The sequence below is a fragment of the Paraglaciecola arctica genome, assembly GCF_018861065.1.
GTDB lineage: Bacteria > Pseudomonadota > Gammaproteobacteria > Enterobacterales > Alteromonadaceae > Paraglaciecola > Paraglaciecola arctica_B.
The window spans coordinates 115,343-230,685 of the sequence record NZ_JAHKQO010000045.1 but is presented as its reverse complement, the minus strand read 5'-3'; the positions used below and the strand labels follow the sequence as shown (position 1 = coordinate 230,685).

The 115,343-nt window shown below is 41.0% G+C and carries 96 protein-coding genes, 2 tRNA genes and 2 pseudogenes (2 of these 100 running past the window's edge); 65 read left to right on the top strand and 35 right to left on the bottom strand.

Annotated elements, in window-relative coordinates; genetic code table 11:
• Positions 1 to 168: the 3' portion of a YebG family protein gene (locus KO534_RS20065; RefSeq protein ID WP_215932586.1), read on the top strand. Its footprint begins 123 nt before the window's first position; only the last 168 of its 291 coding nucleotides appear in the window; its start codon lies off the left edge, out of view; it ends in the stop codon at positions 166 to 168.
• A 255-nt stretch (positions 169 to 423) separates the two neighbouring features.
• On the opposite strand, the gene KO534_RS20060 is transcribed toward KO534_RS20065, so the two are convergent.
• On the bottom strand, positions 424 to 1,602 hold the full coding sequence (locus KO534_RS20060; RefSeq protein ID WP_252732286.1) for an alpha/beta hydrolase-fold protein: 1,179 nt from the start codon (positions 1,600 to 1,602) through the stop codon (positions 424 to 426).
• A gap of 197 nt (positions 1,603 to 1,799) precedes the next feature.
• On the opposite strand from KO534_RS20060, the gene KO534_RS20055 reads away from it, so the two are divergent.
• Complete coding sequence (locus tag KO534_RS20055; protein WP_215932583.1) at positions 1,800 to 3,965, top strand: winged helix-turn-helix domain-containing protein; 2,166 nt, start codon at positions 1,800 to 1,802, stop codon at positions 3,963 to 3,965.
• A 277-nt stretch (positions 3,966 to 4,242) separates the two neighbouring features.
• Here the strand turns inward: KO534_RS20055 and glnD are convergent, their stop codons facing one another.
• Positions 4,243 to 6,861 (bottom strand): [protein-PII] uridylyltransferase, encoded by a 2,619-nt coding sequence (gene glnD, locus KO534_RS20050; protein WP_215932581.1) that lies wholly within the window; start codon positions 6,859 to 6,861, stop codon positions 4,243 to 4,245.
• A gap of 141 nt (positions 6,862 to 7,002) precedes the next feature.
• Entirely contained in the window at positions 7,003 to 7,794 is a 792-nt protein-coding gene (gene map / locus KO534_RS20045) for a type I methionyl aminopeptidase (protein WP_215932579.1), read from the bottom strand.
• A gap of 285 nt (positions 7,795 to 8,079) precedes the next feature.
• On the opposite strand from map, the gene KO534_RS20040 reads away from it, so the two are divergent.
• Together KO534_RS20040 and KO534_RS20035 are read left to right on the top strand one after the other, a co-directional pair.
• Positions 8,080 to 8,511 carry a hemerythrin domain-containing protein gene (locus KO534_RS20040; RefSeq protein ID WP_215932576.1) on the top strand — a complete coding sequence of 144 codons (432 nt, stop codon included), beginning with the start codon at positions 8,080 to 8,082 and terminating at the stop codon, positions 8,509 to 8,511.
• Positions 8,512 to 8,881: 370 nt separating this feature from the next.
• A complete protein-coding gene (locus KO534_RS20035) occupies positions 8,882 to 9,424 on the top strand; it encodes a redoxin domain-containing protein (RefSeq protein ID WP_215932574.1) in 543 nt (180 codons plus the stop codon).
• Between the two features lie 29 nt (positions 9,425 to 9,453).
• Here the strand turns inward: KO534_RS20035 and KO534_RS20030 are convergent, their stop codons facing one another.
• The gene (locus KO534_RS20030) at positions 9,454 to 10,644 is read right to left on the bottom strand and encodes an MFS transporter (protein WP_215932572.1); all 1,191 of its coding nucleotides are present in this window, start codon (positions 10,642 to 10,644) and stop codon (positions 9,454 to 9,456) included.
• Positions 10,645 to 10,915: 271 nt separating this feature from the next.
• Here KO534_RS20030 and rpsB point away from each other — a divergent pair, with 271 nt between their 5' ends.
• From rpsB to tilS, 18 genes are all read left to right on the top strand, one after another.
• Positions 10,916 to 11,647, top strand: coding sequence for a 30S ribosomal protein S2 (gene rpsB / locus KO534_RS20025; RefSeq protein WP_215932570.1), 732 nt, complete (start codon positions 10,916 to 10,918; stop codon positions 11,645 to 11,647).
• 140 nt (positions 11,648 to 11,787) lie between these two features.
• Positions 11,788 to 12,660 (top strand): translation elongation factor Ts, encoded by an 873-nt coding sequence (tsf, locus tag KO534_RS20020; protein ID WP_215932568.1) that lies wholly within the window; start codon positions 11,788 to 11,790, stop codon positions 12,658 to 12,660.
• A gap of 175 nt (positions 12,661 to 12,835) precedes the next feature.
• Positions 12,836 to 13,579, top strand: coding sequence for a UMP kinase (pyrH, locus tag KO534_RS20015; protein WP_215932566.1), 744 nt, complete (start codon positions 12,836 to 12,838; stop codon positions 13,577 to 13,579).
• A 13-nt stretch (positions 13,580 to 13,592) separates the two neighbouring features.
• On the top strand, positions 13,593 to 14,150 hold the full coding sequence (gene frr / locus KO534_RS20010; RefSeq protein WP_215932563.1) for a ribosome recycling factor: 558 nt from the start codon (positions 13,593 to 13,595) through the stop codon (positions 14,148 to 14,150).
• Between the two features lie 18 nt (positions 14,151 to 14,168).
• Entirely contained in the window at positions 14,169 to 14,909 is a 741-nt protein-coding gene (gene uppS / locus KO534_RS20005; RefSeq protein WP_215932560.1) for a polyprenyl diphosphate synthase, read from the top strand.
• 40 nt (positions 14,910 to 14,949) lie between these two features.
• Positions 14,950 to 15,813, top strand: coding sequence for a phosphatidate cytidylyltransferase (locus tag KO534_RS20000; protein WP_215932557.1), 864 nt, complete (start codon positions 14,950 to 14,952; stop codon positions 15,811 to 15,813).
• The gene (gene ispC, locus KO534_RS19995) at positions 15,813 to 17,057 is read left to right on the top strand and encodes a 1-deoxy-D-xylulose-5-phosphate reductoisomerase (RefSeq protein WP_215932555.1); all 1,245 of its coding nucleotides are present in this window, start codon (positions 15,813 to 15,815) and stop codon (positions 17,055 to 17,057) included. The genes KO534_RS20000 and ispC overlap by 1 nt, the downstream gene beginning before the upstream one ends.
• Complete coding sequence (gene rseP / locus KO534_RS19990; RefSeq protein ID WP_215932553.1) at positions 17,054 to 18,403, top strand: sigma E protease regulator RseP; 1,350 nt, start codon at positions 17,054 to 17,056, stop codon at positions 18,401 to 18,403. The genes ispC and rseP overlap by 4 nt, the downstream gene beginning before the upstream one ends.
• A 64-nt stretch (positions 18,404 to 18,467) precedes the next feature.
• Positions 18,468 to 20,945: an outer membrane protein assembly factor BamA gene (bamA, locus tag KO534_RS19985; RefSeq protein ID WP_215932551.1), complete on the top strand. Its 2,478-nt coding sequence runs from the start codon at positions 18,468 to 18,470 to the stop codon at positions 20,943 to 20,945.
• A 51-nt stretch (positions 20,946 to 20,996) separates the two neighbouring features.
• Positions 20,997 to 21,512, top strand: coding sequence for an OmpH family outer membrane protein (locus KO534_RS19980; RefSeq protein ID WP_215932549.1), 516 nt, complete (start codon positions 20,997 to 20,999; stop codon positions 21,510 to 21,512).
• Between the two features lie 29 nt (positions 21,513 to 21,541).
• On the top strand, positions 21,542 to 22,582 hold the full coding sequence (lpxD, locus tag KO534_RS19975) for a UDP-3-O-(3-hydroxymyristoyl)glucosamine N-acyltransferase (RefSeq protein ID WP_215932547.1): 1,041 nt from the start codon (positions 21,542 to 21,544) through the stop codon (positions 22,580 to 22,582).
• Positions 22,583 to 22,614: 32 nt separating this feature from the next.
• Positions 22,615 to 23,061: a 3-hydroxyacyl-ACP dehydratase FabZ gene (gene fabZ, locus KO534_RS19970; RefSeq protein WP_215932545.1), complete on the top strand. Its 447-nt coding sequence runs from the start codon at positions 22,615 to 22,617 to the stop codon at positions 23,059 to 23,061.
• A 3-nt stretch (positions 23,062 to 23,064) separates the two neighbouring features.
• Positions 23,065 to 23,832, top strand: a complete 768-nt coding sequence (gene lpxA / locus KO534_RS19965) for an acyl-ACP--UDP-N-acetylglucosamine O-acyltransferase (RefSeq protein ID WP_215932543.1) — start codon at positions 23,065 to 23,067, stop codon at positions 23,830 to 23,832.
• 3 nt (positions 23,833 to 23,835) lie between these two features.
• Positions 23,836 to 24,996, top strand: coding sequence for a lipid-A-disaccharide synthase (lpxB, locus tag KO534_RS19960; protein ID WP_215932541.1), 1,161 nt, complete (start codon positions 23,836 to 23,838; stop codon positions 24,994 to 24,996).
• Entirely contained in the window at positions 24,993 to 25,586 is a 594-nt protein-coding gene (rnhB, locus tag KO534_RS19955; protein WP_215932539.1) for a ribonuclease HII, read from the top strand. Before lpxB ends, rnhB begins: the two co-directional genes overlap by 4 nt.
• The gene (dnaE, locus tag KO534_RS19950; RefSeq protein WP_215932536.1) at positions 25,587 to 29,072 is read left to right on the top strand and encodes a DNA polymerase III subunit alpha; all 3,486 of its coding nucleotides are present in this window, start codon (positions 25,587 to 25,589) and stop codon (positions 29,070 to 29,072) included.
• A gap of 56 nt (positions 29,073 to 29,128) precedes the next feature.
• On the top strand, positions 29,129 to 30,085 hold the full coding sequence (gene accA / locus KO534_RS19945; protein ID WP_215932534.1) for an acetyl-CoA carboxylase carboxyl transferase subunit alpha: 957 nt from the start codon (positions 29,129 to 29,131) through the stop codon (positions 30,083 to 30,085).
• A 76-nt stretch (positions 30,086 to 30,161) separates the two neighbouring features.
• Positions 30,162 to 31,547 carry a tRNA lysidine(34) synthetase TilS gene (gene tilS / locus KO534_RS19940; RefSeq protein ID WP_215932532.1) on the top strand — a complete coding sequence of 462 codons (1,386 nt, stop codon included), beginning with the start codon at positions 30,162 to 30,164 and terminating at the stop codon, positions 31,545 to 31,547.
• Positions 31,548 to 31,562: 15 nt separating this feature from the next.
• On the opposite strand, the gene KO534_RS19935 is transcribed toward tilS, so the two are convergent.
• Together KO534_RS19935 and KO534_RS19930 are read right to left on the bottom strand one after the other, a co-directional pair.
• Positions 31,563 to 33,209, bottom strand: coding sequence for a response regulator (locus tag KO534_RS19935; RefSeq protein WP_215932530.1), 1,647 nt, complete (start codon positions 33,207 to 33,209; stop codon positions 31,563 to 31,565).
• A gap of 136 nt (positions 33,210 to 33,345) precedes the next feature.
• Complete coding sequence (locus KO534_RS19930; RefSeq protein WP_215932528.1) at positions 33,346 to 33,870, bottom strand: DUF6265 family protein; 525 nt, start codon at positions 33,868 to 33,870, stop codon at positions 33,346 to 33,348.
• 392 nt (positions 33,871 to 34,262) lie between these two features.
• Here KO534_RS19930 and KO534_RS19925 point away from each other — a divergent pair, with 392 nt between their 5' ends.
• Both KO534_RS19925 and KO534_RS19920 read left to right on the top strand, forming a co-directional pair.
• A complete protein-coding gene (locus KO534_RS19925; protein ID WP_215932526.1) occupies positions 34,263 to 34,646 on the top strand; it encodes a hypothetical protein in 384 nt (127 codons plus the stop codon).
• Between the two features lie 526 nt (positions 34,647 to 35,172).
• On the top strand, positions 35,173 to 35,700 hold the full coding sequence (locus KO534_RS19920) for a DinB family protein (RefSeq protein ID WP_215932524.1): 528 nt from the start codon (positions 35,173 to 35,175) through the stop codon (positions 35,698 to 35,700).
• 125 nt (positions 35,701 to 35,825) lie between these two features.
• On the opposite strand, the gene KO534_RS19915 is transcribed toward KO534_RS19920, so the two are convergent.
• From KO534_RS19915 to KO534_RS19890, 6 genes are all read right to left on the bottom strand, one after another.
• Positions 35,826 to 36,575: a PRC-barrel domain-containing protein gene (locus KO534_RS19915; RefSeq protein ID WP_215932522.1), complete on the bottom strand. Its 750-nt coding sequence runs from the start codon at positions 36,573 to 36,575 to the stop codon at positions 35,826 to 35,828.
• A 494-nt stretch (positions 36,576 to 37,069) separates the two neighbouring features.
• Positions 37,070 to 37,858 (bottom strand): PEP-CTERM sorting domain-containing protein, encoded by a 789-nt coding sequence (locus KO534_RS19910; protein WP_215932520.1) that lies wholly within the window; start codon positions 37,856 to 37,858, stop codon positions 37,070 to 37,072.
• 280 nt (positions 37,859 to 38,138) lie between these two features.
• Entirely contained in the window at positions 38,139 to 38,555 is a 417-nt protein-coding gene (locus KO534_RS19905; protein WP_215932518.1) for an acyl-CoA thioesterase, read from the bottom strand.
• Positions 38,556 to 38,679: 124 nt separating this feature from the next.
• Positions 38,680 to 39,903 (bottom strand): CaiB/BaiF CoA transferase family protein, encoded by a 1,224-nt coding sequence (locus KO534_RS19900; RefSeq protein ID WP_215932516.1) that lies wholly within the window; start codon positions 39,901 to 39,903, stop codon positions 38,680 to 38,682.
• 212 nt (positions 39,904 to 40,115) lie between these two features.
• The gene (locus KO534_RS19895) at positions 40,116 to 43,673 is read right to left on the bottom strand and encodes an ABC transporter permease/M1 family aminopeptidase (RefSeq protein ID WP_215932514.1); all 3,558 of its coding nucleotides are present in this window, start codon (positions 43,671 to 43,673) and stop codon (positions 40,116 to 40,118) included.
• 12 nt (positions 43,674 to 43,685) lie between these two features.
• Complete coding sequence (locus tag KO534_RS19890; protein ID WP_215932512.1) at positions 43,686 to 44,567, bottom strand: ABC transporter ATP-binding protein; 882 nt, start codon at positions 44,565 to 44,567, stop codon at positions 43,686 to 43,688.
• A gap of 180 nt (positions 44,568 to 44,747) precedes the next feature.
• Between KO534_RS19890 and aspS the strand changes: the two genes are divergently transcribed.
• The 15 genes from aspS to KO534_RS19815 all read left to right on the top strand — a co-directional run bounded on the left by aspS (position 44,748) and on the right by KO534_RS19815 (position 57,049).
• Positions 44,748 to 46,529 (top strand): aspartate--tRNA ligase, encoded by a 1,782-nt coding sequence (aspS, locus tag KO534_RS19885; RefSeq protein ID WP_215932510.1) that lies wholly within the window; start codon positions 44,748 to 44,750, stop codon positions 46,527 to 46,529.
• A gap of 9 nt (positions 46,530 to 46,538) precedes the next feature.
• Positions 46,539 to 46,988 (top strand): dihydroneopterin triphosphate diphosphatase, encoded by a 450-nt coding sequence (gene nudB, locus KO534_RS19880; protein ID WP_215932507.1) that lies wholly within the window; start codon positions 46,539 to 46,541, stop codon positions 46,986 to 46,988.
• Between the two features lie 48 nt (positions 46,989 to 47,036).
• Complete coding sequence (gene ruvC / locus KO534_RS19875; protein ID WP_215932505.1) at positions 47,037 to 47,558, top strand: crossover junction endodeoxyribonuclease RuvC; 522 nt, start codon at positions 47,037 to 47,039, stop codon at positions 47,556 to 47,558.
• A gap of 70 nt (positions 47,559 to 47,628) precedes the next feature.
• A complete protein-coding gene (gene ruvA, locus KO534_RS19870; RefSeq protein ID WP_215932503.1) occupies positions 47,629 to 48,252 on the top strand; it encodes a Holliday junction branch migration protein RuvA in 624 nt (207 codons plus the stop codon).
• 93 nt (positions 48,253 to 48,345) lie between these two features.
• A complete protein-coding gene (ruvB, locus tag KO534_RS19865) occupies positions 48,346 to 49,353 on the top strand; it encodes a Holliday junction branch migration DNA helicase RuvB (protein ID WP_215932500.1) in 1,008 nt (335 codons plus the stop codon).
• Between the two features lie 648 nt (positions 49,354 to 50,001).
• Positions 50,002 to 50,406 (top strand): tol-pal system-associated acyl-CoA thioesterase, encoded by a 405-nt coding sequence (gene ybgC, locus KO534_RS19860; RefSeq protein WP_215932498.1) that lies wholly within the window; start codon positions 50,002 to 50,004, stop codon positions 50,404 to 50,406.
• Positions 50,396 to 51,106, top strand: a complete 711-nt coding sequence (gene tolQ / locus KO534_RS19855) for a protein TolQ (protein ID WP_215932496.1) — start codon at positions 50,396 to 50,398, stop codon at positions 51,104 to 51,106. The genes ybgC and tolQ overlap by 11 nt, the downstream gene beginning before the upstream one ends.
• A gap of 11 nt (positions 51,107 to 51,117) precedes the next feature.
• A complete protein-coding gene (tolR, locus tag KO534_RS19850) occupies positions 51,118 to 51,540 on the top strand; it encodes a protein TolR (protein WP_215932494.1) in 423 nt (140 codons plus the stop codon).
• An 8-nt stretch (positions 51,541 to 51,548) separates the two neighbouring features.
• A complete protein-coding gene (gene tolA / locus KO534_RS19845) occupies positions 51,549 to 52,439 on the top strand; it encodes a cell envelope integrity protein TolA (protein WP_215932492.1) in 891 nt (296 codons plus the stop codon).
• On the top strand, positions 52,439 to 53,809 hold the full coding sequence (gene tolB, locus KO534_RS19840; protein ID WP_215932490.1) for a Tol-Pal system beta propeller repeat protein TolB: 1,371 nt from the start codon (positions 52,439 to 52,441) through the stop codon (positions 53,807 to 53,809). The genes tolA and tolB overlap by 1 nt, the downstream gene beginning before the upstream one ends.
• Positions 53,810 to 53,853: 44 nt before the next feature.
• Positions 53,854 to 54,420: a peptidoglycan-associated lipoprotein Pal gene (gene pal / locus KO534_RS19835; RefSeq protein ID WP_215932488.1), complete on the top strand. Its 567-nt coding sequence runs from the start codon at positions 53,854 to 53,856 to the stop codon at positions 54,418 to 54,420.
• A gap of 15 nt (positions 54,421 to 54,435) precedes the next feature.
• Positions 54,436 to 55,182: a tol-pal system protein YbgF gene (ybgF, locus tag KO534_RS19830; RefSeq protein WP_215932486.1), complete on the top strand. Its 747-nt coding sequence runs from the start codon at positions 54,436 to 54,438 to the stop codon at positions 55,180 to 55,182.
• 219 nt (positions 55,183 to 55,401) lie between these two features.
• Positions 55,402 to 55,477, top strand: a tRNA-Lys gene (locus KO534_RS19825).
• Positions 55,478 to 55,524: 47 nt separating this feature from the next.
• Positions 55,525 to 55,600 (top strand) — tRNA-Lys (locus KO534_RS19820).
• A 603-nt stretch (positions 55,601 to 56,203) separates the two neighbouring features.
• A complete protein-coding gene (locus KO534_RS19815; RefSeq protein ID WP_215932485.1) occupies positions 56,204 to 57,049 on the top strand; it encodes an HDOD domain-containing protein in 846 nt (281 codons plus the stop codon).
• A 37-nt stretch (positions 57,050 to 57,086) separates the two neighbouring features.
• On the opposite strand, the gene KO534_RS19810 is transcribed toward KO534_RS19815, so the two are convergent.
• Complete coding sequence (locus tag KO534_RS19810) at positions 57,087 to 57,896, bottom strand: acyl-CoA thioesterase (protein ID WP_215932483.1); 810 nt, start codon at positions 57,894 to 57,896, stop codon at positions 57,087 to 57,089.
• Positions 57,897 to 58,115: 219 nt separating this feature from the next.
• On the opposite strand from KO534_RS19810, the gene KO534_RS19805 reads away from it, so the two are divergent.
• Positions 58,116 to 59,438 carry a spinster family MFS transporter gene (locus KO534_RS19805; RefSeq protein WP_252732285.1) on the top strand — a complete coding sequence of 441 codons (1,323 nt, stop codon included), beginning with the start codon at positions 58,116 to 58,118 and terminating at the stop codon, positions 59,436 to 59,438.
• 142 nt (positions 59,439 to 59,580) lie between these two features.
• Entirely contained in the window at positions 59,581 to 60,393 is an 813-nt protein-coding gene (locus KO534_RS19800) for an alpha/beta fold hydrolase (protein WP_215932480.1), read from the top strand.
• Positions 60,394 to 60,463: 70 nt separating this feature from the next.
• Here KO534_RS19800 and glgC read toward each other — a convergent pair whose 3' ends face one another.
• Positions 60,464 to 61,726, bottom strand: coding sequence for a glucose-1-phosphate adenylyltransferase (gene glgC / locus KO534_RS19795; RefSeq protein ID WP_215932478.1), 1,263 nt, complete (start codon positions 61,724 to 61,726; stop codon positions 60,464 to 60,466).
• A 183-nt stretch (positions 61,727 to 61,909) separates the two neighbouring features.
• On the opposite strand from glgC, the gene KO534_RS19790 reads away from it, so the two are divergent.
• Positions 61,910 to 62,851, top strand: a complete 942-nt coding sequence (locus tag KO534_RS19790; RefSeq protein ID WP_215932476.1) for a helix-turn-helix domain-containing protein — start codon at positions 61,910 to 61,912, stop codon at positions 62,849 to 62,851.
• A 117-nt stretch (positions 62,852 to 62,968) separates the two neighbouring features.
• Positions 62,969 to 63,385 (top strand): hypothetical protein, encoded by a 417-nt coding sequence (locus KO534_RS19785; RefSeq protein WP_215932474.1) that lies wholly within the window; start codon positions 62,969 to 62,971, stop codon positions 63,383 to 63,385.
• 108 nt (positions 63,386 to 63,493) lie between these two features.
• Here KO534_RS19785 and lgt read toward each other — a convergent pair whose 3' ends face one another.
• From lgt to KO534_RS19745, 8 genes are all read right to left on the bottom strand, one after another.
• The gene (gene lgt / locus KO534_RS19780; protein ID WP_215932472.1) at positions 63,494 to 64,276 is read right to left on the bottom strand and encodes a prolipoprotein diacylglyceryl transferase; all 783 of its coding nucleotides are present in this window, start codon (positions 64,274 to 64,276) and stop codon (positions 63,494 to 63,496) included.
• Between the two features lie 91 nt (positions 64,277 to 64,367).
• Complete coding sequence (locus KO534_RS19775) at positions 64,368 to 64,601, bottom strand: hypothetical protein (protein ID WP_215932470.1); 234 nt, start codon at positions 64,599 to 64,601, stop codon at positions 64,368 to 64,370.
• A gap of 11 nt (positions 64,602 to 64,612) precedes the next feature.
• Entirely contained in the window at positions 64,613 to 65,506 is an 894-nt protein-coding gene (locus tag KO534_RS19770) for a hydroxymethylglutaryl-CoA lyase (RefSeq protein WP_215932468.1), read from the bottom strand.
• 3 nt (positions 65,507 to 65,509) lie between these two features.
• Complete coding sequence (locus KO534_RS19765) at positions 65,510 to 67,516, bottom strand: acetyl/propionyl/methylcrotonyl-CoA carboxylase subunit alpha (protein ID WP_215932466.1); 2,007 nt, start codon at positions 67,514 to 67,516, stop codon at positions 65,510 to 65,512.
• Between the two features lie 3 nt (positions 67,517 to 67,519).
• Entirely contained in the window at positions 67,520 to 68,314 is a 795-nt protein-coding gene (locus KO534_RS19760; RefSeq protein WP_215932464.1) for an enoyl-CoA hydratase/isomerase family protein, read from the bottom strand.
• 13 nt (positions 68,315 to 68,327) lie between these two features.
• Positions 68,328 to 69,935 (bottom strand): carboxyl transferase domain-containing protein, encoded by a 1,608-nt coding sequence (locus tag KO534_RS19755; protein ID WP_215932461.1) that lies wholly within the window; start codon positions 69,933 to 69,935, stop codon positions 68,328 to 68,330.
• Positions 69,936 to 69,978: 43 nt separating this feature from the next.
• Complete coding sequence (locus tag KO534_RS19750) at positions 69,979 to 71,148, bottom strand: isovaleryl-CoA dehydrogenase (RefSeq protein ID WP_215932458.1); 1,170 nt, start codon at positions 71,146 to 71,148, stop codon at positions 69,979 to 69,981.
• Positions 71,145 to 71,540 (bottom strand): MerR family transcriptional regulator, encoded by a 396-nt coding sequence (locus KO534_RS19745; protein WP_215932456.1) that lies wholly within the window; start codon positions 71,538 to 71,540, stop codon positions 71,145 to 71,147. The genes KO534_RS19750 and KO534_RS19745 overlap by 4 nt, the downstream gene beginning before the upstream one ends.
• Positions 71,541 to 71,746: 206 nt before the next feature.
• Between KO534_RS19745 and KO534_RS19740 the strand changes: the two genes are divergently transcribed.
• The 4 genes from KO534_RS19740 to KO534_RS19725 all read left to right on the top strand — a co-directional run bounded on the left by KO534_RS19740 (position 71,747) and on the right by KO534_RS19725 (position 75,864).
• A complete protein-coding gene (locus KO534_RS19740; protein WP_215932454.1) occupies positions 71,747 to 72,937 on the top strand; it encodes a thiolase family protein in 1,191 nt (396 codons plus the stop codon).
• Between the two features lie 74 nt (positions 72,938 to 73,011).
• On the top strand, positions 73,012 to 73,854 hold the full coding sequence (locus KO534_RS19735) for an alpha/beta fold hydrolase (protein WP_215932452.1): 843 nt from the start codon (positions 73,012 to 73,014) through the stop codon (positions 73,852 to 73,854).
• Positions 73,851 to 75,086, top strand: a complete 1,236-nt coding sequence (gene kynU, locus KO534_RS19730; protein WP_215932450.1) for a kynureninase — start codon at positions 73,851 to 73,853, stop codon at positions 75,084 to 75,086. Before KO534_RS19735 ends, kynU begins: the two co-directional genes overlap by 4 nt.
• A 25-nt stretch (positions 75,087 to 75,111) precedes the next feature.
• Positions 75,112 to 75,864 (top strand): SDR family oxidoreductase, encoded by a 753-nt coding sequence (locus tag KO534_RS19725; protein WP_215932448.1) that lies wholly within the window; start codon positions 75,112 to 75,114, stop codon positions 75,862 to 75,864.
• A 138-nt stretch (positions 75,865 to 76,002) separates the two neighbouring features.
• Here the strand turns inward: KO534_RS19725 and KO534_RS19720 are convergent, their stop codons facing one another.
• Together KO534_RS19720 and KO534_RS19715 are read right to left on the bottom strand one after the other, a co-directional pair.
• Positions 76,003 to 77,622, bottom strand: coding sequence for a response regulator (locus KO534_RS19720; RefSeq protein WP_215932445.1), 1,620 nt, complete (start codon positions 77,620 to 77,622; stop codon positions 76,003 to 76,005).
• Between the two features lie 318 nt (positions 77,623 to 77,940).
• The gene (locus KO534_RS19715) at positions 77,941 to 78,822 is read right to left on the bottom strand and encodes an NAD(P)H-binding protein (protein ID WP_215932443.1); all 882 of its coding nucleotides are present in this window, start codon (positions 78,820 to 78,822) and stop codon (positions 77,941 to 77,943) included.
• 183 nt (positions 78,823 to 79,005) lie between these two features.
• On the opposite strand from KO534_RS19715, the gene KO534_RS19710 reads away from it, so the two are divergent.
• Positions 79,006 to 79,440 carry a hypothetical protein gene (locus KO534_RS19710; protein WP_215932441.1) on the top strand — a complete coding sequence of 145 codons (435 nt, stop codon included), beginning with the start codon at positions 79,006 to 79,008 and terminating at the stop codon, positions 79,438 to 79,440.
• Between the two features lie 483 nt (positions 79,441 to 79,923).
• Here KO534_RS19710 and KO534_RS19705 read toward each other — a convergent pair.
• The 4 genes and pseudogenes from KO534_RS19705 to KO534_RS19690 all read right to left on the bottom strand — a co-directional run.
• Positions 79,924 to 80,397 (bottom strand): annotated as a pseudogene (locus tag KO534_RS19705) (IS3 family transposase); the annotation flags it as partial.
• 86 nt (positions 80,398 to 80,483) lie between these two features.
• The gene (ltrA, locus tag KO534_RS19700) at positions 80,484 to 82,001 is read right to left on the bottom strand and encodes a group II intron reverse transcriptase/maturase (protein WP_354667965.1); all 1,518 of its coding nucleotides are present in this window, start codon (positions 81,999 to 82,001) and stop codon (positions 80,484 to 80,486) included.
• A gap of 651 nt (positions 82,002 to 82,652) precedes the next feature.
• Positions 82,653 to 83,036: an IS3 family transposase gene (locus KO534_RS19695; protein ID WP_215932439.1), complete on the bottom strand. Its 384-nt coding sequence runs from the start codon at positions 83,034 to 83,036 to the stop codon at positions 82,653 to 82,655.
• A gap of 44 nt (positions 83,037 to 83,080) precedes the next feature.
• Complete coding sequence (locus KO534_RS19690; RefSeq protein ID WP_215932437.1) at positions 83,081 to 83,368, bottom strand: transposase; 288 nt, start codon at positions 83,366 to 83,368, stop codon at positions 83,081 to 83,083.
• A gap of 63 nt (positions 83,369 to 83,431) precedes the next feature.
• On the opposite strand from KO534_RS19690, the pseudogene KO534_RS19685 reads away from it, so the two are divergent.
• Positions 83,432 to 83,590: pseudogene (locus KO534_RS19685) on the top strand (integrase core domain-containing protein); the annotation flags it as partial.
• A 5-nt stretch (positions 83,591 to 83,595) separates the two neighbouring features.
• On the opposite strand, the gene KO534_RS19680 reads toward KO534_RS19685, so the two are convergent.
• Positions 83,596 to 84,825, bottom strand: coding sequence for an AGE family epimerase/isomerase (locus KO534_RS19680; RefSeq protein ID WP_215932435.1), 1,230 nt, complete (start codon positions 84,823 to 84,825; stop codon positions 83,596 to 83,598).
• An 87-nt stretch (positions 84,826 to 84,912) separates the two neighbouring features.
• Entirely contained in the window at positions 84,913 to 85,914 is a 1,002-nt protein-coding gene (locus tag KO534_RS19675) for a LacI family DNA-binding transcriptional regulator (protein WP_215932433.1), read from the bottom strand.
• 723 nt (positions 85,915 to 86,637) lie between these two features.
• On the opposite strand from KO534_RS19675, the gene KO534_RS19670 reads away from it, so the two are divergent.
• From KO534_RS19670 to KO534_RS19660, 3 genes are all read left to right on the top strand, one after another.
• Positions 86,638 to 87,819: a glycoside hydrolase family 130 protein gene (locus KO534_RS19670; RefSeq protein ID WP_215932430.1), complete on the top strand. Its 1,182-nt coding sequence runs from the start codon at positions 86,638 to 86,640 to the stop codon at positions 87,817 to 87,819.
• Positions 87,812 to 89,062 carry an AGE family epimerase/isomerase gene (locus KO534_RS19665; RefSeq protein WP_215932428.1) on the top strand — a complete coding sequence of 417 codons (1,251 nt, stop codon included), beginning with the start codon at positions 87,812 to 87,814 and terminating at the stop codon, positions 89,060 to 89,062. Before KO534_RS19670 ends, KO534_RS19665 begins: the two co-directional genes overlap by 8 nt.
• Before the next feature lie 216 nt (positions 89,063 to 89,278).
• Positions 89,279 to 90,280, top strand: a complete 1,002-nt coding sequence (locus tag KO534_RS19660; protein ID WP_215932426.1) for a sugar phosphate isomerase/epimerase family protein — start codon at positions 89,279 to 89,281, stop codon at positions 90,278 to 90,280.
• A 575-nt stretch (positions 90,281 to 90,855) separates the two neighbouring features.
• Here KO534_RS19660 and KO534_RS19655 read toward each other — a convergent pair.
• The 3 genes from KO534_RS19655 to KO534_RS19645 form a co-directional block, all read right to left on the bottom strand.
• Positions 90,856 to 91,668 carry a hypothetical protein gene (locus tag KO534_RS19655; RefSeq protein WP_215932424.1) on the bottom strand — a complete coding sequence of 271 codons (813 nt, stop codon included), beginning with the start codon at positions 91,666 to 91,668 and terminating at the stop codon, positions 90,856 to 90,858.
• A 217-nt stretch (positions 91,669 to 91,885) separates the two neighbouring features.
• Complete coding sequence (locus KO534_RS19650) at positions 91,886 to 92,650, bottom strand: SDR family NAD(P)-dependent oxidoreductase (protein WP_215932422.1); 765 nt, start codon at positions 92,648 to 92,650, stop codon at positions 91,886 to 91,888.
• 12 nt (positions 92,651 to 92,662) lie between these two features.
• Positions 92,663 to 94,396, bottom strand: coding sequence for an SMP-30/gluconolactonase/LRE family protein (locus KO534_RS19645; RefSeq protein WP_215932420.1), 1,734 nt, complete (start codon positions 94,394 to 94,396; stop codon positions 92,663 to 92,665).
• 159 nt (positions 94,397 to 94,555) lie between these two features.
• Here KO534_RS19645 and KO534_RS19640 point away from each other — a divergent pair, with 159 nt between their 5' ends.
• From KO534_RS19640 to KO534_RS19605, 8 genes are all read left to right on the top strand, one after another.
• Positions 94,556 to 95,707, top strand: coding sequence for a mandelate racemase/muconate lactonizing enzyme family protein (locus KO534_RS19640; RefSeq protein ID WP_215932418.1), 1,152 nt, complete (start codon positions 94,556 to 94,558; stop codon positions 95,705 to 95,707).
• Between the two features lie 151 nt (positions 95,708 to 95,858).
• A complete protein-coding gene (locus tag KO534_RS19635) occupies positions 95,859 to 98,504 on the top strand; it encodes a TonB-dependent receptor (RefSeq protein WP_215932416.1) in 2,646 nt (881 codons plus the stop codon).
• A gap of 59 nt (positions 98,505 to 98,563) precedes the next feature.
• The gene (locus tag KO534_RS19630) at positions 98,564 to 99,484 is read left to right on the top strand and encodes a 2-dehydro-3-deoxygalactonokinase (protein ID WP_215932413.1); all 921 of its coding nucleotides are present in this window, start codon (positions 98,564 to 98,566) and stop codon (positions 99,482 to 99,484) included.
• Positions 99,477 to 100,121: a 2-dehydro-3-deoxy-6-phosphogalactonate aldolase gene (locus KO534_RS19625; RefSeq protein WP_215932411.1), complete on the top strand. Its 645-nt coding sequence runs from the start codon at positions 99,477 to 99,479 to the stop codon at positions 100,119 to 100,121. The genes KO534_RS19630 and KO534_RS19625 overlap by 8 nt, the downstream gene beginning before the upstream one ends.
• Complete coding sequence (locus KO534_RS19620; protein WP_215932409.1) at positions 100,118 to 101,833, top strand: sodium:solute symporter family transporter; 1,716 nt, start codon at positions 100,118 to 100,120, stop codon at positions 101,831 to 101,833. Before KO534_RS19625 ends, KO534_RS19620 begins: the two co-directional genes overlap by 4 nt.
• Entirely contained in the window at positions 101,830 to 103,245 is a 1,416-nt protein-coding gene (locus tag KO534_RS19615; RefSeq protein ID WP_215932406.1) for a sulfatase-like hydrolase/transferase, read from the top strand. The genes KO534_RS19620 and KO534_RS19615 overlap by 4 nt, the downstream gene beginning before the upstream one ends.
• A gap of 16 nt (positions 103,246 to 103,261) precedes the next feature.
• Entirely contained in the window at positions 103,262 to 106,213 is a 2,952-nt protein-coding gene (locus KO534_RS19610; RefSeq protein ID WP_215932404.1) for a Calx-beta domain-containing protein, read from the top strand.
• A 54-nt stretch (positions 106,214 to 106,267) separates the two neighbouring features.
• Positions 106,268 to 106,753: a hypothetical protein gene (locus KO534_RS19605; protein ID WP_215932402.1), complete on the top strand. Its 486-nt coding sequence runs from the start codon at positions 106,268 to 106,270 to the stop codon at positions 106,751 to 106,753.
• Positions 106,754 to 106,817: 64 nt separating this feature from the next.
• Here the strand turns inward: KO534_RS19605 and KO534_RS19600 are convergent, their stop codons facing one another.
• On the bottom strand, positions 106,818 to 107,558 hold the full coding sequence (locus KO534_RS19600) for a helix-turn-helix domain-containing protein (RefSeq protein WP_215932400.1): 741 nt from the start codon (positions 107,556 to 107,558) through the stop codon (positions 106,818 to 106,820).
• A 162-nt stretch (positions 107,559 to 107,720) separates the two neighbouring features.
• On the opposite strand from KO534_RS19600, the gene KO534_RS19595 reads away from it, so the two are divergent.
• From KO534_RS19595 to KO534_RS19575, 5 genes are all read left to right on the top strand, one after another.
• Positions 107,721 to 108,629, top strand: a complete 909-nt coding sequence (locus KO534_RS19595; RefSeq protein WP_215932398.1) for a sugar phosphate isomerase/epimerase family protein — start codon at positions 107,721 to 107,723, stop codon at positions 108,627 to 108,629.
• A complete protein-coding gene (locus KO534_RS19590) occupies positions 108,620 to 109,792 on the top strand; it encodes a Gfo/Idh/MocA family protein (RefSeq protein ID WP_215932396.1) in 1,173 nt (390 codons plus the stop codon). The genes KO534_RS19595 and KO534_RS19590 overlap by 10 nt, the downstream gene beginning before the upstream one ends.
• Positions 109,789 to 110,685, top strand: a complete 897-nt coding sequence (locus tag KO534_RS19585) for a phytanoyl-CoA dioxygenase family protein (protein ID WP_215932393.1) — start codon at positions 109,789 to 109,791, stop codon at positions 110,683 to 110,685. The genes KO534_RS19590 and KO534_RS19585 overlap by 4 nt, the downstream gene beginning before the upstream one ends.
• Before the next feature lie 24 nt (positions 110,686 to 110,709).
• Positions 110,710 to 111,999, top strand: coding sequence for an MFS transporter (locus KO534_RS19580; protein ID WP_252732304.1), 1,290 nt, complete (start codon positions 110,710 to 110,712; stop codon positions 111,997 to 111,999).
• Positions 112,000 to 112,623: 624 nt separating this feature from the next.
• Positions 112,624 to 114,579, top strand: a complete 1,956-nt coding sequence (locus KO534_RS19575; protein ID WP_215932389.1) for a sulfatase-like hydrolase/transferase — start codon at positions 112,624 to 112,626, stop codon at positions 114,577 to 114,579.
• Positions 114,580 to 115,105: 526 nt separating this feature from the next.
• On the opposite strand, the gene KO534_RS19570 is transcribed toward KO534_RS19575, so the two are convergent.
• A protein-coding gene (locus tag KO534_RS19570) for a LacI family DNA-binding transcriptional regulator (RefSeq protein WP_215932387.1) crosses the window boundary here: on the bottom strand, positions 115,106 to 115,343 show its 3' portion. Its footprint extends 767 nt past the window's final position; 238 of the gene's 1,005 nt are visible here — the last part of the coding sequence; its start codon lies off the right edge, out of view; the stop codon is at positions 115,106 to 115,108.

Genomic DNA, 115,343 nt, shown 5'->3' with positions numbered 1-115,343 from the left:
ATTGAGGGAAAAGGCTTTAACCTCGATGCTTCGGTTCTCGAAGAGTTGTCTATTATGCTATCTAAAAATAAAGACTCTTTAACTAAGCTACTCAAAGGTACATCCGCTGACAGTTTGCTAAGCGAAGAAAAAGCCGATGTAGTTAAAATTGAAAAGAAAAAAGCCTAACTGGCTTTTTTTAGTTATAGAACCGCCATTGGATTCAAGTATTGAATTGGTTTAATCGACCTAATATAACCTGAACTTTGGATTGTTTTGGATATGTGCTCTGTTAACAAGTTAACTCAGATAGAGTAAACATAGTTAACCAATAAATGTAATGTATTCAATGTTGGAATACTTCTCATAAGAATGACTGATGTAAATATCAGCCTTCCACTTACAACAAAATTTCAACCAGCAAAACAACCCTCGATCTCATAACTATTGTGTTTTCTGTTGAATTAATTTTACTAAATTAGCTCGACGTGTTTTATAGGCGTTGTTTTCAACATTTTCGCAGATACTCTTTTTTATAACGAGGTCGCGCATTTCCAATGCTTTATCTAACTCGCCATTGGCTTCAAAACCATCTGCCAAACTGTCGTAGGCATCGGCTTTGTTTGGAAAGCGTTTAACATTGTCTTTGAATATGGCCAAGGCGGTAGAGAAGTCTTTTTGCTGCAATGCTTTGTAACCCAAACTATTAATGGCACGGTAACTGGGTTTTATTTCATAGCCATAAACTGCAGATTGTGTTTTGTAGAATTGTTTAATTGCTGGCATGCCTTGATCAATCACTGCTTGCGGTGCCTGTAATGATGCGTACAAACCCCGATAGGCTAATGCTTGTCCTGCTAATGCAGTAGAACCATGAGTTTCTGAGGTATCCAGATCGGCATTGTATCTAAAACCTTTGGGGGCGTGTGCTTCTAATAATACAGTATAGCGCTCATAAGAACTGAGCATAGGGCCGTCTTCGTTACCCATATTGGCATATAGATAATTATGTAATTCAGTGGTTTTGGCAAAAAAGTCTTCAGCCTGTTCAAAAATTACCTGATCGTGCCACCATAAGCTTGGACTAAAAGCAAAGTGAGCCTGAAATAGCTGAGGCCTAGACTGCAATGCATATACAGCTAATAAACCACCTAAAGAATGACCAGATAGTATTTTAAAATTATTAGTGCGATAGTTCTTAGCCATGTAGGGGATAAGTTCTTTCTCTATGAAATCTAAGAATCTATCAGCACCACCTGATATGCCCCATTGGTTATAACTTTCATCATAAGTTGGGGTGAAATCGCGGGTGCGATGAGTGTTTTTAATCGCCACAATGATCATCTCTTGGGCTTTATTATCTTGGTTAAGTAGGTCTAAGGTGCCAGCCGTATGCCGCAGATTTCTTTGTCCATCGAGTAAATACAGTACAGGATAGCGTCGAGAGCTGTATTTGTGGTAATTGTTGGGCAGATGTATCAGTAAATCACGCTGTTCATTGAGTATTTTTGACTGTAAACCGTCAACTGTAGCGCTGCCTCTTATCCCTGCTTTTACCCCACTGGTATTTATAATGGCTAACATAATGGTGATGAACATTACTTGTTTGCACAGTTTGAACATAAGCTAATCCTGGTATTTTTGTTGTATCAGTCTGTGCAACTAGGGTTAACTTTTTCTGCCGGAATGTAATGAATTTAAAGGGAAAAAAGGTGACAAAAAGGTGAATTAACTCTAACTAGTATATTTTTCTAATTAAAAAAGTTGTGTGTTAAGCTCATGTGCACACTGCATTATTCAAAATTTAGTACTCATTCTCTATGAAGCAATTTGGCTCATTTATCCTCGATCTTGATCAATCACGGCTATTACATAAAGGTTCTAAAGTAGAGGTAGAGATAGATCATAAGCTATTCGAATTACTCTCGTTATTCGTCCAACAGCCAAATACGATTATCTCTAGGCAAACTATTTTGGATGGTCTGTGGGCTGGCTCAATTGTTACCGACAATGCCATCAACAAACTCATTGCTAACCTTCGTAAAGTTCTGGGAGATGATGCAAAACAGCCACAGTATATTCAAACGGTGCCCAAAAGAGGCTATCGCTTGATAAGCGAAGTTACCTTGCTTGCATGCCCTACAGATGAAAATACGCCGTCCAGTGGTTTTCCCCGGTTAGACTTAGATAAAAACATTACAGTCGTTAAGAAAAAACCATTAATCAAAAAGATCGCTCACTACAGCATTATTAGCTTATTTTTGGTCTTTGTTGGCTTTTACATTTGGCAAGCACTCAATACCAAAGTTAATTTTGATAGCCACTATTCTGTTGCCTTAACCCGTGCTTCAGGTGCCGAACAGTCAGCCCAAATGCACCCTGATAATCAGCACCTGTATTACCTTAAAAATAATGAAAAAAGTACGCAAAATACATTGTGGGTAAAGAATATTCATACCTCAATAACCAAGCAAGTCGAAACAGGTGATGCACGTATAAGCGATATAATTGCTTTAATTGACGGCAAGGCGAATACCTCAACCCTTTTGTATCTCAATAAAAGTCCCAATGGTTGTGGTGTCTACCAAGTGGCCTTTTCGGTGCCAAGTTATACATTACAAACGCACCACAAATTATTTGATTGTGCTGATAAACGCATTAAAGATATTGATTATAACGTTCAACAACACACTCTTTACTACACTGCTCAACCAAAAAATTTCTGGCCAAATCAGGTCTATGCTTTTGACTTAAGCACTAAAGAGCAAATCTTAATCACTCAGGCAGAGCCACAAGGTTGGGGCCATCACAATATCGATGTTTCTCCAGATGGTAACAAGCTATTAATTATGAGCACCAATAGCGACTACAAAACTCAGGCACTGTCGCTAAATTTACTAAATAGTAAAATTACCGAAGGGGTAAAGTTTAGCCATCCAGTCACGGAAGCGATTTGGCACCACGATTCAAAGCAAATCTATTACTACGCACCTGAGCCAGCACAGCAAATAATAAAAAGTGAGTTCAATGGTGATAATGCTGTTGCAGTAGCGAGTGTGTCTGAAGCTTTGTCGTCTAATATGTCGCGATTTCCAGATGGAAAAAACATACTCTTTAGTACTGAAAACAAAAACCTCAATAACCGTTGGTTAACACCCTCGAATCAAATTCACAGTATTGATAATGCTACCGTTGCCGATACTTATCCCGGATTATTTCATCACAGTGAGCAATATCTATTTATTTCAAAGCGCAGCGGGCGCAGCCAACTTTATTTAGCCGACTACAACAAAAAGCAAGCCAAAATCGTCACTAACTTTTCTGAGGCCCATTGGCTCGGTTATCTCGTTGTTGCAGCCGATGATAAGAGTATTTTATTGAATGTGGATAATAAGGTTTACCAGCTAGCGATTAACCAGTTAGATGTGAATCACCCACTTACCTCACTTGAAGGTGCGCAGCTTGTTTACAGTAGTCAAAGCCCGATTATTGCAATCGATTGGTTAACTAGCGATAAAGTTGCGGTGACAGCAGTGAACTATGCGAATCCAGAGTTAGTGATTATTAACTTACCTGACCTGACGATTGAGCAACTTAAGGGGCAATGGGCCTACGGACTTAGCGATAGTACGCAACCACAGCTAAGTTATTTAATTGAGCAACAAAGTAATCAATTATATCGAGCTAACTCACGAGCTACGGAAGATGACACGCTCGAGCAGCCGCATAAGTTTGCCGACACACTGATCACCTTACCTAAAGGTTTTTATCACGTAAAGATAGACGCCAATACTTTGTATTATGTGACCACTGAAAACGACCAAGAATATTTACACTCAGTGTCGTTGAGTAATGACCAACGCAATAACCAAGCGAGACGCAAATATCGATTAAATGCCTTTTCTAGTTACGATGTGAGTAAGGGTAATATTATGCTTAGTGATATGGAGAAGTTAGAAGGCGATATTCATCGTACCCTGCTTTGAAATAGTTACTTATGTGATTCATCGGTCTGAAAATCCAGAACAATGGGGGAGCAGGACGCTAGGGCGAGCCATGCTTTACAACCCTCAAAATAACAAACTGAGCACGATTTGTAATTTGCTATTCGTTTGCAGATAGCTTTAATGACTTCAACATCACAGTGCGGCTGTCCGAACAAATTGCAATAAATTGTCCAAAAGAGTGGCAATAGATTCCTTCCATTACATTAATCCCAGTTACCACAGTTATCTTTGCTCTCTGTTGGCGCTAAAACAGCGTCTAAGAGTCGAGTGCCTCACACAAATGTTTTTTAAGTAACACTTGTTCGTTATGAGTAAGAGGTTGATCTTGCTCATTGCTAATAATAAACAAATCTTCAGCCCGTTCTCCAATGGTGGAGATTTTCGCTTGATGTAGTTTGAAATTAAGGGCAATAAACTGCTCGCTAATATTGGCGAGCAGTCCAGGTGCATCTAAAGCTTCTAGTTCAACTAAAGTTACATTGGTTTGACTAGGATAAAACCTGACTTTAGTTGGCACATCTAGCTGCTTCATTTGTCGAGACATTTTGCGCTTGTTGACGTGTTCTTCACCGGGTTTGTTTAACTGGGTTTCAACCGCATCCCTTAACGTATTTAAACGTGATACCGAAGTGATCCTGTCACCGTTATGTTCAAAAATAATAAAACTATCAAACATATAACCATCATGGGTACGCATAATTTGGGCATCGTGTATGGAGCAGTTTCGACTGTCTAAAACAGAAGCTATTTGCGCGAACATCATAGGTTTATCTTTACCATACACTATTAGCTCAGCACCTGACTTAGAGGTGTTTGCACTTGTACCAACAAGTAAAAAGTCATCGGTCATAGGGTGGGCAGCCAAAATGACATTGGCATGCCATGCTATTTGCGCAGGTTTGAAACGAGTAAAGTAGTCGTCGCTAAGTCGTTGCCAAAACTGCGATATTTGAGATTCGTTCATGCCGTTTTCAAGCATTGAAGCCATCGCTTTGGTTTGGTGTTCAGTAATCCGGTCTTGCAGCGCAACTTTACATTCTAAACCATTATCTAACGCCTTTTGGGTTAACAAATACAACTCACGCAATAGTGTAGATTTCCAATCATTCCAAAGATTGTCATTGGTTGCTCTAATATCCGCTAGCGTAAGTACATATAGGTGATTCAAGTTATTGTGTGTACGCACCGATTGTGCAAACTCGTTGATGACAGTTGGATCGTAGATATCTCGCCTTTGGGCAACAACAGACATTAGCAGGTGACTTTCTACTAACCATCTAATCAATTCAGTATCTTGGGTATTGATACCGTGGCGTTCGCAGAACTCTTTTACATCTACCGCACCGAGTTTGGAATGGTCACCGTTGCGGCCTTTTCCTATGTCGTGATAAATAGCGGCAATGTATAATAATTCAGGTTTATCAAGGTTTTTAACTATATTGCCGCAGCGTGGAAACTCTTTGTTTTCTGGTTGCGAATATTGATGGATGTTTTTGACCAATCTATGGGTATGTTCGTCGACTGTGTAGGCGTGAAACAAATCAAATTGCATCATGCCTACAATATGATCCCATTGGGGAATATAGGCCTGCAAAACTCCGTGTTTATGCATAATGTCCCAACCTAGAGAGAAAAAGTTAGGGTGTTTCATCAACAGTAAAAATAGCTCTCGGCATTCCTCTCGTTCCACATAATATTGTTTGCGAAATGCTCTTCGTGCAATACGCAATTGACGTAAACAACTGGAGTGTAAGTCTTGAATATCGGGGGTGTCAGCCAGTAATAATAGAAACTTCAAAATCGCTTCTGGCGAGGTAAAAACGTTGTCGTGAGTAGGAGCAATATAACCGTCAAGCAATTCAAAGTCGGCATTAACCTTGATTTGTTGTTTCACATTTAGGCTCAACACGTCTTGACTAAAACGTTGCATTAACATCTTATTCAGTTCACTGATCCTTCGAACCGTTCTAAAAAAGATTTTCATCATTTTTTCAACGGATTTTTTCCCGTCGTCACCATAGCCTAATCGCGTCGCTACATCAGCTTGGTAATCAAATAACAAACGATTTTCACTGCGCCCAGCGACTATGTGTAACGCAAACCTAATGCGCCAGAGAATCTCTCGACATTCTATTAACTCATCAAATTCTTGTTGGTTAAAATAACCGTGTTCTAGCAAATCTTTGCCATCGGTTGCATTAAAATGTTTTTTGGCTACCCAACCAATAGATTGGATATCTCGCAGACATCCAGGACTTTCCTTTACGTTGGGTTCTAAATTGTAAGAAGTGTCTTTGAATTTTGCATGGCGTGCTTTTTGTTCTTGATCTTTTGCCACAAAAAAATCTTTACTGCTCCAATATCCCCGACCATTTAGTTTTTGTTGTAAGTCATCGAACGTTGTTTGGCAGCCATTTAATATCCGCGCTTCCACCAAATTTGTTGCGATAGAGACGTCTTGTTTCGCAAGTTGAAAGGTTTCTTTTATGGTACGTACTGATTGACCCACATCCAAACCAATATCCCATAACAGAGTGATAAATCGGCTTATGTGTTCTTGTTGTTTTGTAGATAATGATTTTTTACTTAGCAATAATAAATCAATATCTGAATAGGGTTGAAGTTGGCCTCTCCCGTATCCACCCACTGCGACTAAGGCTAAATTTTTCTCTTTATGCAGTTCCATCAATTGCCAGATGTGTCTGAGCAAAGTGTCAACTAATGTGGCTCTCCCTAAAACCAGACCTGTTACTTCTCCAGAGCCTAATTCACTATCAAGCCACTCATAGCTATTTGAAACTATTGTTTTAAAGGCGGTAATATTATCTGTGCTATTAATTAGTTTTATTTGGCTAAGTAGGCTTTGTAAAGACAATATAAATACCTTTTATGGGTGGATGGTTGATCTATTGACACAAATTACGTGAATATTGGATTATGACAAATAACTATTTACCGCCAGCAATAATTATTTATCATAAGGTTTGATTGTATTAACCGAGATTAACCACTGAAATTAGTGGTTAATGATACGGTCTATCTCTTCGTCATCTCGTAAAGTCAATATTTCTACGCCGTTTGCGGTGACCAATAACGTGTGTTCCCATTGCGCACTCAGACTGCGGTCTTTAGTTACAACAGTCCACTTGTCTGGCAATACTTTTGAAAACCTTTTACCAGCATTAATCATAGGTTCTATGGTAAAACACATGCCTTCTTCAAGAGTTTCACCGGTATTAGGCTTACCATAATGAACTACTTGAGGTTCTTCATGGAAGTTAGCGCCAATACCATGGCCACAATATTCACGAACAATTGAATAATTGTGGCCTTCGGCATATTCCTGAATGGCATGGCCGATGTCGCCCAAACGCACACCGGGTTTGACCATTTTTATTCCTTTATACAACGACTCTTGAGTCACCCTTATTAGTCTTTCAGTCAAAATTGACGGTTTACCTACCACAAACATTTTGGATGTATCACCGTGATAGCCATCTTTAATGACAGTGACATCAATGTTCACCGAGTCCCCGTCTTTAAGTTGTTTATCGGAGGGAATGCCATGACAAATAACATGGTTTACTGAGGTACAAATGGATTTAGGAAAAGGTGGATTGCCATAGTTAAGAGGAGCAGGGATGCACTTTTGCACATCGACAATGTAATCGTGACAAATTTGATTCAGCTCGTTGGTGGTGACACCTTTTTTGACATGTTCACCGATCATTTGCAAAACATCAGCTGCAAGACGACCAGCAATACGCATTTTTTCAATTTCAGAGGCTGTTTTAATAGTGGCTGGCAAGGTTCTTTCCTAAATTTCAGTACAATTTATAAATTCTACTTATTGTATCTTTTAAGGTCGATTCTCGCTAGGGCTGAATAAATATCAGCTTCGAATTCAATGGTGATTTATTTTAGACATAGCCTGTAGTTCTTACTTAACGTGTGTAGTTTTTTCTTATTTAAAAGATGAATCCTGATTGTTTGTCAAAGTTCGATTAATAAATACCTATATAAAACAAATGGTTATCTTATTGGCATGATGTTGGCTTTTACCAAAGCATACATCTAACCGATTGGAGTACTTATGGAAATTTTTCAAGCTTTAAGAAAAGACCACGAAAAACAACGATTGTTAATGAAAATTTTAGTTGAAACCTCAGGTGATACTGAAACACGAAGAGCATACTTTTCTGAATTAAAAGAGCAGCTCAGTCAACATGCGGTAGCTGAAGAAAGACACTTTTACTCGCCATTAATGGAATCTGATAAAACCATTGAGGATTCAAGACACGGCATAGCTGAGCATCATGAAATTGATGAACTAGTAGAAAAGTTAGATAACACAGAAATGAGTTCATCGGCTTGGTTACATCATATGAAATCCTTGCAAGACCTTGTGTTACATCACTTAGATGAAGAAGAGTCAGAATTTTTCCAACATGCTAATAAGGTGTTGAGCCACAAGCAACAAGACCAGCTTGCCAACGATTATCAAAAAGAGATGCAGCAAGCGTAATTAACCATTTTCAAATGGGGACTAATCACGACTCAATATGTCGATGAATGCATCGCAGTTGAAAGTCGTATTACCGCTTAGTCGCCAAAAACTAAGGTAGTTAACCTTAACTCGGGATAAGCCATACCGTCCAGCACCGCTATTATTGCGCCTATCTTCGTTGAACTTGCTCGCAATAGCTGGCTATTGCGAGCAATCTCGCCTTGATAAACACAATAATATCAGCACTGGATGCATTAAATTGGCGGCTAAATAAGTAATAAGACTATAACCTATTGTTTTTATTATATTTACTTTAGAGGAAGCGGCACGTCTTAACCCGAGCTCAGGTTAGTTATCCTTTAAATATTAAAAAGAAGGAAAAACCAATATGCAAAATACGAAATTAAGAGCGGGAGAAAGTTTCCCACAAGTTAACGTCAAAACCGCGGATGGGCGAGTCGTGTCTTTAGTTGACGTACAGCCTCAAGTAGCGACTGGTCGATGGACGTTGGTCGTGGTCTACCGAGGCCAACATTGTCCAATTTGTTTAAAATATCTAAATGAGATAGCCATGCTTTCTGGTCGATTTGAAGCGCTCAATGTTGATATAGTTGCCGTTTCAGCGGATAACAAAAAACAACTAGAACAATTTAAAATCAATGGGTTAGAGGTGGGCTTTCCAGTTTTACTCGAATTGCAAACTGAAGATATGAAAAAATTAGGGTTGTATATTTCAGAACCTACAAGTGATTCAGAGACCGATCATGTGTTTGCGGAACCAGGGTTATTTCTAGTTAATCCAAAAGGTCAAACCGCCATGTTGGAGATTGCTAACGCGCCATTTATACGGCCTAATATCGATCAATTTGTGACTGGATTAGAGTATGCGATGGACAATAACTATCCCATCCGTGGTACTCATAGTTATTAATGTTCGGTGGTGAGGCGTTAGTCTCACCGTTATTTTTCGGCCCGCATAGTTAAAGTATGGAATAAGCCTATGACTAGCGCGCCTGTCATGATTAATATCACATAGTCACTTATCCATAGTTGCAATGATGCATATATACCTCCTAATGCGAGCAAAACATACCCCACCACCGTATTGGCTGAAGCCACGTAACTGGTTCGTTTATGTCCTTGGGCAATATCTAACATATAGGTTTTACGGCCTGTTCTTATCCCTGCGTAGCCAAGACTTAGTAGGAAAAACAAAGCTATATTTAACTGCCAATTATTGGCATCAGTGAAAATAACGAAACCGACAGATGCCAAAACACATACCAAAGTGGCAATGAATAATGTCTTAACCGCATTCTTGTCTGCCAACTTCCCCCACAAATAAGAACTTAAGAACGATGCTAAGGCGCTGGCGATAATAAAATAGGGCAATTGGAAATGGTCGTTGTTGCTGGCTGCGCCACTAACAAAAAATGGCGCAATTAATGCTCCATGTAATAATAAACATCTACTAATAATCAAGTTTTTTAGGTCTCCCTGCTGGTAAAGAGTTTTCCACAACCCATGTTGGTCATTTGACTTTTCATCGTCGTGGCTCAATTGTGCGCTGAGATTGCGCGAAAACACCAAACTTACTAGCATTAACGCTATTGAAAGAGCAATTAGAATGGCAACGGTAGCGGTACTTTGTTGCTCCGGCGCCAAAATCATCAATACCGCGGTTAGCAGTGATAACAGTCCGGAAATAGATGAGGCAATCCCTACTAACTTACCTCTTTTGCCTTTCTTTATGTTTACTCCCTGAATATCTTTCATACTCAGCGACGTTGCGGAGCGGCCTAAGCTTAATATTAACAATGCACAGAGTATTAATAATCCAGCGATGAGTTTTTCGGTACATATCGCAGCGATCAAAATGCCACCTATGGCAGTAGTCTGGATAACAATGCCCCATCGCCATAGGATTACTCGGTTTTGCACATTTTGAGTGTATTGCTTAATGGTCCATTGAGGTATCAAGGAGCCAGACTCACGAATTGGCACTAATAATGAAATAATCCAAATAGGCGCGCCTAAGCTAGTCAGTAACCAAGGTAAAGTGGTTTTAGCCGAAATAAGTAAGTCGGCGAGTTTTGTAAAAGTTGCGATGGCAATCAGTTGAAAAAATGTTTTGTTTTGCTGATCGTTCAAAATGACGTCCAATTTGTTGATTTTTACTTTAAATTACCCGGCTCCACTTGAACAGAGCCTAGCCTCGTGCTATAAAGCGCACCGCTGAAATTAATGAAGGTGAAAACCTTTTTTAATTATCGCGAAGAGGCTAACTAGATTAGCGTAAATATCACACATACATCGACACATTTTTCGGGGTGTCTGCGCAGTGTTTCTTATGAAGAAGTCACTAAGTGGATCGAAAACTGGGATGTATGGAGGCCTAACCCCATATTGAGGAATCTTTATAATGGCAAATGTATCTATGCGCGACATGCTTCAGGCAGGCGTACACTTTGGACACCAAACTCGTTACTGGAATCCAAAAATGAAACCTTTCATTTTTGGCGCACGTAACAAAGTTCATATCATCAATCTTGAAAAAACTGTTCCTATGTTTAACGAAGCACTTAACTTTGTTGGTGGCGTTGCTGCTAAGAAAGGTAAAATCCTTTTCGTTGGAACTAAGCGTGCAGCAAGTGATGCAGTGAAAGAAGCCGCAGACAAATGCGACCAATTTTATGTTAATAAACGCTGGTTGGGCGGAATGTTAACAAACTGGAAAACTGTTCGTCAGTCAATCAAACGTTTAAAAGAGCTTGAGCAACAAAGCCAAGACGGTACGTTCGAAAAATTGACTAAAAAAGAAGTACTAATGTTAACTCGTGAAATGACTAAGCTTGAAACTAGTTTAGGTGGTATTAAAAACATGGGTGGTTTACCAGACGTGTTGTTTGTTGTTGATGCTGACCACGAACATATTGCTATCACTGAAGCGGGCAACTTAGGTATTCCAGTTGTGTCAATTGTTGATACTAACTCTAACCCTGATGGTGTTGATTATATCGTACCTGGCAATGATGATGCGATTCGTGCGGTTCAATTATATTTGAACTCAGCTGCAAACGCAGTGATTGAAGGTCGTGATCAAAACCTTGAAGCGCAAGCTGAAAAAGGTGAGTTCGTAGAAGCTGCTGAGTAATTTACTTAGCGTTGAGCGACATTTTGGGTAGCAAAGTTTTTGTTATCTAACACGAATTAATTTAACAGGGGCTAGCGCCCCTGTTTTTAAATGTATAATTTCAAATAATTTGATCAAATTATTTTGACGAGGAAACGAAAATGGCAGTGACTGCAGCCCTAGTTAAAGAATTGCGTGAGCGTACAGCCGCCGGTATGCTTGATTGTAAAAAAGCCTTAGTTGAAACTGATGGTGACATTGAGCTAGCAATTGAAAATATGCGTAAAAATGGTCAAGCGAAAGCCGCTAAAAAGGCTGGTCGTATTGCCGCTGAAGGTGTGATTTTGACTAAAGTTGCTAACGGTGTGGCAACTATGATGGAAGTGAACAGCGAAACTGACTTTGTTGCTCGCGACGATGGCTTTATCAAGTTTGGTCAACAGCTAATTGAAGTCGCTTCTGCGAATAAAATTAACGATATGGACACACTAAATAACACTGAAGTTGACGGTGTTAAAATCAGTGACCTTCGTGACACTTTAGTTGCTAAAATTGGTGAAAACATCAGTCCACGTCGTGTGATCTCTGTTGAAGGTGACAACCTTGGCGCATATGTTCATGGCGCACGAATAGGTGTTATTGCCATTTTACAAGGTGGTGATGAAGAATTAGCGAAAGACATCGCTATGCATATTGCCGCTTCAAGCCCACAGTTTGTGAAGCCTGAAGATGTACCAGCAGAAGTGGTTGCTAAAGAAAAAGAAATTCAGCTAGATATTGCAATTCAGTCTGGTAAACCAGCTGAAATCGCTGAAAAAATGGTTTCTGGCCGTATGAAAAAATTCACTGGCGAAGTCAGCTTGACTGGTCAGCCTTTTGTGAAAGATCCTTCTATGCTAGTTGCTGACTTGCTTAAATCTAAAGATGCCGATGTGATTAACTTCGTACGTTTTGAAGTAGGTGAAGGTATCGAGAAAAAAGAAGAAGATTTTGCAGCTGAAGTTGCCGCTCAAATGGCAGCTGCTAAAAAATAAAAATGCCTTTTAACGATGTTTGGGTATAATACTGGCACCTCAAAATGAGGTGCTTTTTTTTATATGCCTATGTTGTTTTGAATCTACGACTTTGAGACAACAAAGACATATATAAAATAGGCTTATTGGCCTTTTATCGTCGCCGCCTTTTATCACCTTAAGGAACTATCAATCTATGAGTATCGCACCTAAGTCCGCTTATCGAAGAATTCTATTAAAGTTAAGCGGTGAAGCATTAATGGGAGACGAAGGTTTTGGCATCGACCCTAAAGTGTTAGAACGTATGGCTCAAGAAATTAAAGAGCTAGTTGAGTTGGGTGTTGAGGTCGGTCTGGTTATTGGTGGGGGCAACCTTTTCCGAGGTGAAGGTTTGGCCAAAGCGGGTATGAATCGTGTAGTCGGAGATCACATGGGGATGCTGGCGACTGTGATGAACGGTTTGGCTATGCGTGATGCTTTGCATCGTGCTTTTGTCAATGCCCGTCTTATGTCAGCTATTCCTCTCAATGGTGTTTGTGATGCTTACAACTGGGCAGAGGCGATTAGTTTACTCAAATCAGGTCGAGTGGTTATTTTTTCTGCTGGAACAGGTAATCCGTTTTTTACTACTGATTCTGCTGCTTGCCTACGAGGTATAGAAATAGAGGCCGATGCGGTCTTGAAGGGTACCAAAGTTGATGGTGTTTACGATGATGATCCAGCGAAAAACCCAGAAGCCAAACTATTCAAAACCTTGACCTATAACGAAGTCTTAGAAAAAGAACTAAAAGTGATGGATCTAGCCGCCTTCACCCTAGCTCGTGATCATAATGTGCCAATTCGCGTTTTTAACATGAATACACCTGGATGTATGAAGGCTGTTGTGATGGGCGAAGATGTAGGCACGTTAATCTGCCACACTGAAGAAATAAAGCAATAATAGGAAAACTACTGTGATTGACGAAATTAATGATGACGCGCGTCAGCGTATGGAAAAAAGTATCAGTGTATTAAAGGGCCAGCTTTCAAAAATTCGCACTGGTCGAGCACATCCTAGTTTACTAGATAGCATAGTAGTGCCCTACTATGGAACTGATACTCCACTTAAACAGCTAGCTAATATTATTGCAGAAGATTCTCGAACTTTAGCATTAACTGTATTTGATAAAAGTTCTGCTAAAGCAGTTGAAAAAGCCATAATGCAGTCGGATTTGGGGCTTAACCCTATGAGTGCCGGTAACGTTATGCGAATTCCTATGCCAGCCTTGACTGAAGATCGCCGTAAAGATCTGATTCGAGTGGTTCGTGCTGAAGCCGAGCAAGGCAAAGTGGCGATTCGTAATATTCGTAGAGATGCGAATAGCGATATTAAAGAGTTACTGAAAGAAAAAGAAATCAGTGAAGACGATAGCCGTCGTGGTGAAGACGACGTACAGAAGTTAACCGATGCTTTTGTTAAAGAAGTAGACGAAATTTTGGTGGCGAAAGAAAAAGACTTAATGGAAGTGTGATTGAGTTATATCTGATAAATGAATGCTTCTGAACAATTAGTCGAAAAAACCATCCCACAACATGTGGCTATCATTATGGATGGCAACGGGCGCTGGGCTAAGAAAAAAGGCAAAATTCGTACTTTTGGACATCAATCCGCAGTCAAAGCTGTAAGAGCCTCGGTATCCTATGCATTAAAAAACGGGGTGCAAGTCCTAACACTTTTTGCTTTTAGTAGCGAAAACTGGAACCGACCAGCTGAAGAAGTGGGGGTGTTAATGAGTCTATTTAACATGGTACTTGGCAGTGAAGTTAAAAAGCTGCATAAAAACAAGGTCAGGCTGAAAATCATAGGCGATACCAGTCGATTTGACAGTAAATTAGCGGATAAGATACACCAAGCAGAAGTTTTGACTGAAAAAAACGACAGTTTGGTTTTGAACATCGCCGCTAACTATGGTGGCCGTTGGGATATAGTTAACGCAACTAAAGCGCTCTTAGTGAAAGTGCAAGCTGGGGAACTGGCAATAGCAGATATAAACGAAGAGTCATTTACTAGCGAAACTAGTACCGCAGGCTTACCCGCAGTGGATTTAATGATCCGCACCGGCGGGGAGCAAAGAATTAGTAACTTTTTGTTGTGGCAAACTGCCTATGCAGAATTGTTTTTTTCTGACACTTTTTGGCCCGATTTTAACGAAGATTGTTTCCAAACCGCAGTGGACGCCTTTGCTGATAGGCAAAGACGTTTCGGAAAAACTTCCGAGCAGGTAACTTAATGATATACCTAGTCAACAATAACAAATATAAGGGGCTAGTGTGTTAAAACAGCGAATTATTACGGCGCTTATTCTTGCTCCTCTAGCATTATTTGCCATTTTATATTTACCACTATTTAGTTTTGAAATCATGATTGCGCTAGTCATGGGGCTAGGTGCTTGGGAATGGTCAAGCATGTCTGGAATGACACGCACCTTTACCAAGAGTGCATATGCTGCTCTAGTAGTCGTCATATGTATGATCTTGTCTTTTTTGTTACCAACGGATTTGATTTGGTACCAAGGACAATTGAATAGTCTATACACCTATATTCTCTCGGTAGCAGCCATTTGGTGGGTTGTATCACTGGCAATGATTATTGCCTACCCAAGTTACACTTCTGTTTGGTACACCAGTAAAATACTTCGCGGTATATTCGGTTTTTTAACCCTAATTCCTACTTGGGTGGCAGTAGTGTCGCTTCGAACAAGTTTATACGACGTAGACCCTTATTACGGTGCATCCCTAATTTTTTATGTTTTGGGTATTGTCTGGGCCGCCGATATCGGGGCATTTTTTGTCGGGGTTAAGTTTGGAAAACACAAATTACGTCCAGAAGTTTCGCCGGGTAAAACTCTTGAAGGACTGATGGGAGGGGTTTTTGCCTCTTCGGCTATTATTGCTTTTGCAGCCTTACATTATCAAGTCGATCCATCGCGCATTTGGTTGCATGTACTAGTTGGGGCTTTAACCGTAGGCGTATCCGCTTTAGGTGATTTGAACGAAAGTATGTTTAAACGCTGTGCGGGTATAAAAGATAGCGGAACCTTGCTACCAGGCCATGGCGGTATTATGGATAGAATAGATAGCCTAACAGCGGCTTTCCCCGTTTTTGCATTTTGTTACGTCATGTGGATGGCCTAATGCAACAAGAAACGCAACAAGAGACGCAACAAAAAGTACAAAAAATTAGCATTCTAGGCGCTACTGGCTCTATTGGAAAAAGCACAATAGATGTAATCACTCGACACCCCGAGCGTTTCAGTGTGTTTGCACTAACTGCTAACACCAATATTGAATTATTGCTGCAACAATCCTTAATCTGTTCCCCAGAATATGTGGTCATAGCCGATCCGCAACTCTTTCAACATGCCAAGAAATTATTCGCTGAGCAAAAGCTTAGCTGTGAGGTGTTAGCGGGCCACGAGGCTTTGCTCCAAGTCGCTAGTGCTGAAGACGTTGACATTGTGATGGCTGCCATAGTGGGGGGCGCAGGTTTATTACCCACATTGGCCGCTGTAAACGCGGGTAAAAAAGTATTATTAGCTAATAAAGAATCTTTAGTGATGTCTGGTGAACTCTTTATTCAAGCCGCCAATCAACATCATGCTCAATTATTGCCAATAGACAGTGAGCACAACGCTATTTTTCAATGTCTTCCTAAGGATTTTAAATATGGGGAGTTATGTTCTTCAGGTATCAGTAAGATTCTTCTGACTGGTTCGGGCGGGCCGTTTTTAAATAAACCATTAAGTGAACTGCATCAAGTCACGCCAGATCAAGCATGTGCTCACCCTAATTGGGATATGGGACGAAAGATATCGGTCGATTCGGCAACTATGATGAACAAAGGTTTAGAGTTTATCGAAGCCAGGTGGCTATTTGGACTCAAGGCTTGTGACATTGAAGTTGTATTGCACCCCCAAAGTATCATCCATTCTATGGTGCAATATCTCGATGGTTCCGTATTAGCACAAATGGGTAACCCCGATATGCGCACTCCCATTGCTCATGCTTTAGCCTATCCACAAAGAATCGAATCTGGCGTTGCCCCATTAGATTTTAAGCAATTGGCAGACTTTAGTTTTACTGAGCCAGAATCCGCGCGGTACCCCAATTTAGATTTAGCGATGCAAGCGAGTAACGCTGGCCAATATGCAACAACAACCCTCAATGCTGCAAATGAAGTGGCAGTGGACGCGTTTTTAAGTGGACAACTTGGGTTTATGCAAATAGCGCAGGTGAATGAGGAATGTTTACAACGAACATTAAATCACAACTTAGGCAATATTGAAGCAGTGCTTGAATGTGATCGTCGAGCCCGTAGTTTGTCTGCAAACATTATTGATAGTCTGTGTCGAAGTAATAATCGGAAGGTTGGCTCGTGAGTTTTTTGATTAGTGCAGTTTCTTTTATTGTAGCCTTAGGTATTTTAGTTGCAGTGCACGAATGGGGGCATTTTTGGGTTGCTCGTAGATGTGGTGTCAAGGTTGAACGTTTTTCTATTGGCTTCGGTAAAGCATTATGGCGCAGGACTGATAAGTTAGGTACCGAATATGTCATAGCCGCTATTCCTCTAGGTGGCTATGTTAAAATGCTTGATGAAAGGGTCGATGAAGTTTCAGAACAAGATTTACCTTATGCCTTTAATCGCCAACACGTATTAAAACGTATTGCAATTATTGCAGCGGGTCCAGGTGTGAATTTTCTGTTCGCTATTTTTGCGCTGTTTGTCATGTATTTAATTGGATTGCAGACTATTAAACCTATAGTTGGCAATATCGAACCTGAAAGCATTTTAAGCCAAAGTCATATTCAAAAAAATGCAACGTTGACCCAGATTGGGGAAAGAAAAGTCGTTGATTGGGAAGATGTCGCTTATGAGTTTATGTCGTTTATTGGACATGATGAAATGTCAATTAAGTGGACCGACGACAAAAGTAGCTATGAAAAAAGTGCCACAATCAATATCAGTCAATGGCAATTTGACCCAGATAAAACTTCTGTTTTTGAGAGCTTGGGACTCACACCTTACCGCCCTAAGGTACTGACAGTCTTGGGAAGCGTAGAAAATGACTCTGCTGCACAACAAATTGGATTACAGCCAAATGACAAAATTGTCAGTCTAGATGGAACTAGTATGCAAAATTGGGAACAAATAGTGGGTCATGTTTCTTCTAGACCAAATCAACTTGTTGAAGTTGAGGTGCTTAGAAATGGACAAGTTGTCAGTTTAAAGGGGACCATTGGTAGTAAAACTGAAGCTCAAAATACTAAAGGGTATATGGGATTTACTCCGACTTTAGAACCTTGGCCAGAAGGAGTGGTGTTTGTGCATCAATATGGTTTAGGCAAAGCCTTATCCAAAGCGATGGACAAAACGTGGCGTTTGATGACACTGAGTATCGAGATGCTTGGGAAGCTGATTACTGGAGATGTATCAGTTAAAAACTTGAGTGGTCCAATTGCCATTGCTCAAGGAGCAGGGTCTAGCGCAAGTTTAGGTTTAGTGTATTTTTTAGGCTTTTTAGCGTTAATTAGCGTTAATTTAGGCATAATTAACCTTTTACCTCTGCCAGTACTTGATGGTGGGCACTTACTCTATTATTTTATAGAGCTTTTAAGTGGACGGCCTGTGCCAGAATCAGTCCAAGAAGTAGGGTTTAAAATTGGTGGCGTTTTGCTGCTGCTATTAATGAGCATCGCGATAGTAAATGATATTGCGCGTTTATAATTTTTATCAGTCGATGTGACTATGCACACCACATTGTTTGTGCGTTTAGGAAGAATATTAATAAATGAAGTTTAAACAGTTAGTTGTTGCCGGATTAATGTTATCCATTGCTAGCTTAGCAAAAGCAGCCCCAAGTAGTGATTTTATCGTTCAAGATATTAAAGTTGAAGGTTTGCAGCGTGTTGCCTTAGGTGCAGCTTTAACCTATTTGCCAGTAACAGTTGGCGATGAGATGAATAGTTTTCGGATTTCGCAACTTATTCGGTCGATGTATTCCTCTACTCATTTTGAAAACATTAAAATCTATCGCGATGGTAATACATTATTGGTACGAGTCACTGAGAGGCCCACTATCAGTAATATCGTATTTGAAGATAACGACGATATTAAAGACGAACAATTACAAGAAAGCCTCAATGACGCCAATATTGTAGTAGGTGAACCACTCGATAAAACAGTGTTGACCTCAATTGAAAATGGCCTGAAAGATTTCTTTTATAGCATAGGTAAATACAACGCTGATGTTACGGCAATTATTACCCCTCTACCTAGAAATCGAGTCGACCTTAAATTGCTATTTGAAGAAGGTGACTCTGCAAAAATCCAACAGATCAACATAGTAGGTAATGAAACCTTCAGCGATTTCGAGTTATTAGATCAAGTAGAATTACAATTTGATACTCCTTGGTGGGACTTTTTATCAGAAACTCGCTATCAGAAACAGACTCTGACAGGGGATATGGAAACCATCACCAGTTACTACAAAGACCGCGGCTACTTGCGTTTTAACATTGATTCAACTCAAGTATCAATGACACCTGATAAAACTGGCATATATGTCACCCTAAACGTTGCTGAAGGCGAGCAATATACTATCTCTGAAGTTGAGTTAATTGGCGACTTATTGGGGTACGAAGACTACATCAAATTAGTACTTCCGCTAACCAAAGGCGAGTTGTATAACCAAGCAGAAGTAACTTACACAGAAGAGTTTATCAGTAAGTACTTAGGCCGATATGGCTATGCATATCCTACAGTTACTACTATTCCTGATATTAATGAAGAAGACAAAACCGTAAAGTTAGTATTATCCGTAGACCCAGGTAAACGTATTTATGTTCGTAGAATTAACTTTTCCGGAAACGTAAGTACTGCCGATGAGGTGTTGCGACAATCTGTGTCTCAAATGGAAGGTTCTTGGTTATCTAACGCTACTTTAGAGTCTTCGAAAAATAGTCTTTCGCGTTTAACCTATATGGAAAACGTAGACTTTGAAACGGTTCGACTTCCCGGCGAAGAAGACAAAGTAGATGTAAACTTTACGGTAAAAGAACAACCATCAGGTGCGTTCAATGCAGGTATTGGTTACGGCGATCGCACTAAACTAAGTCTGCAAGCCGGTATTCAGCAAGATAACTTCTTAGGTACCGGTAAACGTATTGCATTTAATGTGAGTACAGTGTCTTATCAGAAAAGCGTACAGCTTTCTTACACCGACCCTTATTTTACTATTGATGGCATAAGTTTAGGTGGTTCAGTGTCTTACAGTGAATTTGACGGAAGCTCTGCTAACTTGATTCAATACAACAGTAAGCAGTTTTCAGTAGGTAGTAACGTTGGGTACCCTATTGACCAATTCAATCGAATTAATTTTGGATTAACTTATAGCGTAGTTGAGCTGTTCCAAAATCAGCCCTATGTGCAAACTACTCGTTTCAATAATCAATTTGTTGATGAAAGTAATCCAGATGCAGCGATTAAATACGATAGTTTCTTAGCTTCAATAGCTTGGTCAAGAACTACACTTAACCGAGGCGTATTCCCAACCGCAGGTTCGTCACAACGAGCCTCATTTGGCATCACTACGCCAAACTCAGATGTAAACTATTTCAAAACTGAAATTGATGGCAAATGGTACTTCCCACTTTCTCGTAACCAACGCTGGTCATTTTTAGCAAGATTAAAAATGGGATACGGTAACGGCTATGGAGATGTGGGAGGTATCGATCAAATCTTACCTTTTACTCAACATTTTACGGCGGGTGGATCTGATTCTTTAAGAGGTTTTGAAAACAATACAGTGGGACCTCGCGGTTTGCGCGTGTCACCGTCACAAATAGTGACAGATCCTAACGGTCAAGTCATTTTAGGTGATGAGTCCAACAATACATTCTCTGTTTCTAGTCGTTCACTTGGTGGTAATGCTATGGTGCTTGGTGGTGTAGAATTGATAGTGCCAACACCTTTCGTAGAAGTCGATTTTGATAACTCAGTACGTACCAGTCTATTTGTTGATGTGGGTAATGTGTGGGATACCGAGTTTGATTATGATCGTTATAAACTATTGAATAACAACTTTTCACTCAGTAATGATGAATTAATTGATTATAGTGATCCAACACTCTATAGAGCATCGGGCGGAGTTTCTGTACAATGGCTATCACCTATGGGGCCAATGGTGTTTAGTTTCTCGAAAGTAATACAAGAAAGAGAAGGTGATGATTCTAAATTCTTCACTTTTAACATTGGTCAAACATTTTAATATATGGCTGGTATGACCCAGCTTTAGAACAATAAGAAGTAGGAGTTCCTTTTGAAAAAGTTTACTAAAAGTTTAATTGCAGGTGCATTGTTAACATCAGCTATGGCGAGTTCTGCGGTATTTGCTGAACAGAAAATTGGTGTTGTGAATGTGCAAGGTATATTCCAATCAATGCCTCAAGCTGCGTCCATTCAAGATGCCATTGCTGCACAATTCAAAGATAAAACTGAAGAAGTGAGCCGTTTAGAAAAAGACATTAAATATTACCTTGAAAAAAATCAACGTGATGCAGCCACAATGAGCGCCAAAGAAAAAACAGAACTTGAAGGTAAAATCATTGCATTACGTGAAGAATACACTTCAAAAGCTCAGCCTCTGCAGCAAGAAATTCAAAATCGTTTAAAAGAAGAACAAAACAAGTTATTAGGGTTAATTAAGCAAGGGATTGATGCCGTTGCAGCCAAAGAAAAATATGACATGATTTTGAACGCTAATTCTGTGGCCTTTATAAACCCTGATCTAGACGTGTCTGAAATGGTGCTTGAGCAAGTTTCTAAAATCAAATAAGTCGCTTTAGTTGTAATATGGGAGGTGTTTTGAGTCACGCAATCAGTCTTATTCAATTGGCACAAAGCATCGGTGCAGAATTGCGCCTAGCAGGCACCGATACTCAAGATACCCTCGTTACCGGTTTATCTACTTTAATCAAAGCTGGCGATGGCCAGGTTTCATTTTTGTCTAATAAAAAGTATCGTGGCCTACTGCAAAGCACCAATGCTCAGGCCGTTATTCTGCATCCAGACGAGTTCCCCCATTGCAGTCGCTCCGCGTTTGTTATGAACAATCCTTATGTGGGGTTTGCTAAAGCCGCACAACTGCTCGACACAACACCGAAACCAGCACATAACATATCTGCTCATGCCGTTATTGGTGAAAATGTTGTGTTGGGTAAAGGTGTTAAAATAGCTGCCAATGCAGTAATAGAAGCGGGCGCGATGCTCGGCGACAATGTTATAATTGGTGCTGGATGTTTTATAGGTAAAGGTGCGCAGCTAGGTGAAAATACGAAATTATGGGCCAATGTCAGTATTTATCATGATGTTATAATGGGCTCAGATTGTTTGGTCCAAGCTAACTCTGTAATAGGCAGTGACGGCTTTGGATACGCTAATGAAAATGGGCAGTGGATTAAAATCCCGCAACTTGGCAGTGTGGTAATTGGCAACCGAGTAGAAATTGGCGCAAGTACTACAATAGATCGTGGTGCGCTAGACAATACTATTTTGGCTGATGGCGTAATCATTGATAACCAGTGTCAAATTGCCCACAACGTAGAGATCGGTGAAAACACTGCAATGGCCGCATGTTCTGTCATTGCTGGTAGCACAGTTATTGGTAAGAATTGCAGCATTGCTGGTCTAGTGGGCATAAATGGGCACATTAGCGTCTGTGATAACGTAGTTTTTACCGGAATGAGCATGGTCACCAAAAATATTACAGAACCCGGCGTGTATTCGTCAGGCATACCGGCAGAAGCCAACCGAGAATGGCGCAAAAATATGGTAGCATTGCGAAATATTACTAGCCTTAATCAGCGCGTTAAATCATTGGAAAAAGCCAGCAGCAGTAGTGAATAGACTACTAACTGGTTTGTTTAGGAGAACACCTTTTGGCTAACAAAATTAACACTCTCGAAATAGAAGATATCATGGAGTTACTTCCCCATAGGTATCCTTTCTTATTAGTAGATAGAGTGACAGACTACACAATCAATGAGTCTATATCCGCATATAAAAATATTACGTTTAATGAACCTTGTTTTACCGGACATTTCCCTGGTAAACCCATTTTTCCAGGTGTCATGATATTAGAGGCCTTAGCCCAAGTTGCAGGAGTATTAGGCTTCAAAACAGCGGGTAATTCAGATGACCTATACCTATATGCTGGCGTAGATAATGCGCGCTTTAAATTACCCGTAGTACCAGGTGATCGTATGGATATGGAAGTCAAATTAATAAAAGAACGCCGCGGAATTTGGAAGTTTCATGGTGTGGCCAGCGTTGACGGAAAAGCCGCGTGTGAAGCTGAGTTTATGTGTGCTATGAGGAAAATGTAACTGGTGATACATTCTACTGCCGTTATCCACCCTTCCGCTAAAATAGGTCAAAATGTTTCTATTGGCGCCTTTTGCCTGATTGATGCTGATGTCAGCATTGGTGATAATACCGTGCTTGAATCTCATGTGGTCGTCAAAGGGAAAACCAGAATAGGCAAAGGCAATCATATTTATCAGTTTGCGTCTGTGGGTGAAGATTGTCAGGATAAAAAATATGCTGGTGAGCCAACTGAGTTGATAATAGGTGATAACAATGTGATCCGAGAGTCGGTGACTATCCATCGTGGTACAGTCCAAGATCAAGGCGTGACTAAAATTGGCTCAAATAACTTACTGATGTGTTATGTACATGTCGCCCATGATTGTGTCATTGGTGATAACAGTATTTTGGCCACTAGTGCCATACTCGCAGGGCATGTACATATAGGTGATTGGGTGATCATGGGTGGGGCTACAGCCTCCCATCAGTTTTGCCGAATTGGTGATCATAGTTTTGTAGGTGGGGGCGCGATAATTTTAGCTGACGTACCACCCTTTGTGATGTTAGGAAATGACAGTACACCTCGTGGCATCAATGCAGAAGGATTAAAACGCCGTGGTTTTGATAGTGATACCATATTACAAATCAAGCGAGCCTATAAAGTATTGTATCGCCAAGGAAATAGAGCTGAAGAAGCGGTTAAATTGCTTCTAGCCATGCCTGGTAACACTCCTGAAGTGCAACTTTTAGCCAATTTTGTTGCTAACTCTTCTCGCGGTATTGCGCGCTAACTCATGAGCGACAAAATTTTGAGGATTGGTATTGTGGCTGGAGAAGCGTCTGGCGATATCCTTGCTGCCGGTCTCATTAAACAACTCAAAAAACGTTTTCCCAATGCTATTTTTGAAGGCATAGCAGGTCCTAAAATGCAGGCTCAAGGCTGTCAAACTTTATTTGATATGGAAGAGTTGTCGGTAATGGGCTTGGTTGAAGTATTGTCTAGAATCAGAAGGTTAATGTTTGTGCGCAAGTCGTTAGTCACCCATTTTCTAGCTAACCCACCTGATGTGTTTATAGGGGTTGATGCGCCTGATTTTAACTTAGGCGTAGAACTTAAGCTCAAAAAACACGGAATTAAAACCGTACAATATGTTAGCCCTACCGTTTGGGCATGGCGTGAAAATCGAATTTTTAAGATTGCCAAAGCCACAAATATGGTTTTGAGTATTTTCCCTTTTGAAAAACAAGTTTACGACAAACACCAAATACCTTGTGAATTTGTTGGTCACACCATGGCAGACGATATTGCGATTAAACCAGATCAACAAAAAGCTCGAGAAGCTTTAAAAATTAAAGAGAATGAAGTAGTTCTAGCGATGCTGCCTGGTAGCAGAAAACGTGAAGTTGAATCACTGTTTGATGTGTTTATTCAATCCTGTTTACTTCTAAAGGCAGATGTCAAAAAATTCAAAGTACTAATTCCAGTGGTTAATCGTCATCGCAAAGCTCAGGTCGACGAATATATTCAAACTCATAAACCGAATTTAGATATTCAGGTGGTGATAGGCCATGCTAGAGAGGTAATGATAGCTTCTGATGCAGTATTACTCGCCTCAGGAACGGCTACCTTAGAAGCCATGTTATGTAAGAGAAATATGGTCGCAGCCTATAAACTTAGTGGTTTGACTTATCAAATGATGAAATGGTTATACAAAGCCAAATACTTTGCGTTACCCAATGTATTGGCGGGAGAAAAAATTGTACCTGAGTTGCTTCAAAATGAAGTGACACCACAGGCGATTAGTCAGTTGTTGGTGCCTATGTTGACCCAAAAAAATACCGAAGCACAACAACTACTTATTGGAAAGTTTGAAGCTTTACACCAATCATTAAAAAGAGATGCTGATGTTCAATCTGCTATGGCGGTCTCCCACTTGATCGAGCAACCACTGTGACTGAGTTGATTGCAGGAGTCGATGAAGTCGGACGCGGGCCTTTAGTCGGAGATGTGGTAACTGCGGCTGTTATTCTCGATCCAAGACATAAAATTAATGGATTGGCCGATTCGAAAAAGTTATCTGAAAAGAAACGAAACACTTTGGCAGCTGAAATAAAACAATATGCTTTAGCTTGGTCAATAGGACGCGCTAGTCCCAGAGAAATAGACGAACTTAATATTTTGCATGCCACAATGCTTGCCATGACCCGAGCGGTAAAAGGGTTGTCAATCCAACCAACTCATGTGATGGTTGATGGAAATCGTTGCCCGAACTGGCATTATTCGAGTGAATCCGTGGTTAAAGGCGATGGATTAATTGCAGAAATTTCAGCGGCCTCAATTATAGCAAAAGTCACACGTGACCAAGAAATGTTGGCTTTAGATCTACAATATCCAGAGTACGGCTTTGCCAAGCACAAAGGTTACCCTACTGCATACCATTTAGCTAAGCTCGCTGAGCTTGGACCACTTTCGCAATATCGAATGAGTTTTAAGCCAGTGCAGCAATCTCTTGCTTTGCATGATGGTCAATTAGCAGGCTCTTAAATGACAGAACAACTACAACAAGCCGCGGTAAATTTTGTACATTTACGGGTGCACAGTGATTTTTCCATGTTAGATGGGTTAAATAAGGTTAAACCCCTTATTTCTCATGTCAAAGAACTGGGTATGCCCGCTGTCGCTATTACTGATCAAATGAATATGTGTGGATTGGTAAAGTTTTATCGCCAGGCTCATGATAACGGTATTAAACCAATTATAGGCGCAGATTTTTGGGTATGTGCTGATGAGCTTGAAGGGACTTTGTTTCGTCTTACATTGTTAGCTTTGGATAATATCGGCTATAAAAATATCACGCTTTTAATATCCAAAGCCTATTTACGGGGAAGTATAAACGATAGAGCAGCAATAGACCGAGCATGGTTAGCTGAACACAGCCAAGGTGTGCTCGTATTATCGGGTGGTAAGTCAGGCGATTTAGGTATGCTATTGACTAAGGGCAATATGGATATTGCTAAGCACGTTACCGAGTTTTATCAGCAACACTTTCCTAATCGTTTTTATTTGGAGTTGACCAGAACAGGTCGATTAGGTGAAGAGGACTACATTCATCGCGCGGTAGATTGGGCGCAACAATATGACTTGCCAGTAGTAGCCACCAACGAAGTGTGTTTTGTTGATAGACAATACTTTGATGCGCATGAAATTCGTGTAGCGATTCATGACGGTTTTACCTTGGGAGATCCTCGTAGGCCAAAAGAATATTCTGAACAGCAATACTTGCGAACTGCTGAAGAAATGATGGAGTTGTTTTCTGATATTCCTGAAGCAATTCAAAATACTGTTGAAATCGCAAAGCGCTGTAATGTTACGGTTCAACTAGGTACATACTTTCTACCTGATTTTCCTACAGAAGGTATGGATATTAAAGATTATCTGGTTAAGGTCTCGGAAGAGGGACTAGAGCGAAGATTGGCATTTTTGTTCCCAGACGAACAAGTTCGTTTAGAAAAACGACCAGAATACGATGATAGGTTAGCGATTGAGCTTAAGGTTATTAACCAAATGGGGTTCCCAGGTTACTTCTTGATCGTGATGGAGTTTATTCAATGGAGTAAAGATAATAATATTCCAGTAGGACCTGGGCGTGGGTCGGGTGCGGGGTCTCTTGTGGCATATGCCTTAGACATAACAGATCTTGACCCTCTAGAATACGACTTATTATTCGAACGATTTTTGAATCCTGAACGGGTATCCATGCCTGACTTTGACGTAGATTTTTGCATGGATAGGCGTGATGAAGTAATTGATCACGTGGCCGAAATGTACGGGCGAGACGCGGTATCTCAAATTATCACTTTCGGTACTATGGCAGCAAAAGCGGTAGTGCGAGATGTGGGCCGAGTGTTAGGTCATCCTTATGGTTTTGTTGACAGGATATCAAAACTTATTCCTGCTACTCCAGGGATGACATTAGAAAAAGCGTTTGTTGAAGAGCCTAGGCTACCAGAATTGTACAACCAAGACGAAGAAGTCAAAGATCTCATAGACATGTGTCGTATCTTGGAAGGTTGTACTCGTAATGCGGGTAAACATGCCGGTGGCGTAGTAATAGCGCCAACACTTATCACGGATTTTGCTCCCCTATATTGTGATGACGAAGGCAAAAACCCGGTTACTCAGTTTGATAAAAACGATGTTGAAACAGCAGGTCTAGTTAAATTTGACTTCTTAGGACTGCGTACCCTGACTATTATCCAGTGGGCGATGGATATGATTAAATCGGGTAAAGGCATCGATATTAATATTGCGGCTATCCCGCTGGAAGATCCAAAATGTTTTAGGTTATTGCAAAATGCCGAGACCACCGCAGTATTTCAGCTCGAATCTCGTGGCATGAAAGAGTTGATAAAACGCCTAAAACCAGATTGTTTTGAAGATATTATCGCGCTAGTGGCACTTTTCAGACCTGGCCCGCTGCAATCAGGCATGGTAGATAACTTTATTGATCGTAAGCATGGACGAGAAGAGGTTTCTTATCCTGACGCTCAATACCAGCATGAATGTTTGAAGGAAATTTTGCAGCCCACCTATGGCATTATCTTGTATCAAGAACAAGTAATGCAAATTGCTCAGGTGATGTCAGGTTATAGTTTAGGCGGGGCGGATTTATTACGCCGTGCTATGGGTAAGAAAAACCTAGAAGAAATGGAAAAGCAGCGGGAATCGTTTGAGTCTGGTGCGAAAGATAACGGAATTGACCCCACTCTAGCAATTAAGATTTTTGACCTTGTTGAAAAATTTGCAGGTTATGGTTTTAACAAATCTCACTCTGCTGCCTATGCGTTAGTCTCGTACCAAACGTTATGGCTGAAAACCCATTATCCTGCAGAGTTTATGGCCGCGGTTATGTCAGCCGATATGGATAACTCCGACAAAATCGTTACCTTGGTTGATGAATGTAATCGTATGGGACTTACTATCTTGCCTCCCGACGTAAATGCCGGTAGCCACAAGTTTACAGTCGATGAGCAAGGACGCATTGTTTACGGTATTGGTGCGGTCAAAGGTGTAGGTGAAGGCCCAATTGAGGCAATTATTGAAGCCCGTGATGAATCTGGAAAATTTAGTGATTTATTCGATTTTTGCGCCAAAGTAGATTTAAAACGTATCAATAAGCGTATCTTGGAAAAGTTAGTTTTGGCTGGTGCCTTAGACAATTTAGGGCCTCACCGTGCTTCATTAATGCACTCTTTGCCTAACGCGTTGGCGGCAGCTGGGCAACATGCTAAAGATAAAACTTCAGGGCAGTCTGATATGTTTGGACTGTTGACCACTGAGCCAGAACAAGTTCAACAAGCTTTTGCTGATGTTAAACCTTGGCCAGAGAAAGTCTGGTTAGACGGTGAAAAGACCACATTGGGGCTTTATCTTACTGGCCACCCTATCAATCAGTATCTCAACGAAATCAAGTATTATGCACCTTGCCGCCTGGTTGATCTAAAACCGACCAATAGAGATCAAACTGCTTTTGCAGTAGGTTTAGTATTAGGGGTAAGGGTAATGACCAACAAAAGAGGACGTCGTTGGGCCTTGGTAACACTAGATGATAAAAGTGCCAGAGTGGATGTTAGGTTTTTTCCTGATATGCTTGAGCAATATGAAGAATTGTTGCAAGAAGATAAAATATTAGTAATAAGTGGACAGGTCAGCTTTGATGAGTTCTCTGGTGGCAATACAATGTCCGCCCGCGATGCAATGGACTTAGTACAAGCCCGTGAAAAAAATGCGAAAGGGTTACAAGTGCATTTAGAATCAAGCTGGTGTAATCCTTCTACTGTGGCTAAACTGCAGTCAGTTTTGCAGCCGTATCAAGGTGGTAGTTGCCCGGTTCAGATACGTTACGTGCATCCAGATGCAAAAGTTGATTTAACCTTGGGTGCACAATGGTATGTTACACCCCAAGATGAGTTACTATATGACTTACAACAGCTGTTAGGGAAACCTCAGATAGATTTGGAATTCCACTAACTCGTTTATATAAGCGAAGTGCTGAAAAGCTGTAAACAATTATTATTAGGTGTTCAATGAGTGTAAATTTTTTAGAATTCGAAAAACCCATCGCCGAATTAGAAGCGAAGATTGAAGAGTTAAGACTAGTCAATCAAGGGGGAGAATTCGATGTCAATATCGAAGAAGAAATCACTAAACTGCGAGAAAAAAGCGCAGAGTTAAGCCGCAAAATTTTTGCGGACTTAGGCGCTTGGCAAGTATGCCAAATAGCGCGTCACCCAATGCGCCCCTATACCTACGATTACATAGAACATATTTGTAGCGAATTTGATGAACTTGCAGGCGATCGAGCATTTGCTGACGATAAAGCCATAGTGGGTGGTTTAGCTAAAATTGATGGACAACCTGTGATGGTTATTGGTCATCAAAAAGGTCGCGATACCAAAGAAAAAATTAAGCGTAATTTTGGCATGCCTAAGCCAGAAGGTTATCGAAAAGCATTACGTTTAATGGAAATCGCCGAGCGTTTTAACTTACCTATTATTACGTTTATTGATACCCCTGGAGCCTATCCAGGTGTAGGAGCCGAAGAGCGTGGTCAAAGTGAAGCCATTGCCCGTAATCTTAAAGTGATGTCTGGCTTAAAGGTACCTATTATTTGTACTGTAATTGGTGAAGGTGGTTCTGGAGGCGCTTTGGCTATAGGTGTAGGTGACAGAGTGAATATGCTGCAATATAGTACATATTCAGTTATTTCTCCTGAAGGCTGTGCCTCTATTCTGTGGAAAAGTGCTGAGAAAGCCCCATTGGCTGCCGAAGCTATGGGAGTGAGTGCTGGGAAAATCAAAGAGCTAGGGTTGATCAATCAAATTGTCACCGAGCCCTTAGGTGGGGCACATCGCGACCACGATAGTATGGCTGCTAATTTAAAGGCTACCTTGAAACAGCAGCTAGCTCAGCTAAGTAGTTTGTCTACCGAAGAATTGTTAGCGCAACGCTATGAAAGATTGATGTCTTTTGGTTATTGTTAAATAATCTCGGATTCTTAAACGCTATAAAGCCATCTTTTAAGGTGGCTTTTTTATTACTGGAACCTCGCTGCGTTATATGTCGATTCTAACAACAATTAAGGAGCAACTCGTCTGTGAGCCACTTTTGTCGGCGTCACAACTAGTCGTTGCCTATAGTGGCGGTGTCGACTCACATGTGCTGTTGCATGCACTTGATAGAATAAGAAAACAGCAGCCACTTCCGTTTCAACTCAGTGCCATCCATATTCATCATGGTTTAAGTCAACATGCTGACCAATGGCAAAGCCATTGTAAGCAGATTTGTAGCAGCTTAGGCATTGCATTTCAAACCGCGAATGTGAACCTTGCTGATACCCCCAGGAAAAGCTTAGAAGCACAAGCTAGAGAAGCACGTTACAAGCAGTTGACCGAGTTAGCACCCGCTAATAGCCAAGTATTACTTGGGCAACATCAAGACGACCAACTCGAAACATTTTTGTTGCAGTTAAAACGCGGTGCAGGGCCTAAAGGCTTGTCTGCAATGAATCGCTCTTGGATAGTGTCTGGCGAAACAGACTCAGACAAACAGGTTGGATTTTATCGGCCTCTATTAGCCATTACTCAACAACAAATTTTGGAATATGCGCAACAACATAACTTGCAGTGGTGTGAGGATGAATCCAATCAAAACACGGATTTTGAGCGTAACTTTTTGCGTCACGATGTACTACCTGTGCTACAAAATCGTTGGCCAGAATTAGCCCGTTCAGTGGCTCGAAGTGCGTCTTTATGTGCTGAACAACAAAGTTTGTTAGATGAAATCAATGAAGACAAACTTAATTCATTACGGGCTTCAGCTAACAGTTTACACCTTCCCGGACTGAAACAATTATCGCAACCTTGGTTGCATCAGTTAATTCGTTATTGGTTGACTGAACAAGGTATTCAGAATCCATCTTTAGCTATGTTAATGCAACTTAAACCTGAGTTGCTTGATGCTGCAGAGGATGCAACGCCAATTCTACAATGGCAAAATTGGCAGTTTAGGCGCTTTAATCAACAATTATTTGTCATAAATGTGCCTCCAGAGACTGTTTCATTTGGTATGCAATGGCGGGGTGAAAAACATGTTAGATTACCTTACCATCAAGGTAGCCTCAATTTTATAGTAAGTGAAAATCCCATAAATTGTCTCCAGTCACAATTCAATATTGACCCTAGTTTAGGTTCAATTGAGATACGTCTAGGAGGTTATGGAACTAAATTCAAACCACTAGGCAGTGCTTATTCAAAACCGGTTAAACAATGGTTTAAAGAATGGAAGGTTGCACCATGGGTGCGAGAACGCGCGGTATTTGTGGTTCAAAACGAAGCCGTGTTGGCGCTATTAATTCAAGGTCAATGGTATTTATCACAAGCAACTGAGTCGCGTTCCAGAAAAACAAGCTTAGTATCAGTCACCTTCGACAGTGATGCTTATTAAAGTAAATGCCCCAAGTTATACCTCAACTTCTAAGGCCTTATTGATACGTGTATTGTATTCATCTAATTTAGCTTGCTGATTTTCGGATAATACTACTTTTCCTAATGTTTCTAAGCACTGCGAAACGTTTTGGCTTTCTTCAGGGGTTAGGCCTTCTTCCTCTGACAGAATCGCAAGAACTTTCAACAAACTAATCACTATATTGATATTGTTTGGTGACAATTGTGCCGCTTGTTGTAGAAGGTCATATGCTGGTCGATAGCGTTTGTTTTTGTAATGTGTTGAGGCCATTTCCCCCAATTCTTTTGGGCTATAACGTATATCTTTACGCTCGCTTGATTCTTGTTCTAAATATTCCGATAGCACCTTTCCAGTGAAAGTATCCAGTTCCACTTGGTTTTTCATTTGCTCTAGTAATCCCATCGATTGTTCCCACAATCCGACCTCATGAAAGGCTTTAACTTTGTCTAAGTTGTCTTCAAAACTCATGAGTTGAGCATCTGGGTCGAGGGATAGCATAATTTGCTCTGCTTGTTTTTTATCTTGGCGCAAGTTAAGTAGTCTTACTTCAATCACCTTAATTTGCTCACCTAAGTCCGCAGAGGCTCCAAAGTCTTGCTTTAGCCTTGAAAGCGTTTTTTCGGTATTGATTAATAATTTGTTGGCGTCGACTTCAGGTAATGTGGCCGCAAGATCTATTGCAGAGCGCATAACATTTAATTGCAGGGCTGGGGAGTCATGAATGGAATTTTTAGCGTATTTTGCCATATTTCTTGTGGCTAAGTATTGGCCCATCCTGTCATGATTTAAGCGAGCAAGGTTCCACGATTTCCGATTTCGCTCAATACTGCGAGGCGCTAATTTTGTCGCTTCCTGAATGATTTTATAACCTTGTTGGTAGTCTTCTTTGTCGATATGGTATTCGGCCAGTAGGTCATAAGTGGCAAATTTAGTATCATCCCGCTCTAAAAGCTTAGCGGTGAGTTCGGTTGCTTCATCAATTTTATTTTGTTTCAGCAAAGTAGCAGCCAACCCCACTTGTACCCATGCGTAAGTGTATATTTTAGTCAGCGAGTCGTAAAAGGCTTGGGCTGCTTCATATTCTTTTATGTTAAATAAACTTTTGCCAATCAAACGATTAATATGTGGGTAATACAAAGATAGGGCGGCATCTTTCAACTTGCGTTCTGCATAATAAATAGTGGTAGGAAACTCACCTTGGTCAAAACAATACCGCAATGCGTAGAGTTTCTTTTCGATAGTGATTATCTGATGAATACGTTTCTCGACTTTCGAGCGATCTAATGGTTTAACCCAAAAATCGGTAGGCTCCATTTCTACTACACAATTGACTAAACCTTGTGTGGTGTCGGCGCTTAAAAATACGACACAGGTGGTTTTGGTGATAAAACCTTTGTACTTCAATTCTTCTAAAAGGTTAAAGCCGTCTTTGTCGCTTTTCACATCAAAGGCAATGAGTACCATGTCAAAACGTGTTTTTTCGCATAGCCGCAATGCGGCATAGGCATTATGAGCGCTGTGTACGTTTTCTATTCCTGCGTCAAGTAAGGCGCCGCGTACCACCGTATGTACTAAAGCCTGCCCATCAATTATTAATACTTCAATGTCAGCATTAGGTTTCTGTGCGGGTATTTTTAGCAAGTCCCCAGTCCTTTGTTATATTTATCAATAATTTTACTTCCCTAACTAATTTATTCTTGTCGGCGCTAATTGTCTAGTAAATAAACACTAGAGATAAACTGTATTTACTTTTAAAACAAAGACTTGTTACGGTTTATTAGATGTGTCGCTTAAATACAAACTTGGTTTCCTGTTTTTTGCCGCCGTTTTCAACTACCACAAACACGTGAATTTCATTGTGATTAATTAATTTGTAGGTGTAGCCTTCGAAAAAAACTGCGTTGTCGGTTAGCCTAACTAACTTAAAATTCATGCTTTGGTCCTTTTCTTCCCAGCCTTTAAGATCGTCACTAAAGTGTTTTAGTTGCAATAATAAACTACCTTGATGCTCTGAAATTGTTAGCAACTCATAAAACTTGACTTGATCACTTTCAGTAAACTTAAAAGACGCCATCATTGATCCAGCTGCAGGCTTTGACCAGATTTCTTCAAACTGACCACCCCAAATTTCACCTTGCCAGTAACCTGATATCCAGTCTACGTCTTCGATTGAGGCTGTTGGGGAAGACACCCCAGCTGCTAAATATTCAGTATTTGTACCCAAGTCTGGCGTTTCAGCTTGTGATACAGAGGAGAAAAACAAAGTAAAAAAACTAATAGTTACGAGAATTGAATAGGTCATTTAAAAATTCCATTAAAAGTAATCTGTACATTACAACGAATGAGAAACAACTATTTCGACAAACTCTCTACTAAAAGTATTATTGTTGCAATAGGTGTAATTGGATTGAAATAACATTTGTTGGGGAGTTTATATGTCTATTTGCCTGTGACTTGGGGTCTAGTAGAAATTTGCCCTCAGAGCCAGTCCTTTAGATTTCTAGAATCAGCCTGACATGGTAAACATTACGAACCCAAAAACTCGATGCACTTAACGTATAGATAAAATTTCGCTACGCTGGCAGGGGCATAATTTATGGTTGGCATATAACCTAGATTTACCCTACAAGTCGCTGTTATTTAAATGAATTGAAATATGTCTTTAAGGAGAGAAACATCGATTTTAATAAAATAGTGCAGTGGATAGCTATCATCATTGAGCTCATCGGCCTGGCGTTAATTGCCGTTGAACTTTATTTTCCGAGGTTATCAGAAAGCCTAAAAGCTACATTTGAAGCGACTAAACCTAAGTTTATGAAGAATCCGCTGCTGTGGATAGGAAGTTACATTTTGTTTTGGGTTATATCTGTCATAGCCCTATCGGTATGGGAGCAATCAATGCTTTTGGTTGCAAACATATTTTTTAGTGTTTTTACATTTCTAGTTTTTGTTATTTTGGGTATAAGTAAAGCGCTTGTTCGACTGGGAGTTGTATTGGGCAGGGGCAACTCGGTAGGTGGTGTTGGCTTAGTTTTGGCGTTAATCGGCTTTTCAATAGAAATGTCTCAACTAGTGTAGTGACAGTTTACTGGTCGATTATTGACTATAAAAGGAAATGTATTGGCAAGTTGGGTACCCTAAGTAGCAAGGGTAAAACCACTGCTACTTAGGCGAATAGCCTTAATAGAACTTAACTGTGTTGCGGCTAATTCTTAGTCGTTGCTCAAAAAATTAAAAAGGACACAAAATGCCGATTAGAAAGTGGCTGTTGCAGTATTGTATAGCTTTACCAATTACCTTCAGTTTACTTGCTGGAGTACAGTATTTAAAAGGCCAGACTGTTTCCTATTCGATAGAGTTTGGGGTTATTTGGTCTTTCATTACCATCGCTATATTTGCCATTCGCAGGGCTTACAATTTTCGTAAAAACATCGCTTGCGACATTTGTAATGATTTGCCTACAACTAGGCCGCAACAAAAATAACAGTCAACTAATTTGCCCCTGTAGCTTTTAAAGTTGACGTCAAAACTCAAAAACGATTATTGATGGGGCATATTCCAAATACACCTCAACTCAATGTTATTCAATGTCTAAGGGTTAACAATGAAACTTATATTCGAAACCTACGCTAAATATAATGCTCGTATGAACCAAGAATTCTACGATTTAGCGAGTCAGTTAGATGTGAACCAATTAAGCGAAAACAGAGGAGTTTATTTTAGCTCTATCATCGCTACTCTCAATCATATTGTGGTGGGGGATATTAGTTGGTTAAAACGTTTTGCACAGCATCCGCTTCACTTTACAAGTCTAGATTTTGTTCGCAAACTCACTCAACCACCCGGTCTGCGTTCAATAGTACATGATGATTTAGTACAGCTACGTCATTTACGGGAATCTTTAGACAAGTGTATTTTGGCCTATACCCGAGAAGTTGATGCACCTGCGTTAAGTACCAATTTGACCTATTCGAATTTTCGGGGTGTTCAATCCACAAAGTCGCTTAAGTTATTGATGTTGCACTTTTTCAATCATCAAACTCATCACAGAGGACAGGTGAGTGCTTTGTTTAGCCAAATGAACATTGATATTGGAGTGACTGACTTACTTTTGGAGATACCCAATATATAACGACATAGGGTAAACATATCGGTGAAGTGATGTAACTGTGTGAATACCACTTAATAGGTGAATGCCTCACTCTTAATAAACGAGCAAGGCACTTGGTTGTAGCCAAATTCACCGATGTATCGGTTTTAGTGGTTAACTTGCAACTTGTTTTGAACCGACTTTAAATATTGGCGTTCATTAAGTTTGTCAGGTTGATATTCTGGGCAATTTCTAATTTGCTCTAGATTGATGTTGCAACTAACTGCTTGATTTTCCCAGCTCAAGTTAGTGAGCTGATCTGGCGAAACTAATACTTTTTTACCACCTGGAAACCAATCTCGGGTATCTATCACTAAGTATCGTAGCGACCAAGTACAAGTGTCCCAAACCATATCTTGGACGTGACCCTTTTTGCCATCTTTGGCTTCAATCCCATAACTAATTATTTCGTCAGCAGAACGCAAATGATTAGTTGTTTGCAATTTGTGATCGACCTCCGCATTTAATAGCTGAGCTCCTTGGCTAGCTAAAGCTGTAGGGTAGGCATAATCCCCCCATGAATTTGCTCCTAACCAATAATAACCGTATCCAAAGTAGTCGAAGTAACTTATTTCAAATTGACGAGAAACAGTTTGATGTTCTTCTAATTTGGGACTGTCTTTGACCATCTGTTTACTAATATAAACTTCGAGTAAGCTATTTTCATCATTATATTCTTTTAGCGCGATTGGACTAATTAGAGTACGTTGACTGAGTGGGATCCATGGGCTGGTATCGACCACTAAAAATCGAATAATCCAATTTCTATCATCAAAATAGACATCTTCAACTTCACCAATATTGCCATCTAACGCAGAAATTGGACTACCTTTTAATTCTTTCAAACTTACTAACATAGGTTTCTCCTTTTGTTATCTGTAATAAACTTTCTTGTATCAGAGAAAGTAGATTCAAATTGGAATAACAAATACATCAAGGATTCTGCAACCTGTATGCCAGCGCGATAAACTTACACCGTGCAGCTAATAAGGGCTATTTGCGTTACTGGTGCTAATAAAAGCGTCCATCTTCTGACTAAACGTGAGTAAAAACTACAGACTAGTTTGCAATATTTTCTTAGTTCTTAGTTGTGCGATAGTGTTTTGGTGAGCCTGTGAATCACAATTGTTGGCCGGTACCCTCGAAGAGCTCTTAAGCTTACCTTACGCATATTTCCATTTTCGAGTGGTAGGCCCTACTTGCTAATATTCTGCGCTGCTATCTAGATTATCATCTCTATTTAGTGACATTTGAGTGGGTGAATATTTTTTATAGGCGATTGTTCTATAAATTTTTTAATGAAAAAGCGCCAGATGGCGCTTTTTCATAGATTGTTAAGTTTTAAAAACTATTACTGCACACGTTTTTTACGTGCTGCTAAGCCTAGTAAACCAATTAGTAATAATGCCATAGTTTCTGGCTCTGGTACTTCAGTTGCTCCAGCCCCAACAATAATCTGTATCGATGTCATTGCTGCTAGTCCGCCATTAGCGTCGAATGCAGACAATGAAATATCGTAAGTTGCATCTAGAGTCGGATCAAATCCAGGACCAAAAAACCAGTGCGCTTTCCATGAATTTTGTGCCAGATTATTTGCTGAAATGAGTGCACTATAAGTGCCATTGTCATTGGATGCTGATTCAACCCCTGCTCCATTGCCAGTGCTATTGTTACCAATTGAATGATCCCAAGCCACAACACCACTACCAGGGTTAACATCATTAATTGGGTCGAATACGAACATAGACACTGCTGCAGTTGGATCAGTGTCAAGACCTAAGATATAGGTGTAATCATCCAAATTTCCACCATTCCCATCAAAGTTAGAATTGATTGACCATTCGAAACTCCATACTGCTGTGGGGGCTGCTTGTGTTGGCGCAACTCCAGCATCAAAACTATAAGTACCGTCTCCGTTACTATTAAAGGTGTTTTCAGCATTTCCTGCTGCATTGTGTCGTAATTTTCCACGTAGGCCTAGCTCAACGCCGTTTGCTTGTTCTATAGTAAAACCACCATTGAGGTTTCCACTGCCGAAAATAACGTTATTAGTGACGTCTTGATCAAATAAAAGTCCTGCAGATGCGGAAGCTGACAACATACTCGTCAAAAGTAACCCTGCAATTGTTAATTTTTTCATTGTATTTCCTTTAGCTTTTTAATTGCGAATTACAGTCAAAGACTACTTAACTGAGAGCTGTAATATGATTTCAATCCAATCACAAAGCAAAACATACGCCATAAAAGTTATATGCTTATTTTTCAATGCTTTGAGATTTTTGTGTTAAATTTATGTTGTTTAGTTGTAAAGTATGTTGACAGTTGATATTTGATGAAAGGTACAATTTTTCTAATGGGGCCCCGCTGGGGGCCGATTTTGATCGTTGTTCTAAACGACCAGAGGGATATTTAAATATGGCTTATTCTTGTAAATTTAAACTACTGATCTCTTGCTCTGTTTGCGCTACTAACTGTTCCATTGTTTTCCCATGAGCGACGGGTCTTTTAGTCTCGGGGTCGACTTGCACAAACACTATGTCATCGGCAAAACAGATAGTATTTTTAGTCGCTTTATTGCGTACTAAGCAAGATACTGTTATCGAAGTTCTGCCGACACTTTTGGTCTCTAGTCCAAACTCGACTACATCACCTTGAGCAGCAGGGGATTCAAAGTTAATTTCACCTATATGTTTTGTCACTAGGTAGTTAGTTTCTAACTGACAAATGGCATAAATGGCGGCCTCTTCATCAATCCATTCCAAAGCGCGCCCACCAAATAACGCATTGGCATAATTCAAATCATTGGGCATGACTAGTCGACGAGATAAAAAACGCATGGTTTTTCCTTAATATGTTTAAAACTGAAAAACATTATACAACGCCAATTACAGGTCTTAGAATTAACGCTTCATTCTAAGATAGATTCATACCCATAGAGGTATCTAGCGTTCCCAAATGGGACTAAATGATTTTTGTTTGTTGTAGCGCCGTAATTATCTCTTTGTCAAAGCCTAAAACTTCTGCCAACACCTCTTCAGTATGCTCTCCTAAGCATGGAGGGGCTTGATGGTAAACTATCGGGGTGCGCGAAAAATTAATTGGATTCGACACTGTTGGTACTTTGCCATTTTTTGGGTGTTTGAGTTCATTGGCCATGTTTCGGTGTTTTATTTGTGGGTTGTCGAAAGTTTCAGCAATGTCATTGATCGGACCACAGGGTACCCCTTTCATTTCTAGTTGCTGCAACCAAAATTCACTGGTTTTTGCTTTTAGAATCTTCGTCAATTGCTCAACCACAATTTCTCTGTTCTGTACTCTTGCTTGATTGCTGGAAAATCGAGTATCCCGTAATAGAGTTTGGCACTTTGCCACTTCGCAAAAATCCGCAAATTGTGAATCGTTGCCTATCGTTAAAATAATAAAACCATCGAGGGTTTTAAAGGTTTGGTAGGGTACGATATTAGGGTGAGCATTACCCATACGTTTGGGGGTATTTTGGCTGACTAAGTAGTTCATGCTTTGGTTAGCTAAACTAGCCACTTGCACGTCAAGTAAAGCCAAGTCGATATGTTGACCTAATCCCGATTTTTCACGCTCTATTATTGCAGCTTGGATGGCTGTAGTGGCATACATGCCGGTAAGAATATCGGTTAAAGCCACGCCGACTTTTTGCGGGCCGCCACCAGGCAAATGGTCGGCTTCTCCTGTTACACTCATCAAACCGCCCATTCCCTGTAATAAAAAGTCGTACCCGGCTCTTTTAGCATAGGGGCCATCTTGGCCAAATCCGGTTATTGAGCAATATATCAACTTTGGGTTGAGCGCCGACAAACTGCCATAGTCAAGGCGGTATTTTTCTAAACTGCCTACTTTGAAGTTTTCGATTAACACGTCGCAACTTGCAATTAATTGATGAATAATCTCTTGGCCTCGAGGCTGCCTAATATCGATTGTGATAGAGCGTTTGCCGCGATTAGCAGATAAAAAATACGCTGATTCCGCGGTAGTCTCACCTTGTTGGTTTTTTAGAAAAGGGGGACCCCAATGTCGGGTATCATCACCTTCAAGAGGTTTTTCTACTTTAATGACTTCTGCACCTAAGTCAGCCAACATTTGCCCGGCCCATGGTCCCGCCAAAACGCGACTAAGCTCAAGAACCCGAATATGAGAAAGTGGTGATGACATAAAGTGCTCTAAAAGGTTTCGGATAGCTAAGATATCATATAGAACAGACACTTTGGGTCACAATATCGATACAAAAATCTGTTTATCTAGCGGTGGTGTACCTCAAAAACAACAGCAAGTGTTAGCAGGAAATATGCGTTAGAACAGGTGTTGTTATCAATTCGGTTCCAAAAAAAAGCCCTCAATAAAGAGGGCTTGGCTTAAAAGTATCGTTATAATTTGATGATATTGTTACCTGTATCGCGGTCGATAAACCGCACAAAGGGGTCAATACCAGCAAAGCTAGGCGTTTCGTCAACTATTAACTCAATCACAGTTTCGCCGCTTTTAATGGCGTGAAGTCCTTGATAAATAACTTTGTTTTCAGCAGCGAAATTATTTGGATCTTCACTAAATAGGGCTATTTCTACTTCTTTATCGAAGGGTTGTTCTGTTTCTTGCCCCTTACCATCGGCACTAAATTGTTGTGCAGACACGGTTAAAGTCACTTTAACTTTTCCGTCTTCTTGTTCTTCTTTAACCACCTCTTTGGCACGTAAATCGTAAATGGTAATTTGCTCAAACAAGTCTTTAATGTAAGCCTGTTCGTCAGCGTTAGCATCTGCATTCAGGTACCTAACTAAATCTAAAGTTGTAGGGTATAAGTCTTCACGATACTGAAATTCATTTAGCAATCCCCTTAAGGCTAAATTAAGACGCTCTTCACCCAGTTTATTCTCCAAGGCCATCATGACTATAGAGCCTTTCTGGTAGTGGATGTACTGTTGGTTTTCGGCCCGAAGTAGTGGCATTTCTTCAATTCGCTCAGCACTGCGTCCTCGTAAATAACGGTCTAATTCATAGGTAAGGAATTTACGTAAACGGGTTTCGCCATACTTTTTCTTCATTACCATCAATGCACTGTATTGGGATAACGTTTCTGACAGTATTGCACTTCCTTGCACATTCGCAGCGTTGAGTTGATGCCCCCACCACTGGTGCGCAACTTCGTGGGCAGTAATATAATAAACAGGATCAATGTCTTCGGGATTGCGAAGGTCAGTGATAAAACCTATTTTTTCAGAATAGGGCACGGTATTCGCAAAACTTTGTGCAAAACTGCGGTAACCAGGGAACTCGATAATCCTTAACTGTTTATGTTGATAAGGGCTAAACACTGCTTGGAAGTAATCGAGTGAATCACTACTGGCTTCAATCATGCGGTCAACATTCCAATGATGATCTGGGTGGTGGTATACCTCAATGTTAATTCCAGCATGCTGTACTTTTTTACTGTGTAGTTCAGAAGACATAATGCTGAAAAAGTTGACCATAGGCGCATCCATTTCATAGCGATAATAGTTTCGTCCATCCTGTTGCCATTCCTTTTGCAGATAACCTGGAGCAATGGCAAATTGATCTTCGCTGGTGGAGAGCGTGGCACTAAAGTCAATGAACTCTACACCTTTGCCAAAGAAACTTTCGTTATAGCGACTAGTGTCTTCTAATTTATAGGCACGCTGCAGAGGTTCTAGCTCTCGTTTACGTCTTTCGTGTTGATCAGTAATCTGATATGAACTGTTAAAACCAAAGGAGGGCAGCAAGTTAAAGTTATCAATAAAGGTGCCGTTTTTGACCAAGGTGCTGTCTTCGTTGCTATTTTTAAACCCTTTGTGTTCGCGGATTACGGTAAGTACGCCACTACGTTGTTCATCAGGCTGCATAGGTTCGGAAAATTCAAACCAAGCTAGGTTGTATTTGGAATCGATATCGCCCAATTCACCACCTTGTATTTCTACTTTGGAGACTGAGGAATAACGGGGCAAATTCACTAAAAATCGTTTTATAGGAGTCGACGTACGATTGACAACTTCAATTTTAACCTCAGCCTCGATACGTCTTTTGGCAGGGAATATATCCACTGCAGCATCAACGCTAACAATTATAGGCATAGGCGCATCACGAAACTCAACATACTCTTTTTCGTAATCCGCTTGGAGATTTAAAAGCTCATCCTGCCCATAGAATTGATTCAAGACTTTAGTGTTGTAGTGAATGTAGGCTCCACTGGCCAAAAATATGACTAGTGCTATTACCGCAGCACTTTTACCCGTATTACCTAAATGATAACTAAGTAAACGCAATCGATGTTTAACAGAGGTTTGTGGTCCGCGTTGCCACATTCCATAGCTGATAATTCCAAGCACTATCGCTAAGGCACTCCAATACAACATGAACCAGCTATGAGATTGAATAAACCAGCCGTAGCCATTGAGATCCGAATATTGCAGCATTGGGCCTGCAGCGAAGTTGAACATATTGTGTTCAATTCCAAGTTGACTGAATGCTAAAGACACAAAGAAATAACCAACAAAAATCAACATGCCGATATATTTATTCGGACTTAATGCCTGAATAAAAAACGCCAATATAGTCAACAAACACCAAGGCAAGGCCCCAAAAAATAGCAAGCTAATAAGGTATTGGCCAAGTTCTATGTTTTCATAACCTGATAGAAGTTGATTGATGATAGCGGCGAACATGCCGACTAAATGTAAGCTCACAATCACTAGCATAACCGCCAATAATTTTGACAGCCAAAACGTTGCGTTGTGAACCGGCATACTGTCAACGATATCGCCCATGCCGACTGTACGTTCACGCCAAACCACTTCAGCGGTGTAATAGGTGATAATAATGATGGTCATCAAAGAAAATGAACCCATTATTAATTCCACTAACGTCTGAGTGAGTGGCCAATTGGGTGTACCAAACATGCCGTCAATTTGGAAAAAATTAGCTATTAATTGAAAAGCTGAAAATAACAGTAATATTACAAACGCTGGGCTTAAAAATACTTGGCGAATTTCAAATTTTGTACGTGTGATAAATTGCGCCAATCCTTTATTGGCGGAGGCCTTGATAGTGATATTATTACTTGTAGGAATGACATCAATTTTTTCTTTCTTGGCTTTTTTCTTAAATGTAAAACTAGTTAAATTAAGGGGTTTAAATAGCCCTCCAGCCACCAATAAAATAAATGTTCCTATGCCTAACCATAACAACCTGTTTTGTAAAATCATGCCGTCTAGGACTGGAACCAGTGAATTTTTTTCAAAAGACGTCCAATAGCGTGAATATTCACCGAACGCCCGTAAACCAAAGGGGTCTAGCAAAGCGCGGATAGTGCGCTGTTCAGGTTCGTTAAATACTTGTCCTGCTACCGCATATAAGATAAATAATCCCATTGCGCATATGTACACTGCCATGACGCTCTTAAACTTAGTCGCAGCGGCATAAAAGACAGCGGCAAACACAAAAAGCGTACTAGCAGAAAAAATCATGAAAGGAGTCAGATACATCATTAAACTATTCGGACCGATTCGTTCCTGATCTACCCATGGCATCAAACTACCCATAAAACTGCCCAAAGGAACCATGGCAAATACCACTAGGCAAATAAGGTAGGCACCAAAAAATCGTCCAAGATTATAGGGTAGCGGTTTGATAGGTTTAGTTAAGATAATTTCTGCCATCATCGACGTTTGATTTCGAGTGGCGGTATTGGCTACAAAGTTGACCACCATAAACATCGAGAAAATACTCAAAATCAGCATAATCTGAGTCACAGCAAAAGGGCTGTTAAACAAGACATTTCCACCAGATCCAATTTGCACTTGGTCAATTGTGATGGCTAAGAAAGGCAATAAAAAGAAGACCAAACAGGTCACGATAAAAGAAGGTTGGCGAGTAAAGTAGCGCCATTCAAACCCTAACATTTTAGTAAACATATGAGTGTTTCCTTAGGCAGCTTGAGTCGAACGAGAATTGTGTAAGGTAGAAAAATACACATCTTCTAAAGTCGCTGGAGCAGTTTCGAACCCTTCTGGGGCGTCAGGTGCCAGTACATGTAATACTGTGCGTCCAGCGAATAAACGTTTGGATATAACTGGTAAGGTATTTTCTAAAATGACTGCCTCTTCTATAGATACTGTCTTACGCCAAATTTGTCCATTTAAATCAGCCGTCACATCTAAAGGGTTGCCTTGAAGTAAAATTTGACCATTGCCTAGCACCGCCATATTGGGGCACAGCTCTGATACGTCATCCACTATATGAGTGGATAATATAATGACTTTTTCTTCACCTAAGGTGACTAACAGGTTATGAAAGCGATTGCGCTCTTCAGGATCGAGTCCTGCAGTAGGTTCATCTACTATTAGCAGATCTGGGTCCCCTAACAAAGCTTGAGCGATACCGAAACGTTGGCGCATTCCGCCAGAAAACCCACTCACTGCTTTTTTACGGTGCTGAAATAAATTAGTGTGTGCTAACAAACCATCTACCGCTTCTTTGCGTTCGCCTTTATTGGCAATGCCTTTCAAAATAGCTAAATGATCCAATAACTCATAGGCACTTATACGCGGGTAAACACCAAAGTCTTGTGGTAAATACCCGAGTCGCTGTCGCAATTCATTGGGTTGGGTGAGCACATCTATGTTATCGAACTGGATACTGCCAGTATCCGCTTGCTGCAAGGTGGCTATGGTACGCATCAAACTGGATTTACCCGCTCCATTTGGACCTAGTAGTCCAAACATACCCTTAGGGATGTTCAAATTAACATTGTTAAGTGCTTTTACGCCGTTGTCGTAAGTTTTTGATATATCTTTTATTTTTAGCATGCTTAATTCCCTGATTTTAATTTTTTGTCGTTGTAAATATGCAGAATTCGCAATACTTAGTCTATAGAAGCAACATTTTATTACTAAAAACGAGAATTTAATTTAGGAGAGTGCTGATCCGGTATATACTACGCGGCCTTAATTTTTCATCAGTGTTTACGTTTTTAGAGGTCGTTTTTCATGCGCACGGACTATTGTGGCAATATCAATTCATCTTATATCGGGCAAACAGTCACCTTGTGTGGTTGGGTAAATCGTCGTCGTGACTTAGGCGGGGTAATTTTTATTGACCTGCGTGATCGCGAGGGTGTGGTTCAAGTTGTATTTGACCCTGATTTAGCCGAGATATTTGATACCGCAAATAGTTTACGTAATGAATTTTGCGTGCAGTTAAGCGGCTTGGTTCGTCCACGACCTGAAGGTCAGGTGAACAAAGATATGTCCACCGGCGAAATCGAAATGTTAGGTAAGTCTTTAACTATTCTTAATAAAGCTGCCGCATTACCCCTTGATTGGAATCAAGAAAACTCTGAAGAACAACGTTTAAAATATCGTTATTTAGACTTACGTCGTCCGTTAATGAGCGATCGTTTGAAGTTTCGAGCGAAAGTCACCAGCAGTGTGCGAAGCTATCTTGAAAACGATGGTTTCTTAGATATTGAAACGCCCATATTAACTAAAGCCACACCAGAAGGCGCGCGGGATTATTTAGTCCCGAGCCGCACTCATAAAGGTCAGTTTTTTGCGTTACCTCAGTCTCCACAATTGTTTAAACAATTGTTAATGATGTCTGGTATGGATAAATACTATCAAATAGTAAAGTGTTTCCGTGACGAAGATTTACGTGCTGACCGTCAGCCAGAATTTACGCAAATCGATATCGAAACTACCTTCTTAGATGCTGAAGGAGTGATGTCTATTACTGAAGGTTTGGTGCGGGACTTATTTCAAAAAATGCTGAATGTTGATTTAGGCGAATTCCCTAGCATGACTTATGCCGATGCAATGCGTCGTTTTGGCAGTGACAAGCCTGATTTGCGTAATCCCCTAGAACTAACAGATGTGGCTGATTTACTTAAAGATGTTGAATTTAAAGTATTTTCAGGACCAGCAAATGATCCTAAAGGTCGAGTTGCTGTAATACGAGTGCCGGGCGGGGCTAAGTTATCTCGTAAACAAATTGATGATTACGGTAAGTTTGTAGGAATTTATGGTGCTAAAGGCCTAGCATGGATGAAAATCAATGACCTTGACGCAGGTATGGAAGGTTTACAATCTCCAATCCTTAAATTTTTAACTGAAGACGTGGCTAAAGGTATTGTTGAGCGTGCAGGTGCACAAAGCGGCGATATTTTATTGTTTGGTGCTGATACTAATACAGTGGTGACTGAAGCCTTAGGTGCACTTAGATTAAAACTAGGTGAAGACTTAGAATTGCTTGAAGGCGAGTGGAAACCTCTATGGGTAGTTGATTTCCCTATGTTTGAAGAAGTGGATGGCGAATTTTATGCGTTGCATCACCCGTTTACTGCACCTCGAGATATGACTCCTGACGAATTAGCGGCTAATCCAGCGGGCGCCTTATCAAATGCCTACGATATGGTTTTAAATGGCTGTGAGCTTGGCGGTGGATCGGTACGTATCCATAACCAAGAGATGCAAGCCAAAGTGTTTTCGCTGTTAGGTATTAGCGATGAAGAAGCTGAAATGAAGTTTGGGTTCTTACTTGAAGCCCTTAAATTTGGTGCGCCTCCACACGCAGGTTTAGCTTTTGGTCTAGACCGTTTAGTGATGCTGATGACAGGTGCTACTTCAATTCGAGACGTGATGGCGTTTCCTAAAACGACTACTGCGGCGTGCCCTTTGACAAGTGCACCGGGTGAAGCCAATCCAGAACAACTGAAAGAGTTGTCTATTCAAACTGTGATTGAAAAGAAAACTGAAGAAAACAAAGTAGATTAACTAATTATTGTGAGTGTTAATTTTCGCATTCCAGAATCTGCCCTGACCGTTGTTTACAATCAGTTGGGGCAAGTGTTGGTGATGCAGCGAAATGATGATCCTGAGTTTTGGCAATCGGTGACAGGTACCCTAGAGCTAAACGAAAAGCCTAATGAGACAGCTTTGCGCGAAGTACTTGAAGAAACGGGCATCGATATTTCAAAAAGTGGTTATCGGCTCATAGATTGTCAAAAAGTTAATACCTATGAAATTCGCGACAAGTGGAAACACCGTTATCCTCCCAACACTGTATTTAATACCGAACACGTGTTTGCCGTTGAAGTGGCCAATGATCAAGCGGTTTACTTGACAGAACATTCCGCTTACTTTTGGTTAGATAAAACCACTGCCATGAAAAAAGTTTGGTCTGATACAAATAGAGAAGCGATTGCTTTATATGTGCCCGATGTTAAAGGCTAAAGCCATTGCAGAAGCTAAACCCCAAGCAGCAACTACCGGTGGACCGTTATGTCGATTATTTTAGGTATTGATCCCGGTTCGCGGATAACGGGTTATGGTGTGATAAAAAAGTCCGGTCAGAAATCTGAATACATTGGCAGTGGATGCATTCGTGTCCAGGGGGATGAGCTTGCCTCAAGGTTAAAACAAATATTCGATGGGGTGAGCGAAATCATTCACCAATTCCAACCCACTGAATTCGCAATAGAACAAGTCTTTATGGCTAAAAATCCTGACTCAGCGCTCAAGTTAGGTCAAGCAAGAGGTGCGGCGATTGTTGCGGCTACGGCATTCGACTTACCAGTAGCTGAATATTCAGCGAGGCAGATTAAACAATCTGTAGTAGGAAAAGGCAGCGCAGATAAATCGCAGGTTCAGCATATGGTAACGTATTTGTTAGGACTAGCAGCTAAACCACAAGCGGATGCAGCGGATGCACTTGCGGTTGCACTTTGTCACAATCATACGCAGCAAAGTCTGATTAAAATGTCTGGCCAAGCCTCTAAAACGGTACGTGGAAGATTGCGTTAGTTCCTCTAGGAACAGTCGATTTTTAAAACAATTTTAGGCTAGCGGTAGATTTGAAACACAAGGAAAAACAATGATAGGTAACATTCGCGGTACATTACTTGAAAAACAACCGCCAGAAGTATTAATCGAAGCTGGTGGAGTGGGGTACGAAGTTCAAGTCCCCATGACTAGTTTCTATCAGTTACCCGAAATTGGACAGGAAGCCAATTTATGCATTCATTTTGTGGTGCGTGAAGATGCGCAATTGTTATTTGGCTTTGCTAACAAACAAGAGCGCGCAGTGTTTCGTGAATTAATCAAAGCCAGTGGTGTAGGTCCCAAATTAGCTTTAACTATTCTATCAGGCATGAATGCACAACAATTTATGCAGTGCGTAAGTATTGAAGATGTCACAGGTTTAACAAAACTCCCCGGTGTGGGCAAAAAAACTGCGGAGCGGTTAGTCATTGAAATGCGAGATAGGTTAAGCAAATTGGCAAAAGATCAAGGTTACGCTGAAACCGTACATTTAACCCCAGACTTACCGGTTGAAAATACCTTTGTTCAACGTACAGATGCAAAAGAAGAAGCGCTAAGTGCTTTAGTCGCATTAGGATATAAAGCCGCGATTGCCAGTAAAATAATCAATTCAGTATTTAAAGAAGAAATGAGTAGTGAGCAGCTTATACGTGAGTCCTTGCGTGCGATGGGCTGACACGCAATATTAATTAATACGACTTTTAAAGACGTTTAGTGATAAATTTGATACTGTATAAAAAAACACTAAGACCATTGTTAACAAATAAAAATGATTGAAGCTGACCGTATAGTTAAACCTACCGCAAGCCATGAAGATGAAGTGATTGATCGCGCTATTCGTCCAAAAATGTTGGCCGATTATACTGGGCAAGATCATGTCTGTTCACAAATGGAAATTTTCATCGAAGCGGCAAAAAAACGCAGTGACGCGCTTGATCATTTGTTAATTTTTGGACCGCCTGGTTTAGGTAAAACCACTTTGGCTAATATTGTGGCAAACGAGATGGGGGTTAATATTAAAACCACATCTGGGCCCGTTCTTGAAAAAGCCGGTGATTTAGCGGCTTTGTTGACTAATCTTGAAGAAAACGACGTATTGTTTATTGACGAAATTCATCGTCTTAGCTCTGTGGTCGAAGAAATCCTCTATCCTGCAATGGAAGATTATCAACTCGACATTATGATAGGTGAAGGACCAGCTGCACGTTCAATAAAATTAGAGCTTCCTCCTTTTACTTTAATTGGTGCTACAACAAGAGCGGGGTCGTTAACATCTCCTCTTAGAGATCGTTTTGGGATAGTGCAGAGACTAGAGTTTTATAATATTAAAGATCTGACTCAGATCGTAAATCGCTCGGCAAGTTATTTAAATTTGACTATGCAAGAAGATGGGGCAATTGAAATTGCCAAACGTTCAAGAGGCACACCGCGTATTAGTAACCGGTTGTTGCGTCGTGTCAGAGATTTTGCAGAAGTCAGATCCGATGGAAACATTACACTAGAAGTGGCGAGTCAAGCGTTAGACATGCTAGATGTCGATAAGGAGGGGCTCGATTATATGGATCGTAAATTATTGCTGGCCATTATTGAAACCTTTATGGGCGGACCCGTAGGTTTGGATAACTTAGCCGCAGCTATAGGTGAAGAGCGCGAAACGATCGAAGATGTAATTGAACCTTTTCTGATCCAACAAGGGTTTCTGCAACGCACTCCTCGAGGACGAATTGCCTCGCAACGTGCGTTCTTGCATTTTGGTAAAGATTATTCTGCCGATTAGTTAATTCTTTTTTACTTTGTTAATTCAATCCTGTGTTTAGGTTCATAAAATCTAGGCAAAAAAAAGCCCACATAAGAAATGTGGGCCAAACAACTAGTGTTAAAGGAAATTAATCCAGGGAACATGTCAAATAAACTCATTGCAATATCATCTCGCCTTAAACACAAAATAATATGCAGTTCAGAAAACAACGAGAGCTATTCTAGCCATTTAATTTTAATCTTCAATTGAATTAAATTAATTTTGTGATTAGAAAAACTAATGCGAATTTAGTGCGTATTGTTGTTTAACCGAGCTTGAAAATTTTTTAAATTGTAATTGTATGATTTATAAGGAATATTTAATTTGTTTGATTTTTAAACCATTATTATTATTGTTGCTTGCCATTGTTTAGTTAAGTAAATGTTAGTTCAATTTAAGTGAATAACTATTCGTATCTAAAGTTTGTATAAAGCGTGTAACGATTTGTTGTGTTTGCTATAAGTCTATGAAAATAAAATGATTTCGTCGCAAGTATAAAAAATCAGTTTGCAGTTACTTATTGTTTGATAGCATAACGATTCAAAGTCGGTGGGTAGTGGCTAGCTGTAATGAAAGTACATAGAAAGCAAAGTTGTATTCCTTAAACATCAATAAAGTAGCTTAATAATGAATAAACATAGTCACAATGTGCGGGTGTATTACGAGGACACAGATGCCGGTGGGATCGTGTATTATGCTAATTATCTTAAGTTTTTGGAACGTGCAAGAACCGAATGGTTAAGGCAAATGGGTATCGAACAAGATATTCTTTTGGAACGTTCCGTGGGTTTTGTCGTCAAACGTGTTGAAATGGACAATCATGGGCCAGCTCGCTTCAATGAATTGTTGTGTATTCAATCTGAAATAGTAGAATTGAAACGAGCTAGTTTAGTGTTCAAACAAATAATAATTAGTCCAAACAATCAATGTTTGGTCAGTGCATTAATCAGAGTCGCTTGTGTCAATTTATCCAACATGAAACCACAAGCTATACCTGACAATATTTTAGGGGAATTTTCACGTGTCATCTGATATATCTTTCATTGATTTAATTTTAGAAGCCAGCCTGTTAGTACAACTGGTTATGTTGCTGTTATTTACGGCATCGGTTGCTTCTTGGGCATTTATATTGGAACGCAGTCGTGCTCTAAATTTTGCTCGTTCTGAAATGAAAAAGTTTGAAGATAAGTTTTGGTCTGGTGTTGACCTTAACCGTTTCTATCAAGAATTAGCGGCGCGTCAATCATTGGAAGGCATGGCGAGTATGTTTTGCGCCGGCTTTAAAGAATTTGTCCGATCCCGTAAAAATGTGAATACACCAGCTGAGGCGGTGATGGAGGGCGCATCTAGGGCGATGAGAGTGTCGTTATCCCGTGAAATTGATCGTCTGGAAAGTCGCTTGCCGTTTTTGGCAACAACTGGCTCGATCAGTCCTTATATTGGATTGTTCGGTACGGTTTGGGGAATAATGACTTCTTTTATCGCTTTAGGTGGGCAGCAGCAAGCTACTCTGGCTATGGTTGCTCCTGGTATAGCTGAAGCATTGATTGCTACTGCAATGGGGTTATTTGCAGCTATCCCAGCGGTGATTGCCTACAACCGCTTTAGTCACCAAGTAGAAAAACTTGAAAATAGTTACGGTAATTTTATGGAAGAGTTTTCCAGTATTTTACATAGGCAGGCACTATTGTCAGGTGCGGAACCTTCTCACGCTACGCAACATTCTGCTTAGGTTGATTGATTATGTACGTTAGAAAACGCAGACGCCCGGTATCAGAAATTAACGTGGTGCCATATATCGATGTCATGTTGGTGCTACTGATTATTTTTATGGTCACCGCGCCACTTGTTACTCAAGGTGTAAAAGTTGATTTACCTGAAGCGCAAGCCCAACCTTTAGATGAAGAATCCAATCCTCCATTAGTCGCCACAGTGGACGCCAAAGGCCAATACTTTTTGAATTCCGGGGAGAGTCAACAAGAACCTATGTCAGCGGTGGATTTGGCTGTTTTAGTGCAAGAGCATCTTAAGCGCGAACCTAATACTCCAGTCGTAGTGAAAGGAGACGGAGCGGTTGCATATAGTGAAGTAGTGCAGTTGATGGTGTTGTTACAACGAGCAGGCGCGCCTTCTGTTGGATTAATGACCACACCGCCCGAGGGTTAACTGGCAGAATGTCTAAGTTGCGGATTGCTGTTACTATTTCCTTTTGTATGCACCTAGTTGTGGTAGTTGGGTTGCTAATCAGTGGGCTTTTTTCAACAAGCCATAAGGAAACGCCCAACCCATTTAATGCCGCGCCAATCATCGAAGCAAAAGTTGTCGACGAAACTCAGATACAAAAACAACTTCAAAAAGTCAAAGATGAACAAAATGCTAAACGTTTAAAAGAAGAGAATAGATTAAAGGAAATAGAGCGTAAGGCGGCACTTGCAGAACAAAAACGTAAACAACAAAAGTTAGATCAAAAGAAGGCGGAACAAGCTGCAGCCGCGGCAAGAGAAAAACAGAAGCAAGAAAAGGCTAAAGCCCAAAAGCTTGAAGACGATCGTAAGCGTAAAGAACTGGCGAAGAAAAAAGCCGAAGCTCAAGCTAAACGAGAGAAAGAAAAACAAGCAAAAGAAAAGCGCGAGAAAGAAGAAAAAGCCTTGAAAGAAGCCGCGCGTAAACGTGAGGAAGCTGAACGTAAACGCCAGGCCGCCCAAGAAAAGGCCGCCCGGGAAAAAATGCTTGATGAACAACTTAAGGCAGAGCAGGCTGCGCGGCAAGAAGTAAGAAATAAACAAGTGTTAACCGAAGTGCAAAAATATCAAGCGCTCATTAAACAGACTATTCAGAGAAACTTGATTGTTGATGACGCAATGAAAGGAAAATCTTGCCGTTTGAATATTCGAATGGCATCAAATGGTTTAGTAACGCAAGTTACAGAGTTAGGTGGAAACGCTATATTATGCCGAGCAGCGAAAGCCGCAGTGTTTAAATCGGATACATTGCCAGTATCCAGAGAACCCGATGTTTACCAACAATTACGTGAAATTAATTTAACCGTTGAGCCAGAACTATAATGTTTAAAACTATGTCTATAACTAAGAAACTACTGCTTTCATTTTTTATTTTGTCTGTTAGTTTTCGCAGCTTTTCCGCGCTGGAAATTGTTATCACTGAAGGAGTCGATACGTCTCGTCCTATTGGAGTTGTGCCTTTTAAATGGGTGGGTGAAGGGGTGATGCCTGATAAACTCACAGATGTGATCGCGGCTGATTTGCGTCGCAGTGGTAAGTTTAATCCTATTAATTCTAGAGATATGCCGCAATACCCCTCTGCTGATAAAGAGGTGGATTACAGTGCATGGGCATCTAAGGGTATAGAAGCTGTGTTGGTGGGTAAGGTTGAACTTACAGGTATAGATAGATACACGGTGACTTATGAGTTAATCGATGTATTGCGTGGTCAAATTACCGGTGGTCAGTCACAAATGTTAAGCGGCGGTAAACTCATTTCAAGTAATGAGCATGTATTAGCAGCGAGTAAAATGACTATTTCTGGTAGTGATTTTAGGCGCCACTCCCATAGAATAAGCGATGTGGTTTATGAAAAACTCACTGGAGAAAAAGGGGCGTTTTTAACGCGTATTGCTTATGTCATTGTTCGCGATAGAAACAAATATGATTTACCCTTTCAAATAGTTGTGGCGGATTATGACGGTGCAAACGAAACCATTTTACTACGTTCCCCTGAGCCGCTTATGTCTCCATCTTGGTCACCAGATGGTACAAAGTTAGCTTACGTCAGTTTTGAAAACAAACGCCCGCAGATATTTATCCAAGATATCTACACCATGAATAGAACACAAATGACTAGTTTTCCTGGGATTAACGGTTCACCAAAGTTCTCTCCTGATGGAAAAAGCCTCGCAATGGTATTGTCAAAAGACGGCAATACTGAACTCTATGTTATGAATATTGCTAGTAAACAATTACGTAGGGTAACCAAAAATAGAGCAATAGATACTGAACCAAGCTGGACTCCAGATAGTAAGAGCTTAATATTTAGTTCAGAACGGGGTGGTAAACCTCAGATATATCGAGTAAATTTAGCATCAGGCAAGGTTCGTCGCTTGACTTTTGAAGGTGAAATGAACTTAGGTGGGACAATCACACCAGACGGTAAACAAATGGTGATGGTCAATCGAACACGTGGAAAATATCATATTTCGCGCCAAGATTTGACAAATGGTAATCTACAGGTGCTCACTAAAACCTTTTTGGATGAATCACCTAGTATAGCGCCAAATGGAAGTATGATTATTTACAGTACCTTACATCAAGGAAAGCAAGTTTTGTCTTTGGTGTCTTTAGATGGCAGATTTAAAGCACTACTGCCTGCGGCCGATGGTCAGGTGAAGGCTCCGACCTGGTCACCATTTTTACGTTAAATTTTACATTTTTACTTAAATTCGATAAAAACAGGAAAAAAAGAATGCAACTAAATAAAATTTTAAAAGGGTTGGTTATAGCTCTTCCAGTTGTAACTATGATGGCTTGTACTTCTACAGATGAAAGTGCATCTAGTGCGGCTGCAGAAGAAGCAAGAATTGCCCAAGAGCAAGCAGAAGCCGATCGTAAAGCGCAAGAAGCACGTGATTCAATGGTTGAAGCTGGTAAAGTTGCACCTATGTTGACTCCTGCTGAAGAAATGAAACAAGAATTAATGGCGCTTGAAAATAACCAATTGGTTTATTTTGATTTTGATAGAGCCAGTATTAGCTCTAAGTACTACGGTATTTTAGATCAACACGCTGCATTTTTAGTGAAAAACAGCAGTCAGTCGGTGGTAATTGAAGGCCACTGTGATAGCCGTGGAACCCCTGAATATAACATTGCATTGGGTGAATCTCGTGCTAAATCAGTACAAACCTACTTATTGAATGCAGGTGTGAGTCCTTCACAAATATCAGTAGTGTCATATGGTGAAGAAAAACCTGTCAACAATTCTTCAACTGAGGCGGCTTTTGCAGAAAACCGTCGAGGTGTTTTGGTTTATTAATAATAGAAGTCAAATATGATGAAACGTACCTTAGCGATAAGTTTGCTAGGTCTATATGGAGCCGCAGTTATTGCGGCTCCTGCGCCTGTGTCAGACGTAACTAGCGCCAGTAGTGACCAACGCATTACTGAACTTGAAAGAAAGTTTTCGGCACGAACAGAAGCGCAGCACCGTCAGCAAGAGCAGCTTGATATAATGCAAAACGAAGTAAACGAACTTCGAGGGGCTATTGAAGTACAAAACTATCAATTAGAGAAAATTCTTGAACGACAAAGAGAACTTTATCTAGAAATAGATAAACGTATCGAATCTGTCAAAACCCAGCCCTCAACGATACCTAGCGCTGCTGTTAACCCTGTGGCCGTGACTCCTGAAGTGCCTTACTCAGCAAATGAAAATGGAGCTTATGACAAAGCGGTGAATTTGATCCTAAAAGATAGACTATATGATCAAGCCATCCCTGAGTTTCAATTGTTTTTGCAACATTTTCCTGATTCTAGTTACGTACCCAACGCACACTACTGGTTAGGTCAATTATTGTTTAATAAGCAAGATTGGGCTGGTGCAGGCGAACAATTCAATTCGTTAATCACCAATTATCCAGATTCGAACAAAAGAGCGGATGCAACCTTGAAGTTAGGTATAACTGAAATGGAACGTTCTAACGCCGCACGGGCTAAACAACTTTGGGAACAAGTTGTGGCAGAGTTTCCCGATTCATCTTCAGCTAAATTGGCTGAGAATCGACTTAAAGGTCTCTAATCAGAATTTTTGACCGCTATTTTTGATTTCTGATGTGAACCAATATGGGGATCGATTGTTAGTTTTTTAATCTGTTTTAGTTTGCTGAATTTACTATTGTTCGGTTTTTCAGCAAACAGTTCATATTATTGAAATAATAATGCCATTTGGGTTGCACTGAGATTTCAATTGAGTATTATATGCCGCCCTCGCAGTGAGGCGGAAAGAAAATTGAAAAATGGGTCGTTAGCTCAGTTGGTAGAGCAGTTGACTTTTAATCAATTGGTCGCTGGTTCGAATCCAGCACGACCCACCAATTTTCTTTAATCACACAAGTGAGCACTGTAAAAAATTTCAATAGATGGGTCGTTAGCTCAGTTGGTAGAGCAGTTGACTTTTAATCAATTGGTCGCTGGTTCGAATCCAGCACGACCCACCATCTTCTTCAATTTTTATATTCCATAGCAATCTATTACCAACATCAAGCATATGGCCTAGTCGTGCTGGATGAGAGCCAGCGTGGTTCGAAAAATTTGTATGGAACAAATTTTAACATCGCTAGCGGTTTTGGCGATGGTCCGGAGGATAAAAAACAGGACGTATTTTATAATCCAGCACGACCCACCATCTTTTTATATCCTTTCAAAATAGTATTTTCAAAAACTCAAATATTTGCATTGATGTATCTTAGTTTGTGTCAGTTAAGCATTCACTAAAAGTAAACTCAGCAAAAACGATTAAATAATCCAAAATACGCCTTCCAACGATTTATATAGTAAACAGACACCCCTGAACGATTATTTTGTTGAGTTTAGTATTCGCTAGGTATTGTGACGCAACCCGTTCTCGAGTCGCGAAGTGTTATCAATCAAATATACTCAGATAAGCTAGTTTAAGAAATTTAAACAATGGTTCTTCGCAATTTAGTTTCACCTATTTAGTTGTTTAAGTTGAGTAATTTACAATTTTGTAAGATTGATCATGCAGTAAAATCAAACATAGATTACAATCAGCTTAATGGACGCTAAGGTGGAGCAATTATATGAATGTAAAAGAATACGCAATAAACGCTGGAGATGTTTTTGTGCTGCCCGAGGCGGCTGTGAAAGTTAAGCAATTAATAGACGATGACGCGACTTGTATTGAAGATATTGCCGAAGTGATTAATTATGACCCAGCAATCATGTCACAAGTCTTAAAGATTTCTAACAGCGCTTTGTACAAATTTCCAAATACTATTACTACCGTTGCCAAAGCCATTCAGGTGATAGGTACGCGTTCAATCTATGATTTAGTTTTAGCTTACGGAGTGAGCAGAGCATTTCAAAAAATTAGCCCCGATGTGATCGATTTAGATCAATATTGGGAACAAGCAGTAAGTTGTGCTTTGTTGTGTAAGTATTTTGCCGAAGAGTTAGGGTTAAAAGAGCCTGAAAAATTATTTGTGTGTGGTTTATTGCATAATCTTGGCGAACTGGTGTTGGTAAAGTTAGATCCAGAGAAAGCCAGTCAATGCGCTGCGATTTCTAGTGAAAGCTCCCCTCTGATGTTGCAAAAAAAGTACTTAGGCTTTTCCTATGCAGCAATTTCATCTGAACTGTTAAAGCTATGGGGGATACCAAGTGATATTGCGGAAACTGTGGGGAACACTCACGTCAGTGAAAATAAAGCTAAAACCAATGAAGATAAAATCATGCAACTCGCTTATTTGCTAGCTAGAAATAATATTAATAGCGGTTATTATCCAATCCACGGCGATGTGAGCGAACAAATGTACCAGAGTCTAGGGTTGGATATAGAGGCGGTTAATAATGCCCTAGACTTTAGTAATTTGCAGTTAATGAGTGCGTTAGCTTTGTTTAGTCCGTCTTCACTGGCGATGTTTTAACTGCCAGCCTTAATTAATTTATACTGCTGTTTCTTAGTTAGGCAAATACCGTGACTACTTGCCTACTAATTGCAACAATAGAGCCATGCCTATCCCATATATTCGCCTCGGTATGTGCATATCCATCAGCTGCTTGCCTAGTGTTAGCTTGGTAAGCTATCCAGTCATTTCCTGCGATGTTTTGATGGGGATGAATGAATTCCAAGTTCCAACTCATAGTACTCGCCATGGCAGGCCAGCGTAATAATTGTAAAACCGTTGGAGGCCAAATATCTATCAAGGCAATTAAATGAGCGTCACAAAACTCATTTGGTTGTTCTTTAAAGCGCATCCAACCATGCAAATCACTGTCTTTTTTGCCAGTGAAGGGCCAACCACCTTTGCTTTGGGCTAATTCGAAATTTCTAATAAATTTCGGGGTGACTTTTGGGATATTAGGCATGCCGTTTGGCTTTAACGGATATTCCATGTTGTGCTGAAGTTGATTCGGAACATGGATCTTTGATTTGCGAGCCGTACCAAAACTTGCCTGACTCATTAATGCCACTTTGTCACCTTGAATTATTTTGGCGACGACTTGAATGACATTTTTTCCTTCTCGAAGCACCTCTACGTTGATGCTGAATTCCTTTTCGGCTTCAATTGGACCTATAAAGTTAGTGCTTAACGAGCGTATTATTTTATCCGGACTCACGACTTCTCGCATTGCTTGATAAGCGAGAGAGGCGGAAATACCACCGTAAAGTGTGCGACCTTGCTCCCATCCGCTGCTAACCGACAGTCTCACGTCATCAATATTTGATTTAACTTGTTGTTTGACCGAATTTAGCAATATATCAATATGCATAATTTATTTTGGCTCCGTTAATCAGTTGTTAACCATAATCTGGTCTGATCTGTAGACAATTATGATAATGCCTAGAATTACTTTGATGATTTCATGTCTTTATGATTGAGCATAACTACCTGTTATGTTTACAAAAACTTAACAATTTAGCTTGAAATTACTAGCCTGCAACCCGTACCATGAGGAAAACATTAAACACCTAGTTCTAAGGATACATAGATGGCAAGTGAACAAAAAGTGAGCAGCGAGTCTCCAGAAACACCCCCAGCGGTGTCGAATGGATATCGAAACTATGTTCTATTTATTTTGACGTTGATTTATGCCTTCAATTTTATAGACAGGCAAATTATCGGTATATTGTCGCCTTTTATCAAAGCAGACTTAGGTCTAGATGATGCGCAGTTAGGTTGGCTTAAAGGCATTTATTTTGCCTTGTTGTATACAGTGGTGGGTATCCCTATCGCTTGGCTAGCAGACAGGTACAGTAGGGTGAATATAGTTGCGATTTCACTTACTCTTTGGAGTGGTTTTACTGCAGCTTCTGGATTGGCCGGAAATTTTGCACAACTTGCGTTTGCCCGCATTGGTGTGGGTATAGGAGAGGCCGGCGGTAGTCCTCCTTCACACTCAATTATTTCTGATTTATTTCCCAAGGAAAAACGAGCAGGTGCTTTAGCGATTTATTCTATGGGAATTCCTTTTGGGATCATGTTGGCCTTTTTTGCATCAGCATTTTTCTTAAGAGGTGGAGAAGCCGATTGGCGCATGGTGATGATCGCTGTTGGCTTACCCGGGATCGCTTTAGCCATATTATTAAAACTAACGGTTAAGGAGCCCTCTCGTAGTGGCAATATGCAAACGTCTTCGGCACAAGGTAAGTCATGGGAATCAATCAAAGCATTGTTATCCATTAAATCTTGGTGGGGAATGTGTTTCGCTATTTCGTTTGGTTCATTTGGTAATTACGCCATTTCTACATGGATGATTGATTTTTATGTACGTGCACACGCAGGCCTGGATATTACTCAATTTCTAATTACATTGGGTGTAATTAACGGCACCGCTTATGCTGGCGGAGTATGGCTTGGTGGAGTCTTGGTAGATAAATGGGGCAAGTCCAACCGCGGCGCATACGGATTAGTTCCTGCATTGGCGTTAGTCATTGGTGCACCAGCTTATTATATGTCACTGCAGGTTGAATCTCTTGAACTTTCTATCGCATTAGTCACCGTACTACTGTTCACCAGCGGTTTCTATTTAGGGCCTTCTTTTGCTCTTGCGCAAACTTTAGCGCCGGTTAAAGTAAGAGCGATGTCGACGGCACTGTTTTTCTTTGTCTTAAATATCATTGCCTTAGGTGGCGGCCCAACTTTCATTGGTATTTTAAGTAATTTCTACACAGAACAATATGGTGAAATTGAAGCTTTGAGATTGTCGCTGTCATGGTTAGCGGTTCCCTATATCATGTCAATTATTGCGTTCTTTTGGACCGCTAAACAAATTCCTGGCGATTGGAAGGCCGCGGAAGAGCGAAACGGCTAATGTTAGCTAGTAGCTTGACCGTAATTTTATTTGGTCGACTTGTGAGTATCTGAGATAATAATCTCACAGTAACGTAGTTACACTGCACCACTTAAAGGCTCTCATTTGAGAGCCTTTATTCATTCAAATTAACAGGTTTTAAATGACTGGATCCACAAAAATTAAATTACACTTTGCCCATGCGAATGGCTTTCCCGCAGGCAGCTACCAACAAATATTTGATCAACTTCCCGATGATTTTGAGGTGCATGCAATCACTAAATTTGCTCATTCTGAGCGATTTCCGGTGAATACCAATTGGGGAAATCAAATATTGGAGTTAACAGATTATTTAACTGATAAGGTAAAGGCTCCTGCTTATTTAGTTGGGCATTCAATGGGATCTGTCGTGTCTTTTATGGCGGCCTGTGACAGGCCTGACTTAATCAAAGGGGTAATCCTGCTCGATCCTCCGATCGCTTCTGGATTAGCTAGGTTAGCCTTTAGGTTGGTTAAATACTCTCCCTTAATTGATAAACTCTCTCCGGCGGGTAAAGCTAAAGTGCGTTGCCAAAGTTGGCCTTTAGGCACAGATGTTGTGGCCTATTTTCAATCGAAGGCGTTGTTTAAAAACTTTCAATTGGAATGTATCCAAGATTACGTCGCGGCGGCCATAGACGAAAGAGAGGGGGAGTTGCGGCTTAATTTCGATGCGCAGATTGAAGCAAATATATACCGCAATGTGCCCCATAACCTGAACAAGTACTACAAACGACTTACTGTACCCGGTTTACTGGTTACGGGGAGCCAAAGTGATGTATGCACACCGTCTTTTTTAGGTACCTTTATTAAAAAAAGCAAAATTGAACATCAGATATTTGAAGGGGGAGGCCATATGTTCCCATTAGAATATCCGCAACAAGTTGCTAATTTGATAAGTGATAAAATTCGTCTTTGGGAAAGCGCTAGACGTTAGATGGCACAGCAACAAAAAAGCCGCTTCGACGCGGCTTATTAATCAAAAAATTACCGAAAAATTAGTGAAACTAATACCCCACTTTTAGGCCCAACATTTCTCGGGTCACTAAAACCACACCTTTTTCAGAGACTCTGAAACCTCTGGCTAAATCTTCTTCGCGACTATGGCCAATTGTGGTGCCTTCTGGAACGATACAACCGCGATCAATAATCGCCTTTCTAATGCGACAATTACGCTGTACTTCGACGTCAGGTAACAATACAGAGTCTTCAATTTCAGAGTACGAGTGGACTCTGACGTTTGAAAAGCAAATACTGCGACGCAGCGTTGCACCAGAAATAATACAACCACCCGATACTACTGAGTTGATCGCTGTACCGCGTCGATTATCTTCTTCCCAAACAAACTTGGCAGGTGGTAATTGTTCTTGATAGGTCCAAATTGGCCATTTTTTATCGTATAAATTAAGGGCTGGAACCGGGGCAACTAGTTCCATGTTGGCTTGCCAAAATGAATCCAAGGTACCTACATCACGCCAATAGGCTTCATTTTCATCATCACTTTCGAATTGGAAAGCATAAACCGAACCTTCTTCGATGATAGATGGAATTATGTCCTTTCCAAAGTCTCGCTCCGAGCCAGAGGTTTCTGAGTCTGCTTTTAATTGCTCAAACAAAAATTCAGTATCAAATACGTAGTTACCCATTGACGCTAAACACTTAGTAGGATCATTTGGCAAAGGCGTAGGGTTGGCTGGTTTTTCTTCGAAGCCTATCACTTTTAAGTTTTCATCTACCGACATTACCCCAAATTGTCCTGCTGCTTCTTCTATCGGAACCGGCATACAGCTTACTGTCATTTTTGCGCCAGACTCGGCATGCTGTGCAATTAAATTACCATAGTCCATTCGGTAAATGTGATCACCAGATAACACCATTACATATTTTGGCAATTCATCTCGAATGATATCAATATTTTGGAAAACTGCGTCTGCGGTACCTTCATACCAATTATCAGAAAAACGCTGGGAAGCGGGAAGAATTTCTACTGATTCACCGAGTTCTTTTTTAAAGTGCCCCCAACCTCTAACAAGGTGACGGATTAAAGAGTGAGATTTGTATTGTGTAACAACACCTACGTTTCGGATCCCTGAATTGATGCAGTTTGATAAAGGAAAATCAATTATTCGAAACTTTCCTCCAAAATACAGCGCAGGCTTAGCTCGCCAGTTAGTCAGTTCATAAAGCCTTGACCCTCTGCCCCCAGCCAAAATAAGTGCATAGGTTTCGCGTGTTAAATTACTAATATAGCGAGATGGTTGTTTTGCCATAAATTGTTACTCCATCGAAAATAAATTGCACAGGTTCTTTTTCTCTTAACATTGAGTTTACACAACACAGGTCTTAACTCAATCCAAAACAAACATATTATGATAAGTTATTGATGAGAGACTAACTTTTTGGCTTTTTGTGTCGTTTCTCTCATGTCTAGCCAGTCCAAATAAGGAGTTACTATGTTTAAAGTTGCTATTTTAGCGTTTCAGAACATCGCTACCTTTGAACTAGCCTGTGCCATTGAAATTTTTGCATTGTCACGCCCAGAATATAAAGATTGGTATCACACAGATGTAGTCTGTTTTGAAAAAGGAGCGTTGCGAGCGACAGGTGGTATTACTATTTCAGCTGAATCAATTCAGACACTAGATGGTTATCACACCTTAGTGATCCCCTGTTGGAATAATAACAATAACCATGTTCGTCTAGATTTGGCGGAAAAAGTGAGGGCTTTTTCTGAGAATGGTGGTCGGATTATTAGTTTTTGTTCTGGAGCCTTTTTATTAGCTCAGATAGGTTTATTGCAAAATAAGCGAGCCACCACACATTGGCGCTATTGTGAGATATTCAAACAGCGTTTTCCCTTAGTTAATTTTGTTGACGATGTACTTTATACCCATGACCAAACTATCAGTTGCTCTGCCGGAAGTGCTGCGGCTTTAGACTTAGGTATTGATATTGTTCGACAAGATTTTGGTCATGAGATAGCCAACCAAGTAGCAAGACGTTTAGTTATCTCTCCTCATAGGCATGGAGGTCAGGCTCAATATGTAGAAACTCCAATAACTAAAAATACTGGCGCATTTAGCGATACCCTTGATTGGGCTATTAAACATCTTAATCAGCCGCTTTGTGTAGACGACCTAGCTAAACAAGCGTGTATGTCTAGACGCAGTTTTGATCGGCATTTTAAAAGTGCTTTGGGAACGAGTCCAAAAGCTTGGATTAATCAGCAAAGAATTAACCTTGCTAAACAATTATTGGAAGTGGAAAAGTTGTCTATCGAACAATTGGCTCAGAAAGTGGGTTACGATAATGGCATCACCCTAAGGTTCAATTTCAATAAATATGTGGGGGTGGCGCCTAGTCAATATCAATCTCAGTTTAGAATTGACGAATGATTTTTACGTCTAAAAATCAACAATTAACTAGTTAAACGACTTGAAATATCAAGAGTTTACTAGTTAACTATTTGATAAGTAGTGAAACACTGCTTAGATATAGGCAAAGGTGGGGAGATGGGACGTTTTACTGTACATGGAAATCTGGAACTAGATATTCAAGATAGAATTCTGGTGATTCAAGGTTGCGGACCTTGGAATTTAGAAGCAGTCAACGAGGCTTATAGTCGTTTTAAACCTCTAGTTGAATCACTGTACGGCAGTCCGTGGGGTTCACTGGTTGAATTCTCAGGAGAACCCATCTACGTCCCCGATGCAGCCAAGTATATTATTAAAACTATCAAACACGAAATAAAACAAGGTCATGTTGCAAGCGCAATTTTAGTTGGTGAGTCCAACTCACCAGAATTCGCAAAACGCCATTTAAGTGAGTTACATACAAAAGCAGGTGATGTTTTCCGCTTTTTTTCGAACAAAGAGGAAGCGACGTGGTGGTTATTGCAAAAAATCACGTCGGCTCAAATTAGTCAATAACTGCTTAACCGACTAGAACACCGGGGAAACGCCTTTATTTATAAACTTCAGTAGCTTTATTTAGAGTATCCCCCATTTATCTAAAAACAATAAATGGGTATGTTAGTTTCAACCTCGACTTTTCTTCCAAGCTCGCAACACCAGATATAGGCCAACCGCAAAAAACGGAATACTCAAGGCCTGCCCAGTATTGATAAATATGTCGCCGTTGTACGCTTCTTGTTTTACTTTTACGAATTCAATACAAAATCTCGCGGTAAATACTAAACATAAAAACGCTCCCAATAACGCCCCAGAGTGTTTCTTAATATTTGTAAAACGGTATAACAATAGTAACGCCACAAATATACTTAGATAAGACAGTGATTCGTATAACTGTGCGGGATGTCGAGGCAACAGGTCAATGCGAGTGAATATTACAGCCCAAGGTACGTCAGTTTGAATGCCTATTATTTCAGAATTCATGAAGTTAGCAAAACGAACGAAAAAACCAAATAAAGCCGTAGCGATTGCTAGCCTGTCTAACAACCATAAATACTCTACTTTGTATTTTTTCTGGAAAAAGTACACGGCTAAAATAACGCCTAAGCCGCCGCCATGACTGGCAAGCCCTCCTTCCCAAATGGCGAGTATTTTAAGAGGATTACTTAAGTAAAATTCTGGGTCGTAGAATAAGCAGTGACCCAGTCTGGCCCCGACAATAATGCCAACAACACAATACATGAGCAAAGAATCAAGCAATTCTAACTTGACTTTTTCTTGTTGGAATATCCATTTCATAACTTGAAGGCCGGCGAAAATCGCAGCGGCAAATAATGCGCCGTACCAATGTATTTTTAATCCAAACAATTCTACTAATACTGGGTTTACATCCCAAGTAAAAAACTCCATTAAATCTGCCTTATGATGGTTAGTGTGTTGCTAAGGGGAATGACAGCATTGTACCTGAATGGTTTTATTCAGACACTTGATAGTTTTTGTTTTAATTACGTTTTTTAAAGCCAAGGCGAGGCGGATGGCCAGTGATGACCACATAGTAAGCGACTGCGCACAGTAATGAAAAAACAATCATGCTGATACTCACTTTTTGCCAGCCGTCAACAAATAGTGTGTACAACAACATGCCCACTACCAAAAGTGTTGGTGAGGCGGTTAATGCAATCATCACTCTGACGTTTGCTGGCAGGGGAGTGCGAGATGGATCATGTTCAGCCAAAAAAATTTTCCTTATGCAGTTAAAGCGCAAGCTACTTTGGAATTTGATTGTCTTCCCAATACTTGCATCATATTCAATCCAGCTTCTGTCAGCTTTTTAAGATTGATGCCTGTTTTGATGTTCATACCGTCAAGCATATAGACTAAGTCTTCTGTGGCCACATTGCCAGAGGCACCTTTTGCGTAGGGGCACCCCCCTAAACCAGATACGGCACTATCGACTACTGAAATACCTTGTTGCAAAGCAACTAATATATTCACCAAAGCTTGACCATAAGTATCATGAAAATGCACAGCCAATTTTTCTACTGGAATCTCATTTAACACGGCTTCTAACATATGTAGGGTTTTTATTGGCGTACCCACTCCAATAGTATCCCCCAAAGATATTTCATAACAGCCCATATCTAGCAGTTGTTTACTTACTTCAGTTACTTTCTGGGGACTAACATTTCCCTCGTAGGGACATCCCAATACACAAGAAACATAACCGCGAACTGGCAACTGATGTTGTTGTGCCAGTTCCATTACTGGAATAAAACGTTCAAGGCTTTCTGATATCGAGCAATTGATATTTTTTTGGGAAAACGCTTCTGACGCGGAACCAAATACCGCTACTTCATCAACTCGCGCTGTTATGGCTTGTTGCAAGCCACGCAAGTTGGGAGTCAGTGCGGTGTAGCATACCCTATTCTGTCGATTTATCTTTTGGAAAACGTCTGCACTATCGGCCATTTGTGGGACCCATTTAGGTGACACAAAACTACCCGTTTCGATTACGCTACAACCAGCATCAGCTAGTTGTTCCACCAATTTTATTTTAGCGTCTGTAGGCACTAGTTTGGGTTCATTCTGTAAACCATCTCTGGGGCCAACTTCAACGATTTTAACGGACTTAGGTAACATATTTTAAGCCTCTTGATTAGCTTGGAAAGCTAATAACTCGACACCGCCATCAACTAAGTCACCCGCTTTGAAATAAAACTCACTGACACAACCGCTAGAGGGGGCTTTTAAGCTATGTTCCATTTTCATGGCTTCTATAACAATCAGAGGTTGGCCTTTTTCTACTTGCTGTTGTGGCTCAACTAAAATAGCGATTACCGTACCGTTCATTGGGGCAGTAAAGCCAAGGTCTGCGGCGTTATCTTGGGTATCCCCTAGGTCAGCTTGTAAAGCTTGAAATTGGATGACCTTTCCACTACAAAATACTGAATAACCTTCTTGATGTGCGTTTACTTTAGAAATTGTGCGGTGACCATTAATGGTGGAAATTAATTGGTCGTTTTCAAGCACCCCTGAACATCGATACTCCTGATGGCCAATCTTCATGTCATACACAATATGTTTACCCACATAGGCTTGACTAACTTGTACGACAAATGTGTCTTTTCCTACCATCAATTCTAATTTTTGATGGTGTAACTCATTTGCTCGCCAAGCGTTACCCTGAGACCAAGGTGAAAATTGGTCATTCAGATTTGTCTCAAGATGCTGTTTATTGTGGAGCATCAGATATAAAGCGGCAACTGGTAACAATGGCTCGACATCTTGTTGTTCATTTAACAATAAAGAATCTTGGTGTTTTTCAATAAAACCGGTGTCAATTTGTTCTGCCTTAAAAGGCACACTGCTTGCTAATTTATATAAAAATTCAATGTTAGTGACCACACCATCAATGTGATATTCCGTCAAAGCTTTAGTTAATCGCGCCAAAGCTTTATCTCGAGTCTCGTCCCATACAATTAATTTGGCAATCATAGGATCGTAAAAAACCGAAACGTCATCCCCCTGAATCACGCCAGTATCTACACGAACATGTTCTGACTCAATAGGGGGGTGCAGCAAAGATAATTTACCCGTTGCCGGTAAAAACTCGTTATTTGGATCTTCTGCATAAATTCTGGCTTCAAAAGCATGACCATGAATACTTAAGGCTTGTTGCGGCAATGGCAAAGGTTCATTGTTGGCAACCCGCAATTGCCATTCAACCAAGTCTTGGCCGGTGATCATCTCTGTTACAGGATGTTCTACCTGTAAACGGGTATTCATTTCCATAAAATAGAATTGCCCATTGCTGTCCAATAAAAATTCGACAGTTCCTGCTCCCGCATAATCGATGGCTTTAGCTGCTTTTAAGGCGGCTTCTCCCATCTGAGCTCGTAATTCTTCGGTCATCCCAAAGGCTGGGGCTTCTTCAATGATTTTTTGATGACGACGTTGCACCGAACAGTCACGTTCAAATAGATAAACGCCTTCACCAAAATTGTCACAAAATACTTGGATCTCCACATGTCTGGGTTCGATGAGATATTTTTCGACTAACATTAAGTCGTCGCTAAAGCTCGACATTGCTTCGCGCTTTGCCGCTGCCAAAGCGTCGTTAAATTCTGAAGCTTGCCATACCTGACGCATTCCCTTACCGCCACCACCTGCCGCAGCTTTAAGCAATACTGGATAGCCCATTTTGTCGGCATGGGACTTTAAACCTTCCGCACTTTGGTCTTCGCCATGATAACCAGGCACTAGAGGAACCTTGGCATGCTCCATGATTTTTTTAGCTTCTGATTTAGAGCCCATGGCTTGAATAGCATTTACTGGAGGGCCTACAAACACAATATCGTTTTGCTGACATAAGTTAGCGAAAGTCGCGTTTTCTGACAAAAAACCATATCCCGGATGAATCGCATCGGCGCCAACTTTTAGAGCAATGTTGATGATTTTTTGTGCTTGTAAATAGCTATCTTTAGAAGGGGAAGGGCCTGCATATACTGCTTCGTCAGCCATTTTTACATGTAAGGCTTGTTTGTCGATATCTGAATATAAAGCTACAGTTAAAATGCCCATACGTTTGGCTGTTTTTATGATGCGGCAACTAATTTCTCCGCGATTAGCTATCAATAATTTACTAAACATTGCTTACTCCGTTACCCAATTCGCGCGGCGTTTTTGCAAAAACGCATTGAGGCCCTCTTGACCTTGTTCAGAGACTCTAAGCTCAGCTATCTTTTCGCTAGTCATAGCGATTAACTCGTCGGTAATCGGCTTGTCCTGTACTTCAAAAATAAGCTCTTTGGCTGCGCGAATGGCAGCAGGAGAGTTTCTTAGAATGTGCTCGATGAGATCTTCAATGGTTTTGTCTAGTTCTTCTTCTACTACCGCTTCACTAAGTAGCCCTAAACGTCTTGCACGTGTGGCTGAAAAAACTTCAGCAGTAGCAAAATAGCGCCTTGCAATTCTGGCACCTAGTGCATCGATTACATAAGGGCTTATCGTGGCGGGTGCTAATCCAAGCTTTACTTCACTTAAACAAAACTTACTTAACTTGCTACCAATTGCCATATCACAACAGGCAACTAAACCTACTGCGCCTCCAAAGGCTGCGCCTTGTACTCGCGCAATGGTGGGTTTATTAATAGTATTTAGAATAAAAAACATCTTAGCCAGGGCGTTAGCGTCAGCCAAATTTTGTTCATAGCTATAACCTGCCATGCGCTGCATCCAATTTAAATCGGCTCCCGCGCTAAAACTTTTACCAGCAGCAGCCAGTACCATGACACGAATATCTTGGTGCTGATCTACTTGGCTAAAAATAGCGGTAAGTTGCTCTATTAACTTATCATCAAAAGCATTGTGGATTTCAGGCTGGTTTAAGGTGACCGTTGCCACACCTCTGCTATCTATTTCAAATAAAACTTTATCGGTTTGATTCATTATTTTTTCATCCTTACATTCTAAAGACGCCAAACCGGGTGTCCTCAATGGTTTTGTTTAAGCTTGCGGATATACACAAACCTAATACCTGACGAGTATCAGCCGGATCTATTACGCCGTCGTCCCACAATCTGGCTGAGGCATAATAAGGGTGTCCTTGGGTTTCATAGGTATCAATAATGGGTTGTTTAAACTGGGTTTCTTGTTCTGCACTCCAAGATTCGTTGACGCGCTCTTTTTGTTCACGTTTAACTTGTGCCAGCACCCCCGCCGCTTGTTCGCCACCCATTACTGAAATACGCGCATTAGGCCACATAAACATAAAACGTGGATCGTAAGCTCGTCCGCACATACCATAGTTACCGGCCCCAAAACTGCCGCCAATCAAAATCGTAAATTTAGGTACTTTGGCACAGGCAACTGCGGTCACCATTTTGGCGCCATGTTTTGCGATACCGCCAGCTTCGTATTGTTTACCAACCATAAAGCCAGTAATGTTTTGTAAAAACACCAAGGGAATTTTGCGCTGGGCGCATAACTCGATAAAATGTGCCCCTTTTTGGGCAGACTCTGAAAACAAAATACCGTTGTTGGCAACTATGCCCACTGGATAGCCAAAAATTCTCGCAAAGCCACATATCAGTGTTTGACCATATAGTGATTTAAATTCATCAAACTCCGAGTTATCTACCACTCTGGCGATCACTTCTCTTACATCATAAGGCTGTCTAGTGTCTTTTGGGATCACCCCATATATTTCGTCGCTGGAATAGGCTGGTTCAACAGGTTCGCGCACGTCAAGCTCAATGGTCTTTTTGCGGTTTAATCTGGCAACTGCATCTCTGGCAATTTTTAGGGCGTGATTGTCATTATTGGCAAGGTGATCGACTACGCCAGAATTACGGCAGTGTACATCGCCGCCTCCTAAATCCTCTGCACTGACCACTTCACCAGTGGCAGCTTTGACTAATGGAGGGCCACCAAGAAAGATAGTACCTTGTTGCTTGACGATAATTGATTCATCTGCCATTGCGGGTACATAGGCTCCACCCGCTGTGCATGAGCCCATCACAACCGCAATCTGTGGAATATTTTGTGCCGACAAGTTTGCTTGGTTGTAGAATATGCGTCCAAAATGTTCTCTGTCGGGAAACACTTCATCTTGACGCGGTAAGTTTGCACCACCAGAGTCCACTAGATAGATACAAGGTAAATTATTTTGCTCTGCTATGGTTTGAGCCCGTAGGTGCTTTTTCACGGTTAAAGGGTAGTAACTGCCTCCTTTTACTGTGGCGTCGTTGGCAACAATCATACATTCAACGCCAGAAACACGCCCAATCCCTGCTATTACACCAGCAGCGGGTACGCAGTCTTCATAGACTTCAAATGCAGCAAGTTGCGACAACTCTAAAAAAGGTGAACCGGTATCAAGTAGAGCATTAATTCGCTCTCGTGGAAGTAATTTGCCACGGTCAAGGTGTCTTTGATTCGCTTTTTCGCCACCCCCTAGTTTGATCGTTGCAATTTTATCTTTTAAGTCATTGACTTGCGCCTGCATGTGCTGCGCATTAGCCACAAAGTCTTGGCTCTTAATATTTAGCTTACTGATTATTTTTGGCACAGTATGGCTCCAGTTTTTTGCTTTAGGAGGTTTAAAATCATTACTACTCTGACTCTTTAAACAATTCTCTACCAATTAACATTCTGCGGATCTCAGAGGTGCCTGCTCCAATTTCATATAATTTGGCATCACGTAATAATCGACCTGCTGGAAATTCGTTGATGTAGCCATTGCCACCTAACAATTGGATCGCGTCAAGGGACATTTTTGTGGCTAATTCTGCTGAGTAAAGAATGGCTCCAGCTGCATCTTTTCGGGTGGTTTCACCTCTATCACAAGAGCGCGCTACCGCATAAACATAAGCTCTAGCCGCGTTCATCTGGGTATACATATCAGCGACCTTTCCTTGGACTAATTGGAACTCTCCAATAGATTGACCAAACTGTTTTCTGTCGTGGATGTAGGGCACGACTAAGTCCATACAAGCTTGCATAATACCTAAGGGGCCACCTGACAAAACCACACGTTCAAAATCCAACCCACTCATTAAAACACGTACGCCGCCACCTTCTTGACCAAGAATATTTGCTGCTGGAACCTCGCAATCCTGGAACACTAGTTCACAGGTATTGGAAGAGCGCATGCCTAATTTATCGAGCTTTTGCGCTTGGCTAAAACCTTGAGTGCCACGTTCAACTATAAATGCTGTCATGCCTTTAGGGCCGGCGGATAAATCGGTTTTGGCATACACTACATAAGTATGTGCGTCGGGACCGTTGGTGATCCACATCTTATTGCCATTTAACACATACACATCACCGCGTTTATCCGCTCTGAGTTTCATGCTTACCACATCTGAGCCAGCGTTTGGTTCACTCATAGCTAACGCACCAATATGTTCACCACTGACTAGTTTCGGTAAATATTTCTGCTTTTGTGCATCGCTACCATTTTTGTGTATTTGGTTAACGCATAAGTTTGAATGAGCACCATAACTTAAACCTATGCCGGCTGAAGCACGGCTAACTTCTTCCATAGCAATAACATGTGCCAAGTATCCCATGTTGGACCCGCCGTATTGCTCTGCAACCGTTACGCCTAACAGGCCCATTTCGCCTAATTTGGGCCATAATTCGTTAGGGAAACCATTTTCTTGATCGGCTTTTTCAGCTAAAGGAGCAATTTCACCTTGGGCGAAGTTGTAAACATGATCACGCAACATGTCGATGTCGTCACCGAGACCAAAATTTAAGGTTGGATAAGGGGCATTCATGCGATTTGTCCTTGAGTTAAGGCAGTCAGTTCTTCTTGGCAACGGGCTTCCACGTCTTCTAGTTCAGTTTTTAACATGGCAATATCTTCAAGTTGTTGCTGCATATAGGCGCGCTTTTCAGCTGTCATTTTGAGCATTTCTTCAAGCTGAACTTTTGAATTTTTGTGACTGTCGTATAGATTAAATAAGGTTTTGGTTTCAGCTAGGGAAAACCCTAGACGTTTACCACGTAATATCAGTTTCAGGCGAACTTGATCCTTTTTCAGATAGATTCGATTTTGGCCATTTCTAGTGGGTTTTAGTAAACCTTGCTCTTCGTAAAACCGAATAGAGCGTGGTGTAATGTCCATTAATTTGGCTAGTTCGCCTATGCTAAAAATCTGTTCACTCATAATGTACTCATATATAGTCAATATTTTGTTAACAAGGTTTACGTTTACGTAAACTGAAAGTGAATGTAAAGTGTTAGAGTTTTAAAATCAATATTGGAATGGCGTTATTGTGAAACTCAGTGATTGCAATAACTCACAAAGCGTGCAAATTCCTGTACGCCAGTGATATAAATACGTAGTTAATAGAGCAAAGTTTAGGAATTTTTATGTCTGATGAATCAATTGTAATAGTTGCAGCAAAACGTACACCTTTAGGCGGCTTTGTAGGAAGTCTAGCGCCGATGACATCAACGGAACTGGGAGCCTGTGCTATACAAGCTGTGTTGCAAGAAACACCAGAATCTGCAGCCGTTGTGTCAAATATAGATGAAGTCATAATGGGTTGTGTATTGCCAGCCGGACTTGGACAATCTCCTGCAAGACAAGCGTCTTTAAAAGCGGGTTTGCCGCTTGCTACTGGTGTAACCACTATCAACAAAGTCTGTGGCTCGGGCATGAAATCCGTTATGTTGGCCCATGATTTAATTAAAGCGGGCACAGCTGATGCCATAGTTGCCGGTGGAATGGAAAGCATGAGCAATGCACCCTACCTTTTGCCAAAAGCGCGTTCTGGTTATCGAATGGGACATGGTCAGGTACTAGATCATATGATGTTAGATGGCTTAGAGAATGCCTATGATGGACAAGCTATGGGATGTTTTGCACAAGCGACAGCTGATGCCGAAGGGATCACCCGTGAACAAATGGATGAATTTGCCTTATCTAGTCTACAAAAGGCTAACGATGCGCAACAAGCGGGTTTGTTTAACGATGAAATCTCTGCTGTTACTATCAAAAGCCGCAAAGGCGACACTTTGATTGATAGTGATGACGGCCCTAAACAGGCTAAACCAGAAAAAATACCGTCGTTGCGCCCAGCATTTAAAAAAGACGGTACTGTAACTGCTGCCAATTCAAGTTCAATATCCGATGGCGCGGCGGCGCTATTAGTGATGTCAAAGAGTAAAGCACACCAGTTAGGATTAACTCCTTTGGCTAAAATAGTGGCACATAGTTCACACGCTATTGAACCTGAAAATTTTACTGTGGCACCAGTGGGCGCGATTCAAAAATTATTAGAGAAGAGTCATTGGACACACGAAGACGTTGATTTATTTGAAATTAACGAAGCCTTTGCCATGGTCACTATGTTGGCCATTAATAAGTTGGGGCTCGACCCCGATAAAGTGAACGTTAAAGGTGGGGCTTGTGCCTTGGGACATCCTATCGGTGCCTCGGGTACTCGGGTTATAGTGACCTTACTACATGCACTTAAACAGAGAAATCTGAAAAAAGGTGTGGCTTCTTTGTGTATTGGAGGTGGAGAAGCGACTGCCATTGCAGTTGAAATGCTCTAGGTAAAAATTCGTTTTAGTTAGTACATAAGCAGTGTTATTTTGAACACTGCTTTTTTATTTTAGAGACAACTATCTTGAATCGATTATTCGCCATATCGCTGTGTATTTTTTCGTTCGCCAACAGTGCCGCCGAAACTGTTATAGAATTTCCTAAAGTAGCCAATGATGTTGACTATGCAAACGCGGCTAATTTATCTTTCACGCCAGCGGCACAAAAAATAACTTATGGTGCAGATCCATTACAATACGCCTTGCTGTGGCGTGCTACTTCACTTGAAAACACTCAACGAAAACCTCTAGTTGTTTTAATCCATGGCGGGTGTTGGTTAAGTGCCTACGATATTCAACATACTTTTGCTTTAAGTACAGGATTAGCTCAAGCCGGTTTTAATGTGTGGTCGTTAGAATATCGTCGAAGTGGCGATTCAGGTGGGGGATGGCCTGGCAGTTACAAGGATATAAAAGCAGGGATCCTTGCCTCAGCTAAGTATAATAATGGCGAGTTTGATTTAAGCGAAACTGTGTTGGTCGGGCATTCGGCTGGAGGGCATTTAGCCCTACTTGCTGGTGGAGCAATCAAAGGGCTAAAAAGCGTAATTGGTTTAGCTGCAATTACTGATATTGAAGAATACGCAATTGGCTCAAACAGCTGCCAACAAGCCACGAAAGACTTCATGAATGGTATGCCAAAAGAAAAAATCTTTGATTACGAAATGGCGAATCCAAGTAAACAAGCGTTACATCCCAATACCCTTATTTTGCAAGGTGGCAAAGACGCTATCGTACCTGGATTCGAATTGGATAAACTCGATAGCCAAGTCATTATGTTAGATGGAGTAGGGCACTTTGATTGGATACACCCTGGTTCTGAAGCCTTCGATACGCTTATTAAACAATTAAACGGGTTACTAAAATGAATTTTGATGAAATTAGAGCCCTAGATGAGGCGGATCCATTGGCAGATAAGCGCCTTGAATTCGATTTGCCAAAAGATGTGATTTATTTAGATGGTAATTCACTAGGAGCATTACCTCGAACCGTGAAAAGCCATTTGTCAGAGGTGGTCACTCAGCAATGGGGAAATGACTTAATCAAGAGTTGGAACAGTCATCAATGGATTGACCTTCCGATAAAAGTGGGTGAAAAAATAGCTCCCATTATAGGCGCCGCGCCAGGGCAAGTAATTTGTTGTGATTCTATCTCTGTAAATTTATTCAAGTTGTTATGCAGTGCGCTAGCCCTTAATTCAAAGCGTAAAGTGGTATTGTCTACTGAGGATAATTTTCCAACTGATTTATATATGGTGCAAGGAGTAAGTGATTTACTCGGTGAAGATTTATGTCATCTACAGTTGGTAAATGAGCTGGATATAGAGCAACACTTAACCGATTCGGTGGCGGTGCTATTGTTAACTCAAGTCAATTTTCGTACTGGTAAGTCATTGGATATGGCAAAATTGACTCAACTGGCCCATGACAAAGGTATACTCGTAATATGGGATTTGGCTCACAGTGCAGGGGCTTTACCCGTTGCATTAGATCAATGTGAGGCAGATTTTGCTGTGGGTTGTGGTTATAAATACCTAAATGGTGGGCCAGGTGCACCGGCGTTTTTATATGTAGCGACGCGCCATCAACAGCTTGTTAAACAACCATTGTCTGGCTGGATGGGCCATGCAAAGCCTTTCGCTTTTGACCCTCTCTACCAAGCCAGCAGTAACATTAACCAATTTCAATGTGGCACCCCAAGCGTTATCGCTATGAGTGGTTTAGACGTGGCACTAGATGTTTGGCGCAATGTAGATATGTTGACCATTCAAAGCAAATCAGCGTCCTTAGGACAGGTGTTTCTTAGGCTTATGCAATCACATCAATCTCTAGACGACTTGACCTTGTGCTCTCCTGTTGACGCTAGGCAAAGAGGGAGTCAATTGGCGTTCTCACATAACGACGCCTATGCAATTTGCCAAGCGTTAATTGAAAAAGGTGTGATTGCTGATTTTAGAGCGCCCAATATGATTCGATTTGGTTTTACGCCACTTTACACGTCGTTTGAAGATGTGTGGCTGGCGGTATCCACCCTTAAAGAAGTGGTAGAAAGCAAGTTATATCAAGCACAACGTTTTAAGGTTGCATCAAAAGTAACCTAGGATTTGAGACTGATTAGGAACCGATATGCAAACTGATAAAATCGTCATTATCACAGGGGCAAGCAGAGGAATTGGTGCGGCAAGTGCCAAAATTTTTGCTCAAAATGGATATGCTGTGTGTATTAACTTTCTAAACAATAACCAAGCCGCACAACAACTCAAAAATGAGCTCTTACAATACACACCTAAATGTATCACTGTGCAAGCGGATGTGTCTAAATCTTCAGAAGTGCAAGGGTTATTCGATGAAGTTGACCGTAAACTGGGGCCAGTCTCGGTATTAGTTAACAATGTAGGGATATTAAAAAAACAGTGCCGCTTTGACGAAATAGAGGAACAAAGATTTACTCAAGTCTTGAACACTAATGTGATGAGTTGCTTTTTGTGCTGCAAACAAGCAATCAAACGTATGTCCACAAAATATGGAGGGGGTGGTGGCACTATAGTCAATGTGTCTTCTGGCGCGGCGAAAAGTGGCTCGCCTAATGAATACGTAGATTATGCCGCTTCTAAGGGGGCCATTGATAGCCTTACAAGAGGTTTAGCATTAGAAGTTGCAGCCGAAGGTATTCGAGTCAACGCGGTTAGGCCTGGTCTGATACACACTGACATTCATACCTTAGGGGGTGAGCCTAATCGAATCGACCGGCTTAAATCTAAAATTCCAATGTTAAGAGGTGGTGAAACAACTGAAGTTGCTGAGGCTATTTATTGGCTCGCTTCACAAAAGTCTTCATTTGTTACCGGCAGCTTCATCGATATCACAGGGGGTTTATAAGTTATTTGTGACACCGTCGCTAAAGCGCTGTAACTGCGAGTATTTGGGTTTAAGCTGGCATTTTTCAACTAAATAGTTGGCCTTTGCAACAACGCATAGCGTTTGTAGATATCTCTAAGCTGTGATTAAAGTTGATTTTTATAAAGCGTCTAATGTTGTACGTATCTTGTGATACCTCTCTTGCTGCACGTCATTCAACTTACCATTTTCGATTGTTTTAATGCATTTTTTAAGTACAGAGTCCGATACCGGTGTGGTACCTAATTTTGCCGCTTTAGATGAAATGGCTTGCAACAAATTGAGGGCAATAGATGCGTTTTTAGGCATAATTGTAAAAGCTTGCGTAAATACCTCTAACGCATTGTCGATGTCACCTTTGTGGAAAAAACCGACAGCGGTATTGTTGAGATCTTTTGAACTGGTTTTAATTGTCGATTTTTCGTGTTTTTCTTGGGTAATGTATTGCAAGAAAACTTCACTTTGGTCGGAGCTATCATTGCAACGCTCTTCGATTTGTTCCAACACGGCCTGTGAACGTTCGAACAACCCGACATCATGAAAAATTTTGGCTTTGTCTAACAAAGCATCAATTCCTTCGTGTTCCCAACTGTCTTCATCTAATTTGTTGAGCAAGGATAAAGCATTATCTTTTTCGTCTTCAAGATATAGTAGTCGAGCGTTAACAACCTTCATCTGCTCTTGGATGTCCGCTTTAGGAAAAGCCTGTCTTAGTTGCCTAATGTACTCATTAGCTTGTTTGATGAGTTTATCAGTATCAGAAGCGTCTGTAGTCATGGCATAGTCGATACCAGCTCTTGCTACATTTAAATAATTTTCAGGCATATCATGAATGGAATTCTTGGCAAATCTAACAATCTTTTTTGCGGCTTCGAATTGAGTTTCATAATCATGAGTAATGCGAGAAAGATCTAAGGCCGTCCTATGTCTGCGTATACTTCTTGGGGAAATTTCGGTGGCCATCATGACGCTCTCAAGGGCGGTATCGAAATCATTCTGTTTGATTTGTAAAGCCGTTAGCAAATCATAGGCAGCGAGCTGCGAGTCTGGTTTAAATGCTAATCTTAATACCAATTTTTCTGCAGATTCATCTTCATCAAGGTGCAAATAACTGTTAACTAAACCCAATTGCGCCCAAGTAAAGGTTTGTACTTTTAAGATGGCTAAGTAAAAGTCTTTGGCCATTTTGAAGTGGCCGCAGGCTGTGAGCATTTCCCCTTTAATTTTCAAAGCTAAAGGGAAAAACTCTGAATGTTTGGGGTCGCCTAGGAACAATTCGACCTCAGATAGAGCCTGTGCATACTGATTCTTATCAATGCATAAATAGACTCCGTGCAAAGCTTTTTTACGGGCTAAGACGCGGCTCAATCTGCGATCTAAATCTCTTACAGTAAAAGGTTTAGCCAAAAAATCGTCGGGTTGTAATTCAATTATGCTTTGCACTAAATCAGAATTGGTATCTGCGCTAATAAATACAAAAGCGGTGCTAAGCGGGAGCTCACCATTGGTTTTAATTTCATCGTAAAAATAATAGCCATCCTGCTCGTGTTTTACGTTGTAAGAGCAAATGATCAAATCAAATTTTTGGCTTCTCAACGTGGTTAATGCAAGGTTGATTTTATCCACATAAGTAATATCGCTAAACCCCAACTCCTCTAAAGAATACTTCATGTATCCCTTAGCCAAGGCTTGATCATCTACGATAAGTACTTTGGTGTTTTTAGCTAATTGTGAATTCATTGGTTACCGGTATTGCGAACGTTCTTAAAGGTTATCGTATTTACTGTTGAAATAATAAGGCTAAAACAAAAGAAAATCTGAATTGATAGAGGGATATCTTAGATCCACAGCATCGATATTTGATAGTTGCTAGATTGGGCAACTGTCAAAATCTGAGATTTGGGTAGGCTAGTGGTTATTGTGGTTAACAAGGTTAGTGATACCAGTATTGTTATTCACAGTGTTTAGATATGTGAATACATGAACAAAAATAGCGACTATTCGTTCAAAACCGCCTTAAGTGTGTGATTGACGATGGTTTCTAAGATATAAGTTTTGTCATGTACGGTTTTCAAGTTTTAGTGCTTGTTGTTTGAAAAATACATATAAACTCTGAGTGCCATATTCATCAGTATTCATGTCTTCACCCATTGCTGTGAGGAAAAATTCGTAAGGACCAAAAAGTTTTTGCGGAATAAAAAATCGACCGAACATCAGGGAGAGTTTTCTCAACCAATCGGGGTGTGTTTTTATAATAATGGGTCGCTTTAATGCTAAAAAAGCTAATTTGGCTATTTGACGGTGGGACAGGGTTTTTGGACCCCCGATATTGATTGACCGATTTGATTTAGACTCCCAGTCATTTTGCAAAATTTTTAACATTTCAATCGCGAGATCGTCTCCCGAAATAGGATTGAGCTTTTGCTCTCCACTGCCAAATAAATGCACTTTACCACTTTTCGCCATCTTCAAAAAATCAAGCATGTCTGAATAAAACCCAGTTGGACGAATAATTACAGAGGATACTGTCGACACGGATAATTCTCTAACAAAGCGCTCTTTGGCTTTGCATAAAGCGACATCTTTAAAAGTGTCACCTTTATATACCGATACAAACATGAATTTTTCGATGCTGGTTATTTCAGCCTCGCGTAAAATGCAAGCGTTTATCCTATAGTCAACCTCGTCATATGACAGACCATCTTTTTGTTTTGTGATCCCTAAGGTGGAAATAATGCCAGAGCAGTCATCTAATTTACCGCTTAGCGGCTTGTTTTTATTAAAACAAACGGCGCGCGTTTCAACATCAGCAAATTCTCCTTGTTGAAAACCCTGCCTATCGCGCACAAATGCGACAACAGCTACACCTTTTTCTATAGCCGCGCGAACAATAGATTTACCTAAATAACCACTGGCACCAAAAATTGCGATTTTGCTCATTATGTTCATTCTCCTAGGTTTTTATGGGAAATCTAAACCGTGCTAAGTCAACTTAGGGTGAAATTATCAAGATGTGTATCTAAAAAGGTGAGCGCTTCGATTTTCGATTAAATTTCACCACTGCTTTACCTTGCGGCAATTAATCTTGTCCTGAATATCAATTTTATTAAAAGGTAATGAGAGATGAACTTACTAAGCACAACCATTATTTACACCCTAGCCATAGTGCTATTTTTGTGCGGCTGTACAAGTATAGAATCGACACAACCAAACCCTAGTTTGAATCCTGTAACAGTAACGATTTATCGAGATAGTGCGTTACAAGGCAGCTTAAGTTATGCCTACGTTGGTTGGGATAACAAATATTATGGTAAGTTAGCCACTAAACAATACACAGTGTTTTCAGTGCCTGAAGGTATACAAGAATTCAGGGTAAAAGCTCATGCGGATGTGGCTAATCAGTTGACGCTTAGGGTTTCACGCCATTCTTCGGTTTGCATTATGGTTCAGGTTAATCCAGAAAATATTGTTGGGGTAAATTGGCTAGTTCCGAGTTATGAGTTGAAACAAGTTGAATGTTTGTCTAGCCAGCAAATTGGCACGTATGAGAAAGTTTAATTGTACCCAATCGCGATCATTCTCTGACCGCCTCAATCGTCTGCTATATAGCGATTACTGAATGGATGAACTATTGCTTAAGGTAATGTTGAGTTTGATATCGAATGCTACCTTGACTCGTGTATGCGTTTTCTGCTGCTGAACACTGGGTTGAATTGGTTTTTCATAGGGTTTTAATCATGAATAAAATCCAAATCCTGTTCAATTGGATTTCTCGGGATTTACGTGCCAACTTCTTTAATATAACAAGCTTTTCATCCTGCACAGCCAGCTGATGTTTTAAGGGAGCATTATCACATGCGAGGGTATTTTCTCAGCCAGATGTGGAAGCCTTATTCCGAGTGAATATGCGCCAATAATAAAGTTGTGATTTGGCACCACTCTATTCTCTAGCTACTTGAACAAAGCCAATTTTATTCACAAGCTCTAACGCTTCTTATTTGAATTCATGTGTATAAGAATCGCGTGCTTTCTATGTTCTGGTCAACTCCAACCGGACACTTTTCTAAAGGAGTTCTCATACTCAACGGGTGATTGATCGCCGTTCGACGAATGCAACCGTTCCACATTGTAATATTTGATATATGCAGCAACATCTTGCTTCATATGCTCTCTTGTTGGTTGCGCTATTTTGAACAACCAATCATGCTTTAAACTGCCGAAGAACCTTTCTACAACAGCATTATCCCAACACGCACCTACATCACCCATACTTGCCCGGCAATGAAGGTTCTTCAACAGGTTTCTAAAGCGTTTACTCGTGTATTGTGAGCCTCTATCGCTGTGAAAAACGATGCCTTTTGGTGGCTGTCGTAGCCTATGCGCTTTCATAAATGCCAACTCGACCAAATCAGTAGTCATGCGTTTTGACGTATGCCAGCCAACAATGCGCCTGCCAAATAAATCCATCACGACAGCCAAATACTGCCAGCCTTCGCCCGTTTTTAGTAGAGTAAGAGACCAAGCGTAGTCGAACTATTTCTCAGCCTCTCCTCACCGAACCACACGTGCACCTTTCAGCGCATGCGGCTCTCCATTTAATGCTAGCTAACAGCCATAGCAACATCTTTGTAGCGTGATGTGATTGTATTTCTTTCTTCAAGCCTAAGATATGGGTTAATTTCTGGTAAACGCCACATAAAGCGCATTTTGGGGCTGCTTACTAATCTAAATAGTGAAGCGCCGCATACATTCCCCTTGTTTGATTTACCATATACAACCCATGTTGTGGCGTGGTTAGCAGAAGGTCGTCTTATCCATTTCATCATTAACGATTTAATAGAGCAGCGATACTTTCGTGCTAGCCATTTGGCCAGTTTCCAGAATACAATGCGGTCGATTTTACTGTAAACCTTAGCAGTAAAATTAGTGTGCCGATAAAATTGAGACCAGCCCTTTAACTTGCGGCTGATTTGCTCTACTTTATCCACTTTGCTACAAGAGTGGTCACTCGACAAGGCTTTGCTGAGCGAGTGCGAGAACGCTTTAGCTTTGCCGTGAGGAATGCCCGTCACCACACGCATATTGCCCTTTGGCCCTCGTTTTCTGATGATGCGATGGCCAAGGAAAATAAATCCATCGTTAACATGTGTCACATGAGTTTTCTCCATGTTCAATGTTAATTTAAGATTGCCTTCAAGGAAGCTCCGACATTGGTCACGAATGACCAATGCTTCTGCCTTAGTGCCTTTGACGATTAATACAAAGTCATCAGCATAACGACAATAAGCAACAGCAGGTTTCCATTGTCGGCTCTCTTCAATAGCAATGTTGCGCTTATCCTGTATGGTGCGATTCCAGTACCAGCGGTCTTTTCGCGCTTTCTTTGACAAGTAAAGTGAATCTAGATGTTGGTCGAATTCATTTAACATGATATTCGACAATAAGGGTGATATCACTCCACCTTGCGGTACCCCTTGGCTCGTTGCACAGAATAAATTACGTTCGATATGACCTGCTTTCATAAAACGCCAAAGCAAGGTGTTAAACCGATCGCAACTAATGCGTTTACGCACACAACTCATCAATAATTTATGATGAACGGTATCAAAGTAACTTGATAAGTCACCTTCAATTACCCAGCGTCCTCGCTTATCGGCAGGATCAGTTAATTGCAACTGCACTGTTCGAATAGCGTGGTGGACACTACGCTCTGGTCTAAAACCGTAAGATAACGAATGAAAATCGTTTTCCCATATTGGCTCCATCGCCATGAGCATGGCACGTTGTACAATTCTGTCTTGTAAGGTAGGAATACCCAATGGGCGCTGTTTCCCGTTGGCTTTTGGAATGTATACTCGCCTTGCAGGCATCGGTTGATAATCACCCGACAGTAGAGATCGTCTAATTTCTTGAAGGTGATTATCGAGGTTTGCTTGCATGTGCGATTTATTTACACCATCAACACCAGCGGTTTTCGCGCCCTTTGAAGAGAGCGTAATAGTCGCTGCATGGTGCAACCATTCAGGATGACTGATAAGTTTCAAAACACGATTAACGCGGCGTGTTTTATCAGTCGATGTCCATGTTGCTAATTTGCGTTGCATTTCGCTGATTATCAAAGGTCTTCACCATATTACTATTAACATAGAAGTCAGATAATTTGCTCGCGCAAATACAGTAAACTGCGTCCCTTCGCCATGTAATGGGCTTTCCCCATCTCAGACTACTACGAACGCTCCGCCAACTTGCATGTCATCGGGGTCTGCTCCCTTAGCATTCATTACAAGTCTTCCTCGGTTCACCTATTTGAACTCAAACATAGTGGGGTGGATGCCGATCGCAGTCTTTAACCTTATCGTACTGTAAGGTGATAGTGCTCAAGTACAGAATTGTGATTTTGTACTCATCCATTGATAAGAGCCTACATGTAACTTACCAACTCGGTAACATCGACGCTACTTGTAACGATGTCTCAGCACCATATTACCTGTTAATTCGTGTAGGCAATGGCGACGTTTCAGCCCATAGATGCGGGTTAATCGGTTCATGTTCTTCATCCGTCCACTACTTAGTCTAGAAAAGCATCTTGGCTTAACGAATTCGCCTCACTCCCCGTTGTCAGCGAGTTACATCACCTTATCAGCATACAATAAGTCACTGCCGCTCAGACTCTGCTACCTGCACAACCAGATAACGCCATAAACAAGCTAGCTCCTGCCATTTTATTTATGAATTTCAAATAGACTCGTGGTTCATTTAAGCATTCCTTGCTAGTGCTGAACTCCGAGCACACGATAGCTCACATCTCCGGCCCACACTTGGTTTGGCCCGGTCGGGTTAAAATTCATGTTTAACAAATTGTCAGCAACAGCATCGCTATGCTTGCGCTTCGTTGTCACTTTGTAAGCCACGCGCTGCTTAACTATTAAGCCAAGTCGTTTCATCAAGTTAATGACACGATGTCGAGTTATTTTAAAGCCTTCTTTGCGAAGTTTTTTCCCAAGCTCACGGCTCCCCAAACTTTCTCTACTTGCTTTAAATAGAGCTTTGGCCATGCGATGCATGTTAAGCGTTTCTGCGCTTATTAATATCGCTGGGCGCTTGCGCCAAGCATAGTAAGCTGACTTGCTTACTCGCATCACTTTATATGACATTGCAACCGGGTACTGTTTACCTAAACTTGTTATAAATGAATACTTTACTTCATTTCCTTTGCAAAAAACGCTGAAGCCTTTTTTAATATTTCGCGTTCCATTTCTAGGCGTTTTTTATCTTTCCTCAGTTGAATGAGTTCAGCACGCTCATCTGTCGATAACGCAGAATCTTCATTTTGCTGTTTGAACTTAGCTACCCAGTTATAAAGTAGCTTATCCGTTATATTCAATGACGCGGCGGCCTCAACAACTGAGTAACCTTGCTCAATCACCAGTGAACCCGCTTCTTGCTTAAAATCGTTTGGATATTGTTTGTTAGTACGTTTAGTCATTTTGACACCTCAATAATTGGATTTTATCCTTTATTGAAGTGTCCGGCTAATTCAACCACAACAGAATTCTTACTCTATTAATGCAATACACTTGATGAGCTACAAACATTGGTCAGGGAATCAATAAGTACTTACAACGAAATGAGGCCGCACTTGAGTTTAGATATGAAAACACCTAGCGAAGTGCATATAATGAAAAGCCAGCAAAAAATGCCGGCTTAAAACCGTCAACTTATTCTAGGAGGGGAATTTTGCTCACTCTTCACATAATGTATCCCCACAATTGTAGCCATAACAATATGATATAGTGTACTGGCAGGTGTAAGGTTTACAGCAATATTATTTTCTTCATCAAGTTGGTCTATATAACGTCCATCATAAATCGCTGAATTTGCGGTTGGGCCCTCAATAGCTGTGGACTGAGACATACAAAAATAAAAATCAAACAAGGTTTGGATACCCTTACTTGCGAGTAATTCGTATTCTTGTGCTTGTTCTCTATTTGCTTCAGCTTGAGCAATACTCGCTTTAATAAGTTCAGTAATTGGCCACAAACGTTTACTCGACTTAATGACTTGACCATCGTGTTCAACTTGATCAAAAACCAAACAGGTATCTTCAAATAAACCAATTTTTATGGCTTTGTCAAATAAAGTATTGCAGTAACCCGAAACATCGGTTCCCGTTAATTTTTGATACCATCTGAGTAACCATACCCATTCAAACATATGCCCTGGCTCGATAATATTCCCCATTGGTCTACATGCCAAGGTCCAATCTTGTTCAAAATGCTCTCGCACTACACCAACGTCATGATCGAAAAAACAACTTTCAAATAAGGTAAAAACTTGCCCTGCCTTTGCCAACCACTTGGGATCTTTTGAAATATCAAACCAAGTTAAAAAAGCCTCAAACAAGTGCATGTGCGGATTTTGCCTTCGAAATTCAGAGGGGTAGTCCCCCTCTTGCCAGCCACCAAATTTCCCTTTAAATTTCGATTCAATATGTTCTAAATATTGATCTGCTAGTTTCAACTCGGTTGATTTTCCGAAAGCTTTAAACTGATACGCGCTAGCCAATAAGAAAAACGCAAAATCATAGGTATCTTTCTTTTGCTCTAGCACTCGTCCATTTGGATCCAAAAGGTGCGCATAGCCTACGCTATTTGGTGCAGTTCTCGCGTGTTTATCCAAGAAATGTTGGATCTTATCGACAGTCATATTCTTGTCATGTGACCAACCCATTATTTGAGCACATGAAAACACGAAAATTTGTCTAGATTGAACTCGAGAACGCATATTCGCGTGGTGATCTGGAAATCCATCTCCACATAGTTGTTCGTATACCGAACCATTTTGTGGGTTTATGCCACAGTTAGTCCACAATGGTATAGCTTTATCTTTAACCCAAGACTCTAAACGATCTACATGCTTTTCTAAATCTAATCGTACTTCCACAGAATATCATCCAAAAACAATTGCACATAAAATGTAACCCGTTACATTTTAAAGTTCAACCCATTTGGATTGATTCTTTTGTAGTTACTAAGGTTGTGGAACTGAAGTGCTCTTTCGGATAATAAATTCGATTGGCAAAACATACTCTGATTGACTAGGGGACTCACCGTCAATAATTTGGAATAGCAGTTCAGCTGATTTTTTTCCTATCATCTCTGCTGGCTGAGACACGGTTGTTAAAGCTGGATCACAATATTTAGAAAACTCCAAATCATCAAAACCAGTAATAGATAAATCTCTAGGTATAGATACTCCCTTGCTCTTAAATCCTTTAATAGCGCCTATTGCCATTTCGTCGTTCATACAAAAAACTGCTGTGGGCCTTTGTTCAACTGGTATCCTACAGAAAAATTCAGAAGCGTTCATTCCCGACCAAAATGAGAAGTCACCTTCAGTCACAATTCTGTCATCAAACTCTATTCCTGCCCTTTTTAGCGCTCGCTTATAGCCACGTAACCTGTCAATTGAATGAGGGTTTTTAACGAGTCCTGAAATTACTCCAATGCGTTTGTGACCGATTGATATCAAGTAATTGACAACTTCCTCCGCAGCAGAGACATTGTCTATTCTAACTGATGGATAAGGTGTGTTTTCACATCCACTCGCATTAACTGCCGAAACGAAATCAATGGGCAGAGCTGAATCATCTTTGGTGTATGGCCTAAGTTGAATTATGCCATCAGCCTGTTTTGTCTCAACCAGTTTAATGTAGTCAAGTTCTCGACCAGAGGAATCTCTTGTATCGCCTAACAACACATTAACTCCTCGTTTTTGCGCTACTTCTTCTATTCCCTTAATAACGGTCGTAAAAAAGAGGTTAGCAATATCTGGAACCAAAACAACAATACAATTTGCCGTCTTGTTTCTAAAACTTTGAGATAGCATATTGGGTCTATATTGTAGTTTCTTAATAGCTGCATTTACCTTTTTAAGAGTAGATTTAGATACCTTTTCAGGGTGACTTATTGCTCTCGAGACTGTAGCAATAGATACTTCAGCTGCTTTAGAAACATCTCGAATTGTTGACATGCGTTACCTACTTTTCGTCAGACACATTTGAATTTTCTCTATTTTTAACATTATTTTGAAACAATTTACATTCATTTGGCTCCATTCTTTTACATGCCTACAAAATAAAGCTTGATAACCGGTTACATATATTTCATTATTAATAAAATGTTAGTAACCGGTTACAAATGCTGATCGCAGTTTTACAATTTGGATCGCTTGGCGTGTAATCTGATGACTGGACGAATAGAGAATAGTCTATGATTTTATCGTTGCTAGACCTCATAATTATTTGCCTCTTGGCTTGTGTCTTTAGATCATTGTTGACTGAAGTAGATGACATGGATGTTTTAAATAACTTTTATCTCAAGACTCGGCCATGGGGTTTCTGGAACCCCCTACTTATTGAGTGCCAAAGAAACAATCCTGATGTAATGCCCAATCAAAACTTTGCAAGAGATTCTACTAATGTATTTGTTGGTTTTGTATGGCATTGAGGTCTTATAGCGGCGCCGATTTTTCTAGTAATACAACAATATTTACCTATGACCATTTCTTTGAGGGTAGTGATTGTTGCTTCAATTTTCTCAAAAGTAAATTGGTGGAATAAAATGGAAGACTACCCCGAAGATATGAAAACAATCAGTAGAAAGAAATAGATTTTCAAAATCGGTTTGTTGGGTTTTTACTTTATTTGAAAAAGTAAAGTGCGCCAATAAGAACAGATGATTCAATGAGGCATAGATGAAATATTCACAAAAAATAGATAGTTTGCTAGCTAACCAAGAAGACTTGTTAAGAAAGCAGAATTCAGAGCAGGATAGTACTAATGGAATCTATCAACGATGGAATAATCCAATTATAACTCAAGCGCATATTCCAATATTGTGGCGTTATGATTTTGATGAAAGAACAAATCCGCTGTGTATGGAAAGATTAGGAATTAACGCCACATTTAATTCGGGAGCCATTTATTTAAATCAAAAATATTACTTGGTAGTAAGGGTTGAGGGAAATGATCGAAAGTCATTTTTCGCAGTTGCAGAAAGCAGTAGTGGTGTAGATAACTTTAAATTTTGGCAGCGACCAATGTCAATGCCAGAAACTAAGAACCCGGATACTAATATCTATGATATGAGATTAGTTCAGCATGAGGATGGATGGATCTATGGCTTATTTTGTACTGAAAGGAAAGATCACTCTTTACCTAATGATCTCTCGGCTGCTGAAGCTCAATGTGGTATTGCTCGAACCAAAGATTTAGATATATGGGAACGTTTACCGGACCTAATCACATACACTGGACAGCAACGTAACGTGGTACTTCACCCCGAATTTATAGACGGAAAATATGCTTTATATACCCGCCCTCAAGATGGATTTATCAATGTTGGAAGTGGAGGAGGAATTGGATGGGGTTTGACAGATTCGATGTTTAACCCAGAAATTAAAGAAGAAGTGATTGTTGATGGAAAAATCTACCACACAATTAAAGAAGTAAAGAATGGCCAAGGTCCGGCGCCTATAAAGACCCCAAAAGGTTGGTTGAATTTAGCTCATGGCGTAAGAAATACTGCAGCGGGTTTACGTTATGTTCTTTATATGTTCATGACCGAGTTGAAACGACCATGGATTGTTACTCATCGACCTGGCGGACACTTTATTGCTCCTGAAGGTAATGAAAGAGTCGGAGATGTATCTAACGTAGTCTTTTCCAATGGCTGGACTGTCAATGAAAATGAAGAAGTCAATATCTATTATGCGTCCTCTGACACTAGGATGCATGTAGCAACAAGTTCAATCGAGCAGCTTGTTGATTACGTGATAAACACTCCGGAAGATGGATTCTCGTCAGCATGTTCAGTGAAAACCATCAATGAACTAATAAGTAAAAATTTGTATTATCAGGAGCGCGAAAGTGAATAATTGTGATACCACAATTCACCCTTTCGCCCATGAGTATTTAGATCAAGAATGCCATGATATTGCCAATTGGTGGCTAAACAATAGTATCGATCACAGCAATGGTGGTTTTTTTGGAGAAGTTGATAATAACAATCAACCAATTGAGGGAGCTAACAAAGGGATAATATTGAATACTCGTATTCTTTGGTTCTTTAGCGAGTCTGCTAGACATTATTCAGATGACACTTATTTAGAAATGGCTAAACGTGCTTATCAGTTTTTGCTTAATTTTTTTGACGATAAAAAGCACGGTGGGGTCAAATGGGAGTTAGATTATAAAGGCAATACATTGTCAGACAAAAAGCAGACATATGCACAAGCATTCTCTGTTTTTGGTTTAGCTGCCTATTTTCAATGCACTAAAGATCAAACTGCACTTGATAAAGCCTTAAGTTATTTTGACTTAATTGAAGATAAAACAGTGGACCAAAATTATGGAGGGTACTTAGAAGCCTTCGGTGGAGCTTGGCAACCACTGAACGATGTAAGACTAAGTGAAAAAGATAAAAACCTTCCTAAGAGTATGAACACCCATATCCATATTTTGGAAGCTTATACTGCTCTATATCGCGCAAGTAAAGAACATCGCGTTGGATTAGCGTTACGAAATTTGGTCTCACTTATTTGCAATAAAATCATTGATAATCGAACATTTCACCTGCGTTTATTTCAGGATTTTGATTGGAAGGATATGTCTGATAGTTTTTCATATGGGCATGATATTGAGTGCAGTTGGTTGGTTTGGGACGCTTTAAATGCATTGGAAAGAGAATCACTAAAGAATAAATATAAGCCCTTTGTCATTAAAATGGCTGAGATATGCTTGGAGCAATCCATAGGTGATCTAGGTCAAGTTTGTGACAAATATACTTTTTCAGACAGCAGGAAACATTTTGAAAGTGAATGGTGGGTTCAGGCTGAATCTCTAGTTGGCTTTATGAATGCCTTTCAACTAAGTGGAGAAACAAAATTTTATAACGCAAGTGAAAAAATATGGAATTTTACTCAACAACAACATATTGATTCAGAGAATGGAGAATGGTCTTGGAAACCTAAGAGAGAGCAGCACTTTGGCAAGAGTATGTACAAAGCGGGATTTTGGAAAGGTCCTTATCACAACGGGAGAGCAATGATGGAAACTGCAGAAATGTTGAGAGTAGTAGGGGCTTATCAGGGGAGAACTCACCGTGCTGTGGTTAATTAGTGTTTTACTTGTCATTGTAAGTTTCCCATTATTGGCGTTTGATAATTTCATTACATCAGCATTCAAATTCCATAGTTGCGTTTGCTATAAGCGCTTCAGTTCATCTAGCTCAAGAAGGAACATCCGTGATAGTTCCCCAACCGGTTTATTTACAGGCAATCAGTCCAACCAATTAACGATTAAGTCGCGATTGACAAAACAATGATGGAAAAAATTATGATTACACGAAGACATTTTTTAAAAAACGCTGCTATTGCACCCATTGCACTCAGTTCAAGTCATGTATTTGCCAGAGCTAAAGATAAACCGGCTATTGACACATCTGTGAATAAGCGTATCTCCCTCTCGCAGTGGTCCTTTCATCAATCTATTCTCGGTGACAGTAAAGCGGATTACGAAAAATTTAAGAAAGTACTTCATAGTCGACCCGACGATGTTTTGCTCGGTAGTTTAGATCCTCGTGATATCGCAAAAGTAACAAGACAGCTAGGATTGGAATCGATTGACCTTGTGAATGTATTATTTTTTGGACATGCTATGGATAAGCCATGGTTAGATGACTTTAAATCGAGGGCTACGGACAATAGTGTACAGTTTCAAGTATTAATGTGCGACGAGACCGGTTCATTAGGGGCGAGTTCCCCTAAACAAAGACAAGCATCGATTGATGCACATATTCCTTGGTTAGAGACTGCAGCTTATCTAGGTTGTAAACAGCTGAGGGTCAATGCATACGGAGACGGAACTTACTTACAACAGTTGAATCAATGCGCAGAATCGCTTGATAAGTTAGCAACTCGAGCACAAGCATTGAATATTGAACTGTTAGTGGAAAACCACGGTTATGCATCTAACAATGGTGCTTGGCTTGCCATGCTTATGGAGCAAACCAACCATAAAAATCTAGGGTTGTTTTCAGATCTGGATAACTTTTTCATGGGTGGCTGGGATCATAAACCAGAGAGACGCTATGACCGAGTACAAGGGCTAATGGACTTGGCGCCATACACTAGAGGCGTCAGTGTTAAAGCGCATGATTTTGATAATCAAGGACGAGAAATAACATTGGATTATAAACGATTTTTTAAAATATTTGAAAATGCTGGATTTAGTGGCTATTACAGCGCAGAATTTGAGGGCAGTCGTTTAACTGAGCAAGAAGGCTCGGAAGCGACAATTGCCTATGCTAAAAAAGCATTAGAGAGCACTTTAATTTAGGAATTTTGCATATTCGATACGATTCAATCAATTATTTTTTGATTGAATCGTATCTTCAGTATTTCTATTTACGCCTATTGTCTAAAAGGTAAAGATTGCTATTAATTACAGCTGCTCGCTAACCTTGTCTGCTTAGTGGGTGATGACAGCCTTACCATCTCGACCAAGTGAAAAGAAGACTTTCCCTTGCTACCTTTATTTTCAGTTTTATTAGGCGTTCCATCTTCATTTAGAAAAAAGTACTCACCACCATTCATCCTATCGACAAATGACTCAACATAAAAATTTTCTATTTGATTGGTTAGACAAACTTAGTCACGACCTGCGTTGGCCAATGCCGCGATTGCTTCATGATGTTGCCACCATGATTTTTGGTTTGATGAAACGTTATTCGTATAAGGATTAAATGAACGAAAGAAACCCTGGCTAGTGTTGTTGTCCCAGATAGGTTTGTTGATGGTTTGTCTTATAATTGTTTTTGCTAAAGTGTCGTAATTCTCACGCTCCTTAGCAGAAATAAACTCCCATTTTGATGCTCTAAATAAGGTCGCAGCAAGCTGAAAACTGTGTCCTGGTTAGACATCGGGACATTGAGCACCATCTTGCACCACGCAAGGCTTCCAGTTTTTTGAAAAAGAAATGTTAGGCCAGCCTAACTGCTCAGACCATAAATATTTGGCTGCCAAAGATGCATGATCTTGCAGAACTTGTTCATAAAGATCACGATGTTCGCGATCGGCTTCCCATAAATTAATTAAGTAACCTGATAGAGGATAAATAACAGACTGAAAACTCTTCTCTTTAAATCTTACGGAATGCTCTAAATCGTAGTTCATAACAAAACCCTGCTCAAGTGGATCTTGAAAACGTTTTACATAGCTTTTATGCAACTCATGTATTTTTGCTAATAGTTTCTCATCTTGCGTCTGGCGATATAATTCAACTAATCCAGTCATGCCGTAAGTTTGTTGCCAAATATCCAAAGATTTTACATGCGCTACTTTACCTGATTCATATGTGGGTAAAAAGTAGTGGCCAACGCCAGTTTCGTTGGCAATAAGATTATCTAGTTGAAAACTTGCCGCTCGCTTAGCAACACTCAAATATTCTTGATTGTATTGTGAAGCATAAGCCAAAGCATAAATTAAACGACCAAGTGCTACTGTGTGTATCTTTTCAGATACGCGTTTGCCTTGATTATCTAATTCAGAATAGAACACACCTAAGTCCTTATCCCAGCCGTGTTTAATAAAAAAGGCCAAGTTGGCATCGATTAAAGACGCATAAGATTTATCGAATTGTTTATTGACTGGTTCTGCAAATGCTTTAGAACAACAAAGCAGAATTGCCGACACAAAAAATAGTTTTTTTACCATGGTTGACTTCATTTATGCCCTTTCTACAAATGGTTAGGTGTTGACAGCCATGTATTATGAGGTAGCGTGGACCTAGGCTTAATCTAGGTTCAAAATATGCGATTCAGCGAGAAAGAAAGCGATTAAACTCCTATAATTGGGATACTATACGACAGTTTATTAAGACACTAATTCTACATTAGAAATAGTTAAAGCTGTATCAACATATGCTGGTACAGCCACTATTATGTTAGATTACTCCGCCGTCATAATTAATTGTTTGCCCTGTAAGTCTGCAACTTTCATCTGATGCAAGCCATAGGCATAATTTGGCAATGTCTTTGGGTTGTAAGTGAGTTTTGAGGCATTGTCTATCAAGATAGCTTTTGAGTTTCTGCGGATATTGGCTAGCTTTTTCAAGTTGACGTTCGGTTAAAACCCAGCCAGGTGCTATTGAGTTGACTCTAATGTTGTCGTGTCCTAATTCTCGTGCTAACGACTTGGTCATTCCCATAACAGCAGACTTCATGGTGGTATAGACTGATACGCCTTCCGCGCCCATCATCCACGAAATAGAGCCAAGATTTATGATAGCTCCCTGTTGTTTGGCTTGCATACTTGTCGCAACTTGTTGAGTTAAAAAATATTGATGTTTCAAATTAACAGCGACTCTATCATCCCAGTATTCAGGGGTTACTGAACCGAGCGAATGAGCTTCGTCGTGCCCAGCGTTATTCACTAGAACGTTAAATTCACCACATTGTTCTATTAATTTGTTGACTGCCATCCTCGTTTTTTGGCTATCACGAAGATCGCATATCTGGAAAATCGGAGTCACCCCTGTTTCTTCATATACAGTTTGAGCAAGTTGTTGGCTGGCCTGATGATTAACATCAAGAAAAGCGACGACTGCGCTTTGTTGACAAAAATGCTTCACAATAGCAGCGCCTATGCCACCGGCCCCCCCAGAAACGAGTACCGTTTTATCTTTTAGATCAGAATAAGTGGTTGTCATATTCTCATTTCCTCAACCCGCAAATGAATTAATAGGCACACCTTTGATACCTGTTTCAACCGCAAATACCGATCCTGATAAAGGTGATTCCGAAAGCGCTTCTGATGACAGCCTAATTCGTGCGGAGGTAATATATAGGGTAGATAGATCTTTGCCGCCAAAAGCGCAACTTGTTGGTCTGGGAACAGGTAGGTCAATCACTCGGTCTATGACCCCATATTGGTCAAACCTTACCACTCGCCAACCATCCCATATGGCACTCCATACACCGCCTTCCATGTCCACGGTCAATCCGTCTGGAGAGCCCTCCTCATCACGAAGTTGAGCAAAAACTTGCCTATTTGATAAGAGGCCTGACGATAGCTCAAAGTCAAAAACGTAGATGGTTTTTTCGCCTGAGTCAGTCAAATACATCTTGGTAGAGTCTGCATTCCACCCAATACCATTGGATATGTGTAAATCAGACAATACTTTGGTTAGCTTACCGTTTTCTTCCAAACAATATAACGCGCCTTTACCCGGTGAAGCATCAAGTGCTAATGTGCCTGCCCAGAAGCGTCCTTTTGCATCGCACTTTCCGTCATTGAAGCGGCACCCCTCTATATCGCTTGGGGTTGCCAGAGGTAGCATTGCACCTGTGGATAAATCTACTGTGCGGTAACCAAACTGGGTTACCGCCACGTGACCTCCACGTCGCCTAGGTACCATTGCTCCAACAATTTCAGGTAGATGAATGGTTTTGTCTTCACCGGTTTCTGGGTTAGAAATGTGCGCTGCAGGTTCAAGAATATCTACCCACTCCAAGCGTTGAAGCTCGTCGTTCCAGTGGGGCCCTTCACCAAGAAAAGACTCTGATGCAACAACGCATTCCCAATTATTGTTTCCCGATTTAGTTGGCTGGCGTTTAGTGGCAATCGACATGAAACTCTCTCCAACGTGTCCAGAAATTCTTCTTGCAGCTTCTATTACTTCACGACCTAAACTGTGCAGTCGCTCTTGAGTTAAGCTATAGGTGCCACCGGCTATGGATACTGAACCGATGGGTTTCCCAGCGTTATCCAGAATTGGGGCGGCAACAGAGTTGACGCCGACAAATTGTTCTTCAACAGAAATAGCGTACCCCCTTGCTTTGACAAGGTCTAAATGCCGCATAAATTCGGCTTCATTAATAATGGTATTTGCGGTGAAACGTTCCAATGGGCAGTTCACCATCGCTGAGCTAAAGTCACTGGGTGACAAGTGAGCTAACATCGATTTGCCCATCGCACTAGCATGCAGTTGCAACTTTTTACCTACGCCTAATTCTAATCTCAGTGGGTTCATGGTTTCTTTTTGGTCGATGATGAGAATACTGTTGTCTTCAAACACGCCTAAACGAGAGGTTTCATTGGAAAGCTTCTGCAGCCTTATGAGTTCTGGCTCTGCAGCGCCTCGCAGGTCAAAGTCATTCCAAACTTTGTGCGCCATTTCAAACAATCTTGTACCTAAAGTATAGGTTTGTTCAGCGTCGACTCTAACAAGCCTAAATTCAATCAAAGCCTGAAGAATACGATGAAGCGTGCCTTTAGGCTGACCAGATAATTCCATCAATTGACTGAAACGAACGGAGGAAGGCGCTTCAGCAATTATTTTCAATATAGATAGGCCTTTCCATAAAGCTTGCGTGCCGGGTACAGGCACTTTTTTTTGTACGTTGCAAGGAGACACGCCAAGTGCATCTCCCCAAGCATCTCTTTCATCTTTCATCTTATTGTTGCCATTTGTGTAGTGCATTGAAGACATTATCTCTTTATTACCTCGCTTTAGCAAAGTTGGGCATAGGCTATTAATAATGGTTCCATATATTGGAATAATAGTCCAATATAATTTATAGTAAATGTAATTTCACATAAATAAGGATTGAAAATGAAAATAGTTAACGTAAAAAGATGGCTAATCCGGATGCCTTTTAAAGAGAATATTTTATGGGCATCAGGCCGTAGGATAGGCACCACCCGTCTTATTGTTAAAATTGAAACTGATGAAGGTGTTGTCGGCTGGGGTGAGTCGATCTGTTTGATAGATACTGTACTCGCGGTATTCGATAAAGTCGTGGCGCCACTAGCTAAAGGTTATGCTGTTTGCGACGTCGAAAAGTTTACCCGCCATATCCTTGGTGCCGGCTATTACCATCATAAACGTGCAGCTGTGATGGCGAGCTCAGCGATGGAAATGGCTATGTGGGATGCGTATGGACGGATGCTACAACAGCCTTTACATAAATTGTGGGGCGGCGCGTGGCGCAAGCAGATCCCTGCATCTGCCTACCTGTTTTTACCTGAACCACAGGCTGTGTCTGATAAAGCAAAATACTTTATGGACAAAGGCTACACGTCATTTAAGGCTAAAATAGGGTTTGACGCACATACTGATATCGTGGTGACAGAAGCGGTTCGGACAGCCATTGGAGATTATGAATTACGAGTCGATGTGAATGGTGCTTGGACACCAGGCACAGCCAGTAGAATGCTCTATAAACTTAAAGACTACGATCTCTCCTATGTTGAGCAGCCGTTGCAATTAGATGACTTAATTGGTCATGCCAAACTGCGAGAAAGCCAGCATATCCCAATTGCACTGGATGAAAGCGCCTATACACTTGAAGATATAGTGAATATAGTCCGAATGGAAGCTGCAGATGTGCTGTTGCTTGATCCTCAAGAAGCTGGAGGTTGCTGGCAAACAATCAAAGCGGCAGCAATTGCTGAAGCTGTAGGTATCCCCTTATCATTGCATAGTGGCGGCGAAATGAGTATTGCTCAGGCCGCTTATCTGCATTTAGCAGCATCTATTCCAAACCTGACGATCTCTATCGATACCGAGCGAGACTATCTTGCAGGCGATATCGTTGCCAATCCGCTGACCATTAATGATGGAGCATATACAGTGCCCGAAGAGCCGGGGTTAGGTGTCGAACCTATCGAAGAGAAAATAGAACAATATCAAGTGGCAGAAATTTCCGGGGCATATCTTGATTCAGAAAAGCCTAACTGGTTTCCTGTTAAGCCTTCCTTTTAAAAATTCAAGAATTAAATGGAACCTTTTTCCATATTGTGGTCTTTTCTGTTGAAACAATGTTTCAAATGTTATAGCCTTGTAAAAAAACGAGGTTGACACCATTACCACCACGCACTTTATAAGGGCGTGAAAATAAATTGGGGATCAAAACATGAAAAAATTTATTCATAGCACTTATAAAATGCAAGTAGTTGCATCATCTGTACTCATTGCCTTAGCCAATACTGCATCTGCTCAGGATGCGTTATCAAAGAATGATGCGAGTGACGATGTAGAAGTTATTCAAGTCAAAGGTATACGAAGCAGTTTGGAAAATGCGGCTGCGAGAAAACGGGACTCTGCTCAATTCATTGATGCAATAGTCGCTGAAGATATAGGTAAATTACCTGATAACAACGTAGCTGAGTCTTTGCAGAGGGTGTCTGGCGTTCAGATCCGTCGTACTGCAGGCGAAGGTTCCAGTGTGTCTATACGTGGTATAAGAGAAAATCGTGTCGAAATCAATGGTAGAACACTCGTCAGCCCCTATGGTCGGGGTATCGATAATTCTAGTGGCGGTGGTGGTAATCAAGATGTGCTGCGTTTCTTGCCTGCAGAAGTGATCAGTGCTCTAGAAGTAAGCAAACAGCTTTCGGCTAACCAAATAGATGGTTCATTAGGCGGTACTATTAATGTTGAGACACGTCGTCCTTTAGCTAATCCTGGTTTTCACGCCTCAATAGGTGTGGACGCGCTCTACGATGACCTAGGTGAAGATACCACGGGGAAAGCGTCATTTATGGTTTCCAATACCTTTGCTGATGACTCGTTTGGGGTTCAGCTTAGTGGGATAACGGGGAGCCGTAATACAACAGAAGATAAGTTTTGGAATTTTGGCCGTTGGGTGCCTATTGCTGATACCGATCCAAATGGAGATGGTATTCCGGCTTTTCGGATGGGTGATTTACGTTATCAAACGGCACAAGATGAGCGTGACGATATGGCCCTGAATTTGCTGGCTGAATATGCAGTGAGTGATGCATCTAAGGTGTATTTTGAAGTGTTTTACACCGACTCTGATAATCAGAATAGTCGTGACTGGCTGTCTGTTCCTACATCCGGGAATTTAGATGCATACAATGGAACAGCTGTTTTTTCTGCTAACGATAGTTTGGTTGCTGGAACCTTAAATTCAGTTGTACAAGGTAACGCCGTACATGCGAAATTCCAATCAGAGTCTATTCAATATGCTCTCGGCGGAGAATTTTGGTTATCTGACAACCTTGGCATGAATGCAGAGGTATCTTACTCAAAAGCTGAGCTCACAGAAGATCAACAGTTTATGCGGGCGCAGACAACCGACACCTATGAAGCTAGTTTTGATTTTAGGGACGGGGACTTTGCTAGCTTGTCGCTACCATCCGATGTTAATTTCCAAGATCCAAGTTTGTATGTTTACACTGTAGGTTTTGACCGTATTTGGTTTTTTAAATCAGAGGAGACTGCGGCTAAGATTGACTTTGACTATAGGTTAGATCATGACTTTTTTGAGTCTGTCGAATTTGGTGCTCGTTGGTCTGATGTCACCTCTAGCAGAGACTTTTTGAATAATGTGCCCGGACCTGGTATTAATGCGGCTGACTCTAGCGTTGCCAGTTTGGCATTACCTGTTAATAGAGGCGGGATATTGGGCGACGCAGACGGCATTAGTTTTCCTAGTCAATTTTTGGTGCCAGACACATCTGGTGGTCGCGGATTTTGTGATTTATATGTACCTGGCTGTGAAGGCCCTCAACGCAGCCCCGCAGGTTTTTATGAAGTAGACGATACAATTATGTCTGCTTATGTAAAGGTTAATTTTTTTGCTGAAATTGGTGATATGCCTTTATCGGGTAACTTTGGTTTACGTTATAGTGATACTGAAACCACAGTGAATAATACTGCGACTTTGAGCACCGATGATGGTTCTCAATTAATTCCACAGAGTATCGAAAGTAACTATTCAGATGTATTGCCCAATGTGGTGGCCAAACTTGAAGTGAGCGATGGTTTGTTCGTGCGTTTTGGATACTCCGAAGTGGTTGCGCGTCCTAATACCCGAGATTTGGCGATCGCATTAGAGGTGGATGATAAAGAGCAGTCAGCCAGCGCAGGTAATCCAAACTTGGAACCATTCAGAGCTAACCAGATAGATTTTTCTTTGGAGTGGTACGGTGAAGATCAGCAATCAGCTTCGGTTGGGGTATTTTTTAAAGATGTTGATTCTTTCATTATCACCGCTTCAGAAAGTGAAATATTACCAGGGTTTGGTTCAGAGCCTTTCCTTGTCCAGCGTCAGTTCAATGGTGAGGGGGGCGATGTACAAGGCATAGAACTGTCGTATCAGCAACCTTTTACCTTTTTACCCGAGCCATTCGATGGATTCGGTATGTTAGTTAACTATTCCTACACCGACAGTTCAACACCATTAGTTAATTCTCGCACAGGTAAGGAACTGCCTTTGCCTGGTTTGTCTGAAAATAATGTCAACATTGTGACCTATTTTGAGAACGATAAGATAAGCGCACGCTTGGCTTACAACTGGCGTGATGAGTTCGTTGACTCCATTGGATCTGGCGCTGCCGCTGCTTTCATTGATGCCTTCGCATCCTTTGATGCGTCATTCCGCTACAACATCACTGAAGACCTTTCGGTTGATTTGGAAGCAGTTAATTTATTCAATTCTGCTGAAGAGCGATACGTAGGTACTGAAGATGCAAGGTGGCAGTGGGCTGTTACTGGCACCCGCTACACAGTTGGTGTGCGTTACAACTTCTAGTGATTGAATTTGTCGACCCTACTGCATATAGGGTCGCATAAACATTAAGGCTGAAAAACGTGAAAGACTCTTTTGTCGCCCTCGATTGGGGAACGACTAAATTGCAAGCTTATTGGTTTGCACAAGATGGCCAAGTGCTTGGTACTAAAAAGTATTCAGCCGGAATAGGGCATATTGAAAGACACCAAATTGAAGCAACGGTTTTAGATATTAAGCGCCGTTGGCAAGCCAGCATTGTATATGCAAGTGGCATGATTGGTTCTGCATTAGGTTGGGAGGTTGTGCCATATCAAACCAGTCCTGCCAGTTTAGCTGATTTGTCAGCCTCTTTAGTCACTAGTGAAATTTCAGGTATGCGGTGTTTTCTGGTACCGGGTCTGAAATGCCGCTCTGCTTATGATTCAGCGGAAGTTATGCGTGGTGAAGAGCTAGAAGTTTTTGGTTGGTTAGGTATGCCAGAGTGTCGAGGCGGGGAAAATCTAATTTGTTTACCCGGTACTCACACTAAATGGGTGGTAACACAAGATGAGCATATTCAACACTTTCATACTGCACTTAGCAGTGAGTTATATGATTGCCTGGCAAAACATAGCGTGTTGCGAGGGCAGCTACAGCATCCCTCTTCACCGTCTAATGCGTTTTTGAATGGGGTGAAAGATGCGACAAGTAAAGGCCAAGGATTGACCAGACTTTTATTTGGTGTGCGTGCCAAGCAGTTGATGAACGACATGGAAGAAAGTGATGCTTCTTCCTACTGCCGAGGCCTGCTTATCGGTCATGAGTTGGCAGATGCGATGAGCAGCAATCAACCCTCAAATCAGGATCATAGTATTCCAGTTATCGGTAACGAGTTTTTAGCACAACTCTATATCTCTGCATTGGAATATTTGGGTTATGCAGCTCACCATGTGTCCGCTGAAAAAGCGTTACAGCAAAGTTATTATGCACTAAATTTATTACGCGGAGAACGAGATGACTAACATTATTGAAAATGCGTTTGATGAATGCCCTATTATCGGCATTATTCGCGGCTCAAAACCGTCTGAAATCGTCGCTATTGGTGAAGCCTTGTTTGAATCGGGGATTAGGATCATGGAAGTACCGCTTAATTCACCTTCTCCTGTTGAGAGTATTCAACGCTTGATTGAAGCTATGGGTGACAAAATGGTCATCGGCGCAGGTACGGTGTTAAGCGTACAAGATGTCGATGATGTCGTTAAGGTTGGAGGGCAAATTTGTGTCTCTCCCAATACCGATCAGGCGGTCATTAAAGCCTGTGTTGATAAGGGTGTTGAGGCTTTCCCAGGATACCAAACCCCTAGTGAAGCCTTTTCTGCCATACAAGCTGGCGCAACCTGGTTGAAGTGTTTTCCAGCGGGAAGTTTGGGGCCAAGTGGCATATCTTCTTTACGTGATGTGATCCCTGCACATATTAGGCTTATTGCGGTGGGTGGTGTGTCGGCGGGAAATGTCGCGGATTATATGCGTGCTGGCTGTAATGGCATTGGCATGGCGGGGTCGCTTTATAAACCGGGGTATACAGCTAAACAGGTTGGGCAAGCTGCGCGGCAAATGGTGGTGGCTATGGAACATTGGCAAGCAGGACAAGTCCAATGAGTCTATACGATTACATAGTATTTGGCATATATATTTTAGGTATGGTCGCAGTAGCGATTGTATTTTATAAAAAAAATAAAAACTTTAAGGATATGTTCGCGGCAGGTGGAGAATCGCCTTGGTGGGTGTCTGGCTTAAGCAGTTACATGACTTTGTTCTCAGCAGGCACATTTGTTGTTTGGGGAGGGTTGGCCTACAAGCATGGATTGGTTGCCATTTCTATTAACATGGCCAGTGGTTGTGCGGCATTACTGGTAGGTTTTTTCATTGCGGGAAAATGGAAAATGCTAAAAATAGCCACGCCTGCCGAATATATTCAGATACGTTTTGGCAAAATGGCTGAGCGTTACTATACGTGGATGTTGATGTTCGTGCGCATTATTGGTTCTGCTGTGGCGCTATATGCTTTGTCGACTATTTTACATCCGCTCATGCCCGAAAACAGCATCAGTGCGAATGACATTATCTTAATTTGTGGGCTGGTTATCGTTATTTACACCATAGTGGGTGGGCTATGGGCAGTGCTGATGACCGATGTTTTACAGTTTATTGTGCTGAGTATCTCTGTGCTATTTACCGTATGGCTGGCATTTGATCATGTGGATAGCATGCAGGACTTTGTTGCTAGAGTGCCCGAGACATTTTTGAATTGGACGTCTGCTGGTTATACATGGTATTTCCTCTTTGGCTGGATGATTATCCATTTATTTATGTTGGGCGCTGAATGGGCCTTTGTACAACGGTTTTTATCAGTTCCCAGTCGCAAAGATGCAAAAAAATCGGCCTTACTTTTTGGTGCTCTTTACGTTGTTAGCCCTGCTATTTGGTTGCTTCCCGCCATGCTGTACCGCAGTATTAATGCTGATGCCGACCCTGAACAAGCTTACATACTGATGAGTCAATCTTTATTACCATTGGGTATGCTGGGGTTGGTAGCCGCCGCCATGTTTTCGGCCACGGCCAGTATGGTGAGTTCACAAATCAACGTTTTCGCAGGTGTCTTAACAGACAATATCTATTTGCACTGGCTTAGACCAAAGGCTAACGATCAAGAGGCGCTTTGGGCTGGTCGAATGACGGCGGCTGTGTTGGGTGTTGTGATTGTGATGTTAGCGGCTGCTATTCCCTATCTAGGGGGAGCCGAAACGGTTGTGTTTAGTATGATGAGTTTGTTTATCAGCCCTCTTTTTGCGCCTGCTCTTTGGGGTTTATTCAGTGCGCGGATCAGCGGCTCTGCTGTATGGTTTACTGCAGGTTCGGCAGCGATTGTTGGGTATATATTAAAATTTGCTTTGGCTACTGAGGGCAGTTTAGCTCATGTCAGTTGGTTATCGAACGTGGCGCAATGGAGTCAAGCCAATAGCAAAATGATGGATATTTACGCTGGCGTGGTAACTCCTTTAGTTGTGCTGTGCATCGCAGAGTTAGTTGGCTACTTACAAGAATATCGCGCTAAAGGCTGGCTAGAACTGCAACCTCAAGATAACCAAGAGTCTGCGCCAGTATCGGCTGATAATTACTTACCTTTGTTTATTGTTACCATTTCAATCTGGGCTTGCGCAGCCATCACCGCAGTATTAACGGCTCTAAACCAGCAAAACCAAAGCGCTTTATTCGTGCTTACCTTGATTTTGCTGATCATTGCCTCTTGGCTTACCGTGGTGTTGCGCCGACCAGGATTTAAGCCAGTGTTAGCAGAGGGTGAAAAATGAAAATACTTAACTCAATACTACTGATATTACCGATGCTGAGTTGTGTGGCGCAGTCAACAACACATAAAGTGATGCAGCAAGATAAACATACTCAGCCTAATATTGTGTTTATTTTCGCCGACGATCTCAGAGCTGACACGCTAGGAATAGTGGATGAAAAAATTCATACACCAAACTTGGACGCATTAGCCAAAAAGGCAAGGGTGTTTAATAATGCCTTTAGTGTATTAGCAGTGTGCAGCCCTAGCAGGGCGACTATTTTAACAGGGCGTTATCCGTCATCCCACGGTGTGACTACCTATGGCGACACACCTATTCGGCCAGGCAATCCTTCTTTTGTTAGCGCCCTTAAAAAAGCAGGTTATCAAACTGCTGTAACCGGTAAATGGCATTTAGGCAATGAGCCAAAGGAGCTGGGCTTTGATGTGGCTGATATCTTTCATAGTAATGGTCCCTGGTATGGACGAGAGGTAATAGAAAATGGCCAACATAAAATTTATCCAGGATTTATTGAAACTTGGTCGGTAGACCGCTCAGTGGATTTTATTGAGCAAGCGTCAAAGAAAAAATCCCCCTTTTTTCTCTGGTACAACACGCAAGTGCCACATATGGATGATAAGTTCTCCTGGCCTGCTACAGAACAGGCCATGGCGTATTATGATCAAGATACCGTGCCTTTACCCGTTTCTTATCCTCCTGATCACCGAGCCACCGGAAAACCTCCTTATTTAAAACATTCAAGAAGTTATACCCGCGCTATGGATGTTTATGGCTACAAAGATGAAAACAAACTACGGGCGCATATTCATGATTATTACGCAGCCGTTACAGACATGGACAAAGAAATAGGCCGTCTACTCAATAAACTCGATATTCTTGGTTTGTCTGATAATACCATAGTGATCTTTATGTCTGACAACGGCTGGTTTCTCGGCGAACATGGCTTAACCAGTAAAGTATTGGCATACAAGGCATCTATGCAGGTGCCACTATTTATATCAGGTAAAGGCATTGAGCCGAGTGTGCGTGATGAATTGGTGATAAACACCGATATGGCTCCTTTTATTCTTGATTTAGCCGGAGTGTCTGTTAATTACCGGCTAGATGGGCGCTCGCTAACACCTTTGCTGGGCGCTGAAAAAAGCAAATGGAGAAACGCTTTTTACTATGAATCACCGACTCCTCAGTTGGTGCCTAGGAGCTTTTTTGCCATCAGGGATGAGCAATATTTATATATCGAAACTTTCATTGATAACACGGCTAAGCAACCTGAGTTTATAGAGTTGTACGACGTTAAAAATGATCCCTATGAACTGAAAAATCTCGCCATAACTGGTCAAAACAAAACACTGCTTGCGCATTATGCTGAGCAGCTGAAACGTGCTCGACTAGACCTTGGTACCCTACAATAATTCCGGAGAGAGTGAGATGAAAACCCAGAAACCATGCAGGAGAAGCATATCAAAACGTGCCGTTTTGAGCTCTTGTGTCGCATTACTATATTCCACAACCAATATATTGGCAGCGGAATATACGCTGCAACCTGAAGCAACCAAACAGACCATCTTGGGCCTAGGGGTTGAACTGCAATCCGATAGCATAGGCTCAGGTAACAATGGTTTACCTGAGCAGCAAACCGGTATTCCCCATGATTTAATCAAATCTGAGCGTGAGCGTTTTAACAATGATTTGTTGCAGGGTTTTCGCTATGCGCGAGTCGCCATGGGTCTTTATTATCGAGGTCTGACCTATGATGAAAAAAACCTGGCCGAGCGTTATCCGGGACAATTAGAAGAATTACGTTCCACCATTATGGATTCTGGCATGGAAGGGGCGTCGGCTGAGTATTGGTCTCCGCCGCCCTTTTGGAAAGAAAATGGTGATTACATTGGCGGCACAATTGACAACGAAATTAATTATGCTGACTTTGCCACAGCAGTAGTCAAAGATATCAAACATTTTGAAGACGGCGGTATTCCGATGATCCGCTGGAGCATTCAAAATGAGCCCTTCACCAATAATAATCGCTATTCAAATGCGTTTTATGAGAATGATGGGGTGCGTTATCGTGATGCTTATAAAGCCACTGCCACGGCAGTAAGAGAATATAACCCGAATATCTGGATCCATGCAGACAGTGGGCATGGTCAGCACAGCTCTCGTGTGCAGTTATTTCATGATGATCCGTCAATGTTAGAGCTTGTGGATGGTTGGAGTCATCACCGTATTGGCGCTAACTCCAATCTGCAAATCAATCAGGCAGATTTATTCAACAGTGACGCCCATGGTAAGCCTGTTTATAACAATGAATATGAATACCTAGACGGCAAAACCAGTATTCCAAGAATGATCAATACCGCGCAATCTATTATGAACTGGATGACCTTTGTTGACTCGCCAACTTGGTATTGGTTGCATGCACTCAAGCCCAGTTATAATTCTGAATCTGAAGGATATGGCTTGGGGTTATGGCGACCGGGTGACGATGATAATTTCGAAAAATACGCACATATTAAGCAGCACCACTACGATTATCTGACCACCAACTTTCATGCAATGGCCGGCTTTTTGCGTTATATGCCATGGAATTCAGTAAGATTTGAAGTAGAGGAAGATACGGTTCGCCTTGACCAACGGATCATGGCTTGGATAACACCACAAGGACAAAAAGTCTTCGCTTTGACCAACCGAGGCGCAGAGCCTTTTACCTTTGAGATCGATATTAGCGATACCCAAGGTCAATTTAGTGGTCACCGATATGATGTGGATGTTCGTGATGAATATTTAGGCACAGTGAATGGTAATACCGTGTCTATCACTTTACCTTCCATGTCGATTGAATATTGGGTGGAGGAAAGTCCAGCGAGCGCAAAAGTGTCGCTGACTGCTATGACCCCTGATATATGTGAAAATGTCAGGAACACTGCCGCTGAATGTACAGGCCGCCCTATGGGATTATTTAGAGTGGTACGAGCAGGTGATGTGTCTAGCGCACTGACTGTGCCTTTAGTGAATCGCAGTTCTGCCAAGCTGGGAGAAGACGTACGGTCTTTCCCTATGCATGTCAATTTTGCCCCTGGTCAACGCACGTCTATGGTAAGAGTGATACCTATGGATGACACTGAGGGTGAAGTGACCGAAGAGGTGGCCTTAGAAGTTGGACTCTCACCAGACTATCAACTCACCGCTAATAGCCGCGCCGTTATACGCGTGCATGACGATGGCGACAAAGTGGCCAATTGGGTAGGGGTTTATCCGGTTTCTGAATTGGCGGAGCCAAATCAGTCAGGTGCCGTTGAAATACGTCGCAGCGGTGATCTTTCTGCGGAGTTAACCGTTAACCTGCAATATTCAGGACCCGCAGTACAGGGGATTGATTATATTGCTGGCCCCACTAATGTGACGTTTACAGCAGGGCAAGAAGTGGTACCCGTGCAACTGACGGTGCTGGATGATCCTAATGTGGATCCTAAAGATTTTGTGACTGTCGCGTTGTTACCAAGTGAGGATTATTACGTGGGTAGCCCTATCAGCACGTTAAAAATTGCTGATGATGAGAAACCCTTTGAGGTGGTGGTGGATAACACAGAAGTGGCATCTGCCGACATTATCGGTGACTGGGCCACTAGCTCTTTTTCTTCTGATCGAATAGGTGAAAATTATTTTCATGATAAGAAAAGGGATAAGGGCACTAAATCTGTGACTTATCGGCCTAATTTACCCTCAGCAAATGATTGGCAGGTGGCGGTCTTTTTTGCAGACGGTAACGACAGAGCGGTTGATGTACCTGTGACCATCAACCATGCAAATGGATCAGACACAGTGCTGGTGGATATGACTGACGGGAAAGATTGGTTTGAACTGGGGCAGTACAGTTTTCTTAATGATGGCAGTACATCTGTCACCATTAGCAACGACTCTTCTGCTGGATTTGTGATTGCAGATGCTATCCGTTTTCAAGATACCGGCACCACTATTGATAATACTGATCCTAAGGTCACTGTGAATGGAGATTGGAACACCAGCAGTTTCTCCAGTGATCGCATTGGTAATGATTATTTGCATGATCGTGACAAACCTAAAGGTGCGCTTAGTGTCGACTATGCTTGGACAGCGCCAAAAGCTGGGGTTTATCTGGCGTATGTTTACTATAACAGCACCAGCAATCGTGCTTCGAATGTCCCTGTCACTGTTACCACGGCTAGCGGCAGCACGCAATTTACTGTTAACCAATTAGAGGATGGCGGGAGTTGGGTGTTGCTGGATGGATTTCAGCTTGCTGAAGACGAAGCAACCACCATCACTATTAGCAACGCAGGTACCAATGAAATAGTAGTGGCAGATGCAGTTCGCTGGATAGCGTCGGGCAGTAACGAGTAATAAACGTGGAGGCACTTAAGTGCCTCTTCTTCAGATGAATGAAAGGAACAAAAAATGAAGTTTATAATAAAGAGAGTAATACTAGCAGGCTTGGTGATATTCGGCCTATTATCAACCACTGCCCATGCCACATTGATGACGCAGGATATATCATTAAATGGGGCTGTTATTGGTGGCTTGCAATATGACGCTGCCAATAGTCAACTTGCCAGCGGTTTGGTGTTTGCCTCGGATGATCCTTGGTTTTCTCTCGAATTTACTATTGACGGTATTTTTCAGGATGAGTCTTATGATTCTTTTGGCTTGCCAAGTTTTACTTTTGATGTTGCCGACTTGATGGCTGGGGTCATTGGGATCAATTTCGAAAGTCCCGACTTTGCCATATTTGCTACCGATGTCCTTGATGCTAACTTTGACTTTGTAGGCTCTCTGTCCTTTGGTTCTCCAACGTTAGTCGATGTGGTATCAGAGCCCTATATATTCAGTATTTTTCTACTAGGTTTAGTCGCCGTGTTTAATCGCCGTTATTCAATTAAATAACAACGCTTGATGCGTTTATCCCTATGCCACCTCAAATGCATGGGGATAAACGGGTCTATCGAAATTACATTCTGCGATGATCATTAAAAGCTGCTGCTTTGTATTCTCTTGGTGTGACGGCCATCACTCGATGAAACTCTTTCGTCATATAACTTTGATCACAAAACCCACAAATGTTGGCAATCTCAGAGATAGGCAAGTCGGTCGAAAGGAGTTTTTGACAAGCCAGGCTTAAACGTAATTTTTTGATGAACTTAGCTGGGCTATCATTAAAGTGTTTTTTAAATTTTCTCTCAAAAGTACTGACTGACATATGTACCAAACAGGCTAAAGTGTCGGTTAAAATAGGTCTGTTGATATGGCTTCTTATATGCTCAATGGCTGGCATCATGTTAGCAAATGGTAATGTCGAAGGTTCTGTATCTTGAAACTTACGAGTGGTACCGCAACTGCCTATGACAACCCCCTCTGTACCTTTGATTGGGCGCTTGTTGGTGATATGCCAAGCAATAGAATGATCGCTTTGACAGACTAATTCTATTCGGTTAGTAATACATTTGCCTTGTAACACTGTGTCATCATCGGCGTTCCAATGCCTCGCAATAAATTCTGGTGCGATTTCGAAATCTGTTCTCCCTAAAATTTTTGAATCATCAGAAACGAGGTAATTTTGTAAAAAAAATTTGTTTATCGCGATATATATCCCATCACGGTTCTTAATCCAAAATTGCACATCAGGAACACTATCATACAAAGCGATAAGTTCCCGAACTACGGAGTTTTCAATTATTTCATCTAATTTCACTTTTTAATAAAACTCCATTTGTCAATTTACAAAGCTCTTAACGGTCTTGAATGTTAGTAGTAAATGACTGAAATGTTATAAATACCATCAGTTATGTTACATATTTTAAGCTCTCCATTGCCTAGTATGCTGCAATAACAATATTTAGGAGTATATAGTGAAATGAAAATTGGAATCGATAGTTACTGCTTTCATAGGCTTTTTGGGGAAGTCTACGCTCATCAAGATACACCTGGTAATTTTATTAGTATGGACGGTTTTTTAGAAGAAATATTCCAGTGGGATATTGATGGCGTGTCATTAGAATCTTGCTTTTTCCCCAATTTTTCCCCGACTTATTTGGCTGAAGTAAAAAAGAAACTAGACGAGCGTGGTCTCGATAGAGTTTATGCTTGGGGGCATCCCGATGGTTTAGAAGCTGGTGGAAATAGGCAAGCTTTTGACGACATGATTGAGCATATTGATTATGCCGTCGCCATTGGTGCTAAAGTCATGCGCGTTGTTGCTAGCAGTTTACTCTTTCGGTTTGAGCCCCACGAACCTCAACTTGCCATTTTAACTGAATGGTTCAAAGAAGCGGTGATAGTCGCCGAGAAGAAAGGTGTGATTTTGGCCATAGAAAATCATATCGACTATAACTCCGACGAGCTGCTTAAACTCCTACAGGATGTTGATTCTGACTACCTTGGTATTAATTTTGATAGCGGTAATTTTTTGCGTGTCCTCGATGATCCCGTTAAAGCAATGGGAAAATTAGCACCCTACGTACATGCTACACACATTAAGGATTTGCTCCCAGCCAATGGCGTGGCAGTGGATGAATGGTATTTCTTTAGCTGCGTACCAACTGGCAAAGGTTTAATCGACAACTATCGGTTGGGACAAATCTTGGAGGAGCATAACTTTACGGGCTTTATGGCGGTAGAAATCGATACTTTGCATCCAGATTATTTTGGGCAAGAAATCAGCGTTATAAAGGACAGTATTAAAGAGCTACGTCGTCTTTCAGATAAGATCAACTTAGAAGCCAAGCAATTAGCCTCCCCACTTAAGAGGCGCTTATGTCTATAAAACCCAAATCACTCAATGTGGCATTAGTTGGAACACGCTTTATGGGCAAAGCGCATAGCAATGCGTGGTCCAGAGTTGACAGTATTTTTGATTCAGCAATCAAACCCGTACTGAAGGTAGTGTGTGGTAGAGATCAAACATCATTGGACTCTTTTGCAGATCGCTGGGGATGGCGGGAAACATCACTCGATTGGCGAGCAACCATTGAACGTGATGATATTGATATTGTTGATATATCTTTGCCAACACATATGCATGCTGAAGTCGCCATCGCGGCAGCAAAAGCCGGCAAGCATGTGTTTTGCGAAAAACCCATGAGCATCACTGTCAAACAAGCTCAAGAGATGGTGGCGGCAGTGACCTCTGCTGGTGTAGTTAATTACATTAATCATAACTACCGCAGAATGCCTGCTGTCATGTTGGCAAAGCAGCTTATATCCGAAGGAAAAATTGGGGAAATTTATCACTGGCGGGGGACGTATCAGCAAGACTGGATCATTGATCCTAATTTTCCGCTTACTTGGCATCTGCAAAAAGAATACGCAGGCTCTGGCCCTCACGGCGATTTAAATTCCCATAGTGTTGACCTTGCCCACTTCTTAGTAGGAGAAATCGATACCCTTAGTTGCCAAACCGCTAGGTTTATTGATGAACGCCCACTGCCTGCAACTTATGAAGCCGCTACCTTTACAGCCGGCACCATTGGTGAACAAAAAGGCAAAGTGACAGTGGAAGATACATCACTGATGATAGTGCGTTTTGCCAATGGGGCTATGGGCTCTTTCGAGGCCACAAGGTTTGCCGCAGGCAGAAAGAATCATAATAGTTTTGAAATTTATGGCAGCGAAGGGAGTGTTATTTTTGACCTCGAACGGCCTAACGAACTGGCATTTTATTCGCGTAATGACGAGCCGCATATGCAGGGTTTCAGAACCATTTTAGCCACTGATCCATCGCATCCGTATATTAGTAAATGGTGGCCTCCAGGACATAACATTGGCTACGAGCATACCTTTGTACATGCAGTAGCGGATTTTCTCGACGCCATTAGTAAAGGCAATCAGATCCATCCTAATTTTTCGGATGGTTTAAAAACCATCAAGGTGTTAGAAACCGCTTTAAAATCTTCCGAAAACAATCAACATTTAAAGGTCATTCAATGAGCATGAACAATACTGCACCAATAATCGATGTTGATGCTTATCACAGAGACGGTTATCTTTTATTAGACATTTTTGATCAAAACGAGCGGGATAGTTTACTCAGTCAGATCGATGATATCTTACTAAAAGAAGACAATAGTCTGGATGGAGCAGCGCGTTTTTATTCTTCTGATAATCAACATCTTGGTGACAAAATAGAGGACTACGGACGCAAAACAAAACACTATTACTTTCATTTGCTGACCAATCCGCAAACCATGTCGTTTCAACATATCTTTCATAACCACAAAATTATGGGGGTGATAGAGCAAATTTTAGGTAACCAATTGATCATCAATAATGCCTCTTTATTTGCTGCAGAGCCTGGCACTACCTACAAGCTTGGTTGGCATCGAGATGTGATACAAATTCCGCAGGATGAGATTGACGAAGCCAAAATATTCTCAAAAGAACGATTTCACAACAGTGTTCAGATAAATCTACCTCTGTATGAAGATAATGCGCTTTGGGTGGTACCCGGCAGTCATCACCGGCCTAACACAGAGCAAGAGAATAAGGCTTTTACTGGTTCTAAACACTACGCCCCTATAGAGGCAGATATGCCGGGGGCTGTGCAACTTAAGATCAAAGCCGGTCAGGCAGCGCTGTATAACAACAATCTTATCCACCGCGGTGCTTGCGAAATGTTTAAAGAACCAAGACGCTCTCTGCATATGGGTTACCACAGTGCGACTCTTCCGCCCACTTGGCATTTTTATTTGCTGAATGAAGATATGTTCACTGATGACTACCTTGAAAAAATGTCGCCTGAGGTGCGCACTATGCTGGATGAGTATTTTATATGTCGTCAACAGTATCCTCGTATGCAAGATACATGGAATTTTTGCGATTAATTTGATGAAGGACATTTTGTGAAAATGAAACAAGACACGCATAAATACGATCATTCTCGCCTTTTTTTAATTGCATCGTTAGCTCTGTTTACTGCGGCTCTGAGCGTTGCACTGCGTGCGGCGGTGGCGGGTGATATTAAAGCTGAATATTTAGATCCGGTAAATATTGCCAATGCCGGAGAACTCATAGCACAGGCCTTGGCCATGAGCTTTCTTGGTTTCTCGATTGTACTGTTTGGGTTAAGTCCTTTTTTAGACTCAATTGGCATGAAACCTATGTTAATCGGCGCAGCATTGCTTTTTATTGTTGGCAATGTGCTGATTGTTGCTGCTGATATTATCACCAGCGCTGAAAACATCTATTGGGCCATTTGGCTTGGCATGTTATTCAATGGACTCGCATGGGGAGCAATAGAAGCAACAATTAATCCGATGACCACATCGCTATACCCTAAAGATAAAACCCATAGGCTGAATGTGCTACACGCATGGTGGCCTGCAGGATTAATCTTGGGCGGCTTGCTCGGTGTGGGAGCGGGGGCAATCGATATCAATTGGAAGTTGACATTGATCCCCATTCTAGTCTCGACGCTGGCATTTGTCTGGTTATGTATTGGTACTCGATTCCCAAAAACGGAACGTTTTAATCTGGGAGTCAGCACCCCTGATATGTTTAAAGAAACCTTTAGAAAACCTAGCTTTTTTGTCTGGTTTGGTGCCATGTTTTTGACTGCAACCACTGAATTGGCGCCGGGTCAATGGGTTGATATTGCTCTCACCAATACCGTAGGCATGCGCGGTATATTGTTACTGGTTTATGTGAGCGGCCTGATGTTCGTCATACGTCATTTTGCAGGACCGCTTTCTCGATGGCTATCCGATGTAGGTCTTTTATTTATTTCAAGTATGTTGGCCGCGATAGGCTTGTACATGTTGAGTATTGCCGATTCTCCGTTTTCTGGTTTGCTTGCCGCTACTTTCTGGGGAGCTGGTGTGGCTTTTATGTGGCCTACTATGTTGGCAGCAGTAGCTCAACGGTATCCAAATGGAGGTGCTTGGCTAATTGGGTTAATGGGGGCAGCAGGAGCACTTTCTGTCTATTTTGTGCTGCCAATTTTGGGGAAAATATATGATGAAGCGAGAAACTCTGCTCTTAATAGTGCGGAAAACACTAATAGTTTTAGTACAGCAGAACTATTGCATGTTGATGCGTTAGCGGCTGCTGCGTCATTTCAAAAAATTGCAATTTTTCCAGTGATTCTATTTGTTCTTTTTGGCGGAATATGGCTTTTAAAACTTCAAAAATCACATTAAACGCTCAGGAAGAAGAAACATGTTTAGACCTCATAGCGAGGAAGATAATTTTAACTACATAACGAGTAATGAGTTTAGATTTTTACATTGTGTAAATTAAGTATTTCCACAATGTTGTCTCTTCAATTGCATCTATGATAATGCTTAGGGTCAAGTTTAAATGACTTATAGAGCTCTCTATCCGGCTCAAGGTAATTGGTAATTTCGATTTGCTTTTTAGCGGTATGAACTGTGACTGTTGAGTACCTTTTCCTTAGAAGGGGGACGAAAAAAAATTGTAAAAGTTTCACTTGGAAATTACGAGGTAGTCTTACGTTTTTTTATTGAACAAATTTATCCAAAAATATACAACTTAAGAAATACGTGTCTATTTCTCTAATGTGAGATTTAGTCTTTCCCCATAGTCTATTCTGAATCGAAAATTTTGGAAATACAAAGAGCAAATTTATTCAACGCAGATAACATTGGTTTTAACTAAGTAGAACAAGCTTTGTTTTTTTAAGAAACAAAGGAATTTATTCTGCCTATATTATTTGGCTGACTTTTTCAGAGAAGACTTATCTGATTGATATGTATTATCAACTAATTGTGTTTTCCATCATAAATATCTACAAAGAGGTTGAGATGAATAGGTTAATTAAAAAAACACTGCCCATTGTTTTGATAAGTTTGGCAATCATTGCCTGTAGTGCTAATAAAAAGCTCTCTGAGCAAAATGATGGAAATGTCAACATACATATCTCGGCACATAAGAAACAAAAACCAAACATTCTCTTAATTCAAGCCGATGATTTGGGGTTCGACGATATATCCATTCATGGAAATAAGCTCCTAACTACTCCTAACCTAGATGCCTTGGCAAAAGAGTCAGTTCGATTTAATCAATTTTATGTATCATCTGTGTGTGCACCTACTCGTGCGTCGTTGCTCACTGGGCGACATTTTTTAAAAACTGGGGTTTCCGGTGTGCATGCCGGTAGAGATTTCGTGAATCTAAATGAAACGTTGCTTTCAGAGGTAGCGCAACAAAATAATTATACAACTGCTATGTGGGGGAAATGGCATAGTGGCAAAACTGAGGGATATTTCCCTTGGGATAGAGGGTTTGAGCAGGCCTATTACGCTACATTATATAATTACTTTGACAATGTAGGTCTGATGAATGGTGAAGAACTACATACCACAGGGTTTGCCACAGATCGGATTACCGATTTTGCTATTGACTTCATAAATGACCATCATTCTAAACCTTTTTTTGCCTATATCTCTTATATGGCTCCGCATAATCCCTGGCGAGCTCCCGTAGAAAAAATTTCGAATTATATAAGTAAAGGTTTATCAAAACCCATGGCGACATTATATGGAATGATAGATAATCTTGATTTCAACATAGGCCGAGTTCTGCAACAGTTGGAAAACTCTGGAATTGACGAAAACACTATCGTTATTTTTATTAGCGACAATGGTCCATGGACGCGAAGTTATCGTTTTGGTCTTACGGACGAAGAATGGAATCTACGCAATCCTAATCAACGCAAAGGCTCCAAAGCTAAGAATTGGGACAATGGGATTCATTCACCTTTGTTTGTAAGGTGGAAAGGGCACTATCAACCTAAAGACATTAACCAGTTGAGTAGTGTGGAAGATCTTTATCCTACAATCGTCGATTGGATGAATTCCGACTACATAAGTTCAGGTAAACAAACATTGCCGTTGGATGGTGTAAGTCTGCAGCCCCTTATAGATGGTAAACAACAGAATTCTGAAAAAGTCATTTTTTCGTCTTGGGCAAGTCCTTCAGTAGCTGATTACAAATACGATAAATCAGATGAAACTGGATTCTATTATCCACTAATGAATGATTATATAGATGATATTGAGTTCGAAGACCAACGACTAGCAATTAGATTGGGTGATTATAAACTAGTACGCAATGAGGATAAGCTAGGTACGGTAGAGCTATACAATATTAAGCTTGATCCAGGTGAAAGAAATGCAATATACAATGAACCTGAAGTAATTGAGGTTTTAAATAACGAATTAGAAACTTGGTATGACAGTGTTTTAAAAACACCTCATGTTTATAGCATGCCTGAATTTCAGGTTGGCTTTGAAGGCAGGGAATTTAGTCAAATATATGCTACGTCAACCAATGATATGTCTTTGAGTTTGGTTAATTCGGCGCACGCATTATCAGGTTGGGACTCAGTCGGACAACAAGCTTCATATAAAATAAACGTGCACCATAGTGGGAGTTATGAAGTCAGATTGATACTAAACAGTGTCCAGCCTGAGAAGATGAAATTTAGTGTAAAAGTAGGCGAGAAAATCATATCGAGTGTTTATGAACGTGGGATTGACCAGCAGGTTAACACACTCGTTCGGTATGAAAGCGCCTATTGGGAAAATTTTGATTTGTCAGATTCATTCAAAAGCTCGATACATAATTTTACTTTAGGAACTGTTGACTTAAATCAACATGCAAAAACGCTTACAGTTTCGCTGAGTAGTTTGGCGGATAGTTTTGATGCGACTCTTACCAATGAAATAATTTCTATTCAATTATATTTAGTTGAATAAACGTAGATAGTTAGCCATTTGTAATAGATAATTCGTTAAGTAATTGCAAGATATCCGCTTATATGATCACGCTAGTCAGAAATTTGATTGATGCCTTGGAATCTTTTGCCAAGTTGAGACTTTTACTGAGAGTATTAGAGTTTCATTCTGTGGAATAGTCAATTTAAACGAGCCACTAACGGAGTTCACCACGGAGGTTCAGAGAACTGCGTACCACGATGTGACGCGGTTTACGACTCGCAAAATTGAGTATGAGTTCGATACTCAGGAGTCAAAAATCTCAGATGTTCAAATCTTCGCGGCAATTAATGGTGAATCGAAAAGCTATTCTAAGGAATGTATTTGGTCAAAAGTATCAGAGCTTCTAATTCTTTCTTGTTCATTTTCATCTGCCAATTCTTAACTCTTATGAGAGTATGTTGTGATAGGAAGTTATGCAAAATGAGTTATAGATTTTGATTCTATTAATTAATTTCAATATCAAATGATGAATGTCACCGTCTTAACTTCTAATACTGAAAGTGAATTACGTTTTAGATTTTATATAGTTTGCAGTGCTTTCTCGAATGATAAACTCATAAGGGAAAACATATTCTTGACAATCCGTTTCATTTCCGTGAATCATATCGATTAATATTTCGGCCGACTTTTCACCAATTTTTTCGGTGGGTAGCGCTATTGTTGTTAGTTGGGGAGCGATATATCTTGACACCTCCAAGTCATCAAACCCAGTTATGGAGATATCTTGAGGAACTTGAATTCCC

Excerpts from the sequence above, each read along its gene's own strand:
- KO534_RS20060 (WP_252732286.1), bottom strand. The coding sequence starts at position 1,602 with ATGTTCAAACTGTGCAAACAAGTAATGTTCATCACCATTATGTTAGCC.
- KO534_RS20055 (WP_215932583.1), top strand. The coding sequence starts at position 1,800 with ATGAAGCAATTTGGCTCATTTATCCTCGATCTTGATCAATCACGGCTA.
- KO534_RS20040 (WP_215932576.1), top strand. The coding sequence starts at position 8,080 with ATGGAAATTTTTCAAGCTTTAAGAAAAGACCACGAAAAACAACGATTG.
- KO534_RS20035 (WP_215932574.1), top strand. The coding sequence starts at position 8,882 with ATGCAAAATACGAAATTAAGAGCGGGAGAAAGTTTCCCACAAGTTAAC.
- rpsB (WP_215932570.1), top strand. The coding sequence starts at position 10,916 with ATGGCAAATGTATCTATGCGCGACATGCTTCAGGCAGGCGTACACTTT.
- tsf (WP_215932568.1), top strand. The coding sequence starts at position 11,788 with ATGGCAGTGACTGCAGCCCTAGTTAAAGAATTGCGTGAGCGTACAGCC.
- pyrH (WP_215932566.1), top strand. The coding sequence starts at position 12,836 with ATGAGTATCGCACCTAAGTCCGCTTATCGAAGAATTCTATTAAAGTTA.
- uppS (WP_215932560.1), top strand. The coding sequence starts at position 14,169 with ATGAATGCTTCTGAACAATTAGTCGAAAAAACCATCCCACAACATGTG.
- ispC (WP_215932555.1), top strand. The coding sequence starts at position 15,813 with ATGCAACAAGAAACGCAACAAGAGACGCAACAAAAAGTACAAAAAATT.
- bamA (WP_215932551.1), top strand. The coding sequence starts at position 18,468 with ATGAAGTTTAAACAGTTAGTTGTTGCCGGATTAATGTTATCCATTGCT.
- lpxB (WP_215932541.1), top strand. The coding sequence starts at position 23,836 with ATGAGCGACAAAATTTTGAGGATTGGTATTGTGGCTGGAGAAGCGTCT.
- dnaE (WP_215932536.1), top strand. The coding sequence starts at position 25,587 with ATGACAGAACAACTACAACAAGCCGCGGTAAATTTTGTACATTTACGG.
- accA (WP_215932534.1), top strand. The coding sequence starts at position 29,129 with ATGAGTGTAAATTTTTTAGAATTCGAAAAACCCATCGCCGAATTAGAA.
- tilS (WP_215932532.1), top strand. The coding sequence starts at position 30,162 with ATGTCGATTCTAACAACAATTAAGGAGCAACTCGTCTGTGAGCCACTT.
- KO534_RS19930 (WP_215932528.1), bottom strand. The coding sequence starts at position 33,870 with ATGACCTATTCAATTCTCGTAACTATTAGTTTTTTTACTTTGTTTTTC.
- KO534_RS19920 (WP_215932524.1), top strand. The coding sequence starts at position 35,173 with ATGAAACTTATATTCGAAACCTACGCTAAATATAATGCTCGTATGAAC.
- KO534_RS19915 (WP_215932522.1), bottom strand. The coding sequence starts at position 36,575 with ATGTTAGTAAGTTTGAAAGAATTAAAAGGTAGTCCAATTTCTGCGTTA.
- KO534_RS19910 (WP_215932520.1), bottom strand. The coding sequence starts at position 37,858 with ATGAAAAAATTAACAATTGCAGGGTTACTTTTGACGAGTATGTTGTCA.
- KO534_RS19905 (WP_215932518.1), bottom strand. The coding sequence starts at position 38,555 with ATGCGTTTTTTATCTCGTCGACTAGTCATGCCCAATGATTTGAATTAT.
- KO534_RS19900 (WP_215932516.1), bottom strand. The coding sequence starts at position 39,903 with ATGTCATCACCACTTTCTCATATTCGGGTTCTTGAGCTTAGTCGCGTT.
- KO534_RS19895 (WP_215932514.1), bottom strand. The coding sequence starts at position 43,673 with ATGTTTACTAAAATGTTAGGGTTTGAATGGCGCTACTTTACTCGCCAA.
- KO534_RS19890 (WP_215932512.1), bottom strand. The coding sequence starts at position 44,567 with ATGCTAAAAATAAAAGATATATCAAAAACTTACGACAACGGCGTAAAA.
- aspS (WP_215932510.1), top strand. The coding sequence starts at position 44,748 with ATGCGCACGGACTATTGTGGCAATATCAATTCATCTTATATCGGGCAA.
- ruvC (WP_215932505.1), top strand. The coding sequence starts at position 47,037 with ATGTCGATTATTTTAGGTATTGATCCCGGTTCGCGGATAACGGGTTAT.
- ruvA (WP_215932503.1), top strand. The coding sequence starts at position 47,629 with ATGATAGGTAACATTCGCGGTACATTACTTGAAAAACAACCGCCAGAA.
- ruvB (WP_215932500.1), top strand. The coding sequence starts at position 48,346 with ATGATTGAAGCTGACCGTATAGTTAAACCTACCGCAAGCCATGAAGAT.
- ybgC (WP_215932498.1), top strand. The coding sequence starts at position 50,002 with ATGAATAAACATAGTCACAATGTGCGGGTGTATTACGAGGACACAGAT.
- tolR (WP_215932494.1), top strand. The coding sequence starts at position 51,118 with ATGTACGTTAGAAAACGCAGACGCCCGGTATCAGAAATTAACGTGGTG.
- tolA (WP_215932492.1), top strand. The coding sequence starts at position 51,549 with ATGTCTAAGTTGCGGATTGCTGTTACTATTTCCTTTTGTATGCACCTA.
- tolB (WP_215932490.1), top strand. The coding sequence starts at position 52,439 with ATGTTTAAAACTATGTCTATAACTAAGAAACTACTGCTTTCATTTTTT.
- pal (WP_215932488.1), top strand. The coding sequence starts at position 53,854 with ATGCAACTAAATAAAATTTTAAAAGGGTTGGTTATAGCTCTTCCAGTT.
- ybgF (WP_215932486.1), top strand. The coding sequence starts at position 54,436 with ATGATGAAACGTACCTTAGCGATAAGTTTGCTAGGTCTATATGGAGCC.
- KO534_RS19815 (WP_215932485.1), top strand. The coding sequence starts at position 56,204 with ATGAATGTAAAAGAATACGCAATAAACGCTGGAGATGTTTTTGTGCTG.
- KO534_RS19810 (WP_215932483.1), bottom strand. The coding sequence starts at position 57,896 with ATGCATATTGATATATTGCTAAATTCGGTCAAACAACAAGTTAAATCA.
- KO534_RS19805 (WP_252732285.1), top strand. The coding sequence starts at position 58,116 with ATGGCAAGTGAACAAAAAGTGAGCAGCGAGTCTCCAGAAACACCCCCA.
- KO534_RS19800 (WP_215932480.1), top strand. The coding sequence starts at position 59,581 with ATGACTGGATCCACAAAAATTAAATTACACTTTGCCCATGCGAATGGC.
- glgC (WP_215932478.1), bottom strand. The coding sequence starts at position 61,726 with ATGGCAAAACAACCATCTCGCTATATTAGTAATTTAACACGCGAAACC.
- KO534_RS19790 (WP_215932476.1), top strand. The coding sequence starts at position 61,910 with ATGTTTAAAGTTGCTATTTTAGCGTTTCAGAACATCGCTACCTTTGAA.
- KO534_RS19785 (WP_215932474.1), top strand. The coding sequence starts at position 62,969 with ATGGGACGTTTTACTGTACATGGAAATCTGGAACTAGATATTCAAGAT.
- lgt (WP_215932472.1), bottom strand. The coding sequence starts at position 64,276 with ATGGAGTTTTTTACTTGGGATGTAAACCCAGTATTAGTAGAATTGTTT.
- KO534_RS19770 (WP_215932468.1), bottom strand. The coding sequence starts at position 65,506 with ATGTTACCTAAGTCCGTTAAAATCGTTGAAGTTGGCCCCAGAGATGGT.
- KO534_RS19765 (WP_215932466.1), bottom strand. The coding sequence starts at position 67,516 with ATGTTTAGTAAATTATTGATAGCTAATCGCGGAGAAATTAGTTGCCGC.
- KO534_RS19760 (WP_215932464.1), bottom strand. The coding sequence starts at position 68,314 with ATGAATCAAACCGATAAAGTTTTATTTGAAATAGATAGCAGAGGTGTG.
- KO534_RS19750 (WP_215932458.1), bottom strand. The coding sequence starts at position 71,148 with ATGAATGCCCCTTATCCAACCTTAAATTTTGGTCTCGGTGACGACATC.
- KO534_RS19745 (WP_215932456.1), bottom strand. The coding sequence starts at position 71,540 with ATGAGTGAACAGATTTTTAGCATAGGCGAACTAGCCAAATTAATGGAC.
- KO534_RS19740 (WP_215932454.1), top strand. The coding sequence starts at position 71,747 with ATGTCTGATGAATCAATTGTAATAGTTGCAGCAAAACGTACACCTTTA.
- kynU (WP_215932450.1), top strand. The coding sequence starts at position 73,851 with ATGAATTTTGATGAAATTAGAGCCCTAGATGAGGCGGATCCATTGGCA.
- KO534_RS19725 (WP_215932448.1), top strand. The coding sequence starts at position 75,112 with ATGCAAACTGATAAAATCGTCATTATCACAGGGGCAAGCAGAGGAATT.
- KO534_RS19720 (WP_215932445.1), bottom strand. The coding sequence starts at position 77,622 with ATGAATTCACAATTAGCTAAAAACACCAAAGTACTTATCGTAGATGAT.
- KO534_RS19715 (WP_215932443.1), bottom strand. The coding sequence starts at position 78,822 with ATGAGCAAAATCGCAATTTTTGGTGCCAGTGGTTATTTAGGTAAATCT.
- KO534_RS19710 (WP_215932441.1), top strand. The coding sequence starts at position 79,006 with ATGAACTTACTAAGCACAACCATTATTTACACCCTAGCCATAGTGCTA.
- KO534_RS19695 (WP_215932439.1), bottom strand. The coding sequence starts at position 83,036 with ATGTCATATAAAGTGATGCGAGTAAGCAAGTCAGCTTACTATGCTTGG.
- KO534_RS19690 (WP_215932437.1), bottom strand. The coding sequence starts at position 83,368 with ATGACTAAACGTACTAACAAACAATATCCAAACGATTTTAAGCAAGAA.
- KO534_RS19675 (WP_215932433.1), bottom strand. The coding sequence starts at position 85,914 with ATGTCAACAATTCGAGATGTTTCTAAAGCAGCTGAAGTATCTATTGCT.
- KO534_RS19670 (WP_215932430.1), top strand. The coding sequence starts at position 86,638 with ATGAAATATTCACAAAAAATAGATAGTTTGCTAGCTAACCAAGAAGAC.
- KO534_RS19660 (WP_215932426.1), top strand. The coding sequence starts at position 89,279 with ATGATTACACGAAGACATTTTTTAAAAAACGCTGCTATTGCACCCATT.
- KO534_RS19655 (WP_215932424.1), bottom strand. The coding sequence starts at position 91,668 with ATGAAGTCAACCATGGTAAAAAAACTATTTTTTGTGTCGGCAATTCTG.
- KO534_RS19650 (WP_215932422.1), bottom strand. The coding sequence starts at position 92,650 with ATGACAACCACTTATTCTGATCTAAAAGATAAAACGGTACTCGTTTCT.
- KO534_RS19645 (WP_215932420.1), bottom strand. The coding sequence starts at position 94,396 with ATGAAAGATGAAAGAGATGCTTGGGGAGATGCACTTGGCGTGTCTCCT.
- KO534_RS19640 (WP_215932418.1), top strand. The coding sequence starts at position 94,556 with ATGAAAATAGTTAACGTAAAAAGATGGCTAATCCGGATGCCTTTTAAA.
- KO534_RS19635 (WP_215932416.1), top strand. The coding sequence starts at position 95,859 with ATGAAAAAATTTATTCATAGCACTTATAAAATGCAAGTAGTTGCATCA.
- KO534_RS19625 (WP_215932411.1), top strand. The coding sequence starts at position 99,477 with ATGACTAACATTATTGAAAATGCGTTTGATGAATGCCCTATTATCGGC.
- KO534_RS19620 (WP_215932409.1), top strand. The coding sequence starts at position 100,118 with ATGAGTCTATACGATTACATAGTATTTGGCATATATATTTTAGGTATG.
- KO534_RS19615 (WP_215932406.1), top strand. The coding sequence starts at position 101,830 with ATGAAAATACTTAACTCAATACTACTGATATTACCGATGCTGAGTTGT.
- KO534_RS19610 (WP_215932404.1), top strand. The coding sequence starts at position 103,262 with ATGAAAACCCAGAAACCATGCAGGAGAAGCATATCAAAACGTGCCGTT.
- KO534_RS19605 (WP_215932402.1), top strand. The coding sequence starts at position 106,268 with ATGAAGTTTATAATAAAGAGAGTAATACTAGCAGGCTTGGTGATATTC.
- KO534_RS19595 (WP_215932398.1), top strand. The coding sequence starts at position 107,721 with ATGAAAATTGGAATCGATAGTTACTGCTTTCATAGGCTTTTTGGGGAA.
- KO534_RS19590 (WP_215932396.1), top strand. The coding sequence starts at position 108,620 with ATGTCTATAAAACCCAAATCACTCAATGTGGCATTAGTTGGAACACGC.
- KO534_RS19585 (WP_215932393.1), top strand. The coding sequence starts at position 109,789 with ATGAGCATGAACAATACTGCACCAATAATCGATGTTGATGCTTATCAC.
- KO534_RS19580 (WP_252732304.1), top strand. The coding sequence starts at position 110,710 with ATGAAACAAGACACGCATAAATACGATCATTCTCGCCTTTTTTTAATT.
- KO534_RS19575 (WP_215932389.1), top strand. The coding sequence starts at position 112,624 with ATGAATAGGTTAATTAAAAAAACACTGCCCATTGTTTTGATAAGTTTG.